Raw genomic sequence first — 115,343 nt, forward strand, 5'->3', positions numbered from 1 at the left:
CGATTGGTTATATGTTGCGAACCGTGGGAATTTTAGAGTCCGATCCTGTTGATATTGTGAATGGTTATATTCGCCAGTGTGCGATCTTAGTGACGGTTAAAGATCTGGTACGGATGGGCAGTGTTTTTGCCAATGGCGGGGTGGATCCTAAAACTGGAAAACGCTTATTGAATCGTGCGGTGGTGCGTCAAGTCCTGAGCGTGATGATGAGCTGCGGTATGTACGATGCAGCGGGGGACTGGCTCACAACGGTTGGGATTCCTGCTAAAAGTGGAGTGGCAGGAGGAATCCTGGGTGTATTACCGGGTCAAGTCAGCATAGCGGCTTTTTCTCCTCGACTCGATGAACATGGCAACAGTGTACGCGGCATTGATATCTTAGAACGGCTCTCCCGTGATATGGGCTTGCATTTGATGGAAGGCACACCTTCTGCGCAAACTATTGTGCAGAGTCATTATCGCGCTGGTAAAGATGCATCTTTGAGTGTGTATGTGCTTCGCGGTGTATTGAAATTTACTGAAGCGGAAATGCTATTACGGACTTTGCAATGTGAACCAGACGATAACAGTAGCATCGTGATTGATTTATCGCAGATTTCCCTCATTCATGATGTCGGAAAACGAATGTTTTTGGAAGGCATTGATCGTTTAATTGATGATGGTCATAGCTTGCTTTTGGTTGATCCTGAGCAGCGTTTGGATAACGCACGAACGCATAAAGATCGCGTGTTGCATGTTTATCAGAATCTTGAAGATTTAATTGTGAAGTATAAAGAGTTGTAAGTGCAAAGAGCCTATATTGAAATGATGTAGGTTCTAAATCAAGTTGATATATTGTGCTAGAGATGTTTGGATCAGATTGAGCATTTGTCTGTTTTAAAAGTAGGTATTGATGAAGCTCTATAATAAAAATTCTACTCCGTGTTCTTAGTAATAATATAGTGGGTGTTTAAAAAACAAGCTAATTACAACTTTATGGGAAATGATTTTTATAAATAGCTATATTCTTGATTTTTAATTTTATGAAAACTATAATTTATTTATTTTTAAGTAATATGAATTATGGAAGATTTTTCAGAAGTAAATTTTTTAGTAGGAGTTAATGGGAGTGGAAAAAGTCGTTTGCTAAATACTATAGGGCAACAATATTTAAACGAAAATGATCATGTTATAGCTATTTCGAATACTGTTTTTGATAAATTTAGTTCCAGAGGATATAAGAAATTAAGTGCAAGGGGTGGAAAATTTTTTTTAAAAGATACGATTGTTGATTCATTTTTGAATCGAAGTAATAGTATTTATAAAATTTTAGAATATTTAGGGTATGAAAAACAAATTACGGGATTGGTATCATTTTATTCTGATTTTGATGGTGAATTTCTTAGCTATTTTATAAGAAGAATAAATAAATATAATAAGTTTGATGTTACTGATGATAATGGTTATATTGATTATAATTTAGATGAGCTTGAGGGATTTTGTAAACAATTAGAGAAGGTCTTATATCGTTATAATGATTATGAATATATTTTTGAATTTGGGTATTGGGATGGTAGGGAGAATTCTATTAATTTATCAATATTTGAAAAATTATATATGTTATTTGGTGGTAAAAAAATTTTTAAAATAGACTTTATTTTATATAAAGGTAGGGTGGAATTTAATTTAGATGGTGCAAGTTCGGGGGAATCTCATTTCCTAGCGCAGATGTTGTTTTTGAGTGTAAACTTGTCTAAAAATAAAAGAAACATAATTTTAATAGATGAACCAGAAATAAGTTTACATCCGAAATGGCAAAGAGATTATATTTTTCAACTTTATGATTATTTCTATAAATATAATTGTAAATTTTTCTTAGCAACACATTCTCCACTAATAATTTCAAAATTACAAGCTTCTAAGAAAGATTTGCATCATTATTATGTTCAGGATATTCCGTATAAAACTTTTAATATCAAAGATGGAAATTTAGAAATAATACATGAAGATGATGATTATAGTATTGAGTCTTTATACTGGGAGGTTTTTGGTGTTTTGACCCCTAATAATTCTTTTCTTTCGAGGTATTGTGTTGATTTGTTGGATAAGTATGATATAGGGGTGATTTCATTAAATGAGATACAAGCCAAATTTAAAGAATTAAAAGAAGCTGCTGATTTAAATGTTCAAAAAGAAACTTTAGGTCAGATTGAGTCTGAGTATTTATTAAGAGGCTAGTTTATGCTTGATTTTCATTCTTATAAGTGTTCTTACACTATATTATGTAATAAAACCAATACACAGATAGCTGGTACATGTCATTGTAAAAATATTCCATGGACGTGTAAAAAATTTAGTGATTTAAAAAGTGAACTAAAAATTAAACTTATGGTTGAGTTTAGTAATAAATGTGCATTTTGTCAAAGGTCTTTATCAGAGGATGAAAAGATAGTTATTGATATAGAACATGTACTACCTAAACTAAAGTATATCAATTACACTTTTGATATTAGAAATCTAGTACTTTCATGCAGACGGTGTAATACCGGTGCTCAAAAAGGTAATCGAACTGACTTTATAGTTAACCTTATTCAAGGGACTAATTATGATGAATCTGTTGACTTTTCTATTTCTAATTATCGTTTTTTGCATCCTAAAATTGAGAACACTTATAATTATTATAAATTGATCTCTATTCAAATAGGTCAGGATGTTTTTAGAAGATATAAAGTGATCAATAATCATAATAAATTAAAATATACTTTTAAGTTTTTTAATTTAAAAAAACTTGAAATTGGTTCTTTAGATTCTTGCTTTGGTGCTCCTAGACATATAGTTGAAACTTTAAAGAAAGAAAGATATGCAAATTTCCCACTAACGGTTTAATTCTTAGAACGTTAGTGCAGGAGGAGGAGTCTATCCTCTTCCTCCTGCAGTTTAATCAACTAATCGAATCATCTAAATTCGGTGCTAACCAACGCTTCGCTTCATCCAGTGTCCAGCCTTTACGTTTCGCATAATCCTCAAGCTGATCCTGAGAAATCTTGCCCACATTAAAGTATTCACTTTCTGGATGCGAATAATAGAAACCACTCACAGAAGAAGGCGGCATCATCGCAAAGTGTTCAGTCAACTTGGTACCGATCTTCGCTTCCGAACCTAACCAATCAAATAATACCGCTTTTTCAGAATGCTCTGGGCAAGCAGGGTAACCTGGTGCAGGACGAATACCCACATACTTTTCTTTGATCAATTCTTCATTGCCTAAAGTCTCATCGGCTTTATAGCCCCAGAACTCTTTACGGATACGTTCATGCAAATGCTCGGCAAATGCTTCGGCAAAACGGTCGGCCAAAGACTGAACCAGAATCGCTGAGTAATCATCACCTTTGGCTTTATATTCATTTGCTAATTCTTCAGCACCAAAGATCGATACGGTGAAACCACCGAGATAATCGGTATTGTGTTTAGAGGTACTAATAAAGTCTGCTAAAGATAAATTTGGTTTTCCTGTGACTTTGTCTGATTGCTGACGAATATGCTCAAAGGTATGCGTAACCTTTTGACCAGCTTCATCAAACACGCTGACCGTGTCTGCACCTGTACGTTGTGCTGGATATAGACCAAACACCGCACGTGCATCGAAACGGTTATTCTCGATAATGTCTTTCAACATCGCTTGTGCTTGGTTATACAAATCAGTTGCTGCTTCACCCACAACTTCATCTGTCAGGATTTTCGGGAATTTACCTGCCAAGCTCCAAGAGATAAAGAATGGTGTCCAGTCAAAGTACTCAACCAAGGTCGCCAATGGATAATTGGTAATGACTTGCGTGCCTAAAGTATTTGGAATTGGTGGGACATAGTTGTCATCCACCTTGAAACCATTTTCAATCGATTCCGCATAGCTGAGTTTGGCTGCTTTCGGTTGCTTGTTGGCTAAGCGCTCACGGATCTTGGCATATTCAGCACGATGTTCTGCAATAAAGTTGCCACGCATTTCTTTAGAGAGCAGGGTAGTTGCCACACCCACTGCACGCGAAGCATCGGCCACATAGATCACCGCATCATTTTGATACTGAGGATCAATTTTTACTGCTGTGTGTGCTTTTGATGTAGTCGCGCCACCAATCAACAGTGGAATGTCAAAGCCTTTACGCTGCATTTCTTTGGCAACAAACACCATTTCATCCAATGATGGCGTGATCAAACCAGACAAACCGATGATGTCACATTTCTCATCAATCGCAGTTTGCAGGATTTTTTCCGCAGGTACCATCACGCCAAGGTCAACGATGTCATAACCATTACAACCCAAGACCACGCCAACGATATTTTTACCAATATCGTGTACATCGCCCTTAACAGTTGCCATCAACACTTTACCTTTGGACTGGCTACCTGTTTTTTCAGCTTCGATGTATGGATTCAGCCAAGCGACAGCTTGCTTCATCACACGCGCAGATTTCACTACTTGTGGCAGGAACATTTTACCTGAGCCGAACAGGTCACCAACCACGTTCATGCCATCCATCAATGCACCTTCAATTACATCAAGTGGACGCTTGGCCTTTAAACGGGCTTCTTCGGTATCTTCATCAATATACGTGGTGATACCTTTAACTAAGGCATATTCAAGACGTTTTTCAACAGATTCATTACGCCATTCAAGGTTCTCAGCTTCACGTTGCGCGCCACTATGACCACGGAACTTCTCTGCAACTTCAAGCAGTTTCTCTGTGGCATTTTGACCAGATTCACCTTGGTTCTGGTTTAGAACAACATCTTCAACGGCTTCTTTCAGTTCTTTTGGAATATCATCATAAATCGCCATTTGACCAGCGTTCACGATCCCCATAGTCATGCCTTGCTTGATGGCATGGTATAGGAATACCGAGTGAATCGCTTCACGGACAGGTTCATTACCACGGAAGGAGAAGGAAACGTTCGATACACCGCCTGAAATCATGGCATGTGGCAAGTTCTGTTTGATCCAACCTGTAGCCTCAATAAAGTCGACGCCATAGTTGTTGTGTTCTTCAATACCTGTTGCCACGGCAAACACGTTCGGGTCAAAAATAATATCTTCAGCAGGGAAGCCGACATCATTGACTAAAACATCATAAGAACGTTTACAGATTTCTCGCTTACGTGCAGCGGTGTCAGCCTGACCTGCTTCATCAAAAGCCATGACAATAATCGCAGCACCATATTGGCGGCATAGGCGCGCTTTTTCGACAAACTCATCATAGCCTTCTTTTAAGGAAATCGAGTTGACGACAGGTTTACCTTGTACACACTTTAAGCCTGCTTCAATGATTTCCCATTTTGATGAGTCAATCATGATCGGCACGCGAGAAATATCAGGTTCAGATGCAACCAGATTGAGGAAATGTACCATCGCATTTTGCGAATCGAGCATCCCTTCATCCATGTTGATATCGATGATCTGCGCACCCGCTTCAACTTGTTGCTGAGCTACTTCCAAAGCTTCAGCAAAGTTTTCTTCACGAATGAGACGCAGGAACTTTTTTGAACCCGTCACGTTGGTACGTTCACCAACATTCACGAATAAGGAATTTTCATCAATATTAAAGGGTTCTAAACCACTTAAACGGCAAGCAGGAATAGTTTCAGGCACTTGGCGTGGCTGAATGTCTTTAACTGCATTATAAATCGCACGGATGTGGTCAGGTGTGGTACCACAGCAACCACCAGTAATATTGATGAGACCACTTTCTGCAAATTCTTTAATGAATGCTGCGGTTTGTTCTGGAGTTTCATCATATTCACCGAATGCGTTCGGCAAGCCCGCATTCGGATGGGCTGAAATAAAGGTATCTGCAACGTCAGCAATGGTTTTGATGTGTGGACGCATCGCGTCTGCACCAAGGGCACAGTTAAAACCAATCGATAGTAAATCACCGTGACGAACCGAGTTCCAGAACGCTTCTGCGGTTTGACCCGTTAAAGTACGGCCTGATGCATCGGTAATGGTGCCCGAAATCATCAATGGCAGTTCATGACCGATTTGCTTGAAGACTTCTTTCACTGCAAAAATCGCGGCTTTACAGTTCAAAGTATCAAATACGGTTTCGATCAACAGAATGTCTGCACCACCTTCGATCAGGGCATGCGCTGCCTCAATATAGTTTTCTTTTAATTCATCAAAGGTAATATTACGGAATGCTGGATCGTTGACATTTGGCGAGATTGAACAGGTACGCGATGTTGGGCCAAGGACACCTGCAACAAAACGAGGTTTATCTGGGGTTGAATACTTGTCACATGCGGCGCGAGCTAAACGCGCTGCTTCACGGTTGATCTCTGGCACGAGATCTTCCATATGATAGTCTGACATCGAAACGCGTGTGCCGTTAAAGCTGTTGGTTTCGATAATATCTGCGCCCGCATCGAGATAGGCTTCATGAATGCCTTGAATGATTTGCGGCTGTGTTAATACCAATAGGTCATTATTGCCTTTCAGGTCTGATGCCCAATCTGCAAAACGTTCACCACGATAATCTTCTTCTTCTAATTTATGGCGTTGAATCATCGTTCCCATCGCACCATCAATAATCAGGATACGTTGGGCAAGAAGTGATTGTAGGGTGGCTAACAATGGTGCAGGGGTGGACATACAGAACGCTCACTGGATTCAATGTGTAACGAAGGTTGGAAGTTTAGCAGAATTTATTCAAAAAGATTGGATGACATCATATATACGTCTGAATTGTTTTTAGCTAAACTTTAAAAAATATAAAATGATCTAAGTTATTTTATAACAAGTATTTATATGATGTTGAGTGATGATGGTGCTTAAATTTTTTCTTTCGATTTTATTGATTTTTAGTTTAACTTCTTCTGTTTTTGCAACGGCATATAGTGAATATAGTATTTGGCTTAAAAAGCCCGCTATTGATTTACCCTCGGAAATCGTAGAAAAATATCAGAATCAGAAGAATATTACTGTTCATGTAAAATTCTTAGCAAATACAGAAGGTAAAATTGAACAAGCAGAAGTCGTCCAGAGTTCAGGGGATGATGTTATTGATCGGTTAGTCGTTGATGCGACTTTAAAAGCAACAGTCATACCTTATCAGGAAAATGGGGAGTATTCTCCAGTTGTGGCGATCCAGCCAATTGTTATCCAGTTTCCTTCAAAATGCTTCTTTAAAGTCTTTGGACGTCATTTATGGTGTAGCTATTGAGTTGAATAGGGTTGCAAACAATTTTTATGTCTAAGAATTATTAAGTCTAGTTGAGTTGAATTTTGATTTGTCATAAAAGCTTCATTAAGTTGTCATAATTGAACGGAATAATGCTTAAAAAGCCAACAACTTATTCGAAATATGACAAAAATATGTCATCTTTCGTAGCATTTGTTGCAAAATCAGACAAACAGTTTTGTTGTACTTTTAAAGTTTGTAATACATTGTTTTTTCTTGATTAAAATTAAAAATGTGGTGAAATTATCGTAAAAAAACACAAAAAAACAGGGTAAAAATATGAAATTTTGGCTTTATGTGACAGTCCTTTGTCATATAATTGTCATAATTTAATTAAACAATACAGAGGATTTTATTATCCTCTCACCGTCTACATGAATTCTAATCTTCCTCCTGTTTCGGATTCACCGCTTGCCAGTTCTCAGGCAAAATCGACGAATGTACATGTACCAACACCGAAATTTTTTATGCCGGTGTTTTTGACAATTATTGTTGCAACACTTATCTATATCGGTTTTCAGTTAAGTGCTGATCTGGCACATGTACCGCCTTTAAGTTTATATTCAGTTATTCTTTTATCGACGGCACTTTTCATCGCTTTAGGCTTTGAATTTGTAAATGGTTTTCACGATACGGCAAATGCTGTAGCGACGGTTATTTATACCAATGCATTACCTGCGCCAGCAGCAGTCATGTGGGCTGGCTTCTGTAACTTCCTTGGGGTTATGGTTGCGAGCGGTGCGGTTGCATACGGTATTATTGCATTACTTCCTGTAGAAATGATCATGAATGTCGGCAGCGGCGCTGGCTTCGCGATGGTTTTTGCATTGTTAATCGCGGCGATTCTCTGGAATCTAGGCACGTGGTTCTTAGGAATTCCTGCATCAAGTTCACACACTTTAATCGGTTCGATTTTAGGTGTGGGCATCATGAATCATATCTTGAATGCGTCTGCTGGTGCGACCAGTAGCGGTATTGATATTGATCAAGTAATTAAGGTTGGTAAGGCTTTACTCTTCTCGCCATTGATTGGTTTTGCATTTGCAGCCGTTCTATTCTTGTTGGTGAAGAAAGTCTTTAAACGTCAAATGGAGCTGTTTCAGCCACCAGAAGGCAATAAGCCACCGCCACCAGTAATTCGTGCGATCCTGATTTTTACTTGTACAGGTGTAAGTTTTGCGCATGGTTCAAACGATGGTCAAAAAGGCATGGGCTTAATCATGTTGATCTTGATCGGTTTGGTACCATTGGCTTACTCATTGAACAAAAATCTGGATGCACAACATTTACAGTCTTTTGAGCAGCTTTCTGCCCAAACTGCTGTGGTTTTGAATGTTAATCAAAACGAACTGACAGATGAAAAAGCACGTGATGTATTAACCAAATATATCCAGACCAAAGAGCAAACCGCTGAAGTTGTTCCTGCACTTGCAAGCATGACATCACATATTGGTACACGTGTTGCGGGCTATGGTGATCTTAAATTGATTCCAGAAGCGGCAGTCAGTGAAATCCGTAATGACATGTATTTGAGTACGACAACATTCAAACGTTTAGACAAAGCTGAAGCTTTACCAGCAATGGATCAAGATCAGGCGAAAGTTGTAAAAGAATACCGTAATAGCCTAGATTCATTCCTCCAGTACATTCCGAACTGGGTTAAAGTTGCAGTAGCACTTGCACTTGGTCTAGGGACTATGGTGGGCTGGAAACGTATTGTTGTGACTGTCGGTGAACGTATTGGTAAGAACCATATGACTTACGGTCAGGGCATGTCTGCCGAGCTAGTTGCAATGAGTACCATTGCTGCAGCTGATGGTCTTGGTATGCCAGTGTCTACTACTCACGTTTTAAATAGTGCGGTAGCGGGTACCATGGTCGCGAATAAGTCCGGTTTAAACTTCAATACCGTGAAAACCATTCTTTCCGCATGGGTCTTCACTTTACCAGCAACGATTGCATTGTCTGGTGGTTTATACTGGTTATTCTTACAGTTTGTCTAATGATGTTGAATCATTAGATTAGAATGAAATTTAAGGCTTTGCTTCGGCAAAGCCTTTTTTTATGTGTATTGATTGATGTTGCAGGTAGGGGCTATAGATTTGGGTAGGTTTTAAGGCCCTCAGAGAGATTAATCTTAAAGCGTATTGTTGAGGTAGCATCAACTGTTTTAACAGGCGTAGAAGAGATTTTTGGTGGATAATTGGCGCACTAAAAATATCACTACGATAGAGATGGTTTAGGCGTGATTTAAAATGCTTCTAATAAAAGGGCTTTATTCCCCAAATGAGGAATATTTTTTAAAGATCTTATCCGTTAGTATCAATAGACAGACCGTGCTAGGTTGTGCTGTTTGTTATTTATAAGAACTCTATTTTGTTGTTTTACACTCCGCCATTCTCTATAGAGGATGGCTTTTTTTAGCCTTGGTAAAAATAAAGCCCATAAAAAAAGAGCTATCGAAATAGCTCTTTTTTTATTTCACAAGACCATTAAGCTTGTTGAATACCTGCAACAACCCAATCTTGTTGTGAACCGGCAGGTTTTACAAAATGCCAGATTTCAGCAAAAGGTTGTGGCAAGCTATTTAGATCTTCACTTACTGTACCCGTAAAGCGTACGCTCACGACATATTGACCATTTTCAGTTGTGCTTTCGACAACCATCGCATTGAGATTGCTAAATTCAGCAACGTCTTGATCTTGGTTTGCCATGATATCGCTATGCATTGAACTATAAAGCTCAGGCGTTAAATAACGACGGATTTCTTCGACATTGCTTGCGCTGTTTACCGATTGAATATGGTTAAAACGTTGACGTGCAATACGTAAGAATGCAGCAGGCTCAGTACCATCAGGTAATTGATTACCACTGCTCATAGACGCGCCACCAAATGGTGCTTGAGGAGCCGCAGTACCACCCCCTACAGATTGACCAAAAATATTGGTGTTATCTGCTGCTTGACGTGGTGCTGCTTGAGGCGGAGCCTGACGGCCAAAGTTGTTTTGACCGCCATTGTTTGGAGCGTAAGGATTATTGGTTGCTAATTTTTTTTTTGCGCCCAATCTGCGGAACACAAAGAAGGCGATTGCAGCAGCGAGAAGCACCCAGATCCAGCTAGGAATACCACCTTTTTCTTCCTGTTGCTGTTGAGCTTGCTGAGCAGCTTCTTGCTCAGTCGCTGTTGGGTTATGTTGCTTATCATCCGCCAATGCATTGGCAGCTACAGCACCGACTGCTGCACCTGCAACACCCGCAGCAACCATAGAGCCCACACCTGGACCTGATCTTTGAGGCGCAGTTTGTTGTTGAGGCGCTGGAGCTGCTTGACGTGACGGCTGATAAGATTGGCTAGATGAACTAGATCTGCTCATACCATGGCTTTTACCGCCACCTGCACGTTTTGCTTCCGCAAGCGGTGCAGCGACCAAAGTTGCCATCAAAAGAGCTGCCATCAAGCCACGCTGGTGTACTTGCATCGAAAATTCCTATTTAAATTCAATTTGTAAATGTATTTATGAAGGTATTTACATAGAATTTCAACTAGAAAAGTATGTTTTTTTATGTCAGACGCTGATCATAGTTCATCGCTGAGCTGCATTGCTTCCGTTAAGGCTTCATGCAAACGTGCAACAGCAATGATTTGTACCCCATCAATTGATTTTTGTGGCGCATTGCCTCTTGGTAAAATCACATACTTAAAGCCATGTTTTGCAGCTTCTTTTAAGCGTTCCTGACCATTGGGTACAGGACGAATTTCACCCGATAAACCCACCTCACCAAATACCGCAAGCTGCTGTGGTAGTGCTTTGCCGCGTAAACTGGAAGCACAGGCCAGTAATACCGCTAAGTCAGAACCGGTCTCAGTAATTTTCAAACCACCCACCACATTGACATAAACATCTTGCCCAGAAGTTTGTACACCACCGTGTCGGTGCATCACGGCAAGTAGCATATTTAAGCGGTTCTGTTCGAGACCCAGTGCAACTCGACGAGGCTGCCCATGTGCATCATCGACCAAAGCCTGAACTTCAACGAGAAGTGGGCGAGTACCTTCACGGCTAATCATCACGATTGAACCCGGAATAGCTTCATCATAACGACTCAGGAAAATTGCAGAGGGATTGGCAACTTCACGCAAGCCTTTATCGGTCATGCCGAATACGCCCAATTCATTGACTGCACCAAAACGGTTCTTGACTGCACGAATCATACGGTAACGCGAGTCGGATTGGCCTTCAAAATAGAGCACACAATCGACCATATGTTCTAAAACACGTGGCCCAGCAAGCGCACCTTCTTTGGTTACATGACCAACAAGAAATAAGGCAGTACCGCTATTTTTCGCAAAACGTGTCAATAAAGCTGCGGATTCTCGAATTTGCGACACGCCGCCTGGGGCCGACTGTAAGGTTTCGGTATACAGTGTTTGAATCGAATCCAGAATTGCAACAGCAGGGCGTTCTTGTGCCAGTACTTCACAAATCCGTTCGACACAGGTTTCAGCCATGACTTTGAGCGAATCAGTGGGTAAATCAAGACGCTGTGCACGTAAGGCCACTTGAGACAGTGATTCCTCGCCCGTGACATAGAGGGCAGAACTTTTTTTACTGGCCATATGCGTTGCGGTCTGCAACAGGATGGTTGACTTACCAATACCCGGGTCACCACCAATCAATACGACTGAGCCTGTGACCAAGCCGCCACCCAATACGCGATCAAACTCACTAATGCCAGTTTGCAAGCGAGTTTCGTGTGTAACCGAGATCTGGTTGAGGGTGGTAAGGTTTGCTACTTGTCCCGCATAACCGCCGCCCATTTTAGGTTGACTACGATGCGTAACGACAGGTTCGACGCGAACTTCTAACAGACTGTTCCATTCTCCACACTCAGAACATTGACCTGCCCATTTGGGGTGATCAGCACCACATTGTTCACAGCGATAAACCGTTTTAATTTTTGCCATAAGATAAAATTGAAAAATTTCTTTAGATTGGTTAAAAAGAGTTAGGACGAAAATTTAATCAAGATGCTGAGTACTCTATTCATGGATAAAAAAGGAGACAGCACAGTTTCGTCACTCATGGGTAAAAGGGAACTGCTCAGGAAAATAACATGATATATGACTTTTACAAGCTATAGGCAATGTGTTTTTAGCAACTGGTTTTTTTGTTCAATTTACTTTTTCCCTTGAATGGTTTTGACAATTGATTGTCTCTGTCTTGTGAAAGGCATGGCATAAATATTGCTCATATTTAAATAAATCAAAATTTAGCAGTCGCTACTTTTTAAATATAACAAAGGTTGATGTTTATGAGTGCAGCAGAAATTGTGGATTGGGCAAATAGTATTATCTGGAGTAAAGCCCTAATCTATTTGTGTTTAGGTGCAGGTTTATTTTTTTCTATTTTGACTCGGTTTGTACAGGTGCGCCAAATTAAGGAAATGGCAAAGCTGTTAATTAATGGTTCATCCTCAGCACAAGGGATCTCGTCATTCCAAGCTTTATCTGTTTCTCTATCTGGGCGTGTCGGTGTAGGTAATATTGCAGGTGTGGCAGCTGCAATCGGATTTGGTGGGCCAGGTGCCGTCTTCTGGATGTGGTTGGTCGCATTTCTAGGAGCAAGTACCGCTTATGTCGAATCAACACTCGGTCAAATCTACAAGGTGGAATATCAAGGGGAATATCGTGGTGGGCCAGCATTTTATTTTGATCGAGGCCTTGGACAACGCTGGCTAGGGGTTTTGTTTGCTGTTGCAGCGATCATTTCCTGTGGTCTGTTTTTACCGGGGATTCAGGCCAATGCAGTCGGGAATGCCTTTACTCAGGTTACGGGTGAAGGCGCGATCGTATTTGGTAATATCGGCGCATATAAGTTATTGGCTCTGGTTGTGATCGTAACCTTATTGGCAATCATTATTTTTGGAGGCATTAAACGGATTGCACGTTTTGCCGAACTGGTTGTACCTTTTATGGCAGCAGGTTATATCCTGATGGCTGTTATTATTGTCGCGATGAATATTCAAGAATTACCGGGTGTTATCAAGCTGATTTTCGAAGATGCTTTTTCTCCAATGGCGGGTGTTGGTGCCGCGATTGGCTGGGGCGTGAAACGTGGTATTTATTCCAATGAGGCAGGACAGGGTACAGGGCCACACGCAGCAGCAGCGGCAGAAGTTCAGCACCCTGCACAGCAAGGTTTTGTGCAATCATTTTCGATTTATGTAGATACCTTATTCGTGTGTTCTGCCACTGCTTTTATGATTTTAATTACAGGCACGTATAACGTACAAGGTACTCTAGAGGCAGGCCAGTTTATTGTGCAGAATGTTGCACCAGCTACTGAAATTGGTTCACCAGCCTTTACACAAATGGCAGTGAGTACGGTCTTTGGCGGCTTTGGGCAGATATTTGTCGCATTGGCTGTATTTTTCTTCGCTTTTACGACCATCGTGGCGTATTACTATATTGCTGAAACCAACATTACCTATCTGAGCTATATCACCAAGACTCCGTCATTATTATTTATCACGAAATGCTTCATTATGATTTCTGTGGCTTACGGTGTGGTCAGTGCGACTGGTTATATCTGGGGTATTGGTGATCTTGGCGTTGGCTTGATGGCATGGATTAATATCATTGGTATTATCGTCACTTATTTTATCTGGAAGCCAACCATCAAAGCGCTGAAAGATTATGAAGAACAACAAAAAGCTGGAGTTAAGGAGTTCATATTTGATCCAGTTAAGTTGGGCATCCGTAATGCGACATTTTGGGAAGAGCGTCTCAAAAATAAAAAACAGCAATCATCTAATGATTGAAAAATAAATTAATATTTTTATTCATTGTGTAGAGGTGGCATTCAATGTCACCTCTTTTTTTATACTTGCTTTTTTATGACCGTTTAGTTGCCCTCACAAGTTCATTGTATTGTTTTGGCCTTGTGCGTATGATCGAATTCAATTGTATTTTGACAAATACAGGCAAAAAATTGCTTAGCTAAAGTCAGCCAAACTATAGATAACGAAAAAAGATACCGAAAATGGTACGAATCGTTATTGAGAGCGGACTTTGGTTAATGAACTAAAAACACTGGAGAGTTTTTGTAAAATGTCGAATCAAAATCTGAGTGAGGCTGCTGAGCAAAGCGGACTTCACCGTAGTCTATCTAATCGACATCTACAGTTGATTGCGATTGGCGGTGCAATCGGAACAGGGCTGTTCATGGGGTCGGGTAAAACGATTAGTTTAGCTGGACCATCTATTCTGTTTATTTATATGACCATTGGTTTGATGGTGTTCTTCGTAATGCGTGCATTAGGGGAACTGTTACTATCTAACCTAAACTACAAATCTTTTATCGATTTATCGACGGATTTAATTGGCCCGTGGGCAGGTTATTTTGTCGGTTGGACTTACTGGCTCTGTTGGGTCACGATTGGTATCGCAGATTTATCCGCCATTATTTACTATCTGGAATTCTTTAATGGTGGGGAGTCGTTCACGCCATTAGGTGGTTTGCTGATTAGTACAGTCGCGATCATGTTTGTCTTAGGCCTGAACTTGGTGACCGTAAAATTATTCGGTGAAATGGAGTTCTGGTTTGCGATGGTGAAGATCACAGCGATTATCGTCTTGATCGCAGTAGGTCTTTGGATGATCTTTACTGGGTTTACCAATGCCACAGGTACAGTTGCAAGCGTTTCGAATCTCTGGACACATGGTGGGATGTTCCCGAAAGGTCTTGATGGCTTTTTAGCCGGCTTCCAGATTGCCATTTTCGCCTTTGTTGGTGTGGAATTGGTGGGTACAACGGCTGCTGAAACTCAGGATCCTAAACGTAACCTGCCAAAAGCAATTAACTCGATTCCAATCCGTATCATCATTTTCTATGTATTGGCATTATTTGTAGTGATGTGTGTAACTCCTTGGGATCAGATCAATCCTAAAGTTAGCCCATTCGTTAACATCTTCTCACAAGCGGGTATTGCATCAGCTGCGATTATCATGAACTTGGTGGTGTTATCTTCGGTGATGTCATCCATGAACAGTGGTGTCTTCTCGACTAGCCGTATGTTGTTTGGTCTATCTACAGATCAACAGGCCCCGAAGTTGTTTGGAAAACTGTCTAAATCTGCTGTTCCTTCAAAAGCATTGATTTTCTCGTCAATCTGTATCTTTATCGGTGCATTCGTACAGTTTGTTTATAAATTACAGACAGGGACGAACGATGAAGTAACGGCATTTACGCTTGCAACAACGCTCTCAACGATTCTGTTCATCTGTGTATGGATCATTATTATGTGGAGTTATATTAACTACCGCAAAAATCGTCCAGAGTTGCATGCACAATCAAGCTTTAAACTTCCTGGTGGCGTGTTCACATGCTGGGTCGTGATTTTATTCTTCCTTGCAACGATCTACTTCCTTGCATTGGATGAAACCACATTAGAATCACTAAAAGTGAGCCCGATCTGGTTTGTCATTCTGGCAATTGGTTATTTCTTCTATAAGAAAAAATAAGCAAGCACTGGACTGAATACTTAAAACGTCGACCTTAAAGTCGGCGTTTTTTTATGGTTATTGCCTGATTCATTCAAGTTTAGACTTTAGCCAATCAAATGATCACGCTATACTGCTCCGAATTGTAAAAGTTAGGTGCTCAGATGCTTAAAGCCATTTGTTCTATCAGTTTATTATTAAGCAGTGTTGTTTTAACTGCCTGTGGCCAGACAGGTGAATTGCATTTGCCATCTGATCCAAACCAAGACAAACGCGCAAAATATTTGCTTTATAAAAATGAAGCATCTCAGGCTAAAACTTCATCTGTTGTAAGCAAAGATGAAGTTGAAGAGGCAAGTCAGGCAACATCATCCACGACGCAATAACAAACCATCTCACCTTAAGTTTGTAAATAAGGACATCTTCATGAGTTTCACTCGCATTAATGGAGTATTGCATGCTGAGCAATGTTCACTCGATCAGCTCGCACAGCAATATGGCACGCCTTTATATGTTTATTCAAAAGCAACTTTTGAAAAGCATTATTTGGATATGCATCGTGCTTTTGATTTTATTGATCATCAAATCTGTTTTGCGGTGAAGTCAAACTCAAATCTGGCTGTTCTCAACGTTTTGGCAAAAGTGGGCGCAGGTTTTGACATCGTTACAGGTGGCGAATTGGCGCGTGTACTGGCAGCCGGTGGTGAGCCTTCAAAAATCGTATTCTCTGGTTTGGGTAAATCTGAAGCAGATATCGAAAAAGCTTTAAATGTTGGCATTGCCTGTTTCAATGTGGAGTCACATGCCGAGCTGGATCGTATTCAGAAAGTGGCAGCAAAATTAGGAAAAAAAGCACCGATTTCTTTACGTGTAAATCCTGATGTTGATGCCAATACGCATCCTTATATCTCAACTGGCTTGAAAGAAAATAAGTTTGGTATCCCAAGCGATACGGTGAATGAAACTTATCAATATGCAGCCTCATTGCCGAATCTTGAGATTATTGGGATCGATTGCCATATTGGTTCACAGTTAACGGAAACCAAGCCCTTTGTCGATGCGCTTGATCGTGTCATTTTAATGATTGAGCAGTTGAAAAGTCTGGGGATTAACCTCAAACATATTGATATCGGTGGTGGTTTGGGCGTGCGTTATAAAGATGAAACGCCGCCAAGTGTTGAAGAATATGCCAATGCGATGCGTCCAGCTTTAGAGCAGCTGGGTTTGAAAGTGTATATGGAACCAGGCCGTAGTATTTCTGCCAATGCTGGTGCATTATTAACGAAAGTTGATCTATTAAAACCGACCAACCATCGTAACTTTGCCATTATTGATGCAGCAATGAATGACTTAATTCGTCCTGCGCTGTATGAAGCATGGATGGATATCCAGTCGGTGAACCCGAATGCTGATGTTGAAGTGAAAACATGGGATTTGGTCGGTGCGATCTGTGAAACTGGTGATTTCCTCGGTAAAGAGCGTGACTTGGCACTTCAGGAAAATGATGTGCTGGCGGTGCTGGGTGCAGGTGCATACGGTTTTGTAATGAGCTCTAATTATAATACCCGTGGCCGAGCTGCTGAAGTTATGGTCAGTGGTGATCAAGCCTATTTAATTCGTGAGCGTGAAACCATAGAATCACTCTGGGAAAAAGAGCGTTTATTGCCTGAGGAATAAGTAGAGATGTATTTAGAATTTACCAAAATGCATGGTTTGGGCAATGATTTTATGGTCGTTGACCTCGTTACCCAGCGAGCTTATTTAGATACGGTCACGATTCAGCGTTTGGCAGATCGTCATTTTGGGGTGGGTTTTGATCAGCTATTGATCGTTGAGCCACCAGATTTACCTGATGTTGATTTTAAATATCGAATTTTCAATGCCGATGGCTCTGAAGTTGAGCAGTGCGGTAATGGTGTACGTTGTTTTGCCCGTTTTGTACATGAGCGTCAACTGACCACTAAAACTAAAATCCGTGTGCAAACCAAAGCAGGGATTGTTGAACCTGAATTGGGTGCCAACGGTTGGGTACGCGTCAATATGGGACAACCGAAGTTTCTTCCAGAAGAAATTCCATTTGTGACTCAAGAGCATGAAGATATTGAAGGCTTATATGCACTTGCATTGGCTGACAATCAAAGCATTAATATTGATGTAGTGAATATGGGAAATCCGCATGCGGTGACCATCGTCCCTGATGTATTAACAGCAGATGTGGAACGTATGGGTCCACAAGTGGAATCTCATTCGCGTTTCCCTGCACGTGTCAATGCTGGGTTTATGCAGATCCTTGATGAAAAGCATATTCGTTTACGTGTGTATGAACGTGGCGTTGGCGAGACGTTGGCTTGTGGTACAGGTGCTTGCGCTGCCGCTGTCAGTGGTATGCGCCGTGGCTTACTTGCCAATGAAGTTGAAGTTCAACTTGCGGGCGGTAAATTACACATTGCTTGGCGTGAAGGTGATGTGGTGTGGATGACAGGGCCAACCACACATGTCTATGATGCACGTCTGGATTTAAGATATTTCCAAGGCTGAGCATTTTGGATTTAAAAAAGCGCGTTTTAATCAACGCGCTTTTTTATACTTTATCGTTTGCTGAATGCCAGTTTCAATGCAAACAAGATAAAAATACTGCCAGTGATACGATCCATATATTTAATGAATTTTGGTCGTTTTAAATAAGCTGAAATGGATTGCATTGCAGCGATCAGGAAAATAGACCAGATCAGTCCAATCACCACATGAATCATCACCAAGCCCATGGTCCAGATGATTGGAGATGAGGACTGCGGGATAAATTGGGGTAAGAAGGAAATATAAAAAATACCAACTTTAGGATTGAGCAAATTGCCCCAGAAGCCTTTGATAAACCAGTTCTGCGTTACGGTTGTTTCATTGATATCGGCAAGTTGGGTGCGTGGTTTCAACAGCAGATTCAAACCTAACCACGTCAGATAGATTGCGCCCATCCATTTTAAAAGATTAAAGGCGATATCTGAGGTCATCAATAAGGCACCTAAGCCACAAGCCACGATGATTCCCCACACAATACAACCCAGATTAATACCCAAGGCTGCCTGAAAGGCTTTGGCTTTACCTTCAAGTGTTGCAGTACGGATAATCAGTGTTGTATCTAGCCCTGGTGTTAGTGTAAGCAGGGTAATTGCAACAAGATAGGGAATAAGCATGGTTGTCATTGATCAAGCACCATTTAAAACTTGAAAATGATTGTAGTACAGCGCAATGGATTGTTCGAGAAGGTTGTGGATGAATAGAGGAAAAAATTTGCTAGACTGTACTCAGCTTTATTTATCAGCATGGAGAGTCATTTGGAAACCCCTGCAAAACTACTGTCCATGTGGTTAAAAGAACGTATGATTCAAAATCAGTCGGAACATACCATTTCGGCCTATCAACGTGACTTAACTGATTTCTTTCATTTCTGCGAACAAAAACAATTACAACTACAAGATATTGAAGCATCGGATTTGAGAGAGTATCTGGCTGCCCGTGTTGAGCGGGATCAATTGAGTTCTAGCAGTTTACAGCGGCATTTGACATCTATTCGCCAATTTATGAAGTGGGCAGAGCAAGGGCAATATCTGGAGCAGAATCCATCCGAAGATTTTAAATTAAAGCGTCAACCACGACCTTTACCAGGGATGATCGATATTGAGACGGTTCATCAAATTCTAGATCAGGCGCCCCCTGAAAAACCGATTGAGCAGCAATTGTGGCTGCGCGATAAAGCAATGCTGGAACTATTATATTCCAGTGGTTTGCGTCTGGCTGAATTGCAAGGTTTAACCATTAAGGACATTGATTTTAATCGTCAGCTATTACGCATCACGGGTAAAGGTAATAAAACCCGAATTGTTCCATTTGGAAGCAAAGCCAAAGACAGTTTGGTTGAATGGTTAAAGGTCTATCGGATCTGGCAAGGTGACTTTAATGCAGATTCATCGGTTTTTATCTCGCAACGTGGCAATGCCTTAACACCGCGTCAAATTGAAAATCGGGTCAAGCTGCAAGCGCAACGAGCGGGTGTCAATGTCGACCTGCATCCACATTTATTACGTCATTGTTTCGCCAGTCATATGCTTTCTGCCAGTGGGGATTTACGTTCTGTGCAGGAAATGTTGGGACATAGTAATCTTTCCACTACGCAGATCTATACCCATGTCGACTTTGAACAATTGGCAAAAGTATACGACCAAACACATCCTCGGGCGCAAAAAAGCTAAATCCTGATATATTATGTTGCAAATTTGAGCGATTAATCGTCGTCTACTTTTCCAGTTTATTCCGTACATTTGTTGAATTGATGTTATTACTTAATTGCCAAGTTTTCCCGAAAGCGAAAAGGTGGGTAAGTTTGCAGGAAATGAACCGTTACAGATCATTTCAAACGTGATAAAAAATGCTGGTTTAGATCATTGAATTTTATAAAATATTAAAAAAATCAAAGTTTAATATTCATCATTTTGATGAGCTAAATAAATAGAATGAATCATTATTTTCATTTTGTGAACTGAGCGTTTCATCTTTTTTATGGCTGTAGCGGAAATTGTGACTTGACCGAAATGCCAAATACATTGCAAGATAGGGCACCTAAAAAGTTTCAATCGAAGAGTTAGAATACTCTTCATTACATTTACTTGCTTAGAACAGCCGAGGATTACATGAAGGCTCTTGTCGCTGTAAAACGTGTGGTTGATGCCAACGTTAAAGTTCGTGTTAAGCCGGACAATAGTGGGGTTGACCTTACCAACGTTAAGATGTCAATCAACCCATTCTGTGAAATCGCAGTGGAAGAAGCGGTTCGCTTAAAAGAAAAAGGAACAGTTTCTGAAATCGTTGTTGTTTCAGTGGGTGCTAAAGAAGCTCAAGAACAAATTCGTTCTGCAATGGCTCTAGGTGCTGACCGTGGTATTTTAGTTGAAACTGCTGATGAAGTTGGCGCTCTTGAAGTTGCTAAAATCTTGAAAGGCGTAGTTGATGCTGAAAAACCAGAACTTATTCTTCTTGGTAAACAAGCAATTGATGACGACTCTAACCAAGTAGGTCAGATGCTTGGTGCTTTACTTGGTGCAGGTCAAGGTACTTTCGCATCTGAAGTTAAAGTTGACGGTGGTAAAGTTCAGGTAACTCGTGAAATCGACGGTGGTTTACAAACTGTTGAGCTTGCACTTCCTGCAATCATCACAACTGACTTACGTTTGAATGAGCCACGTTATGCTGCTCTTCCAAACATCATGAAAGCGCGTAAAAAGCCACTTGATACTAAATCACCTGCTGATTATGGCGTTGCAACAGGTACTAAGCTTAAAACAATTAAAGTTGAAGCTCCTGCTGAACGTAAAGCTGGCGTACAAGTGAAGTCTGTAGACGAGCTTGTTGAAAAATTGAAAAATGAAGCGAAAGTGATCTAATACAGAAGGATAAAATCATGAGTATTTTAGTTATCGCTGATCACAACAACCAGACACTTAACGGTGCAACTTTAAACGTTGTTGCGGCAGCTCAAAAAATCGGTGGTGATATTACTGTATTAGTTGCTGGTTCTGGCGCTCAAGCAGTTGCAGATGCTGCTGCTAAAGTTGCTGGCGTGAGCAAAGTATTACTTGCTGACAATGCTGCTTATGCAAACCAATTGGCTGAAAACGTTGCTGGCTTAGTTGCTGACATCGCGAAAGGCGGCTACAAATACGTATTAGCTGCGTCTACAACGACTGGTAAGAATATTCTTCCACGCGTTGCTGCACTTCTTGACGTAAGCATGATTTCAGACATCATTGCTGTTGAATCTGCAAATACATTCAAGCGTCCTATCTATGCGGGTAACGCGATTGCAACTGTTCAATCTGATGAAGCAATCATCGTTGGTACAGTTCGTGGTACAGCATTTGATGCAGTTGCTGCTGAAGGCGGTTCTGCTGCGGTTGAAGCTGTTGCTGAAGCAAAAGACGCTGGTATTTCTACCTTTGTAAATGAAGAAATCGTGAAACTTGATCGTCCAGAGTTAACTGCTGCACGTATCGTTGTTTCTGGTGGTCGTGGTGTAGGTTCTGGTGAAAACTATCACAAAGTCCTTGATCCATTGGCTGACAAGCTTGGTGCTGCTCAAGGTGCTTCACGTGCTGCAGTAGATGCTGGCTTCGTACCAAACGACTTCCAAGTTGGTCAAACGGGTAAAATCGTTGCGCCTGATCTTTATATGGCGATTGGTATCTCAGGTGCGATTCAGCACTTGGCAGGTATGAAAGATTCTAAAGTTATTGTTGCGATCAACAAAGACGAAGAAGCGCCAATCAACAGCGTTGCTGACTACTGGTTAGTTGGTGATTTGAACACTGTTGTTCCAGAATTGGTAAGCAAACTGTAATTTACAGTCTGCCACTTATTCAAGAAAACGCCCTTGTGCTATAAATTGCGCAAGGGCGTTTTTTATTGGGTTGATCATGAATATTGATTCTACGGCTGCGATGGATGAACAGTATTTACATCGTTCGCTGGTCAGATTGGCACTTGCAGATATGGCGCGAGATTACTTATGTATTCGGGCGAAAAATCAGCATGGACTATCGAATATTCAAGTGAACCAATTGCACATGGGGATGATTCTGCATGGGCAACAACAATTAAAAATGTATAACCAGCAGGTTAACCTCAGGACGGGTGATCTGTTTATTATCAAGCCTGATACTGTTGCGGATACCATCAATATTCCAGATCAGGAAACAGGAGAATATTTGACGATTCTGGTGCCGATGTGTGAAGAAGTGATTCATGCGGCACAGATGATTTGGGCCAAGCCCATTACCGATAAAACAGAAGCAATCTTGCAGTTTTCAATTGAGGATTTTGCCCCACATCTTCTCGCTTGGCAAAAGGCTTTATTTGAGCAGGATTTCGTTAAGGCTCGCTTATCGATTGCAGCCATCCTTGTGCAGTTATGTCAGCAGCATTGTGCAGATGTGCTGATTGTGCCTCCTCTAAAACTGTCAAAACAGATTTACCAGTGGGTGCTGGATCAGCCTCAACATCAATGGAAATCTAGTGAAATTGAAAGCCGCTTAGGTTTAAGTAGCGCCACATTGCGGCGTAAATTGAGCCATGAACAAATTTCTTTAAGAGAAATCATTACGCATGCACGTCTAGCCCATGCCTTGGAGTTGCTCTATTCAAGCAAGCTACCGATGAAAACGATTGCAGCGAAGTCTGGTTATCAATCTGCTGCAACCTTTCGTGAGAGATTTATACAGCGTTATGAGGTTGATCCCGCCGTTCTATCCTTGGAATAAACTAAATTGAGCGTTTCGCGTAGATAATTGAGCGATTTTAATCATTCAACAGCGTTAGATTTAGATCAATCTAATATCAGGGCGATGAACGTGAAATTATTAAAACCCATTCTAATTGCACTAATGTTTAGTGCTGGTGCAGCACATGCTGAATCCAGTCCTCAGGTAAAGCAGGTCGCGGGATATTTTTTACAGCCCGTTGGAAATTTGAAAGTCACAGCGCTGTTTGATGGGGAGCTGGGCTTACCTCGTAGTGATTTGCTGGGAATTTCATCTGCAAAAGCCAATCAGCTATTCGAAGAGAATTTTGTACCTGTCGATGAACATAACCAAGTCGTGACCGATTTTTCGGCTTATTTAGTACAGACGCCGACACAGAATATTTTAGTTGATGCGGGTACTGCAAAATGTTTTGGCCCGAGCTTGGGTCATGTTCCAGAAAACTTAAAAAAGGCAGGCTTACAACCTGAGCAGATTGATACGATTCTGATTACCCATGCGCATCCTGATCACTTATGCGGAATTACGCTGGATGGGAAAATGGTTTATCCAAATGCCAAGGTCTATTTGGCGAAAGCGGATGTAGATTACTGGACCTCTGCTCAGAATGAGGCAAAAGCCAGTGACTTTTTTAAACCTTTATTCAAAATGACCCGAGATGCATTAAAGCCTTATCAGCAAACAGGACAGTTGATTGCCTTTAGCAAAACCTCTTTTGATGTGCCGAATGTTGAACTGATCAGTACACAGGGTCATACCGAAGGTCATTCTTCTTATCTGATCGATGGAAAAAATGGACAAAAGTTTTTGGGCTTGGGTGATGTGGTGCATTATGCGGCCGTGCAATTTCCATATCCTGAAGCTAGCTATAAACCAGATACTGATGCTAAACGTGCCATCGCAGTACGTAAAAATATATTTGAGCAAGCTTATCAAAATCATTGGTGGATTGGCGCTGCGCATGTGGCATTTCCCGGAATTGGTCATATCGGTAAAAATGCGCAGGGCTATCAATGGATTCCAGCACAATATCGTCCAGAACAGTGAATGGGAGATGATGGTGAGAGGATGGCTTCGATTTTTTCTTTGCTGATCGAAGATTCATACTTATGAAACAGAGCGTTTCCTTTATGCAACGATTTTGTTACGGGTTTAACATACTGATTTAATTTGTATTAATTTAAATTTTTCTTAATGGTTAATTTCAATTAAGCTAAAAGTGTACTCGTTAGTACACTTTTGTTAAAATTCTATTTTCGATAGTTTTTTGTTGAATAATGAAGTTTGATTTTCGTTTAAATGGCGTTGTATTAGTTCTATTCTCCCTTTTATTTCTCACCGCATTTCTAGCCATTGCTGAGAGTTCAGTGCTGCTGACATGGAATGTTCATTTTTTAGAGGCAGTTCAGGCCATTGTGTTATTGGCTTGTGTTCCCTTTACATGGTTCTATGTCAAACCTAAGACTTTAACTGAGCAGAAAAAATGGTTTTGGTTATGGGCGATGGCATGGTGGTTGATGTTTTTTGGGCGAAGCATTAGTTGGGGGCGTGACTTTTTCCCTGAAGTTCCCCATATCTATTATCGGATCATTTCAATTTTTGTGATTGCACCTGTTGTTTTTATGCTGTTTTCTTCTCATTTAAGAGCTGAAATTAAGTATAAGTGGCAACAGGTCAAGTTGCCGTTCTGGTATTTACTGATTGCGGTTTTGTCATTGTTTCTGGCGGATAGTATCGAGCATCATCGCTTTATTGACACCTTGTTACTCAGTAATCACGCCACTCAGGATATTGTGGAAGAGCTGTACGAAAATCCATTTATTCTTGCGCTGTTCTTTTCTGCTTTTTATTTTATGCGACAGGATCGTGTGACTGAACAAGACAAGCTCACGCTGGCAATGGAAGCAGAATTCTCACCTAAACCTTATCAATAAAAATTGAGCGTTATTTAACAGTTTAATTGGGGTTATGGCTTTTACAGAATTGCGGCGAAGGAGCGACTTTGGGAACAGGTTTTGCTGTTTTTTTATCCAAAGTGCTTCGTAAAGTATTTTTATCGGCGCTTTTCTGTTTTTAGTAATTTTAAGTCATTCATTTATATATTCTTTTTATTGTAAAAAAATGCTATTTTTGCGGTTCTAAACTTACCGTTATTTCGTCCTTTATGCTATAATTTTTCGCTGTATTTTTTATTTTTAGTTCAAGTCTTTGAGCTGAATTTTTGCAAGATTGAAGACATAAAAACAGGTACAACTCTCTACCTGTAAACAAGGAGTATGCATGAGCGTATCGGAAATCAGACCGATTGCCATTGAGGACGAACTCAAGCATTCATATCTAGATTACGCGATGAGCGTAATCGTATCTCGTGCATTGCCAGATGTGAGAGACGGTCTAAAACCTGTTCATCGTCGCGTGTTATATGCGATGCACGAATTGGGCAATGATTATAACAAAGCATACAAAAAGTCTGCTCGTGTTGTCGGGGATGTGATCGGTAAATATCACCCGCATGGTGACAGCGCAGTATATGAAACAATCGTTCGTATGGCGCAGGACTTTAGCTTGCGTTACATGCTGGTGGATGGTCAGGGTAACTTCGGTTCGGTCGATGGCGATAGTGCGGCTGCAATGCGTTATACCGAAGTTCGTATGCAAAAGTTAACCCATGAAATTTTGGCAGACTTAGAAAAAGATACTGTTGATTGGGAAGACAACTACGACGGTTCCGAGCGTATTCCTCAGGTGATGCCAACACGTATTCCTAATCTTCTGATTAACGGTACGACAGGTATTGCGGTGGGTATGGCGACCAATATGGCGCCACACAACATGACAGAAGTTGTGAATGCGTGTCTTGCTTATGCCAATAATCCGAATATTTCTATAGAAGGATTGATGGAACACATTACGGGTCCAGATTTCCCTACAGGCGGTATTATTTACGGTAAATCAGGCATTGTAGATGCTTACCGTACCGGTAAAGGCCGTTTGCATATTCGTGGTAAATATCACTTCGAAGAAGATCAGAAAACAGGTCGTACTACGATCGTCTTTACTGAAATTCCTTATCAGGTGAACAAGGCAAAAACCATTGAGCGTATTGCCGAGTTAGTCAAAGAAAAGAAACTGGAAGGTATTTCAGAGCTTCGTGACGAGTCTGATAAAGAAGGTATGCGTATCGCCATCGACTTGAAACGTGGCGAAAATGCAGAAGTTGCGGTGAATAACCTGTTCTTGCATACCCAGCTTCAAAACTCGTTCAGCATCAACATGGTCTGTCTGGATAATGGCCAGCCGAAGTTGATGAACCTGAAAGATATTATTGCGGCATTTATTCGTCACCGCCAAGAAGTTGTGACTCGCCGTACTATGTTCGAATTGCGTAAAGCACGTGAGCGTGGTCATATCTTGGAAGGTTTGACCGTTGCATTAGCCAATATCGATGAAATTATCGAAACCATCAAAACATCTGCAAACCCGGCTGAAGCGCGTGAACGTTTACAGTCTGGCGAGTGGGCTGGTGGTGGTGTTGTTGCCTTACTCGAAAAAGCAGGTGCAATTTCAGTTCGTCCAGACGAGATTGAAGGCGAAGATCCAGCACGTCCATTTGGCTTGTCAGGTGATATCTATCGCTTGTCACCAACTCAGGTGGCTGCGATTTTAGAATTGCGTTTACACCGTTTAACGGGCTTGGAACAAGATAAGTTACATGCTGAATATACTGAAATTTTGGGTCAAATTGCTGAATTAACGGCAATCCTCAATGATTTCAACTTATTGATGAATGTGATTCGTGAAGAACTTGCCTTGATTTTGCAGCAATACGGTGATGGTCGTCGTACTGAGATTGTGGAATCTGGCGTTGATTTCTGCCGTGAAGACTTAATTCCTGAAGAGCAAGTTGTATTGACTGTGTCTCAAACAGGTTATGCAAAAACTCAACCACTTTCTGATTATCAAGCGCAACGCCGTGGTGGTCGTGGTAAGTCTGCAACTGCAATGAAAGATGATGACATCATCCAGCATTTAATTGTGGCATCGAACCATGCAACTGTGCTGTGCTTTACCAATGTCGGTAAAGTTTATCGCTTGAGAGTGTTTGAAGTACCGCAAGCATCTCGTGGTGCAAAAGGTCGTCCAATTATCAATTTACTTCCTCTGGAAGCGAATGAAACTGTGACTGCTATTTTACCGTTGACGGAGTTCCCTGAGAACCATTACGTGTTTATGGCGACTGGGTCAGGTACGGTAAAACGTGTTGAACTTGCACAATTTAGTAATGTGCGTTCAAACGGTTTACGTGCGATCGAGCTGAATGAAGAAGATACCCTGATTGGTGTTGCGATTACCGATGGTAATCAGCAGATCATGTTGTTCTCGAATGAAGGTAAGGCAATCCGTTTTGCTGAAACTGATGTTCGTGCGATGGGTCGTACTGCGAAAGGTGTACGCGGTATGCGTGTCAGCTTTGCAAGCAACAGTATCGAAGCTGAAGATGCTGACGTTGAAAATGATGATAGTGATGACAATGATGATTCATCAGATTCAAACTTAGTCAGCCGTATCGTTTCGCTTGTAGTTGTACCTGAAACGGGTGAGGTTCTGTGTGCATGTGCCAACGGTTATGGTAAACGTACGCCAGTAGATGACTTCCCGACCAAGAAACGTGGTGGTAAGGGCGTAATTGCAATCAAGACAAGTGAGCGTAATGGTGAGCTTGTGGGTGCCGTATCGATTGATGAAACCAAAGAACTCATGTTGATTTCTGATGGTGGTACATTAGTACGTACGCGCGCTGCTGAAGTTGCAACAACAGGCCGTAACGCGCAAGGTGTTCGTTTGATCCGCTTAAGCGATGCTGAGACATTGGTGGGTGTGGTTTCAATTGAAGCTGTAGAAGATGACGAAGAGTTAGATGCTATAGATGAAGTTGAAAATACCGAAGCTGAAACAGTGACTTCTGAAGAAGTTGTTGCTGAGCCAAAAGATGATGCGCCTGAAGCGTAATCATTGAGGTAATAAAAAAGGAAGCTAATTAGCTTCCTTTTTTTATGGGTTGCATCATCACTAAACGGTAATAAGAAATTGCCAGTAAAATTGCAGCTACTGTTGCCAGATAAATCAGTTTTGGTACCACAATGGAGGTTGGTACACCCATTTGATTGAGCTGTACAAACATTTGCACGCCATGAGTTGAAGGAAATATCCAGGCAAACCATTGCATCCAGTGTGGCATGGCTTCATGAGGCCACGCTGTTCCGGTCAGTAAGAATAATGGAACAGACGTCACTACAATCAGATGTCCAACCCGTTCAGGCATATCCACCAGTGAACCTACCAGCATGCCTAAGCCAATCACACAGCTGACATAGATTGGGACGGCAAGCAACATGCCCCAGAAGTTTCCGCCGTGTGGAAATTCATATAGCCAGAAGGTAAAGCCGAATAAATACAGACAGCTGAGGCAGCCTGTCGTGAAAATGGCGGCAAATGTTGCCCAAAATTCAACTGGTTTTGCGACCCAGCCTTGTTCGCGGTAACTGGCGATCAGCATGGCAAGACCAAGCAGAATCGTTTGATGAATAATTAAACTAGCGACAGCAGGGAAGATATAACTACCATAACCCGACATGGTGTTGAACAGTGGAATCTGATGAATCGAAAGTTCTGGTTCAAACGCGGAAGCATTGCCAAATTTCTCTAAATGCTCTTTCAGCGTATATTCAATTGAGCTGGCTAAACCGACGCCAACTTCTTTGGTTCGAATAAAATACGCCGTACTTAAATAGAGACCAATCCCACCCATTTCACCTCGTTTCAAACTATTAGTGAGATTTTCAGGCAGTAACAAGATACCTTCAGCTTGCTGGTTCTGCACCATGCGCTGCGCTTCCAGAAAATTATCCGTCACCGTGGTGATTTTGATATGTGGACTATTCGAGGCTTGGCTAATGATTTTTGAGGTCAAAATACTTTGTTCTTCATCCACGATCACAATCGGAATATCTTCCGCTGTTTGTGCCTTATAGGCGGTCGGATAGAAAAAACTATAAAGTAGCGTTGCCGCAATTAAGGTGGTAAACACTGAATTGTTGGCAAAAATATTTTTAAAGGTCTGTAGGTAATAGCTGAAAAATGACTTCATGGACATAGCTCCTGAGTATTTTTCTTTAACAGACGCACGCTCAAGGCAAAGAATAAGCCCGCGAAGACCACTAAAATGCCAAAAGGAATCATTGAGACATGCACATCACTGCCAATAATCCACTGTTCGGTTTGCAGCTTGGCATAAGGTGTATAGGGAATAATCATTGACCAGAACTGGGTAAATGCTGGCGCGTTATTCAAGGGTAGGGTAATTCCTGAAAAACTTGGTGAAGAACCACCATACAGTGCAATAAAGCCAAAGGTTTTGGGAAGATTCTGGGTCGCAAGAACCACAGTACTGCTGATCACGGCATAGGAAAAGTACAATAAAAATTGTGCTGCCAAAATCAGCGTGAGTGAACCCGCAATAAAGTAACCGCGGATTTGCGCTAACCAGAACATCCAGCACCAGGTCCAGGCACAGAAAATAAAGACATAGAGCAAGATTTTACCGAGCAGGCTGGAAATGACTTGTTTGGAACTGACCCATTCACCCACTGTTTTGCGCTTAAACTCTTGCCCGATGGCAAAAGCCACGCAGCAACAGAGCAATAAGTGTAAAACGGCTGGCACCATAAATGGCTCAAGAAATAACTCATAACTCATGCTTGGGTTATATAGGGTTGAAATCTTGATATGCGGGGTCGGCATGTCCAGATAGGGGATCGTGTTGGACAGGTAGCTTTGTCCCATATATTCAGCCATACCATTTAGGGTGCTGATGAGCATGGCGGAGGAAATGGTATTACCGATACTAAAAAAAGACTGGTTATACGCAATACTGATTTGCGCATCCTGGGCTTTGACCAGACGTTGTTCAGCACCTTCGGGGATCATGACAAATCCCCATGCTTCAGTCTTGTTGATGAGCCGTTCTGCTTCATCCTGACTGGCAGTAATGGTTTTTACTTGCAAAGTATGGTTAAGGCTTAAGCTACGAATCACCTTACGGCTCATTTCACTTTGGTCTTGGTCAATCACAACAATAGGAAGATGTTCGGCCTTACCTGCTGAAAACATGCTGCCAAAGAGCAGAATGACTAGCAAAGGCGCGATCACCGCCATAAAAAGATCTACTTTATGGCGTTTGAGATAGCGTAATTCCCGAAGCATGACAGCAAACATCGGTTATTTTGCCTCTTCTATTTTGAATAATACGCTCATGCCGACTTTTAAATCAGGAATACTTTGCTCAGGCACCAAATGAAATTTGAAGCTGCGGATGTCATAACCACCAGTTTGGCGCGTGGTTTTAATCGTTGCAAAATCACCTTCGGCATCAATATTTTTTACTTTAAAGGTTTCTTTACGATTTAATGCAGGAATAAAACCTTCAATGGTTTTCATTTTATAAACAGAGCTGTACATGTCTTCACGGACATTTAGGCTGACCCACAAATCATGGTCTTCAATAATGCTAACGACTGGCACGCCTGTTGCGACTAATTCAGTCGGCTTGCCATAGGTTTTAGATACGGTTCCGTCTGTAGGTGAGTACAGTTTGGTTTCTTCGGTTAATGCATTGGCTTCTTTCACAGCGGCTTGTGCCATCGCAACTTGTGCATCAGCCGTCGATTTCTGTTGTTCGGTGCTGCCGCGTTTGGCACGCGCATACTGTTGATAAGAGGCTTCGGCAGTCTCACGTGCAGAAGTTTGTGCAGCAAGCATTTCATCGCGGCGTTGGCGAGAAATCACACCTTGTTGATATAAGGTTTCACCACGTTTATAGGTGGTTGCTGCCAATTCTGCCTGAGTTTTCATGGCTTGCCAGTTGGCATACAGTGTCTCGATATTTTCTTGTTGAGCACCACGATACACAGTGGAATGGAATGCAGTTGCACTTTGTAAAGCTGCTTGAGCCTGTTCTTTTTTCGCTTCGAGTTCAGGGCTGACAAAACGAACCAGTGCCTGACCTTTCTTAATCGGCTGTCCCTCGGAAACATAGAACTCTTCGATACGACTTGGCACTTTGGTGCTGATATGCACAGTTTCTGACTCAACCCGACCTTGTAACTCAATGGCCTGAGGTTGATAAGCTTTCCATAAGCCAAAAGCGATTAAACCTAAAAGTAGAATCAAAATAATCAGGCCGATGATTTTTGCCTTGCCTTTTTTAGTGGGCTCATTCGGCTGCTGCTGTGTATTGGAATTTGATGTCTCAGGTTGTGGCTGTGCGACTTTCTCAGTCGCGCTCACTTGCGCTTGAGGTGATTCAGATGCTTGAGTTTCAGCTTTATTACCTACTTGATCTTTATCGCGTTCTGAATTGGATGATGATTGATCTTGGCTCATAAAATTCTCCAATTAACGGATATAGTCAGTACGTGGTTGATTAACATAAAGCCTGAACTCATCAATCGAGCCATAGCTTTGTAAAAGGGTCGCTAAAGATAAAATGTATTTATAGGAATTAACGGCCATTTCACTTCTTAATGCGCTTAAGGCATTTTGTGCATCAATAACTTGTGTCGCTGTACCCATACCTTCCTTAAATGAAAGCTGTTGAATACGTAAGTTTTCTTGCGCAGCTTTAGTGTTTTGAACCAGCAATTGATGACTGGTCTGAGACGAGCTTAATTCGCTATAAGATTTGTACAGCACATTTTCAACTTCCTGCTTGGTGCGTTCAGTCATTAGCTCTGCTGCATATTTTTTAAGTTCGGCTGCACGTATATTTTTGTTGTTATCAATGCCTGAGAACAAATTGTATTTGGCCATCACACCGACAATCCAGTTCTCTTTGCTGTCTAGTCCATATTCACCAAAGGCAAAAACACTCGGTTTTTTTGCAGATTGCTGAACTTTGACATTTTCATTGGCAAGTTGGGTATCCATTTGCAGCTTTTTGATCAAACTGGAATTTTGATCGTAATTTGCCAGCATTTTATCTAGAGAATGGTTTTGTGCATTATTTACAAACAGGGGCGTGGTGAGATTTAAACTTTCTTTGGTTTTTAATAAATTTTGCAGGCTAAACTGACTAGCTTGTAAATTGGATTGTGCATTTTGATAGGTGCGTTCTGCATTATTGCGTGCCACCTCAAATTGCATACGCTGGCCCTTATTAATAAAGCCTTGCTTCTCTAATTTAAGTGCATTGTTATAATGTTCTTGCATCGAATTTAAATTAAACAGGCTGGCATTGAGTAATTGCTGCTGTAATTGCACATTAAAATAAGACTGAATCATCTCAAAACGTTGCGAGTCTTGTTGTTGTTTTTCGCTAATGTTTGAACGTTGAGCCTGAATTGTTGCAATCTGTTTGGCGCTGCTAATTTTACCGCCAGTATAGAGTGGCATAACCATCGAAACAGAAGTGCGGACATCATGGTCTTTGACCGTAACATCGAGATTGTTCGGCACCTGATTCAGACCTTCACTTACAGTTTGATCAAATCCCTGACCGACCTGATCAATCACTTCAGGTGGTAACACATTTTCCCATTGCGATAATTTGTCATCAAAACCACGGGTCAGCGAATTTTCCAGTCGTCGCTTGCTCGAAGCTAAAGGCACGCTGGTTTCGCTATGAAATGAATAAGCACGCGCATTTAAATCAATACGGGGAAGGCCTAAATTTTTAACGGCTTCCATCTCAAGTTGTGACGCTTGTTGCAAGGCTTGCTGTGCTTGGGAGGCATAAGCATTTTCAACCACATAGTGTTCAGCTTCACTATAACTGAATGTCTGGGCAAATAAAGAAGATGAAAATAAGGCACAGCTGATCAGGCTTATACTCAAGCTTAACGTTTTGGGAAACCGCTTGACCTTAAAACTCGGTCGATCATGTCGTTTCAACATTATGGTATGTCGCAATTTAATAATATCCTGAGGTAGTCTAAATTCTTTTTATAAAATTAAAATATTATGTTTTTAATTAAATAGTTATATCGCTGGGATTGGTGTAGTGAATTTGTAAAAAGTAGAGTTTTTAATCTAAATAAAATGGCGAAAAACAGGGGTATTTCATGCTAGAGAAAACAATTATAACGTTTGGCCTAAAATAATTGTAATGACAGAACATGATTGAAAAATTAATACTTTTTTTGCAGTCAAATTGAAATATTTACTGGATAAGCTGCTGCAAGCTTCGCCAATCTATGATTAAATTCCCATTCCAATTTGTTCCACTTTAACAAGGGAAAACTCATGCGTGCTTATAATTTCTGCGCTGGTCCTGCTGCATTACCTACTGCCGTTTTAGAAAAAGCTCAACAAGAATTGTTGAATTGGCAGGGCAAAGGTTTGTCGATCATGGAAATGAGTCATCGTAGCAGCGATTATGTTGCTGTGGCAGAGAAGGCTGAAGCTGACTTACGTAAGCTCATGAACATTCCTGAAAACTATAAAGTATTGTTTTTACAAGGTGGTGCATCCTTACAGTTTTCAGCGATTCCATTGAATCTGTTAGGCAAAAATAACAAGGCAGATTATATCCATACTGGCATCTGGTCTGAGAAAGCGCTAAAAGAAGCGAAACGCTATGGCGATATTAATATCGTTGAAGCGGGTACTTTGATTGATGGTAAACATGCGATTACCGAACAAAGTACATGGAATCTTTCGAATGACGCTGCTTATGTGCATTATGCTGATAATGAAACGATCGGCGGTTTACAGTTCGCTGCGATTCCAGATGTAAATGCACCGTTGGTATGTGATTATTCATCAAGTATCTTGTCTGCACCTTTGGATGTAAGCAAATTTGGCTTGATCTACGCGGGTGCGCAAAAGAATATTGGCCCAGCCGGTTTGACCATTGTCATTATTCGTGATGATTTACTTGATCAAGCTAAGCCTGAAATTCCAAGCATCTTGAAATATGCAGATCAAGCCAAGAATAGTTCAATGGTAAATACCCCAGCAACCTATGCATGGTATTTATCAGGTCTTGTATTTGAGTGGTTACTTGAGCAGGGTGGGGTAGATGCAATCTATAAAGTGAATCAAGAGAAAGCCAAGTTACTTTATGGCTATATTGATTCGAGCGATTTCTATAACAATCCGATCGCAGTGCCAAACCGTTCAATGATGAATGTACCATTTACTTTAGCTGACGAAGCGCTTGAAAAGACTTTCTTGCAAGAAGCTGAACAGCATCACTTATTGAACTTGGCAGGCCACCGTTCGGTAGGTGGTATGCGTGCAAGTATTTACAATGCAGTCCCATTAGAAGGCGTACAAGCCCTTGTAAACTTTATGGATGATTTTGCGAAACGTCATGGTTAAGCAATAAACACCAGTTAAAATAAAAGCCCTCATCATTGAGGGCTTTTATATGCGAATAAGGTAGTTAATGGTCAAAAAATTAGAAAAAACCAATTTGATGAAAAATAAGTGCTGCTAAGAACATACCAAGTAAGAAAAAGCAAAAAGCACCAACATCAAGTTTAAGACCTTGATCACTCGAATGAATCAGACTGGTGGTCGTTTGTTCTGGTATAATTTTCATTAGAACGCCTAAAAATGCCATTTATGTGATTTTTTGTCACTCAGTAGCAGTTTTAGCATAAATATTGGCCTGAATCCATAGGTTGCCGCGAATATATTGGCCAATGTTAAAGTTTTTATACAATTCATTTTTAGTTGCAATACGAATCAGGATTGCAGGTAAATCATCTTCTAAAACCAGCGTCACGTCATAAAGGGTATATTCATCCTGCATAAACTGCATTTGAGTTTTACCGACGATATTACCTTGGAACCAGGCTTCATCTTCCTGACCTAAAGTTTCACCGAATAAATAGGCCACCATTTTAGAAAAGTCGACAGTAACAGGTTCTTGATCTTCTGGCGTTTTTGGCTGCCAGTCATTAATCAGTTCCTGTAAATTTTCTGGGGCAACCCCATTATGTTCTGCCAAAATCGCATTTAATGCGCGGTGATGTTTAATTGAAGCAGGGTCATCAACAATGATTTTCTCATCTGGAGCAACCGCTTCTAATTCATATGCCCAAGCATTAAACTGAACTTTATAGCTTTGGTTTTTGTCATATTGACAGCTATTTACACTGAATAAATTATCGAACGCATAAATGGTCGTATCTTTATTTAAATTTAATCGTAACACTGCTTGAGTGGCAGAATCACAGGTAATAATTCGCTCAATTTTCGCATCATATTTATATGGACTTTCAAAACTTGGAAAGGCTGTTTTTAATGCGCGTGGTTTTTGATCTTCCACTGCAATGATCTGGTTAATGGAAACAGATTCACCACTTGGGCCTTGGATTAACCAGAATGTCTGATCCATCTCATGTTCATCTTCACATAGCCCCATTGGCATTACGGGTGCATCAAGTGCCAATCCTAACCATTTGGGAACATCTGTTTCGGGTGTGTCAGTCAATAAGTTCCAATGCTCGACATGATTACCGAAATTTTGATCTTGAATTTTAATGATTTCTGGACTGTTTTGATTTTTCATAAAGCGAGATGCTAAAAAGATTGAACTTATTCTATTAAATCGAGGGTAACTGGGATATTTCAAGTCTGAATCTGTAATTCTCTAAAAATTATTTCATTTTTAATCTGGAGATTAGGGTTCTATCCTCCCTGAATGAAATCAAAAATTGATGGGATTGCTGCAAGGATGTTAACTCTACTTTTCCCGTAATCTGCTACACTAGCTTTTTCTTCTCAAGAGCTTTCGTCAACGTGCTGCCATTTAAATTATGGGTAGATGCTGATGCTTTACCTAAAATTTTACGTGAAGTGATTTTACGCGCATCGGATCGTTACCAACTCGAAGTAACCTTTGTTGCTAACCAGAATGTCGGTATCACACCTTCCATGCGGATTAAGTCCATTCAGGTGATGAGTGGGGCAGATCAGGCTGACCAAGAGATTGTGGAACGTATGCAAGAAAATGACATTGTCATTACACAAGATATTCCACTGGCGGCTCAAGTGATTGAAAAGGGCGGTATTGCCATCCATCCACGCGGTGAAATCTATACCACAGCCAATGTGAAAGCACGCCTACACTTGCGTGATTTTATGGATACGTTACGTGGGGCTGGGGTGCAAACTGGTGGGCCACCGCCTATTTCTGAACGTGATAAACGTGAATTTTCCAGCTCACTGGATCAGACTATTTTAAAACAGAAACGTAAAACAGCTTCTTGAGTTGAATATGCCATCACGTATTAACCTCATGCTCACCTATGGACTACTGGTCTTTATCTGGGCAACGACACCGCTTGCAATTGTGTGGAGTGTTTCAGATTTACACCCGATGTGGGCATTGGTAATCCGCTTTTTTATTGCCTTACCGCTGGCTGTGACGGTGTTATTGCTGTTAAAGGTTAAATTCCCCGTTCATAAAATTGCATTATTGAGTTATGCCGCGGGTTCGCTCAGTCTGATTGGCTCACAAATCTTTACTTATGCAGCTACAGCTTATCTGAGCTCTGGCTTGATCGCCTTGATGTTTGGTTTGGCACCGATTATGGCTGGCCTGATTGGTCGTTTTGGTTTTCAGCAGAAGCTGGCAGGTTTGCAGTGGCTCGGAATGGGAACATCCATTATTGGTTTGGCGATGATCTGCTTGAGTGGTAGTCAGCAGCATGTCCAGCCGATTGGTATTATTTTAATGCTGATCAGTGTTTTTTCTTATTCATTGTCCATTTTTCTCGTGAAAAAGATTAATGCGGATTTACCTGTCATGGCACAGGCGACAGGTTCAATTCTGGTCTCTACTTTATTGGCGACTTTGTTAATACCGTGGATTTGGCAATACGCCCCAACGCATTTTCCTTCAGCCAAATCTTTATTTGCCCTGACTTATACCATTGTGATGGCATCGTTAATTGCGATGTTCTGTTATTTTAAACTGGTGCAGAATTTACAAGCGACCACACTGTCACTGACTACTGTAATGACACCAATGTTGGCGATACTGATCGGGGCTTACCTCAACCATGAACAGATATCGGCCCAGGTATTCGTGGGAGCGAGTATTATCCTGTTTGGTTTACTGCTCTACTTCTTTAGGGATTTAAGAGCATATCGCCGTTTAAAATCTTAAACGATGCAATCAGCTGGTTTCGGTTTGTTGAGCCTGCCGAATACTGGCTGCTAATTTGGCGCGATCTTGCGGATTTAAGGTAATAAAGTAGGCGCCGATACGGAATTTTCCTTGCTCTTCCGCTGTGCTATGTACCACTTGAGCAATTGCAGCAATATGAAAGAAATTTTCAGGATGGCTCAAGGTAATATGGATATACGTGCCTTCATTAATATCTTGAGAACTAAAGAAACTTAATCCATTTTCAGAAACATTGACCTGCTCTGGGACGGGCAGTAAAGATTGCACGATATTGTCGTAATAAGAGCCTGTAATCAGGTTTAATTTCTGGTTAAAAAGGGATAAGATGCGAGCAATTTGTTGATCTTTTTCATTTAATTGTTCTAATTCGTAGCGAAACGCATGATCAAATTGATCTAACTCTGCAAGTAGTAGAAAATAGCGTGGCAATACGAAATGGGAATCATAAGGATCATTCAGCGCCACATCATCGGGAATGATTTGATAGTTGATTCTCAACACGGCATCAATACGAGACATCACACGACGTTCAGTGTTGTCGTCAACAAGATGATGTTGTGAATTTTCCATAATAAATCACCTCGGACTAGATGGTATGTTTAAGCCAATTTCGCTGTATATAGGGTTGAGATACACTCGTGCTCAGCGGAGTAATCATTTTATTTCTTTTGTCGCTTTAGTTTCCATGATCGGCTTGACGCTTGGTGTTGCCGTCCTCATTACAGTGTTATCTGTCATGAATGGTTTCGATCGTGAATTAAAAAATCGTGTCCTTGGAATGGTTCCACAAGCCACTGTTTCTTCTACTCAAATTCTAACAGATTGGCCTGAGCTTGTAAAAAAAGTTGAGGATCACCCGCATGTCACTGGTGCTGCACCTTTTACTCAATTGCAAGGGATGTTGACGGGGCAAGGTCAAGTCGCAGGCATTATGGTGACGGGAATTGAACCAAAATATGAAAAGAAGGTTTCGATTATCCAGAACCATATGGTTGCAGGTGATTTAAATGCATTAAAAAAAGGGGAGTTTGGGATTGTCCTCGGTAAGGACATGACTGATGCATTAGGTCTGAGTCTAAATGATAATGTTACCTTGGTACTGCCCGAAGCGACACCCTCACCTGCAGGTGTGGTACCACGTTTTAAACGCTTTAAAATCGTCGGAATTTTTAGTGTAGGTGCGGAAGTGGATTCAACAGTGGGTTATATTGCCTTGAATGATGCTTCGACCTTGTTGCGTTTACCCGATGGTGCGCAAGGTGTACGTCTTAAAGTAGATGATATTTTTACTGCGCCGAGTATCGTTGATCAGATTGTTAAACAATTGCCTGATAATTTTTATGCGACAAGCTGGAAGGAAACGCACGGAAGTTTATTTGGTGCGGTGAGAATGGAAAAGAATCTGGTCGGTTTACTGCTGTTTCTGATTATTGTGGTGGCTGCGTTTAATATCGTTTCGTCATTGGTGATGGTAGTGACCGATAAAAAGGCAGATATTGCGATTCTGCGTACTTTAGGCGCCTCTCCAAAATTTATTACCTCTGTTTTTATTGTGCAAGGCACCATTATTGGGGTCGTAGGTACAGTGGCAGGGGTTATTTTAGGCAGTGCTTTTGCATTAACCATCAGTGATTTGGTGGGCTGGTTAAATCATACCTTTGGGCTGAATTTATTTAGTGGCTATGTGATTGGCTATTTACCTTCTTATTTACGCTGGCAAGATGTACTGATTGTTGTGACAGCATCTTTATCTATCAGTTTTTTAGCAACAATTTACCCTGCTATCCGTGCAGCGAAAACGCAACCAGCCGAGGCATTACGTTATGAGTAAGATCGTTCTAGAATCAAAAAATATCTTTAAGCATTTCGATGATGGCAAAAGTAAAGTTGAAGTAATCAAAGGCTTGTCGCTGCAAGTCAATGCGGGCGAGTTCGTTTCTATTGTCGGTTCAAGTGGTTCAGGTAAAAGTACCTTGTTGCATGTGTTAGGTGGCTTGGAGCAACCTTCGCAAGGAGAAGTCTTCTTGCAAGGCCAGCGCTTTGATAATTTAGGTGAGGCGGAGCGTGGTTATAAACGTAATCAGTATCTGGGTTTCGTTTATCAGTTTCATCATTTATTGCCAGAATTTACCGCCTTGGAAAATGTTGCGATGCCGTTAATGTTGCGCAAAGAAAGCAACTTTAAGGATGTGAAAAAGCAGGCAGAATATCTGCTGGACCGTGTGGGTTTATCTCATCGTATGGATCATAAACCGGGTGAGTTATCTGGTGGTGAACGCCAACGTGTGGCTTTGGCGCGTGCTTTAGTGACCAAACCTGCGGTGGTGTTGGCAGATGAGCCAACCGGAAACCTTGACCGTAAAACAGCGCTGAGTATTTTTGAATTACTCACGGATCTGAAAAAAGAGCTTAACATGGCGATGCTGATCGTGACCCATGATGAGCAATTGGCACAGTCGGCGGATTCAATTTTGCATATGCAAGATGGTATATGGGTGGGTGAGCATGTTTAAACCCATTTCATTTTATATTGGACTGAAATATACACAGGCTAGAAAAAAAAGCCGTCTGGTGTCATTCATTTCCTTGATGACCATGATTGGTTTAACTTTGGGTGTTGCTGTGCTGATTACGGTATTGTCCGTAATTAATGGTTTTGACCGAGAATTGAAAAACCGTATTTTGGGAATCGTGCCCCAAGCGACCATTGCATCCACTCAAATTATGACCAACTGGGAAGACTTGGCTAAAGATATTGCTAAACAGCCCCATGTTGTTGCTGTTGCGCCGTATACCCAGTTACAGGGGATGTTAACTGCGCATGGCGAAGTGACAGGGATCATGATCTCAGGAATTGAGCCCGAGTACGAAAAACAGGTCTCGATTGTTCATAATTATATGAAGGCAGGCAGTCTGGATGCGCTGAAGAAAGGAAAATATGGAATTGTCTTAGGGCAAGATTTAGCAGACAGTTTAGGATTAAAGCTCAATGATCCTGTAACCCTTGTTTTGCCTGAAGCGACCAACTCCTCAGCAGGTGTTGTGCCTCGATTTAAACGTTTCGAAGTGGTTGGGATATTTAAAATCGGGACTCAGGTTGATTCGATGGTGGGTTATGTTGCATTAAATGATGCATCAACGCTATTGCGCTTACCTGATGGTGCTCAAGGCATTCGCTTAAAGCTGGATGACATTTTTGCTGCGCCAGAGATTTCTGAGAGCATTATCAAAAAATTGCCAAGTAATTTTTATGCTTCGAATTGGACCTATACGCAAGGTAATTTATTTAGTGCCATTCAAATGGCAAAAAATATGGTGGGGTTATTACTTCTACTAATTATTATCGTTGCAACCTTTAATATCATTTCATCCCTCATGATGTTGGTGACTGATAAAAAATCAGATATCGCAATCTTACGTACTTTAGGTGCGTCGCCCTTATTGATTACTCAAATCTTTATGGTGCAGGGTACAATTATTGGGATGATTGGAACTGGGTTAGGGACCGTTTTAGGCGTTATTTTATCGTTAAGCATTGGTAATATTGTATCGTGGGTGAATACGACCTTTGGCTTAAATTTATTAGATGCATATTTTGTACATTATCTGCCTTCATATTTACGCTGGCAAGATGTTCTACTTGTTGTAAGCGTCTCATTACTCTTAAGTTTACTTGCGACTATTTATCCCGCTTTACGCGCAGCAAAAGTTCAACCTGCGGAAGCCTTACGTTATGAATAATCTATAAATATTGAATTAGACCTCTTGTTAAAGCCCTGAAAACGGGCTTTAATTTTGTCTTTAGAAAAACTAAATCTAATTTTAAGAAATGTTGAAGATTATTTTGTTCGGCTGGATTGCCGGTATTGCTTTAATGGGGCAGCATTTCACTTTTATCGGTCAAACTTGGTGGATATGGCTGGCTTTGGCGAGTGTGATATGGGGAGTAGGGCTATATAAAAAACAGCACTGTTTTCATCGGCCTGTGTATAAAACGCTGCTTTTAATGAGCTCTACCTGGGCATTGTTCTGTACAGGCTTTCATTATGCTGATTTGGCCTTACAACAACGTTTAACTTTACGTGAGACTCAAGCTCAGCCATTTGAAGCCATTGTCTATATTAAAAAAATAGATGAATTAACAGACGATGGACAAAAACAGATTGCAGAAGTACTGAATCGTCATCCCCAACCCGTCAATTGGCTACTCTATCTGAATAAAGCCAAACAACAGACGAATCAGCATCCTGACTTAGAGCTTGGTCGTTATTATCGTATTGAGGGAAATATTCGGCCTGCGCATAGTTATGCCGTTGCTGGGGCATTTGATCAGGAAAAATGGTTTTTACAGCAGGATATTTTGTCTGCATTTTCGGTCAGGCAGATTCAGCCTTTAAGTGACGATGACATTTATCGTTTGGGGTATCAGCAGCATCTCAAGCAACAAAAAAACCTGAAAGCCATGTGGCTGTTAAAGGTTGAAAGTATGCGGCTGGCTTTCCGTCACATGTTGCAAACGACTTCACTTCAGCACCAAGGTTTACTGTTAGCCTTGCTGACGGGCGATGAAAGCTTATTGTCGAATGCGCTGAAACAGCAATTCCAGTTACTAGGGATTTCACATCTATTGGCAATTTCAGGGCCGCATGTATTGATTTTTGCCTTAATGCTGACTTGGTTACTCAAGCGAGTTATTCAACGTCATTGCCCAAAGTTATATGTATGGAAACCAAAACAGATTTTGTTGCTTTTTCCTTTTGCCGCCAGTGTTGTACTGTATGTGGCATTTGTTGGTTTTGAGATTCCAGCTCTTAGAACTTTATTAACGGTGATGATTGCCAGTCTTTTTCTGATCTTCCGTCTGCCGATACAGCCTTTAGCATTATTGGTTTACAGTGCCAGCTTATTACTGCTGTACGATCCTTTTAGTATTTTATCGGCCGCATTCTGGTTGTCTTATGGGGCATGTTTTATTCTGTTGAGAATCTATCAAACGATAGAACAAACTCCACAAGATCAACTGAAAACCACCCTACAAAAAGGGATTCTGGCGATTAAGATCTTGGTTGATTCTCAATGGAAAATCTTTATTGCCTTGCTGCCATTGGTCGTGATTTTCTTCCAGCAAATTTCTTGGGTCGCGCCGTTGAGTAACTTGGTGGCAATTCCCTTGCTGAGTGGAGTCGTTGTTCCTTTAGACATTATCGCGGTTTGTCTATGGCTAGTCGTACCTGCATTAGGTTTATTCTTATTTCGACTCAATGATCAAATACTGACATTGCTGATGTGGGTATTAGACGGACTACAACAGCTATCTCCAGAGCTATATGGCGTCAGTTATACGCCTGCCATGATGATGAGCTTCATTCTGGGATTGGTCATTGTGTTTATGCCGAGAGGGAGTATTCCCAAGCTTTGGGTTGGGATCTGTTTTTTGCCCATCGTATTCGGTGTAAAAACTCAATCGATCTCTTTGAATATTCTGGACGTGGGGCAAGGCCAAGCCATCTTTTTGCAACATCCTCAGCAAAGCATCATGATTGATACAGGTGGCTCTTATGACGAGACTCAATTTAGTTTAGGCGAGCGAGTGATTATCCCGTATCTAAGGCAGCAGGGCATCCGAACACTCGATCACGTTATTTTGTCTCATCTTGATCAAGATCATAGTGGTGCATTTGCTTCGATTCAAAATGCTTTTGCCATAGGCCGAGTACAATCTAATGAACGCGGAGAAACTCTCCCATTCCAAGATAATTTCTCACTTTGTCATCAAGGACAGCGTTGGGATTACCCAAATATTCGGGTCGAGATTTTATCACCGCGAACCGAGGACTTGGTTTTGGCTAAACAGCAAAAAAATGAGCAATCTTGTGTGGTGTATATACAGTTCCTGAATGCTCAGCCTTATCAAAACTTTCTAATCATGGGGGATGCTGGCTGGGAAACAGAATTTAAACTGCTACAGCAGTATCCTGATTTAAAAGTAGATGTTTTAGTTTTGGGACATCATGGCAGTAAACATAGTTCTGCTTATGACTTTTTGAATGTTTTAAAACCAAAGCTGGCAATTGCTTCTACGGGGCTAAATAATCGTTATGGTCATCCGAGTCGGGAAGTACAGAGCCGCCTACAGACTTTGGATATCCCTTTACTGAATACCGCTGAGACAGGGACCTTAAGTTTCTTATTTGAAAATGGAGCGGTGGAACTCAAGCTCCAGCGGCAGCAAAGAAAATGGTTACAACGAGAATAGCCTAAGTAATCGTTTATTCAGCCTGCTGACGGACTTTGGCTACTTGAGCCAGTGCTTCAGCTTCATCAATATCATAAATTTTCTTGAGCGCAGGATTGGCGCGAAAGCGTTTATAGCTCCAATGATAATGTTCTGGATAACGTTGAATTAGTTGCTCTAAGGTTTGATGAAGAATGAGCGTGCCATTTTCGGCAGTCCCTTCATAAATTTGGGGATTGATCGGTTCAATATACATATCGAAGCCATCTTGATCATTACGCATGGTATAAATAAGTAGGGCCTTGGCTTTGGTTTTCTGAATCAGCTTGGCGCTTAAACTGCTGGAAGCTAAGGGAATACCAAAATAATCCACCATGTCACCGCCATGATCAGGCGTGTGATCAGGCAAAATGGCTGTCGTGCCGCCTTGTTTTAAGGCTTTAAAAATTTGTCGCACGCCACTTTCATCGGTCGGGACAAGATGTGCCTGTTCACGGCTACGTGCATCGCGGACAAACTGATCCGCATCGGGATTTTTAACGGGCTTATATAAAATGGTCATTTGGGTATATTGCGATAACCATGAGTTCATCACTTCCCATGTTCCAAAATGGGGAACGACCAGCACAACGCCTTTTTTTTCTGCCAGCGCTTCATGTAGATAATGTTCACCATGAACTTTTTGAATTCGTTGAATGTTCTTTTGATTGGATGCGCCCCAGATACTTAAAAACTCAAAATAAGAGGTAAGCTCATTCCGAATCGCCTGTTTGGTCAACTGTTGTCTTTGCTGATGATCCATATCTGGAAACGCAATCTGGATATTTAGACTGATAATTTTTGAAAGCTTAGACAACTGAAAGGTATTGACCAGTCCAGCAACCATGCGTGCCAAGAAGCGCCCTAATTGAATCGGCTGGCGACTTAGGAGCTTAATGAGACGGTAATTTGAGCTAATCGTTCTGGAATGGGGCATGGATTTGGTATGAGAAAAATTACAAAGGAAAGTATAATGCAAAAAATAATTATAAGTTAAAACAAGTTATTTAAACAGTTTTGTTGAAATCAATGTATATAATAAAGTCACTTTAAAACATATTGGATTGGAATCTTATGTCCGATTGGCCACCAAAACCAAAAAATGAATCAACAAATAGTGAGAATGTTACGGGTAAAGAATGGCAGATTTTAGAAAAAGCTGTTCTTGCGTCTGTAGAAGAACAACGTCGTAGTCGCCGTTGGAGTATCTTTTTTAAATGTTTAGGCTTCGCTTATTTATTAATTGTCTTGATTGCAATTACAAAAGGCTGCTCAACTTCAACTGAGAAATCGACCACAAGTATTAGCAGTGATCATCTGGCTGTGATTGATATTGTTGGTACAATCGATTCTTCAGCGGGTCAATCGACCGTAAACAGTGAAGATACCAACAAAGCCTTAAAACGAGCATTTAATGCAAGTGGCAGTAAAGCAATTGTTTTAAATATTAACTCTCCTGGTGGTTCGCCAGTACAGTCTGATGAAATCTGGCAAGAAATTCGCTATCAGAAAAAACAGCATCCAGATAAGAAAGTCTATGCTGTGATTGGTGATATGGGTGCTTCAGGTGCATATTACATTGCATCTGCTGCTGATGAAATCATTGTGAATCCATCAAGTTTAGTGGGTTCAATTGGTGTGATTATGCCAAACTATGGTTTAAGCGGCTTGGCACAAAAATTAGGTATTGAAGATCGTACTTTAACTGCGGGTAGCAATAAAGATATCTTGAGTATGACCAAGCCACTAGATCCTGCACAAAAGCAACATGTGCAATCTGTATTGGATAATGTACATACTCACTTTATTAATGCGGTAAAAGAAGGTCGCGGCAAGCGTTTGAAGTCTAATGATCCAGCAGTTTTCTCTGGTTTATTCTGGACAGGTGAACAGGCGATTGCTTTAGGTATTGCAGATCGTAGTGGTAGCATTACCACATTGATGCGTGATCTTAAAGTTGATCAAAAAGTGGATTATACCGTTCAACGTAATCCTTTAGAGTCAATCTTGGGCCGTATGGGTGCAAAGATTGGTGAAGGGATCAGCAGTTCGCTTGCGTCACAGCTTGAGACTCAGCAGAACGCTAAAATCCAATAGCATATCAGGCTTATGCTTCGGTCAGAGCTCTGCTTTGGCCTTCTTTAGGCTGTGGTTTCCACAGCCTTTTTTATTGTAAAAGTAACTGGGCAGTTCTTGTTTTGATTTGCAATACATGTGTAGAGCAGGATAATTGATCTATCAGTGAAAACAAATAAAGATCTACTTATGAAACCTTTGATTCATTTTGCCCATGCCAATGGTGTCCCCTCTAAAGTTTATCAAAAGCTATTTGATCAGTTGAAAGATCAATATGACATCATTTATGTCGCTGAAATTGGCAATGACAAACGTTATCCGATTACGCATGGCTGGACGCATCTGGTCGATCAGGTGATTGATAATATTGTTCAGCAAGCGCAAGGACGTCAGGTAATTGGTTTAGGACATTCATTGGGTTCTGTGTTGACTTTAATGGCAGCCTATCGCCGTCCAGAGTTATTTTCCCAAGTCATTATGCTTGATCCGCCACTAATCATTGGTAAAGCATCTTTTGTTTTCCATTTAGCCAAACTTTTCAAGCCTAAACTGGTGGATAAAATTACACCTGCGGGCTTATCTGCACGCCGTCGTGATCATTGGGAGTCACGTAAGCAAGCGGCTGAGTTGCTCGGTTCGCGTGGTTTCTATCAACATTTCGATGCAGATTGTTTTCAAGCCTACATTGATTATGCATTAACAGCTGATCCACAACGGGGCGGCGTGACTTTAACCATTCCTAAAAAGGATGAAGTGAAGTTATTTAGAACAACGCCATCGATGTGGTGGTTACCAATGCCAAAGCCACCTGTTCCTGTGCATTTGGTTGTGGGGCAAGACAGTGTGTTCTTAAAAGAGAAATTTCCGCAAGTCGCGCAAAAGAAGTTAGGGATTCCATTTTCTATTGTAGAGGGCGGGCATATGTTCCCATTAGAACATCCACTGGAAACAGTCGATAAAATTAAAAGTCTGGTGATTTAAAGCAATAAAAAACGCATCCTCGGATGCGTTTTATTTTTTAGAATTGAGCAAACTGAATGGGCCGTTGTAAAGGCTGCTGGTTGAAATAGGCTTGACCATTTTTCCAGTTGAGTTGGCCTGTACAAAACCATTGTGCAACTTGAGGGTAAATGAAATGTTCAAGTTCATGTACACGTTGCGCCAGACTTTCTACCGTATCGTGCAAACCGACTTGAATGACAGATTGAGCAATACTTTGTCCAGCATCCAGTTCAGCCGTAACAAAGTGAACGGTACAACCATGCAAACGGTCTCCTGTATTTAATACACGTTGATGTGTATTAACGCCTTTATAAAAAGGTAGGAGAGAAGGATGGATATTTAACATTTTGCCTTGCCATTGCAGCACAAAGCCTGGTGTTAAAATCCGCATAAAACCTGCAAGAATAACCAGATCCACCTGCCACGCTAATAGCTGCTGGTGCATTGCTTCATCGAAGCTTTCGCGATTTGGGTAATCTTTATGTGAAATAACAGCGGTCGCAATATTGGCGTCTTTCGCACGTTGTAATGCATAAGCATCAGCTTTGTTTGAGAGTACACCAATGATTTGCCCTGATAGTTGTTTACCGTTATGGGCATCTATCAGGGCTTGTAAGTTGCTACCGTTGCCTGAGACAAGGACAGCAATTCTCATTATGCAAAGATCACGCGAATTTTTTCGTCTGCGCCTTCAACTGATTCAGCATTTTCTTGAATGTGACCAATTTTCCAAGCTTTTTCACCTTGAGCATTTAATACGTCAATTGCTTTGTCAGCTTCGCTCGCATCAACTGCAATCACCATACCCACGCCGCAGTTAAATGTACGATACATTTCAAAGCGTTCTACGTTACCTTCACGTTGTAACAACTGGAATAACTCAGACCATTCCCAGCTTGATTCATCAATCACCGCTTGAGCGCCATTTGGAAGAACGCGTGGTAAGTTACCTGGTAAACCGCCACCCGTGATGTGAGCCATAGCATGCACATCAACTTGTTTGCAAAGTTCGAGTACAGGTTTAACATAAATACGTGTCGGTTCCATCGCAACATCTGCAAGTGGGCGACCATCAACGATTTGAGTTAAGTCTACATTTTTAACATCTAAGATTTTGCGTAGTAATGAGTAACCATTTGAGTGCGCACCACTTGATGCTACACCGATGAGTACATCACCAGACTTCACTTTTGTTCCATCAATAATTTTACTGTGTTCAACTACACCTACAGCAAAACCAGCGAGATCATAGTCTTCGCCTTCGTACATGCCTGGCATTTCAGCAGTTTCACCACCGACCAATGCACAACCAGCAAGTTCACAACCTGTACCAATACCTGTGACTACATTTGCTGCAACATCAACATTTAAATGACCTGTTGCATAGTAGTCGAGGAAGAATAGGGGTTCAGCGCCACAAACGAGCAAATCGTTTACACACATTGCCACAAGGTCTTGACCAATTGTGTCATGACGGTTGAGGTTAAGTGCCAGACGTAATTTTGTACCTACGCCGTCTGTTCCTGAAACCAATACAGGTTCTTCATAACCTTTTGGAATTTTGCATAGTGCACCAAAGCCACCAAGACCGCCCATTACTTCAGGACGAGTGGTGCGTTTAGCGACAGATTTGATACGATCGACTAATGCGTCGCCCGCTTCAATGTCGACGCCCGCATCTTTATAGCTTAAACCAGTGTTTGAGGTAGAAGTTGAGTTGCTCATAGTGAAGTCTCCGCAGTGGCGGCAGATTATAACCTGAATATACGAAACTCTTATGTTATTTATGCTCGAAAATGCTATCTTTAATTAAATTTTTTTCCATTTATAACGAATATACAAAAAAAGGCTAGATTTTATGCAAGATCAGGTACTACGTCGTATCTTTATCCTCGCTGGGCTCGCATTATTGCTTTGGGTGCTCTATCTGCTAAAGCCCATTGTCATTCCGTTCGTAGGCGCTTTTTTCATTGCCTACTTGTTTAGTCCACTCGTGGATGTTCTTGTCAAAATTAAATTACCGCGTTGGTTAGCCATCAGTATCGTGTTTATTGGTATTGGGGTGACCTTGACCATGGTGTTGTGGTTCCTGGTACCGTTGATCTGGAAACAGCTCATGTATGCACGGGATAGTATCCCTGCGGGTATTCATTGGGTGAATGCCACTTTCTTGCCGTGGGTATCGCATACATTTAATGTTGTACCAATGGAAATAGATACTGAACAGATTTCTAAAGCATTAATGGATTATATTCAAACTAACTATAGTGCCGATAGTATTCAGGCAATGGCATTAAGAGTTGCGCAATCTGGTCTGAACTTTATCCAGATTGGTGGTGTTGTCGTGTTGATTCCAATCATTTCTTTCTATTTCTTACTGGATTGGGAAAGAATGTTGCAGAGTTTAAGACGCCTAATCCCACGTCCTTATGAAGCATCAACTTTAAACATCGTGCGTGAATGCCACAGTGTATTGGGCGCTTTTGTGAAAGGCCAATTCCTTGTGATGCTTTTATTAGGGATTGTCTATGCAGTTGGATTGCAACTGATTGGTCTGGAAATTGGTTTGATCATTGGTATGATTGCTGGTCTAGCCAGCATTATTCCTTATTTAGGTTTTGGTGTCGGCATTATTGCTGCTGTAATTGCAACGCTTTTCCAATTCGGACTGGACTGGACTCAGTTACTTCTGGTTGGCGTGGTCTTCATGATCGGACAAATGGTAGAGGGATATATTCTGCAACCATTCTTGTTGGGTGATAAAATTGGTTTATCACCAGTGGCGGTTGTTTTTGCGGTATTGGCAGGCGCACAACTCGGCGGATTCCTTGGAATGTTGATTGCTTTGCCAGTTGCCGCCGTGATTGTGGTGTTGCTTAAACATGCACGTGATAATTATGAACGAAGCCGCTTCTATGGCTCCACCACCGAAGTTATCGTGGTACAAGGTGAAACTCAGCATATAAATGTTGAATCAGATCAAGTAGAGCTTGATATTCAAATTAAAAACTCTCAAGATACAGAGACTTCAAACCCAAATGATTTAAAGTAATTGAGGAACATATTAAATATATGCGTCAACTACAACTGGATATAGAACCACAACTCGATGCCCGAATCAGTGATTTTTCGGGGCCGGGTTGGGGACCTGTGGTTGATGCAGTCAGACAATTACATGCGGGTTTAGTCAGTCGTTTTTATGTCTATGGTGGGGCGGGAACTGGCAAAAGTCATTTGCTCTCTGCAATTTGTGATTCTTATCTGGAGTTGAGTCGCCCTGCGATTAAAGTTTCATTACTCGAATTATTAGATGCGCCTATTGAAGCAATTACTTCTTTAGAATTTTATGACTTAGTTGCTTTAGACGATATTGATGCAATCAGTGGCGTACCACATTGGCAAAAAGCCGTTTTTCATCTGATGAATAACCATGAAGGCCAACTGGTCTTTTCATCTCGGGTTGCACCTATTGAATTAAAACTGGAACTTCCTGACCTTCAGTCAAGGTTGACGCAAGCTGTTAGTGTTAAAGTCCCGAATGGTAGTTCTTATATAGATCGTCAAGCCTTACTTCAATCGGTCATGACTCGTCGCGGAATTCATTTTGATCAGCAAATTGTCGATTATTTATTAAGTAACGGCCCACATCAGGCCTCAATATTATTACAAACATTAGCCCAACTTGAAAAAATGCTAAAAGGCGAAAAAACCAAGCTTTCAAATACTACACTTAAGCAAATTTACGCTTTGATTGATGAATATCGCCAATAGTATAAAATTTCTTGAGTAATTTTGAGAGCTATGACAAAGTACGCACAAAGGAATGTGGTTGCAAACACCTAGTTTGTAAAACTAAAAAAAAATGAAAAAATATGAAAGGAGATCGGTATGCTCAAACGGACGCTTGCCTGCGCATTATTGATAATGACGGGGCACGCTTATTCTGCGGATATCCAAGTCACGACGTTGCTTGATGAAACGAATTATACCGGTTGCTCGTTAAGAAATGCTGTAGAGTTTTTAAATAAAAGAAGTCAAAAAGAATATGAAAATGGCTATCAGGGCTGTGGTGATAAAACCTCTAGTAATACGATCATCCTGCAAAGAGATAAAGAATACACATTAAATTCAGCAATTCATATTAAAGCGGGCATGGCTATCATGACTGCGGCAAGTGGCAGTTTTAACGATAATCAAAAAGGCATGCATAACGCGACCATTAAAATGGCGGGGAATGATCGTTTATTTGTCATTAACGATGAAAGTGTTGAAGAAACCTTGCTTCCAGTTATTTTTGTTGAATTAAATTTAAAAGGTTCTGCTTATAAAGTTACCGATGGTGGTTTAATCCTCAATAGAGAGGCGCTTAGTATCCAGTATTCTCGTTTAACGGGAGGAAATGCGGTTCGAGGTGGTGCAATCTATAATGCGGGTACGGTGACGAATGAGCAAACAACTGCAAGTTTATTAACGATCAGTAATAGCTTAATACAAGGAAATAAAGCAGATGAAGGCGCGGTTATTTATAGCGAGATGCCATTATATTTAATTACACAATCTGTGATTCGTGATAATGAAGGTACTCAAGGCGAAAGAGGTGCTTTACTCTATTCACACACAGCCTTTACAGATAAAACGACAGCAGGCGTGTTAGCTTCTCGTGTCTCAGGTTTACGCAATAGTACAATTTTCCATAATAAAGGTGGCTATGTAGCGAATATACGTGAAGGAATGCTACTAAACAACGTAACAATTATTAAAAATGCTGCGGGATTATTTTTACAGGCACCAAAGAGGGTGATTGCTGCTACAAAAGAGGGTGAGAAAGCTCCGGATCCAGAACCAAGTGCTTATATTTCCAATAGTATTATTGTCGCAAATGAAGCAAATAATTGTGCCAGTTCTGCCGATGATGAAGGAGTTATACAAAGTAATTTGACGACAGCAGAATGTGATCGTAACGCACCAGTTGGCAGCCCAAACTTCTTCATTGGGAATAATAAGCTCATTGCGGGTGGAACCAACGATGAGGGTGAGTGTGCTGCACCACCTGCAGATGGTCTTTTATGCCCGTATTACACGCCTAAAGACCAAATGTTAGGTTACTTTAAGCCACGCTTATTGATGTCATACACTAAACTTTCAGACTCTTTGATTGTGAATAAAGGAAGAATTTATAGTGATGGAACAACAGCTGGTTTTGCAAAAAGTTGTGAAGGTTCAGATCAGCGTGGCAAACCACGAAGTGGCTATGATGAGTTATGTGATCTTGGGGCAATTGAGTTAGTTATTAACCGTGCTGAAGTTCCTATTGCGGGCGAAGATATTTTATATGGGCAAATTGCCAAGTTTAGTATTGCAGATAGCTTATTAGATGGTGAATTACTTGATCCAACATCATGTGAGAAAGTTCTAGGCAAGCGCTCGGATGGTCAGCCTTGGCAATCAGGTTGTTTAGATATTCAACAAAGACAAACCCCTTCAAAAGGCAAGTTGACGATTGATCAGCAGGGGAATATTACTTATGTACCAAATGGAAATTGGCATGGGTCTGATGAATTTAATATGCGAGTGATGACGACAACAACACGTTTTAATGATGTCTCAAATTATTACATCACGATCCCAACCACAATTGTGCAAGCTCCACCTAATAATTTTCAAAGTAAAACTGTTAATGTGGGTGGTGGTAGTTTTGGGATAGGTGCAATCTTTGCATTATTCGGATTACTTGGATTACGTCGCTTTAAATCATAATCAGGGATGATGAGATGAAAAATTATAAAAAAACTTTGCTAGCCACCTTGGTGCTTGCGACGATGCCGCTTTTTGCAGCGACAAGTGGTGCCCCAATCCAAGTTACAACTTTTGTAGATGAAGATGGCGAAAATAACTATGCTTGTTCATTGCGAGAGGCATTAAAAACGGCAGCAGATAGAAAGCCTTATGGTGGGTGTCAAGTCACGGATACTTCGCCTGCTACAACTAAGTCGATTCAATTAGAAGCGGGTACTTATGTACTGGATCGAGAATTGGCACCAAAGATTGATATTGTGATTTTGGGCAAAAGTCCCGTTGATTGGGAAAAAAGAAGCGTTATTACCAATGACTACCCTGCACAAACGGTGTTGAAAACAACGATTGATGCCAGAGGAAAAGGCCGTATTTTTAATACGACTGGTAATAATAGTTCATTAACCCTCAATGATATCATTTTGAAAAATGGTAAAACCTCAGACCGTGGTGGAGCGATTTATGCTGGTGGCAATGTAAGTTTGCAAAATGTCCAAATTTTAGATGGTGAGGCTGGAATAAGTGGAGGAGCAGTCTTCTTAGCAGGGTCATCATCATCTTTAAATATAGTCAGTGCTCTACTAAAAAATAATAAGGCGCCTTTAGGTAGCCTACTTGCCATGAGTTGTATTAATGATAATGTATATTCTAAACGGAATATTGAAGTAAAGACGAGTAGTCTTATTGCAAATGGTACAGCGAATTCAAGTAGTATGCTGGAGTTTTGTGGAGAGCCTACAGCTTCATTAAGTACGAATACGATTGCGCAAAATACAGTAAGCCTATCAAATGGTAGCTTGATTAAATTTACAGGCGATAGTCAGATAGGCAGTACGCCTACAAACAACTCTAGTATTTTAAGTAACTTGAGTAGTATCAATTTACTTAGTAATACCATTGTGGAGAACAATGCTTACTCTGCTTTTCTATATGATAAGTTAGGGCTGAAAATATTAAGTTTCAATGTGCTTGCTTATAATAATGGAGGCTATTCTTGCCGTTATTTGTTAGGGGATGTCACCGAAGAGAAAGAAGTAGATATCGTCCCGCTTTATAATGCTTTTTCTCTAAATGGGGCGAGTAAGTGCGATTTACCAAAACTGGCCTTACCTGAGAAGCATACTAATATTGATATTAGTGCTGTTAACATCCGTACGCTTTTAACGACATTACAGCCAGAGTCGGAATTTACGGCTTTTTTACCCCTATATTATCCAGTAAATACCAAGTTGGAAAAAGATTTACTTAATACGGGTGTCACTGGCTGTAGTGCAACAGACCAACGCAATATCGCACGTATTACTGATGGTACATTGCATTATGATCCAGACTCGCGCAATTCCTGCGATATTGGTTCTGTTGAGTTTATGAAGTTGACAGCGGGTGATGTTACTGATGTCTCGAATATTTCATTGACAACATTAGTGGCAAACTACAAAAACCAGCTGGACTTCTTTAATGATCTTGTTAAGCAGCCAAATAATCCTGATTTCTTAACTTACTATAAGGTTCGTGCGCAAGAGTATAAAAACTTATATGAGAAGACAAAGACTAATTTAAAATATAGAGCGATCTTTATTGATTTAAAAAATTATCAGTTGCCGATTCCTCAAGAAACTCAGCAAGCTGATGGCACTTCTAAAGTGGCATTCTTTAATAAACAAAATTATATCGTTACAACTGAGCCTTTAGGAAAAGGGCAAATCAGCGACAATGTTGAGAATATTGATAAAGAAGAAGCTAAAAAATTGGTTTGTGAATGGAATGATGATTTAGAACAAATTATTTTCTATCGTAAAGATGATGGTATTACACAAGCAGGCGATAAAATTTTCTGTAAATATACTATTCAATATCGAGCAGATCCTTCAATTACCTCTTCTGGATTGATTAGTGCCGCATTTTTAAATATCGCGCCAGAAGCAAAAGATACTTCGGTTACATTGAAGTATCAAAAGAAAGAAAAGGTTGCTATCAATTTGCTGAACTTCGCCAATGACTATGGTGATATGGGAGAAGGTGGAAAAGGGCCTGCAAGTAAACCAAATAAGCCACAATTCTGGAGAAATGCGGAAGGGATTGAGTTACCAATCAAACTGACTAATGTTCCATCTGAGAATATTAGCGTGACTGCTGACCGCAAAGGTCCATGTCCTGAACCTGATCAGCAGGAAACCTGCTATGGTGGTAATATTTACGTTCAGGAAATAAATATCTTTAACCCATTTAATTATTCATTTAATTATCAGGTTTATGATGCAGAAGGTTTAATTTCAAATACTGCGACTGTGAAAATTATCAGTACAGGTACGACCTCTGACGATACCCGTAAAGGTGGAGGCGGTAGTCTGAATTTCCTATCTATATTTGGTTTATTCGGTCTATTGGCTTATCGCCGTATGAAAAAATAAAACATGAAATAGAAAAGAGCGCCATATTTGGCGCTCTTTTTTCATGAAATTAAAAAATCAATGTTCAGCGTATTTACTTAAATATTCTTCTCGGATGTTTACCCGCTCTTCTGTACTCGCATTTTGCATACGTTTACGTAAAGTGGTACGTTCCTGAGTACTCATTTTTTGCCATACATCACGCATTTTCTGTTTTTCATCTTCTGGCAATTGAGTAAACCATTCCATTCTTTGTTGGAGTTGTGAGCTTTGTGTGGTCGGAATTTCCTTTAACGACTGATAGCGTTTAATTAAAACGCGTTGTTCCTCTGGGGATAAATCATCCCATGCTTCTTCAGTTGTTGGCTTATTCTGTTTTGAAAAAATCCAGAAACGTTCTGAACCTGCAAAACTGGTTTGCAATAAGCCGAGCGTACACACAACAAGTGCTAACTTTTTAGCTGCCATGTGGAACTTTATCCTCACCTAGAACCAATAACATTTCCATATCTTCAACCATCTGAGGAGATAGTTTCGGATTAACCACAACCTGATTTTGCGGCTTATCGATTAACTGTAAAGAGCTTGGTAATACAGCAATACCCATAATGGCAGCTGCAAAAGCAAAACCTGTCATTTTCCAGATACTGTAATAAGAAGTAGGCTTCTTTTGTACCGTATCTAAAACATGATTCATCACCATCATTTTATTGTGGTGCTGCTCTCTTGCAAGTTGATCAAGTTTGGAAGTCACTTGTTTAGCGAACTCATCTTTTTTCATCTGATGATCCTCCCGTATGTGGATTTAAGTGCTCTAAAGCAATTCTGAGTCCCTGAATTGCACGGTGATAATGTGTTTTTACACTACCTTCACTACAATCCATAATTTGCGCTGTCGTCATCGTATCAAAGCCTTCCCAAGCTCTTAACATGAACGCTTGTTGTTGACGAACTGGTAATTGATTGATTGCAGCCTGAATTTCCTCCATCGTCACTTCCTGATCAAGGAACTCAAATGGGTTTGGGGTTGATTCATCGACTACATCAATAATTTCTTCGTCATCATCTAAACTGATTTTCTTAAATAATGAGAATGGACTTGCCCGACGGGCTTCCTTTCTTCTCCAGTCCTGAAGCTTATTATTCAATATGGTATAGAACAGGGGATACCATTCATCGGTACTCTTATCTGCATAGGACTTATGCAATGAAATAAAGGCTTCCTGAACCAGATCCATTGCAATGCCTTGTTGTCCCTGTGTCGCACTCTCCATCATCACAAGCGCACGACCAGTCACGTCTTGCATAAAGAAACGCAGACGTTGTTCAACCGTACTACGATCAGTACCGTTTTCCGTTCGAGCCTGTTTAGGTGCTAAATCCATAGAGATGGAAAATCCTGTCATGGATACCCACCATTATTATTTCAATTCATTAATCATATAACGTTGAAAATGGTGGGTGCGTTGACAACTTAAGCAATTATTTTTAGTAGTGTAATAGATTTTCCCAGTAAAAAACGCGTATTTAAAATAAAATAACGTTTTACTGACGTTGGCGTACCATTTCAAAGAAGCAGACTGAGCCGGCAATTGCAACGTTCAAAGATTCTTGGCCACCCGGTTGAGGAATCGTCACTGCTTGAGCGTGTTCTAGGGCATAGTCACTTGCACCTTGACCTTCATTACCCAAAATCCATACACATGCTTGAGTCAAATCTTGTGTGTATAAGCTGGTTGAACGGTGTGAACTGGTCACAAAGACAGGAATGTCAAACTTTGGAAGTAGATCACTGAGTTGAAAATTCTCAAAACAAGTTAGGCTGAAGTGTGCACCCATACCCGCACGCAATACACGCGGTGACCACAATGATGCTGAACCTTGTGTACAAATCACTTGCTTAATATTTGCAGCAGCCGCAGAACGTAGAAGTGTGCCGACATTTCCTGGATCCTGAACATTTTCCAGAATGAGTGTATCTGCTTTAAAATCAATTGTGACTGAACTTTTAGGAAGATCAACAATCGCTAAGCAAGGCAGCGTAGTGCCTAAAGTACTTAAATCTTTGTAAAGTACTTCACTAATAACAAAAATATGGCCTTGATGTAATTCGATGACTTGTTGTAATTCAGGGTGATTCAGTGCTTGTTCGGTCGTAAATAGAGAAAAGATTTTTTTCTGCTGTTGTAACCAAGCCAGACAAAGATGTGTACCTTCCAGAACCGTTTGCTGATGCTTTTTTCGGGCGCTGTTCAGCTCGATCAGCCCACGCAAATGTTTGATCTTTGCATTGTCTTTTGATTCTAGAAAAATAACTGCCATAAGATAAACATCCAAAAGGGCATTATAAATGGTTGATAATGCCCTGATTATAAAATTAATTAGTGATAGCTAGTTACGCGTTCAACTTCGTTCTTAGAACCAATAATGACTGGAACACGTTGGTGTAATTCTGTTGGTTGGATATCCAGAATACGAACACGACCTGTTGTAGACGCACCACCTGCCTGTTCAATCAGCATGCTCATTGGGTTTGCTTCATACATCAAACGTAAACGACCTGCTTTTTTAGGATCTTTCAAATCATAAGGATAAAGGAAAATACCGCCACGGCATAAGATACGGTGAATGTCACCGACCATGCATGCAACCCAGCGCATATTGAAGTCTTTTTCACGCACTGATGTTTTACCAGCAAGTAGCTCATCAATATAGCGTTTTACTGGATTTTCCCAATGACGTTGGTTAGATGAGTTGATTGCAAATTCTTGTGTATCTGCTGAAACTTGAACTTTTTCAGAAGTTAATAAGAAGCTTTGTGTGGTTGGATCAAAAGTAAAGAATACAACGCCTGTGCCAACAGTCAGTGCGAGCATAGTTGATGGGCCATAAAGTACATAACCCGCAGCAACTTGTTCCGTCCCTGCTTGCATGAAATCAGCAGCTTGTGTGATTGCATTTTTTGCAGGAAGGATAGAGAAAATCGTACCCACACACATATTGATGTCGATATTACTTGAACCGTCTAATGGATCGAATAAAACTAAATATTTGCCATTTTCTTGAGCAGGAGTGAAGTCATCTAATTCTTCTGAAGCCAAGCCACCCACTTGTGGATGAGCTTTCAATGCATCAATCAGGTAATCATTCGAAATGACATCTAGTTTTTTCTGTGTTTCACCCTGAACATTTTCATTGCCAGCGCTGCCTAAAACACCCGCTAAAGCACCTTTTTGTAATGCTTGATCAATCGTCTGACAGGTTGCTGCAATTGTTTCGATGACTTGTGCCAACTCTGGAGTCAAATTCCCATTTTGTTGTTCTAGGTATTGGGTCAAAGTAAGGTTTGACATATTGAATAGCTCCGATTTAGCCGTGTCAAAAATTGATAAAAATGAATGTGGCTATTCTAGATGAGAACGCCCAAAAATAAAAATTATCTTACTTTATTTATGTTGCTTTTATGATTACAAGTAAGCCATTACATGCTATGTTGGACGGATACTAGACAGGATGTTTGGAGATTAAAGATGTCAACCAAGAATTTTGACGCAACGCCTACGCCAAGCGAACCTATTAGTTTAGAAACGATTTCTAAAGAGAAGGTGCAAGAGGCTTGGAAAGAGTATGAGGCGAAGCCAGAATACAAAGAGTTCAACAAGCACGATATGATTGAATCGATGCAAACCAAGACCGATGCTCAATCTACGTCTTGATCGCAAATAAAAATGCTCACCTAAAGTGAGCATTTTTATTTCAAGCATTCACACGATTATTTTAATAATGGTGGAACAGCTTCGTAGTTAATTTCTACGCGGCGGTTTTCTTTCCATGCAGCTTCGTTGTGACCTGCATTGACAGGAGATTCTTTGCCATAGCTTACTGCTTCAAGCTGTTGCGGGTTGACACCATTGGTGATCAGGAAGCTTTCAACCGCTTTGGCACGACGCTCGCCAAGTGCCATGTTGTATTCACGTGTACCACGTTCATCTGTGTGGCCTGTAAGGGCAACACGAGAGTTCGCATTGGCAACAAGGAACTGAGCATGTGCTTGCAATGTTTGATAATCTTCGTTTGATAAGTCACTGCTGTCATAGTTGAAGTGAACAACACGTTTCGCTAAAAATGCTTTATTTGCAGCAGTTACACCTTTTGAAGATGCGCCCGCAAGGTTTTGTGCATTTAAAGCTGCATCTTCACTTAAACCATCAGTGCTTACAGTTGATGAACCGTTTGGTGTATTGCCCGCAGTAATTTCAGCAGCAGGTTTACGGCTTGCACAACCTGTGAAAACGAGTGTTGCAGCAATAAGTGGAAGCGTTAAATATTTAATGTTCATACGATTCTCCAATCGATTAAATTTATTTTGGTGCCCAAGCTGGTTCACGAACTTCACCTTGTTCGCTTGGTAAATTCATGCGGAAACGACCGTCAGTAGACATGACTGATAAAAGACCACGATTTCCTTCACGCGTTGCGTAAACGACCATTTGGCCATTTGGCGAGAAACTTGGTGATTCATCTAAACTGGTTGGTGTGAGAATATTGGTAATACCTGTGTTGATATCCTGAATGGCAACTTTATAGTTACTGCCGCTTGGACGATGGACAAGGGCAATCTTTTTACCATCTGCGCTTAATGTACCGCGTGCATTAAATGCACCTTTGAAGGTTAGACGTTTGACTGAACTGTCATCAAAGCTATAGCGATAAATCTGTGGTGAACCACCGCGATCCGATGTAAAGATGAAGGACTTGCCATCTGGTGAGTAGCGCGCTTCAGTATCAATCGCAGAGTCATTGGTCATGCGTTGTACTTGGCGAGTACTTAAATCCATTTGATAAACTTCAGGATTGCCGTGCATAGAAGCGGTAAATAACATTGATTTACCATCTGGCGAGAAACTTGGTGCGCCATTCAAGCCACGGAAACTTGCTAAAACTTCGCGTTGTCCTGTTGCTAAATCTTGTAGGTAAATTGCTGGTCGTTTGGTTTCGAAAGAAACATAGGCAATTTTCTTGGCATCAGGTGTCCAAGCCGGAGAGAGGATTGGATCACGTGATGACAGCACTGTTTTAGGCTGTTCGCCATCCGTATCTGCAATTTGTAAAGTATAACGTTGAGCGGGTGTTGCCTGATTACGTAATACATAGGCAATACGACCGCTAAAGTCACCCGCAATACCCGTTAAGGCTTGATAAATCGTATCACTGATCAGATGTCCAGCTTGACGTACGCGCGCGCGAGGCACAGTGAGTACTTCATTGAGTAAATATTGTTGTTTTTGTACATCGTACAATTGGTAGTGAATTTCAAATGTATTGGCATCAACAGCCTTCATTTGACCCACAACAACATAAGGTACACCTGCATTTTGCCAATCACCTGCCTGTACCTGATTTAGGCTAGCAGTTGCTGGTAAATTTTGAGATGCACTGGTAAAACGGCCTGAGCGATTCAAGTCGCTTTCCACAATTGGATAGATCGCATTGTCATTTGCAAATGGGATAATTGCGATTTTTGGCGCTTGTTCAGGTGCTTTTGCAATTTCAAGATGTAATTGAGCGAAAGTTGCTGTTGGAACAACTGTGCTAATTGCAGCAAAAACTGCTAAGGAGAGGAGGTGTTTACGAGTCTTGTCCATAGTTACAATTACTTGCGTCGTATTTTTGTGGCTGTTGATTATTTAACATAGTTACATGCTTTGTGCTATTAAAAGCATGTAACGTTAACTATTCATTACTATTTTGCAGTAAAACTTGAAGTAAAGCTTCTTGCTTCACGGCGTGCGACTGGATCTTCTGGCATTGGATAAGGTGCAGCAGCACGAACCGCAGCTTCTACACTTGCTTTCACATCAGGATCACTCGCAGAAACAACAACAGATAAAACAGCTCCGCTATCACTCAAGGTGACACGCGCACTGGCACGCTGACCTGATGAACCCGATGGCATATTCCATGCACGATAGATTTTTTGTTCAAAATCTCGTTTAGCTGTTGATGCAATTCGTTTTGCATCCGCTTTCTTCTGGGCAGCATCCTGTTCAGCTTTTTTTGCAGCAGCAGCTTTTGCATCCGCTTCTGCTTCCGCTTTACGTTTTGCATCTGCCTCAGCTTTGGCTTTTGCATCCGCATCAGCTTTACGTTTAGCGTCTGCGTCAGCTTTGCGTTTGGCATCTGCGTCGGCTTTACGTTTGGCATCTGCGTCGGCTTTAGCTTTCGCATCTGCGTCGGCTTTACGTTTTGCATCTGCATCGGCTTTACGTTTAGCGTCTGCGTCGGCTTTACGTTTAGCGTCTGCGTCAGCTTTGCGTTTGGCATCTGCGTCAGCTTTGCGTTTGGCATCTGCGTCAGCTTTGCGTTTGGCATCTGCGTCAGCTTTACGTTTAGCGTCTGCGTCAGCTTTGCGTTTCGCATCTGCATCAGCTTTACGTTTTGCATCCGCATCGGCTTTCGCTTTAGCATCTGCCTCAGCTTTACGTTTTGCATCCGCATCGGCTTTGCGTTTGGCATCTGCATCGGCTTTACGTTTTGCGTCTGCGTCAGCTTTACGTTTCGCTTCTTGCTGAGCTTGAAGTTTTGCGTTTTCAACTGCTTTCTGCTGTTTTAACTTCGCATCTTGCTCGGCTTTCTGGCGTGCTTTGGCATCGGCTTCAGCTTTCGCACTTTGTTCAGCTCTGCGTTTTGCTTCAGCTTCAGTTTTTGCCTTGGCATCAGCTTGACGTTTTGCTTCAGCATCGACACGTTGTTTTTGTGCCTGTGCTTCTGCAAGTTTACGTTGTTCTTCGACTTGCTTGGCACGAGCAGCTTCATCGGCTTTACGTTTTTGTTCAGCTAATTTTGCTTGCTGTGCTTGTTCCACCTTTTGTTTTTCAGCTGCAAGTTGTTGTGCAGTTGGTGGTGGAGGGGCTACAGGAATATTTTCAGGTAAGGTCGGATCTACATTTGGACTGACCACTTCTGGTGCTTGTTTATCAGCAGTGACTTGCTGTTCAGGCTGCTGAAGCGTTTGAGGTAAATCTTCTGGCTTCACCAAAATAGTGGTGAGTTTTTTAGGCTCTTCTGGTGGTTTACTCAAGCCTAAAAACAGTAAGCCAACAATTGCGATTGCATGAACACCGAGTGTGAAACCCAGTGCAATCGCATTTTGCTTAAAAGGCGGCTCTTGAAATTTTTTCATAGCTTATTTTAACGGCTCGGTCAGTAAGCCAACTTGAGTTAGGCCTGCTTCTTGTAGACTCGCCATAAGTGAAACCACTTCACCATAAGGACGAGATTTATCACCATTCACGAGAACAGTCAGTTGCTTATTTTCTTGTTCAGCTTGTGTTTGAGCTTCACTTAAAAGCGATTCAAGCTGTTCCAGTGATAGTGGCTCACTGCCTTTGTGTTCTTGATACTGCAAAAAGATATTGCCATCTTTGCCAATAGTGACCATCGCTGGCATATCTTTAGATTCAATAGGGTGGTTATTGGCTTGAGGTAAATCTACTTTGATACCACTGGTGATCATGGGTGCTGTCACCATAAAAATAACCAGGAGTACTAACATGACGTCGATATAAGGAACGACGTTCATATCGCTTTTCAGTGGTTTTTTAATCCGCTCAAAACGTCCAGATCGTTGAATCGCCATTATGCATCTTCCTGTGTCGTTCCAATCGCTTGACGCTGTAAAAGAGCAACCATTTCTTCTGCAAATAAGGCACGGTCTGAATAGATCGATTCGCCTTTGGCTGTGTAGTGGTTAAATGCAAGTACTGCTGGAATTGCAGCAAATAAACCGATTGCTGTAGCGATGAGCGCTTCGGCAATACCCGGTGCAACTGTTGCCAAAGTAACTTGATCCACCGCAGCCAGACCGATGAAGGCATTCATAATGCCCCAAACAGTACCAAATAAACCAATATAAGGTGCAACAGAACCAATGCTGGCAAGTGCACCTAAGCCTTGTTCTAAACCACCTTGATCACGGCTTAAACCGACACGAAGGATACGTTCAGTTCCTTCGATGGTTTGATTGGTATCTGCTTTACGTTTTTGTAATTTGAAAAACTCACCCAACCCTTGATAGAAGATGTCTTCTAAACCACGACGTTTAGAGTTGAGTTGAGCATTATTATAAAGGGTATTTAATTCGGCACCTGACCAGAACATCTTTTGAAAATGCTCATCATCTTGTCCTGCTTTTTTGAAGCCCATATGTAATTTGGCGATTAGATACCAGCTATAAATTGAAGCGAGTAATAAAATCAGCATGACCAGTTGTACAACAGGACTTGCTTGCAAAATAAGGTCGGAGATGTGTAGAGAAGATTCTAAATTAGTTGCCATAAGTTACTGTGCCGAAAGTTTATTTTAGTCCTGTGCCAATTCTTTTTGAATCAGGTCACGAATTTCATCAGGAAGTCGACGTGGCATTAACTCTTTGTTTAAACATGCCAACACAACCTCACCTGAAGCCAGCAAGATTTCACCACGATAAATATTTTGTTGCAACACAAATGATGCGGCTTTACACGAAATAACACGTGCTGTAACGGTAATTAAGTCATCCATTAATATAGGTCGTACATATTTGACCTGAATCTGGTGCACAACGAAGTTGTAATCTTGTTGATGCCAGTAGTGATCAACTCCAGCAGCACGTAACCATTCAGTGCGTGCACGTTCCATAAAACGGATATGGTTGGCATGGTAGACGATACCACCTGCATCTGTATCTTCGATATAAACACGAATTTTAAATTCAAAATGATTCGCCATGAGAGTATTCCGTTCTAGTTCACTATAGGGCTTTATATTTAAAATATGACTGCTAAATAAAACATCAGTTCTATTCAACGTCATAGACCTGCTTTAAATACGGGGCAGTTTAGCAGATTGCATACTAAGTCCTATGGCACAACCTTTCAATTGCGATTGCAGTCTTTATTGTCTAAAACGGGACACTCTAAAACTTGTATGTTGTTAAGTTAAGATGGTTTCCATGCGGCCTGAACTTGTTTCGCGATTTCTGGATAACCTAAAACGAATCTTACATGTAGCTCTGTTCCTGTCTTTAATGCTTTATCATCGACGATAAAATAGGGGCTATGGTTCGCCGCGGCTTGACTTAAGTCCTGATTTTCAGGTGTTGCACCTAAGAAAACAAAGAAAGAAGGCATTAATTTTCCATAATAGGCAAAATCTTCACTAGCACTTGAATTATAATCCATTACATGAACTTTCGAATCTCCGGCAGCTTTGGTCAATGTTGGCTGAATAAGTTGAGTGAGTACTTTATTATTCATTGTTACTGGAGCATAAGGCGCAATCTCAACTTTGGCTGTTACATCATTGGCCTGAGCATTATGTTCAACAAGAGTCGGTAAACTTTTTAAGATGTTGTCTCGTATCTTTTCATTGTTGGAGCGAATGGTACCAATCATATTAACTTGATCAGGAATGATGTTTCCTGCCGTTCCACCTTGAATATTACCAATACTGATGACGCCAATACCTTGCGTCAGGTCAGTTCTCCGACTAATAAGGCTTTGTATATTGCTAATCATTTGAGCTGATGCATAAATCGGATCTCTACCTAACCAAGGCATTGAACCATGGACTTGTTTGCCGTCGACTTGAATACGCAAATGATCTGAACTGTTTAACATCGCACCATCTTTATAGTAGAGATGTCCGCTTTTCATGCCAGACATGACATGCATCCCAAAAATAGCTTCTGGCTTATAGTCCTTAAATGCTCCGTCCGCGATCATTTTTCTTGAGCCGATTTGATCGCCTTGTGTGAAATTATCGATATCTGCGCCACCTTCTTCGGCGGGTTGAAATACAAAAACGACGGTGCCTGATATTTTATCTTTATTGGCTGCCAAAATTTTTGCTGCGCCTAAGAGCATTGCCGTGTGAGCATCGTGTCCACAGGCATGCATCACATAAGTTTCTTTACCTTGATAGATTGCTTTTTGTTTGCTGGCAAAAGGGACGCCACTTTTTTCCTGCATAGGTAAAGCATCCATATCCGCTCTAAGCGCCATGACTGGACCGGGTTTGTCGCCTTTTAATATGCCAATTATCCCTGTTTTTGCATAACCTGTTTTGACTTGAATGCCATAAGATTTCAATTCTTTTTGAACAAGTGCAGATGTTTTAAATTCCATATTGCCCAGTTCGGGGTGTTCGTGAATATGTTGTCTTAATTGAATAACCTGATTTTCATTTTGTTGTGCGGCATCTTTTACCCAATCTGCCATACTGAGTTGACTCGCGAGGGCGAGTGGAAATAATAAAGCGGCTTTCTTATACATATCCTTATCCTAAAAAATTATTGTTTATCCGATTTATGTTGTATTTTTATTATAATAGAATTAAGGAGAAATAAAAAATTAAAAAATATGAGTTAGTAATTTACTGATAATAAAGTTATTATTTTTTTTTAGAGAGCGACTAAATAAAAAAAGAAGAGAAAACTCTCTTCTTTCGCTTAGTTGTTTGACTCAGGCGGTGTCATACCAAACTGTAAATACGCCATATTGGTTGCAATACGACCGCGAGCAGTCCGCATCACATAACCTTGCTGAATTAAATAGGGTTCAATCACATCTTCCAGTGTTCCACTGTCTTCTGCCATCGCTGCGGCTAAAGCTTCAACACCTGTTGGTCGTCCTTCAAAACGTTCCAGTAACATACTGAGATAACGTCGATCTAGCGTATCTAAGCCTGCTTTATCAACATTGAGCATGTCCAAAGCGCGTTGTGCCATGTCTTGAGTCACTTCACCTGTGCCTTTGACTTGCGCATAGTCACGAACACGACGTAATAGACGGTTGGCAATACGCGGTGTGCCGCGTGCACGACGGGCGATTTCTGTTGAACCTTCGTGAGTAATCGGCACATCCATCAAATTGGCAGAACGTGTCACGATATGCGTCAAGTCCTCAACCGAATAGAACTCTAATCGTTGCACGATCCCGAAACGGTCACGTAATGGCGAAGTCAACAAACCTGCACGTGTTGTTGCCGCAACTAAAGTAAATGCAGGGAGATCCAGCTTGATTGAGCGGGCAGCAGGGCCTTCACCAATCATAATATCCAGTTGATAGTCTTCCATCGCAGGATAGAGGATTTCTTCAATCACGGGTGAAAGACGATGAATTTCGTCAATAAACAGAACATCACCTTCTTCCAGATTGGTCAGCATGGCAGCCAAATCGCCAGCACGTTCTAACACTGGGCCAGAAGTCGACTTTAAATTACCGCCCATTTCGCGCGCGATAATATTTGCCAAGGTGGTTTTACCCAAGCCCGGCGGGCCAAAGATCAGGGTATGATCAAGTGCCTCACCACGACCACGGGCCGCGCCAATGAAGATTTCCATTTGCTCACGCACCACAGGCTGACCGATATAATCAGCCAAAGAGGTGGGACGAATGGCACGATCAAAATGATCTTCAGGTTTTTCTGTTCCGCTAATAAGACGATCTTGCATATATCTATTACTTCATCATGGATTTAAGCGCAGCACGGATAATGTCGGCTGACTCAGTATAATCTGCTTTGACGGCTGCAACGGCTTTTTGTGCTTCAGCTGGTTTATAACCGAGCGATTGTAATGCGGCTTCGGCCTCGGCAACAGGTGAGTTTGACATGAACTGGATTTGCGTTGCTGCTGCATTGCTTGAGCCACCTGTAGGATGGGCCAAGGCTTTAAAACGGTCACGTAATTCAATCATTAAGCGTTCAGCAGTTTTTTTACCTACACCCGGAACTTTAATCAGGGTATTTACATCGTCATGTTCAATGGTATGAATCAGCAATTCAACACTCAGGGTTGAAAGAATGCCTAGTGCCATTTTAGGGCCCACACCATTAACTTTGAGTAGCGTGCGGAAAATGGTTTTTTCCTGCGCATCGCTAAAGCCATACAATTGCTGTGCATCTTCACGGACAACTAAATGTGTCCATAACGTGACTTTTTGTCCTTTTTGTAATTGGCAAAATGTTGAAAGTGGGGTGTCGATTTCATAGCCAACGCCATTCACGTTCAGTAATACTGTTGGGGCTTCCAGGGCAAACACTTCGCCAATTAAACATCCGATCATGAGTAAAATTTCACTATTTTTTAAAACAATTTAGTTGGTGATTTAAGAGACTAATAGCGCTTAATTTAAGCCTTTAAAAGAATCCTATTTTATTTCCTTGCAACTCTTGCGCCAGACTATAAGCCTGATGGTCAGAGAACTTACTAATAATATCCAAGACTTGCATAATATTATTATAATGGTTGTTTTGCAGATTTACGCCTGAATGTTGCAAAATTGACATTAATCGCTGTTCTTTAAAGCTTAATGTCTTATGCGGCATGGTCAAAGGAATAAATGCATCCAGAATGGTTTGTAGACTTTGATGGGCAATAATCTCTAAACCTGATTTTTGAGGATGTTCAAAAATTCGGTCACGTGCCAGATTCTTCGCCGTTTGAATGCCTGCCTCAATATCTGGTGAGCAATATTGTAATAGGCTACCTTTGAGCTGACCTGTCAAAATTTCAAAATGGTGCTTGGCAAACGCAGTGGTGACTTCATCGACCAAACGCTTCATGACGCGTCCGCGTAATGCTGCAATTTTTTGCTGCCAAGTGGTATGCGGTAAATGCAATTCCTCTGGATAGCCATAATCAGCAATCAAATTCAGGAAAATCGGTTCAACTTCAGCATAGTTCAACATATTGAGAATAATGCCATCTTCCAGATCAATTAGCGCATAGCAAATGTCATCGGCTGCTTCTAATAAATAGGTCAGGGGATGACGACAATAATGATATTCACCCAGTTGAATCAGGCCGAGCTGTTCAGCCAATTGTTTTAAAATCTCTTTTTCAGATTGATAACAGCCAAATTTTGCCCGTTGATGAGAAGGGGTATCACCTTGTTCTTCAATGGTTTTAGACAGCCACGGATATTTTAAATAAGCACCAAGCGTGGCACAGGTTAGGCGCATACCGCCATCATCGGGGTGATAATCAATACGACTTAAAAGTCGAAGTCCTTGTGCATTGCCTTCGAACTGACGCACATCGGCTTCTTCTTCAGGTGTCAGTTTGGTGAGGAAGTCCCGATGTGAAGCATCATCAAACCATTCACGGATTGCGTATTCGCCGGCATGGCCAAAGGGTGGATTGCCAATATCATGCGCCAGACATGCCGCTTGGATGATCGCACCGACATCGGCGGGTGAAATCCACATGGGTAATTCATCTTTAATTTTTTCTGCTGCCAGCATACCTAGCGAGCGGCCAATACAAGATACTTCCAGTGAATGAGTTAAGCGGGTGTGAATCCCATCATGTTGGGTAAGCGGATGAACCTGTGTTTTTCTATTCAGTTGTCGGAAGCTTTGGGAAAATATAATTCTGTCGTAATCTTTATGGAATGGGCTACGGGCCAATTCTGTACTGCTTTTTTTACTACCTAAACGAATTGCGGAAAGCAACTCTAACCAACGCATTTGTTCCATTTATCATTATTCACTATGAATTCAGTTTCATCATGCCAAAAAAAAGATTAAAGCACTAGAGTAGGGCGACATAAGTTGTCTTGGATAAGTAGGCAGTCCTTTATAGTTTTGTATTTCATGGTCATTTAAATCTGTTCAGCGTAAAGCCTAAAGGAAAAATAAGATTTTTATGTCTAATAAATAAGCTATGCACTTGTTTGGATCAGGCATCCAAATAAGATGATTAATGAATGACTTTATATAAGCTTTATTTAGGGAGAAAACAGACGATTGCCTATAGTGTTAAACTTTTTTATCAACACGGTGATATCTAAAAAGATGAGGCGTGAATTTGGAATGTGATTTGGGTATCAGGTTAAATGAATTGTTACGAATAAAGTAAAATCAATAAAGCTACAATAAATTAAGTCATTTGAGGTAGAAAACTCTGATTTTTAAGATGGATATGGCTAGCTGAAATGAGGCTTTCACAGTAGAATATGCGCTCTCTTATAAGTCACATTGTGGTAGGTTCGTTAGACCCGCCCGTGGAGCCAAAGTCAACATGTTTATCGTGGCCGGTGCATCAGCACATTCTTCTTTCAAGAAAGCTCAACTCTTAAATCGCTTAACGTCAATGAGTTCTGTTCAATCTTTTGACAGCCAGTGGGTTTATTTGTTTGATCAAGCGCTCAACGAGCAGCAACATCAATCGGCATTACAACTTTTAAACGATGGTCAATCTTTCGAACTTCGCCAAGCTGCAAGTGATGAAATCCAGATTTTAGTCACCCCGCGTGTAGGAACTATCTCACCGTGGTCATCTAAAGCAACAGATATTTTCAAAAACTGTAATACGCCAATTCACCGCTTAGAACGCGGTCTTTTGTTTACATTGAAAGGTGTAACCGAGATTTCGAATGAAGTGAAACTGGCATTACATGACCGTATGACTGAAAATGTTTTTGCTGAAATCGAAGATGCAAAAGCATTATTCTCGGAAACAGCGCCGAAGCCGTTGAACTCAATTGATATCTTGGGTCAAGGTAAAGAAGCGTTAGTTAAAGCCAACAATGAGTTTGGCTTTGCTTTATCTGAGCAGGAAATTGATTACTTAACCGAAGCATTTACCAAGCTGGGTCGTAATCCGAATGACATCGAGTTGATGATGTTTGCACAGGCAAACTCTGAACATTGTCGTCATAAAATCTTTGGTTCTGAATGGACAATTGATGGCGAAAAACAGCCATTGTCATTGTTCCAGATGATTAAGAATACCTATAAAGAATCTCCGACCGATGTGTTATCGGCTTATAAAGATAATGCGTCTGTGATCGTGGGTTATGACACCATGCGTTTTTATCCTAAAGCGGATGAAAATGGTCACTTCGTTTATAAATATAAGAGCCAAGCTGCTCATATCCTGATGAAGGTGGAAACTCATAACCACCCAACAGCAATTTCTCCATTTGCGGGCGCTGCAACAGGTTCGGGCGGTGAAATCCGTGATGAAGGTGCAACAGGTCGTGGTGGTAAACCAAAAGCAGGTTTAACTGGCTTTACGGTTTCGAACTTGAATATTCCTGGTTTTGAACAACCTTGGGAAGAAAACTACGGCAAACCTTCACGTATGGCATCGCCATTACAGATCATGATTGAAGGTCCATTGGGTGGTGCGGCATTTAATAACGAATTCGGTCGTCCTGCATTAAATGGTTATTTCCGTACTTTCGAACAGAATGTCAATGGTGAAGTGAAAGGCTTCCATAAGCCAATTATGATCGCTGGTGGTTACGGCAACATTCGTCCTGACCATGTAGAGAAAGATGCGATTCAACCGGGTGACTTGCTCATTGTATTGGGTGGCCCTGCAATGTTGATTGGTCTTGGTGGTGGTGCAGCCTCTTCTGTAGATAGCGGTACCATGGGTGAAAGCCTTGATTTCGCTTCTGTACAACGTGAAAACCCAGAAATGGAACGCCGTTGTCAAGAAGTGATTGATACATGCTGGCGTTTAGAAGACTTCAACCCAATCGTTTCTGTACATGACGTTGGCGCGGGTGGTCTATCAAATGCTATGCCTGAACTTGTGAATGATCATGAGTTAGGTGCAGTTCTTAACCTTCGTAAGATTCCATCTTTAGAGCCAGGTATGAGCCCAATGGAAATCTGGTCAAACGAAGCGCAAGAGCGTTATGTACTTGCAATTCGTCCAGAATCTTTAGAACAGTTTGAAGAAATTTGTGCACGTGAGCGTTGCCCATTTGCGGTACTCGGTGAAGCGACTGAAGCACGTCATTTGACCGTTGAAGATCCATTGTTTGAAAACAATGCAGTCGACATCCCGATGCAAGTGATGTTGGGTGGTACGCCACGTATGCAACGTTCGTATGAAACGATTGAGCGTACAGGCAACGACTTTGATGCAGCAAAAGTTGATTTGAAAGATGCGATTTTCCGCGTATTGAAAAATCCTACAGTGGCATCTAAATCGTTCTTGATCACCATTGGTGACCGTTCGATTACCGGTATGGTTGCACGTGACCAGATGGTGGGTCGCTGGCAGGTTCCTGTTGCGGATGCAGCAGTGACGACCACAAGCTTGCAAGGCTTTACTGGTGAAGCTATGGCAATGGGCGAACGTCCACCTGTTGCATTGTTGAATCCAGCTGCATCTGCGCGTTTAGCGGTTGCAGAAGCGATTACCAATATTGCTTGTGCCAACATCGAACAAATTAGCGATATCAAACTTTCAGCAAACTGGATGGCCGCGGCAGGTCAAAAAGGTGAAGACCAAGCATTGTTTGAAGGTGTGAAAGCGATTGGTATGGAAATGTGTCCTGCATTAGGCATCGCAATTCCAGTCGGTAAAGACTCACTTTCAATGCGTACCACATGGAATGATGGTGAAGAGAAAGCAGTGACTTCGCCAATGACAGGTGTGATCACTGCATTTGCACCAGTTCTAGATGTTCGTAAAACCTTAACGCCTGAGCTTAAAAACCTTGCAGACTCTGTATTGGTTCGTATTGATCTATCTAAAGGCCAGTTCCGTTTAGGTGGTTCGATCCTTGCACAAGTGTATAAAGCGATTGGTTCAGTAACACCTGATGTTGATAGTTTTGATGATTTCAAAGCATTCTTTGCCTTGATTCAAGACTGGAACAATCGTGGTGTGATCAAGGCTTACCATGACATCGGTGATGGTGGTTTATTGGCAACTGTTGCAGAAATGATGTTTGCTTCACGCTTAGGTGTTGCATTAGAAAATCAAACCACTGAAAGCTTATTTGCTGAAGAAATTGGTGCTGTATTACAAATCACAGCGGCTGATTGGGCGCAATTGCAAGTTGAAGTTGCAGCATCAAGCCTGAAAGATGCAATCGAAGTTGTGGGCCGTGTTAATACAACTGATCAATTAGCTGTCAATGGTTTAACTTTAGAACGTGCTGAATTACAACAAGCATGGGCAGAAGTGTCACACCAAATCCAGCGCTTACGTGACAATGTTGAAACGGCTGATCAAGAGTTTGCCTTAATCGCAGATCAAAACCATAAAGGTTTGATTGCACAAGCGACTTATGATTTGAATGAGCCTGTTGAAGCGCCATTTATCAATACACGCCGTCCAAACATGGCAATCTTGCGTGAGCAAGGTGTCAACGGTCATGTTGAAATGGCTGCTGCATTTGACAAAGTTGGCTTCAATACTATCGACGTACACATGAGTGACTTGCTTGCAGGTCGTGTTAGCCTGAGTGATTTCGAAGGTTTAGTGGCGTGTGGCGGCTTCTCATACGGTGACGTGATGGGCGCTGGCGGTGGCTGGGCGAAATCAGTCTTGTTCAATACAAAATTGCGTGATCAATTCGAACAGTTCTTCAATCGTGAGAGCACATTCAGCTTAGGCGTATGTAATGGCTGTCAAATGATGTCGCAACTTGCACCACTGATTCCAGGTGCAGAGCATTGGGGCCGTTTCCACCGTAATACCTCAGAAGTATTTGAAGCACGTGCTGTTAACGTACGCGTAGAAAAATCAGTTTCTGTCTTGCTTGAAGATATGCAAGGTTCGATTTTACCAATCGCTGTTGCGCATGGTGAAGGTCGTCTGGTTGCAACTGAACAGCAAATTGCTGCTTTAAATGCTGAAAAACAAGTGATCTTGCGTTATGTGGATAGTTTGGGTAATCCAACTCAGCATTATCCGTTGAACCCGAATGGTTCACCTGAAGCGATTACAGGTCAAACTTCTAAAGATGGTCGTGCAACCGTAATGATGCCGCATCCAGAGCGTAACTTCCGTGCTTTACAGCATTCTTGGAAGCCAGAAGACTGGGCTGAAGATGGTGCTTGGTTGCGTATGTTCCGTAACGCACGTAAATTTATTGGTTAATTAAATTTATTACTTAAAGAGCCCCGAAAGGGGCTTTTTAATGTGTATTTAGTCGTATTTGACTATTAAAAGAGAGAAATTTTTCAGTATCATTAACTTTTAATTCTAATAATTGGAAAATGGATAATTTACTCATAACTTTAGAAACATTACAAAATTTATTGATTTCACATGCTACAGGTGGGAGTGAAAATGACATTGAGTATCAGAGGTTAAGGCATCAAATTTTATCTAATGGGTTTGATAGTTCATTAGTCCCAAGATATTTAATAACTTGTAGAAATTTAAGTCAATTTTGGCAGTTTATTAAATTTGAATATGGAACTTATGCTGAGAGGAGAGATTTTATTTGGAAATCATTTCAACCATTATTTGAGAAGTTAGAAAAAATTAATATTTCACCATCTGATACTGTAATTAAAGCAGCTATCCAAAGTATTGATTCGCAATATATTCATTTGACATGGCAAAAAGCACTGGAACGTCGTCAAGATGATCCTGAAGGTGCTATTACAATTGCTCGTACACTTTTAGAATCAACTTGTAAATATATTCTTGATGATAAAAATGTGGATTATGGAACTACACCTGATTTGAACCATTTATATAGATTAACAGCTAAACAACTCAACATAGCACCTTCTGACCATACTCAATCGGTATTTAAACAAATTTTAGGTGGTTGTACTTCCGTTATTGAAGGGTTGGGGGCACTTCGAAATCGAATAAGCGATGCTCATGGTCAAGGTAAAATAAACTTTAGACCAGCTTCAAGACATGCTGAACTTGCAGTTAATTTAGCTGGTACAATGGCTGTATTTTTATTTTCAACTTGGGAGTTTCAGAAAGGAAGATAATTTTCATTTAATATAAAAAATTGAGAGAATAAAAATGAAATCAAAAATCCATTTCCACGAATTCGCATTACTGATGGCATTATTAATGTCCATTGTCTCTTTCTCGATTGATGCTGTTTTACCTGCATTGGGTGAAATTGGCCGAGTCTTTACCCTGCAAAATAGCAATCAGGCACAGTGGGTCATCATTAGCATTTTCTCAGGAATGACCATCGGGCAATTGATTGCAGGGCCATTGTCCGATGCGGTTGGTCGGAAACGGATTTTATTTACAGGCATCGTGATCTACTTTTTAGGAAGCTTGTTGTGTTATTCCACCCAAAGTTTTGAATGGTTCTTGGTTGGGCGTTTTATTCAGGGTGTAGGTGTTTCTGGGCCGTATGTCGCTTCGATTTCGATTGTTCGGGATAAATACAGTGGCGCACAAATGGCACGTATCATGTCTTTGATCATGATGGTGTTTATGGTCGCACCTGCGATTGCACCCAGTTTGGGACAACTGATTATTCATTTCTTCGGTTGGCGCGATATTTTTGTGTTGTATATGGTCTATGCCATAGCTGTTGGAGCTTGGATCGCTTTAAGGCTAGAAGAAACTTTAGTGCCTGAAAATCGTTTGCCGATGCGTGTACAAGCATTTAAAGATGGCTTTAAAGAAGTGGTGAGCAATAAAACCACCATGAGTTATTTGCTATGTGCAGGTTTTTGTTTTGGCGGTTTTATTGGATATCTTGGAACTTCACAACAAATCTTTATGCAGCAATTTGGAAAAACAGGGCAGGAATTTAGTGCCTACTTCGCGCTATTAGCTGGCGTAATGGGGATTGCATCTTTTACTAATTCTAGAATTGTTATGAAATTTGGGATGCGTCCTATTTGTATTTATGGCTTTCTTGGCCTATGTTTAATTTCATTGTTGTTCCTCATTATTCAGCTTGCCGGTGTCGCCGTTTCGTTCTGGATGTTTATGCTGTATGCCTGCATTTTGTTTTTATTGTTTGGAACACTGTTTGGCAATCTCAATGCGATTGCAATGGAACCCATGGGGCATGTGGCAGGGATGGCTTCGGCGATTATTGGGGCATCTTCATCTGTACTGTCGTTAATTCTCGCTTCGATCATTGGGCAGCTTTATAACGGTACTTTGATTCCAATGACCAGTGGATTTGTGATTTTGTGTGGTTTGGCTTTTGCGATGACACTGTTCGAGAAAAGACATTTAAAAACCTCTAAGGGTATAAGTCATTAAGTAAATTAATAATGGTGTGAGTCTTTACTCTAGATTAGTGGTGTTAGGAAAATGAAAAGAAGACTTCTCGATACAGCAACAATCTTGTTAGATAAGTTTGTTAATCGTTATCATGATTATGAGGATTTTTGGGGTATAGGTGTTTTATACACCTATTGCCAGTCTTTAGATAAATCCTTCTTAACATTTAATCTTATAGATCAGGACTGCTTTGGATGTGATGAGTTCTTGAAGCAAGTTAATCTCAAATTTTCGGACTATCTTGATAAGTATTTAGCTATTCATAAGAAAAAGAGAGAGGATTTAGCTGAGGCAACAATAAAAATTGCATTTGATAAAGATCATAAAATATTACCAGAAACTTTATTTGGTGATTATTTTCAAGTTAGAGTGCAACTTATTGATTCATATGGTAGGAGTTTCATGCGATATAGTGATGGATATTGCGTGTCACATACATTGTGGATAGAACAACGTAATTATATAGATTCGCTATCAATAGACAGCCATCATATGATTGGGAGCATTCATTTTCCATTAATACCACCTATAAAATCACTGACAGATACTGATATTTTATTTAGTTATAATAAGACACTATAGCTTACCAAAGGTTGTGGAAAACTTCTCTTTGTGTTGATGACTAATTTATTTAATTGGTTCAATTCTTGCTTCTTATATTTCAACAATAAATAAGATATGAGAGAGCAGCATGATGAAAAATGAAAATTATTTGAGAGCAAGCTATTCAAAAGACAAAGGCTGGTTTTGGTTTGGCTTAACTGTGCTTATTCAGCTGCTATTTATCATCGTGAGTTATCTCATCATCAATATTTCACTTTGATTGTTCAGCTTTTATCACGCTATGATTGAATTCTCATTGATTTCGATTTGAGCCATTTTACGATGCTAAAGCTGATTTATTACGTGCCTGAATCTCATCTGGAAGCGACCAAACAAGCAATCTTTGAAGCAGGTGCGGGTGGTATTGGAAATTACGAACATTGTGCTTGGCAAGTCAAAGGCATTGGGCAGTTTAAGCCCGTTAAAGGTGCAGATCCTTTTTTAGGACAATTGGATAAACTCGAGCAGCTTGAAGAATGGCGAGTTGAAACTATTGTTACAGAAGATAAGGCCAGTGCAGTAGCAAAAGCTTTAAAGGCAAGCCATCCTTATGAAGAGCCTGCCTTTGAGTTTATCCAGATTTTAGAGATTCATTGATTTTGATTAGGTTTAATTAAACTGGCCTGAATTAATCGGGCGATATCGGTTGTCCGTGCACGAATCAGCTCTGCCGCATTTTGACAGGCTTTTTCTAAACTGGTTGGACCTGAGGTTAAAGAAAAGGCAGCCCTAATACCGTGTTCATATAAAGTCTGATAGTTTTGCCCAAGCGTTCCTGCAATTACAATCACAGGAATATTGGCTGCTTGTGCTATTTGAGCGACACCGAAAGGGGTTTTACCATTTAAAGTCTGCTCATCAAACTTTCCTTCACCTGTAATCACCCAATCCGCTCCTTGGATTTTTTCTGTAAGCTGGTTCAGGTCTGCAATCACTTCCACACCCGATCGAAACTCGGCCTTTAAATAAGTTTTTGCAGCGAAACCTAAGCCGCCCGCAGCGCCTGCACCAGCTTCATTGCGTTGATCAATGCCAAGCAATTGTGTTGTGACATCAGCAAAATGTGACAATGCTTGATCCAGTTCAAGTACCTGATTTGGTGAAGCACCTTTTTGTGGGCCAAAAATATGAGATGCACCATTAGGGCCGCAAAGTGGATTGGTTACATCGGCAGCCAATAAAAATTTAGTTTGTTGAATGCGTGGATCAAAATTCTCCAGATTGATCTGTACCAGATTTTGCAGGGCAAGACCACCAGCAGGCAAGAATTGATGATCTGCATCTAAAAACTTAGCGCCTAAGGCAGATAAAAGCCCCGTACCAGCATCATTGGTTGCGCTGCCACCCACAGTCAGTACTATTTCCTTTGCACCTGCATCCAAAGCAGCGAGGATCAGCTCACCTGTACCAAATGTACTGCTGATACATGCATCACGTTCTGAGGGATGCACCAATTGGATACCACTGGCTTGCGCCATTTCAATGATGGCAATTTTTTCAGTTTCTAACCAGCCCCATTTTGCTAATACGGGTTGTCCAAGTGGGCCTTGTACCATCTGATCACGCCATTGACCTGAACAAGCTGCTAAAACAGCTTCAATTGATCCTTCACCGCCATCTGCCATTGGGCAAGTAATGATTTTTGCATTAGGAAAAACCTGTTGCCAACCTAAAGCAATCGCTTCTGCAACATCATGTGCAGATAAGCTGTCTTTAAAAGAGTCTGGAGCAATGACGACTTTCATATTTTTGAAATTTAGTTTTAATCAGAATCGAGCTTAGACGGTCTATTCGTAAATATCTATATGGATACACAAAATAAAAAACCACTTAACTTTTAGGCTAAGTGGTTTGTTCGAATGATTAACGCAGTGATTAATTGAACTGAGAAAAATCAGGCTTACGCTTTTGCATAAAGGCTTGTACCGCTTCCATCATTTCTGGTGAGCGTACACGTTGCATGAAAATTTCAGCTTCATCATCGACACACGTAATGATTTCAGCCAAATCTTGCTTCATGAGTGCTTTAGTCTGTTTGATCGAAGCCAATGGTAATGCTGCTAAATGTTGCGCTGTTTTTTGCGCTGTCGCATACACATCTTCAACCACATCATTGACTAGATTTGCTTGTACCGCAGTCGCTGCATCAAATTTTTTCGCTGTGAATAATAACTCGGCTGCTTTTTGATAACCTGCCTGTTTCACCAATAAACGACTTGCTGCACCTTCTGGAGATAGGCCAAGGCTGACAAATGGAATCTGGAACAGGGCAGTGTTATCTGCAAATACCATATCCGCATGTAATAGAATCGTGACACCAATTCCGATTGCAACACCTTTCACTGCAATGATGAGTGGTTTTGAAAAACGAGCGGCTGCTTTTAATAATACAAATGGAGGTTGATCGCCAGCTTTGCCTTCATGTGGCTTTTGAATAAAGCCCATAAAGTCTTTCATGTCATTACCCGCCGTAAAGTCTTGTTCTGCACCGCGGAAAATTACCACGCGAACCTCTTTATCTGCATCGGCTTCATCCAAAGCTTTTGCGATCCAAAGGTAAAGTTCGCCATAGAGTGCATTTTTTGCTTCTGAACGGTTAATGGCTAAGGTGAGTACGCCATCTTCTAAATTTGCTTGCAAATGTTGATGAGGTTGTTGAATACAGCTAAGTGTCATCGTACTATCCTTGCTTTAATCCAGATTGATTTTAAGTGCCCTCATTATGTCGCATATTTATTAGAATGGCGCAACTGATGAGTTCACAAAAAAGTGAAATTAAGCCTATGTACACATTTGACTATCTTGTTTTTATTGGACGCTTCCAGCCATTTCATTTTGCACATATGCAAACCATTGAAATTGCATTACAAAAAAGTCAAAACGTGATCTTGGCTTTGGGTTCGGCTCAATCTGAACGGAATATCAAAAATCCTTTTCTGGCGATTGAGCGTGAGCAAATGATCTTGTCGAACTTTTCTGAACAAGATCAAAAGCGAATTCATTTTGTCCATGTGGTCGATGTCTATAACGATGAAAAATGGGTCAAACAGGTCAAAGACTTGGTCAATGGCGTGATTCAGCCAAATGCAAAAGTCGGTTTAATCGGTCATTTCAAGGATGAATCTTCTTATTATTTACGTTTATTCCCTGAGTGGCAGATGGTGGAACTGGAGAGTTTGAAAGATTCCATTTCAGCAACACCAATGCGTGAAGCCTATTATCGTGGTGAGATTCAAAGTGAGTTTTTTCCTGAAGGGACAATCCAGTTCTTGAGCGAATTTCAAAAATCGCCGATCTATCAGAAACTACAGCAAAAATTTAAGGACAATGACCGTTCCAATATCGATGAGTCTTGATACAAAGGGAAGATTAAGCATCTTCCCAAAAAATAATTCGATTTGAAAATGGATCGGTGATACTCAGTTCCAATGTTTCCCAATCGGTTTTCTCGACTTGAGGCTTGGCAAATTTATAGTCTTTTGCCTCCAGTTCCGCATGAAGTAAACTGAGATTCTCCCAATAAATACGAATGGCGCTGTGCGGGCTGGCATCCCCGAAGTGCTCAGTTAAATGAATGATGCAATCCTCTTTGGAAATCTGTAGATAAAGCGGGAAGTTATCCCCAAAAGTATGTTGCCAGTCGAGTTGGAAGCCCAAATAGTCCAGATAAAATGATTGGGCAAGTTCGACATCGAAAATACGTAGAATGGGGGTAATTGAGCCAGATTGCATGCTTATTCCTTTTTATCGAACACCAAATTGTTGAGTCCAATAACTTTTTTGTTTCGCTGATTGGTCAACTGTACAGGCGATCGCATAGTCTGTAAATTTTGGATGCATCAAATTGCGACAATGCACAGGACTGGCCAGCCATGTTGCCATCACCTCATTTAAGTTATTTTGCCCACGCGCCACATTTTCTCCACCGCCATGACCTTTAAATTGTGTCTTTAAACGACTTCTAAAATCGTGACCTGCACTACTAATGTGTCCGAGCATATTGTGTTGTGCCATATCTTGTGCATGAGCAAAAGCACTTTGGAATAAAGCATTATTCCATTTTAAGGGTGCAACTGCTGGAAAATATTGTCCACCACATTGTCTTGGCTGCTGTCGAATTTGATTGATAGCATTCAGAATCACCTGTTGATAGGCTGGATTTTGTATATCTTGGCAGCGTATTGTGGCGCTTGATTTATCTATTTGCGCTACATTAGGGGATTGCTGTTGTGATGTTGCAGGTGTGCTTGTACTACACGCTGATAAGAACATGAGACAGCTAAGGCTAGGAAGTAGTTTTAGAGGATTCATTTGCAGTATCTTTTAATTATTTTTAATTTTCTTATCATACGCTAAGCACAAAGTGGACATCAATTTGTCTGAATAAAAAAAGCGGATATGGAATCCGCTTTTTTTACTGAATCATCTTAAGCTGTTTGTAAGGCTTTTAGGTCTTCTAGCACTTGTTCTGCATGTCCAGCTGCTTTGACTTTACGGTAGCTTTTCACTAACTGTTTGTTATGGAAAATAAAGGTTGAGCGTTCAATGCCCATCACCTGTTTGCCATACATATTTTTTTCTTTAATCACGTCGAAATGTTTGCACAGCACTTCTTCTTTGTCACTGATTAAATCGATGCTGAGTGCTTGTTTTTCTGTAAAGTTCTGATGTGCTTTAACTGAATCACGAGATACACCAATAATCTGGCAGTTTAAAGCATCAAACTGATCTTTTAAGCAAGAAAAACCTACCGCCTGAGTGGTACAACCAGGGGTTGAATCTTTAGGGTAGAAGTAGAGCACCAACCATTCACTGCTGATTTCAGCAAGATTGATTTCACCTTGTGTGGTTGGGAAAACATGATTGGGTAATTGAATATTCTCAGACATTGTTCATCCTTCGATAAAATTAGTGTTGCTCAAGCTCAAGCGGTAAAAAAGCATATTCCTCATGATAAACAATATCGCCGTGTCGTACAGGAATAGCTTTGTTAAAAATAGGCCCATCAATCACAGTGGTGTGAAATTCGCCACCTTCACCACATGGATCAACGCCACGATCTTCCAATTCCTGAATATAGTCCAAGGTTAAAATCTTACCTAGATCTTCAACTTGCATACCCAGTTTCAGGTTGACTGTCACGATGACACTCTTGAATCCTAAATTGATAAACTCTTCGACCACTTCTCGGTGAGGGCGTAACCAAAGTGGCATTCCCAGTTTTAACCCCACTTGCTGGGTGACCCGATCATGCCAACAGCCATGTTCAGGCATATCAAGATCACCTGTTACCAATACTTCTGCACCGTGTTGTTTAGCTTGATCGAGTAGCGCAATGAACTTTGTTTCATAATCAGTCCAACTCGAAGACGCCATATATACGGGTAAAGCAACCGCATCTGCTTGTGCGCGGATAATATCCAGTGGCATCGCATGGGAACGAGAACGTTGGCCTTGTTCTTCCAGCATGACAATTAGCCCAATCACAGTGCCTGTTTGCATCGCATGATATAGGGCGAGGGAACTGTCTTTACCACCACTGAACGAGACAATAGATTGACGTTGCTCGGCATTGGTTTTCCATTGATCTTGCATGGTGTTATTCAACTGATTCTAGATAAATGGGATTTTAACAAAGCCCAATAAAAAAGCCTGCATAAATGCAGGCTTTGTTTTCAACAATTCAGGCTTATTTTTTAGGAGCCTGTTGTTGCTGTTGAGCAGCTTTCATTGCTTCTTCAGTTAGTTTCTCTAACTTGGTCACAAGTGGAGCGCCTAAGCAAGCTTGTAAGTCTTTATTTTGTTGTTGCACAAAACCTAAAGAGCTTGGGCTTTTCTTCGCATTAATCGCGCTCTGGATTTCCCATTTTTGCGCTTCAGTTACTTTACCTTGAGCATCAATTTGACAACCACAGAACTTGCTAACTTCAGCCGCTGTTAATTTACCGCCTTTTGCAGTCTGGTCTTTACATACGTTGACCAATGCTGCTTTTACATTGGTACTTTTATACGCAGTTTGTAATGGATTATCAGCTGCGTGAGTTGCTGTCGCAAAAAGTGCAGCAGCTGACATCATTGTAGATAGAATAAGATTTGATTTAGAAAACTTCATATAATGTACCTAATTTTTTACCCTAATATCGATTATTCAGTGTAACGCGTAGGATCCGCAATACCTGCTTCGATAAAACCTTGTTGACGTAAACGACAACTGTCGCATTTGCCACATGCACGTCCTTGAGCATCTGCCTGATAGCAGGATACCGTTTGACTGTAGTCTACGCCATGTTCGATGCCTAAGCGTATAATATTCGCTTTGGATAAATGTAACAAAGGTGTTTCTATTTTAAGAGGTTTTCCTTCAACGCCTGCTTTGGTTGCTAAATGTGCAAGATTGGCAAAAGCGTCAATAAATTCTGGGCGACAATCAGGATATCCTGAATAATCAACAGCATTGATCCCAATCACGATGGCAGCAGCGTCAAAAACTTCGGCCGCAGCAAGGGCATAAGACAAGAAAATTGTGTTACGTGCTGGAACATAAGTTACAGGAATCCCTTCTTGTAATTGTTCTGGGACTTCAATGTTATGATCTGTAAGCGCAGACCCACCTAAATTGCCTAAATCAATGTTAATGATGCGGTGTTCTACACCTGCACGTTGAGCCAGCGCTTTGGCTGCATCAAGTTCAGTGGTTGAACGTTGACCGTACATAAAGCTTAAGGCGATACATTCATAATTTGCCTGTGCCCAAGCAAGACACGTTGTTGAGTCTAAGCCGCCAGACAATAATACGATGGCACGAGAACGCATATTATTTTCCATTATTCAACCTAAAATAAATTTGAGGAAAATCATTACTGTTTTAAAGAATGATTTTCATGAGCTTTTAACGACCAGATTCATCATTCCATAACAGTTTGTGTAACTGTAACTGGAAGCGAACAGGGAGATGGTCTTCTAAAATCCACTGGGCCAAGTCACGTGCCAATGCTGGCAGGGCAACTGCACCTTTTTCAACTGCAAAAGCAGGTGAGAACCAAACCGTACTCACTTTGTCTTGCAACTGGAATTGTTCTAACTGTTGTTTTGACCATTCATAATCAGCCCGATTACAGATCACAAATTTAATCTGGTCATGTGGGGTGAGATGGTCAAGATTACTGTATAAATTACGGTGATCTTCTTTTGAAGTTGGCGTTTTTAGATCCAGAACTTTAGAAACACGAGGGTCAACCTTGGAAACATCCAAAGCGCCACTGGTTTCGAGCGAAACCTGAAAACCAAGATCACACAGACGTTGTAACAGAATCAAACAGTTTGGCTGTGCAAGCGGTTCACCGCCTGTGACACAGATATACGGTGTTTTATGCTGGCTCGCTGTTTCAATAATCTGTTCAAGTGATAAACGTTCACCGCCTTCAAAAGAGTAGGTGGTATCGCAATAACTACAGCGTAACGGGCAACCTGTTAATCGAATAAAAACAGTTGGTAGACCAAACGTATTCGCTTCGCCTTGCAAAGAGTAAAAGATCTCCGTGATGCGTAAACCAGCCGCGGGATCAGAGACGGGAATTGCAGAAGAACGTAAGGAAGCCATAAACAGTTACCACAAACAGGTGCCACACAAGCAGCATGCTACATAAAAAACAAAATCTCTACGACCATGACTGATCGTAGAGACGAGGAGCAACAGAAGCTCCGAGGAACCATCAAGTTCCGTATATATTACAAATTAGTCAGCGCGTAATAAATCATTCAAGCTGGTTTTTGCACGTGTTTTTGAATCCACTTTTTTCACGATGATTGCAGCATATAAGCTGTAAGTACCGCATTTTGATGGAAGGCTACCCGCAACAACCACAGAACCTGCTGGTACGCGGCCATAGTGAACTTCGCCCGTTTCACGATCAAAGATTTTGGTTGATTGACCAATGAAAACGCCCATTGAAATCACAGAACCTTCTTCAACAATCACGCCTTCAACGATTTCAGAACGTGCACCGATGAAGCAGTTGTCTTCAATAATGGTTGGGTTTGCTTGTAAAGGCTCTAAAACACCACCGATACCAACGCCACCAGACAAGTGAACATTTTTACCGATTTGTGCACATGAACCTACAGTTGCCCATGTATCAACCATAGTGCCTTCATCTACATAAGCACCAATGTTGACATATGATGGCATTAACACCACATTTTTAGCCTGAAAGCTACCACGACGAGCAACCGCAGGTGGTACCACACGTACGCCAGCAGCTTTGAATTGCTCTTCAGTCCAGCCTGAATATTTAGTATCTACTTTGTCATAGAAACGAAGATCACAAGCTTCGATAGGCTTATTGTCATTGAGTTTGAATGAAAGTAAAACGGCTTTTTTTAACCATTGGTGAACAACCCACTCACCATCGATTTTTTCAGCTACACGAAGTGTACCGTTATCTAAACCTGTCAATGCTTCTTCTACAGCTTGACGGATTTCAGTTGGGCAGTCCGCTGCACTATAGTTGGCACGGTCTTCAAATGCTTGCTCAATGATTGCAGAAAGCTGAGACATGATCTTCCTTCTTCCAAAAAAATTTTGAAGATTTTACACTAATTTGTGGCAAGAATCTTTGAAAAAAGTAGTTACAATATATTGTTTTAAATTTGAGCAACAAATCTGTAATAAAAATGGAGCCTATTGTTTTTTATCTATAATTTAGAAATACATAATTCCTTTGAATTTGTATCAAAAAATAACAAAAAGTAATCAGTTTCTGTATAAAAAAATAGCGTTATTTATTTTATCCTGTGTCCACAGTAACAATTATACTTTAAATAAGAGCATTTTTGAGGAGACTTCAATGAAAGCTTTGCGTGTTATGTTAGCAGCAGGTGCATTAACAGCGATTGCAGGCACTGCATTTGCAGCAGATGAACAAGTAGTGCAGGAATCTGTTTATGCATTTCCTTCATACTTAGATCCAGTTTCAGTTCGTGCTGAGGTAGGTACTACAGGTTACGGTGGTGCAATTTCATATAAAGTCAACCCATACGTGAGCTTAAGCCTTGGTTATAATGGTGGCGATATTTCTTGGTCAGATGATCTAAAAATTGATGGCACGAAATACGATATGGATATGGATAATAAAACAGCATATTTAAATGCTGAAATTTATCCATGGGGTACTAACCAAAATACATTTGTTCGTTCTCTTTATGTAGCAGCAGGTGTTGGTTATCTTGACAATAGCTATGATTTGAAAAAACGTGTTGGTGGCAACAGTTTAGTTAAAGTCAATGGTGAGCGTTTTACAACAACCAATACTCAGAGTGCACAAATTGACGGTACGATGAATTATGATAATGATATCGCACCATACGTAGGTCTTGGTTTAAATGCACCTGTGTATAAAAATATCGGTTTATTTGGTGAAGTTGGTGCTTATTATACAGGTAACCCAACTGTTAACTTAAAAACTTCTGGCGATGACCAAATCATCGGTAGTAATGGTAATACTTTAGAAAGCGCTGTTGATAAAGAACAACGCAATATCGAAAACAAAAGTAAATATGAGTGGATGCCAGTTGCGAAAGTGGGTGTGAGCTTCAAGTTCTAATCCATGCATTCAACATAAAAAAACGAGCGTCATGCTCGTTTTTTTATATCTGCTCATCGGCAAAATAAAAGGCGCACTATGCGCCTTTTATTTTTAGACAATTTATTCTTCAGGATAAGCCACTTTTTTCAAAGCTTTAATATCTGTTTCTGGTGAGCATAAAGAGATAAACTCATAACCATAACCACGCAGTAAATGGCCTTTACGTACTGCGATCCATGTTGTATTCACACCAAACACATCAGTCTTAATTTGTTGTAGGCGATAGTCACGTTCAGCATCATAAGCAACATCATTGACAATTCCGACACCCATATTCAGTTCAACATAGGTTTTAATCACGTCGGCATCGAGTGCTGACATCACGATGTCTGCGTGCAATTGTGCATCTTCAAAAGCTTTGTCAATTTTAGAACGACCTGTAAAACCACCATGATAAGTAATCAATGGATATTCTGCTAAAACGTCTAGGCTGATTTTATCTAGTTTTGCTAAAGGATGGTCTTTCGGCGTAATAATGCTATGGTGCCATTCATAATAAGGCACACTTGCCAGATTTTCTTCTGTGGTTAACGATTCGGTTGCGATGCCGATATCAGCTTCACCTTGAAGGAGCATTTCTGCAATTTCAACAGGGCTGGCTTGTTGTAAAACTAAATGAACTTTCGGAAATAATTTTTTGAACTGATTTACAATCGGCGGCAGTACATAACGTGCTTGTGTATGTGTTGTCGCAATCGTCAGTGTGCCTTCGTCAACTTTATTAAAATCATCGGCGAGACGTTTAATATTATCAGCATCGACCAACATACGCTCAACAATGCTTAATAATGATTGACCCGGTTCAGTCAAACCTAATAGACGTTTCCCTTTACGCACAAATAGCTGCACGCCTAATTCATCTTCTAAATCTTTGATGTGTTTACTGACACCTGATTGGGAGGTATAAAGTGCCGCAGATGCTTCGGTTAAATTAAAGTTTTGGCGAACAGTTTCTCGAATAATTCTGAGTTGTTGAAAGTTCATAATCGTTTTTCCACATAAAAAGTGAGCATCGGCTAAATTTTCACAAGGATATTTTAGCCGTCCTCAAGATATTATTCTAAGCAACTTGCGTTGATTGATCTGCAAATAAATGAAGTTGAGCCGCACTGATCCAAACGGTTTGATTTGGTTTGAATTGATGTAAGTTCGCTTCTTCTACACTTAATAAAATTTCGATCGTTCGTCCACTACGATCTTGTAATTCAGCCACAACTCGGCCAGCAATCCATACCTCACGTAAGAACGTTGCCTCAATGGTATTGGCTTGAGGTTGGGTGTGAATATGTAATTCATTTGGTCGTGCAAATGCAATCACTTTGCCTTGTGGTGCGTCTAATAGACTTGGTAGCTGAATACGATCATCACCGATACGGATAATACCGCCAGTATGCTCAGCTTCAAAACGATTTGCTTGACCAAGGAAATCAAAAACAAAAGGTGTTGCTGGTTTTTCATACACTTCACGTGGTGAACCGATTTGTTCGACATCACCTTTGTTCATGACAATGATTTGATCTGCAACTTCTAAAGCTTCTTCTTGATCGTGGGTCACAAAGATCGACGTGATATGCAGTTCATCATGTAAGGTACGTAACCAACGGCGTAATTCCTTACGGACTTTCGCATCAAGCGCACCAAATGGTTCATCCAGTAACAAAACACGTGGTTCAACTGCGAGCGCACGGGCTAATGCGATACGTTGACGTTGACCACCGGAAAGCTGAGCAGGGTAACGATCTGCTAAGAAACCAAGTTGTACCAAATCAAGTAAGCGTGTCACACGTTTTTTGATGTCAGCTTCTGACGGGCGTGTTGCACGTGGGCGAACACGTAAGCCAAAGGCAATATTGTCAAAAACTGTCATGTGACGGAACAGGGCATAGTGCTGGAATACAAAACCGACCTGACGTTCACGCACGTGGATGTCTGTTGCGTCTTCACCTTCAAGTAAAACCTGACCACCATCCGCAGATTCCAATCCTGCAATAATGCGTAATAATGTTGTTTTACCGCAGCCTGAAGGACCAAGTAGGGCAACCAATTCACCTTCAGGAAAATCTAAAGAGATATTTTTTAGCGCATGGAATGCACCAAAGTGTTTTTCAATATTTTTAACTTGAATACTCATGTGTTTATTCCTTAGTGATTGGGCTGATGTTTATTTGCTTGTTCTTGGCGGACTTCGAGCCACGTTTTCAAGATCAAAGTGATGATCGCTAAAAATGCCAGTAATGAAGACACAGCAAATGCAGCACTAAAGGTATATTCGTTATAAAGAATCTCGACGTGTAGCGGTAAGGTATTGGTTTGACCACGGATATGACCAGAAACTACGGATACCGCACCGAACTCACCCATTGCACGGGCATTACACAGAATCACGCCGTAAATCAGCCCCCATTTGATATTCGGTAAAGTGACTCTCCAGAAGGTTTGCCAGCCAGAAGCACCAAGTACAATCGCTGCTTCTTCTTCCTCAGTCCCTTGTGCTTCCATCAAAGGAATTAATTCACGGGCTACAAAGGGAACAGTAATAAAAATGGTGGCTAATACAATCGCAGGTACGGCATACAAGATTTTGATGTCATGGTCCATTAACCAACTGCCCATCCAGCCTTGTGTACCAAAAATCAGGACTAACATTAAACCTGCAATTACTGGTGATACCGAGAAAGGCATATCAATAATCGTGGTTAAGATGGCTTTACCTCGGAACTGGAATTTTGCAACTGCCCATGCTGCTGCAACACCAAACACGACATTAATGGGCACGGCAATCGCTGCGGTAAGTAACGTTAACTTCACTGCCGATAAGGTATCCGAATCAGTTAAGGCGTTGATATAAACGGTCAAACCTTGTTTAAATGCTTCAACAAAAACCAAAATCAGCGGCAAGATCAAACAACTGAGGAAAAAGATCAGTGCAACACCAATCAAGCTATAACGGACCCAAGTGGGTTCACGGGTTGCATCTCTGCTTTGCAGTTTTAGAGCTAAAGCATTGCTATTGGTATTTAAGCTCATTGTGCAACTCTCCCTGTACGACGGCTAGCCCATGCTTGCACCAAGTTAATTAAAAATAAGATGCCGAAAGAGAGGATGAGCATAACCACAGCAATGGTGGTTGCACCTGCGTAATCATATTCCTCTAAGCGAGAGATAATCATCAACGGTGCGATTTCTGTTTTATAAGGTTGGTTACCTGCAATGAAAATCACCGAACCATATTCACCAACACCGCGTGCAAAAGCTAAAGCAAAACCTGTGAGTAAAGCGGGGAATAAAATCGGTAAAATGATTTTGGTAATGGTCTGCCAACGATTGGCACCTAAGGCAGAAGCAGCCTCTTCCAGTTCAGTTTCAATATCGCTTAATACGGGTTGTACGGTACGAACCACGAAAGGTAAACCAATAAAGATGAGCGCCAGTGTGATACCAATCGGGGTATAAGCTACTTCGATGCCGAGAGGAGTCAGATATTGTCCGATCCAGCCTGTAGGTGCATACAAAGAGGTTAATGCGATACCTGCAACCGCAGTGGGTAGCGCGAAGGGTAAATCAACCAATGCATCAACGATTCTTTTACCTGGAAAGGTGTAGCGAACCAGACACCATGCCAGCAATAAGCCGAATACCACGTTGACCAAAGCAGCAATCAATGCAGCACTAAAACTCAGTTGTAAGGACTTTAAAATTCGTTCTGAAGTTAAGATTTCCCATAAACCATCCCATCCAATCCCTAAAGATTTGATAAAGACAGCAGATAAAGGAATAAGCACAATCAAAGACACGTAAGCGAGGGTGAAGCCTAATGAGAGACCAAACCCAGGCAGCACTCGGGAACGCTGCGACATGATGTTTCCTCAAAGAGAAATGTTTGCTAAAAAAGCAAATAAATAATGCGAATACTAAAAATACGGAGGCGGTGTTAGGCAAATTTCAGATTAAAATTTGCCTGACGCATTCGGGCGACGAGCTGCGTCTTTTTTTCAGGCAGCAAGTGGTTCAGAATCTCTGGGAAAGGGCCAAATCCGGAAGCAACATTAATATGACCAACAGGACCTAAATTGATGGGTGTCAATTTCCAAGCCTGTGCCAGTTGTAAGGCATCGACATAACCTAACCAAGGATCATTTTCGCTAATCAATAGTGTGGTTGGTACATCAATTTTAAGTTGCTGAAAATACAGTTTATAGTCCATCAAACTATGGCGGGCAAAGCCAGCTTCACCAAAACGTGCAGGATTCGCAGGGGCAACTAACACCAGATTTTTCACTTTAGCTCTGAGTTCAGGATGTTCTGCAAGCGCAGCAACACTGGTTAAGCAGCCAAAGCTATGTGCAACGATTTGTACAGGTGCTGGGGCAGCAACAACCGTTTTAACAAATTGGGCAACCCATTCACTCAGCACAGGGCGATCCCAATGCTTCTGTTGAACGCGAGAGCTAGACACGAGTTGCTGTTGTAACCAAGACTGCCAATGCTGCGCTTCGCTACCACCTACACCTGGAACAATTACAGTATGAATCATGTCTATTCTCCTTATCCCCTTAGAATCCCTCCCAACCTCCCTTTAAGAAAGGGAGGAGTAACACGAATTTAGTAACTAAACTAAAATCTGTATAACTCCCCTCTTGCAAAAGAGGTGAGCTGCGTTTATAGCAGCGCAAGGGAGATTTTTTTATTTCCCTGAGTTGTTGAGTTTGACGATTTGGTCAAACACACCGCCGTTATCAAAGTGAGTCTTTTGTACTTTGGTCCAGCCACCGAACTCTTGGTCAATCGTGACCAGTTTGAGTGGTTTGAATACATTGCTATATTTCTTTAATACCGCTGCATTACGTGGGCGATAGAAATTACGTGCAGCAATCTCTTGACCTGCTGGTGAATACAGATAGTTCAAGTAACCACGAGCAATTTGTAAGTTACCTTTTTTCTCAGCATTTTTTTCAACCACAGCAACTGGTGGTTCTGCAAGAATTGACAGAGAAGGGGTGATGATTTCGAATTTGCCTGGTTGCTCACGTACTGCAAGGTAAGCTTCATTTTCCCAAGCCAGTAAGACGTCACCAATACCGCGTTCAGCAAAGGTTGTGGTTGCACCACGGGCACCAGAGTCAAGAACTTTGGTTTGCTTGTAAATTTGACGGACAAATTCTTGAGCTTTAGCGTCGTTACCACCTTTTTGATGTTTAGCCCAAGCCCAAGCACCTAAGTAGTTCCAACGTGCACCACCTGAAGTTTTTGGGTTTGGTGTAATGATTTCTACACCTGGTTTAATCAAGTCACCCCAATCTTTGATTTGCTTTGGGTTACCTTTACGAACAAGGAAGACAATGGTTGAGGTATACGGCGTAGAGTTGTTCGGTAATTTCTTTTGCCAATCCGCTGGAAGTAATTTTGCATTTTGAGCAATTTCATCAATGTCGGCTGCAAGCGCAAGTGTGACCACATCTGCATTCAAGCCATCAATCACGGCACGGGCTTGTTTACCTGAGCCGCCGTGTGATTGTTTAAAGTCGATGTCTTGACCTGTACGTTGTTTCCAGAACGTACCGAATTGTTTATTGAAATCTGTATAGAGTTCACGAGTTGGGTCATAAGAAACGTTTAAAAATTCTTGTGCCGCAAATGACGATACGGAGAGTAGTGCGGCAATTACGCCGACTTTAACTTGAGAAAAACGCATGGAAAACCCCTTAAAATCTAAATCACTGTTTGGAATATGTACGCAGCATAACGCCAGTTTTTTTGCAAAAAAAATAATTAAAATCGAATTTGTTATGAAAAAAATAGAAATAGATAAAAGAGATAAGCTTTGCTGAATTATTGATAAATAAGAAATTTTTAATTCACGTTTTTAATTGTTATACTTATTTAAAATCAATGGCTTATTTCTTGTCATAGACGGTCTTGTATAGAGTGAATAGGTGCCTAGATCATGCAATGTTATAAAAATGGACAATTGATTGACTCCATTCCTTTATTAGACCGGGCTTTTCATTACGGTGATGGCTGTTTTACCACTGCACGTATTTTTCATGGAAATTTTGAGCTAAAAGAACTGCACTTTGCACGTTTAAAACTGGCCTGTAGTCGCTTAAGTCTGGATGCAGATTTATCCTTGATTGAAAAGTCATTTGTGCATTTACAGCAGCAACATTCAAATCTCAATGGCACTTTAAAAGTGGTGATTAGCCGTGGTGAAGGTGATCGAGGTTATAGTCTGCCGTTGCATGCTGCTGACATCTACGTCTGGTATTACCCAAGAGTGACACAGGCTTTTCAACCTGAATGGATTGAAAGTGGCATGTTAAATCATGCTTTGGGGTTGAACATGCCGCATTTGGTTGGATTAAAAACATTAAATAGACTGGAGCAGGTATTACTCAAGCAAGAGGCAGATCAACAAGGCTGGCTGGAAGCATTGGTCAGTGATGTACAGGGCGCTATTGTTGAAGGGGTGAGCAGTAATTGTTTTATTCGTATAAATGATCGGTGGATTACGCCAGAACTTCGCTATAATGGCGTCCACGGTGTGATGCGCGCCAAAATCTTGTCACGAATGCAGCAATATCATGTTCCTTGTGAGCAACGTTGTATTGATATGAATGAAATTGGACGTATTCAGAGTTTATTTTTCTGCAATGCTTTGCACCCGATGAAAGCGGTGATTCGATTTCATGACCGTTGTTTAGAGCAACAACCTTATCTTGATTTATTTGAAACTTTAAAACTTAGCCAGATTGATTAATATGCCAAAGCCGCCTAGTTCCAGCAAAAGTAAGAAAAAGCCCAAAGCTAAACCGAAATCCAGATTTTCTTTTTTTAAAGCCTTTTTGATCGCCATTGTTATCTTTGTATTGGCGATCTTTGGCATTGTATGGTCAAGTTTATTTAAAAATTATCCTGTAGAAGGTAAAAAGCAACTTCTGGTGATTTCTTCTGGCGATACGTATTCACGATTTATTGATCGTTTGGCCAAAGAAAATAACGTGAATTTTCCAATTGTTCTAAAGCTTTATCAGAAGTTTATGATTCACGACACTATGAAAGCAGGTGTCTATGAAATTTCGCAAGGCATGAGTATCCGTCAAGTCATGGATATGTTGTCTGATGCGGACAATGCACAGATGAATCGTATTTTGGTGATTGAAGGCACAACTTTTTCTCAGCTGATCCAAAGTTTACGAAAAGACTCAAATGTCACCAATACGTTGCTTGATCTTCCTCAATCTGAATTATTAAAACAATTAGATATTCCTTATACGCATCCAGAAGGTTTGTTTGCGCCTGATACTTATTTCTTTGCCAAAGGCGAAACGGATAAAAAAATCTTAACCGATTTATATCGCCGTCAGATGAAATCACTGGATGACGCTTGGGCAAAAAAAGCACCGAATTTACCCTATAAAGATAAGTATGAAGCGTTAATCATGGCTTCGATTATCGAAAAAGAAACCAGTTTAGATAGTGAATTACAGCAGGTTTCAGGTGTATTTGTGCGTCGTTTAAAAATGGGTATGCGTTTGCAAACTGATCCAACCGTGATTTATGGTATGGGTGAGAATTATAAAGGCAATATCACCCGCAATGACTTGCGTACGCCGACTGCGTATAACACCTATACCATTAATGGTTTACCACCAACACCAATCGCTTTGCCAAGTAAGAAGGCAATTGAAGCAGCGATGCATCCTGATGATGCTAAAAATATCTATTTCGTTGCCACAGGTAATGGTGGGCATAAATTTACCGCGTCTTTAGAAGACCATAATCGCGCAGTGCAAGAATACTTAACTGTGCTACGTTCAAAGAAAAAGCAGGGCGAATAATGTTTATTAGTTTTGAAGGGACGGAAGGCGTAGGAAAAACCACGCTGATTCGTAAAATTCATCAGTACTTTGAACAGCAAGGTAAAGAAGTGGTGTTGACCCGTGAACCTGGCGGCACACCATTGGCTGAGCAGATTCGTTCATTATTATTGGCGGTGAATCATGAAGAGCAAATGAGTCATGATACCGAGCTGTTATTAATTTACGCTGCTCGTGCACAGCATTTACAGCAAGTGATTTTACCTGCATTAGCGGCAGGGAAGATTGTGTTGAGTGATCGTTTTACCGATGCCAGCTTTGCTTATCAATGTTCTGGACGCGGTTTAAGTCAGGAAAAGCTCCAACTCTTAAATCAAACTTTTGTCGCGAAAATGCCGAATATTACCTTTTGGCTGGATGCACCGATTGAGTTGGGCATGACTCGTGCGCGAGAGCGTGGTGCACTGGATCGTTTTGAGCAAGAGAAGTTGAGTTTCTTTGCCAAAGTGCGTGCTGGTTATGAGACCTTGTGGAAAGCAGAGCCTGAGCGGATGAAGCGGTTGGATGCAACACAGAATGCGGATCTTGTGTTTGAAGAGGCATTGAATTATATAAAACAGCTCTAAGAGCTGTTTTATATAATTCATTTGACATTATTGTGAACTAATATAGTTATCAATGACTTACTTATGTGTGGTTAATTTTTTATGAAACAATTAGCTGATGTTGTTCATCAAAATGTCATGGCTTTATGTAAGCAAGGGGATAATCAAGTCGCAGCGAGACAGTTTGAGAAGGCAAAAGATTCATATTTAGATGCTTTACTGTTGTTACCGCCAAATCATCAAGAGTGGGAGGCAGCAACATGGATATATGTAGCGATAGGTGATGTACATTTGCATCTCAATAATAATGAGAAAGCTTTTAAAGCTTATTATAATGCTCTGCAATGTCCAAATGGTTTGGGTAATCCATATATACACTTTCGCTTAGGCCAGCATTATTTCGAACAAGGCAATTGGGAAAAAGCACAAGATGAATTTGTTCGAGCTTATATGGGTGGGGGTATCGATATTTTCATGGAAGATAATCCTAAATATTTAGAGTTTTTAGAAGAAAATATTAAAATATAGTAAATTCAATCAGTTGGTTTTTGGTGCAGTAAAATAATTATGCCTCTATTTGGGGGGGATAAGATTCTTATGAGTCAGTAAATAACGTTATATTTAATAAATATTCATTAGATGGTGAGTTTGAATTTTTAAAATAAATTTGAAATAGGCTCTAAGCAATATCAAATCTGACAATAGCCTGATTCTTAGTACTTGAATTCAAGTTGCTATTTACGATCGAGAACGGCGGCATGGATGCCGCCAGTTGGGCAGGGGTAACAAGGATGTACCCTCTGACCAACAAGGGATTTTGATTACTTTGATCCTTCAAAGTAATGTATCGCCTATACAAACAATAGTTAATTATTTTGGCTATATGAGGCAGTGCCAATTAAAAAAATAATAGATGAATAAATTAAAAGTCCTATTCATTCACCAACGGTTGTTCTACCTTAAAGTTTGGTGGCGTGAGCACCGTCTTGCGAATCTCATCTGAGAGTTCAGGATAATCCAGCGTGTAATGCAGACCACGTGATTCTTTACGCTCCATTGCACAACGTACAATCATTTCAGAAACTAAAACGAGATTACGTAATTCAATCAAGTTCTTGCTGACTCGATAATCCTGATAGTACTCGGTAATTTCACGTTTCAACATTTCAATACGGTGTAGAGCTCGTTGCAAACGTTTAGTGGTACGTACAATACCGACATAGTTCCACATGGTGGAACGAAGTTCATCCCAGTTTTGCAGAATCACCACATCTTCATCAGCATCGGTAACTTGCGTTTCATCCCACGAAGGGACTTCTGGCAGTTTAAAGTCTGCATCAAACTTTTGTTCGATATCTTCTGCTGCACTCATACCGTAAACGAAGCATTCGAGTAATGAGTTACTTGCCATACGGTTAGCGCCGTGTAGGCCTGTATAAGAGGTCTCACCAATCGCATATAAACCGTCTAAATCCGTTTGGCTATGCTCATCGACCACCACACCGCCACAGGTGTAATGCGCTGCAGGTACAACAGGGATCATATCTTTGGTGATATCAATACCAAGTTCCAGCAAACGGGCATACAGTGTCGGGAAGTGTTCAGTAATAAACTCTGGCGATTTATGGGTAATGTCTAACCAGACATGACGAATACCTAAACGTTTGATTTCATGGTCGATGGTACGTGCCACAATATCACGCGGTGCAAGTTCAGCACGTTCATCAAAACGCAGCATAAAACGCTCGCCGTCTGGTAAGCGCAAATAAGCACCTTCACCACGCATCGCTTCGGTAATTAAGAATGAGCGCGCTTTTGGATGATATAAACAGGTCGGATGGAATTGGTTAAATTCCATATTGGCGACACGGCAACCTGCACGATAGGCCATGGCAATTCCATCACCAGTCGCAATATCGGGATTAGACGTGTAAAGATAAGCCTTCATTGCACCGCCACAGGCTAAAGCTGTAAAAGGAGCAAGGAAAGTATGAACTTGTTCGTTGGTTTCATCTAAAGCGTATAGACCGATCGAGCGATTGGCCTGATGATGATGACCGAGTTTGTGCAGGGTAATTAAATCGATCGCAATATAATTTTCAAAGATCGTAATATTTTTTCGTTCTTTGGCGCGTTCAACCAATGTGGTTGAAATGGCTTTACCTGTTGCATCGGCAGAGTGAATGATACGACGTTGTGAGTGACCACCTTCACGAGTCAGATGTAATTGCTCATCATCATCTAAAGTAAATTGCACGCCTTGCTTAAGCAGGAAATCCACCGAAGGTTTACCACCTTCAACCGTATGCTTCACTGCATCCAGTTCACATAGATGACCGCCTGCAATCATAGTGTCATTAATGTGTTGTTGAATAGAATCTGTTTCGTCTAATACTGCAGCAACACCGCCTTGAGCATAGAAGGTACTGGCTTCTGTCAGTGCGGCTTTGGCTAGAATTGCAATGTTATAATGACTTGGTAAAGAGAGTGCGAGGCTTAAACCTGCACCACCACTGCCCACAATAATCACATCAAAATGGTGAATTGTTTTTAAATCAGGCATGTCGTCGATCTGCTTCAGTTTTAAACGTTCGCTAATGACACCGCTTTTTTGTCAAAAAGGCAAGGGCCAATCTGCCTGAAATTGAGTGAATTTTTAGCGAATGCAATTTATTCACCAATTATTATTTGCATATTTTGTCTAATATCAGAAAACGATTACCTTTCAGTACATTGTTTTAATCTAGAGTTAAGCTGTTCAATATAAAACCTTAAGATGAAATTTGAATGTCTGGAATTGTCTCCATAATTTATTCACATTTCATCTGTCTATTTCGTTGTATGCATTGAAAATATAAACATTTTTTTACGAAAAGAATGTTAGGGTTATGCTAAAAACATAGACCATAACATTTATTTTAATCATCAGTATGTAGGTTCTTGCTTCATGAAAAGTCGCTATTTACAACAAGGAATGTATGCTGCTGTATTTACGATAGCAGCTGCTCAAGTCAACGCTGCCTCACCAGTAGATTTTTCAAACCTCGTTGAGCAGGTTAGTCCTGCTGTTGTGAGTGTCAACGTTGTAAAGAAAATGACTCAGGAAGAGTTATTACAACAACAAGTTCCTGAAATCTTGCGTCGTTTTTTTGGTAATCAGGTGATTATCCCGCAACAGCAGGGGCCACAGGAAAAAACGGGTTATGGCAGTGCATTCTTTATTGGCAAGGACGGTTATTTATTAACGAATCGTCATGTGGTTGATAATGCTTCCCGTATCAGTATTATCCTGAATGATCGCCGTGAACTGGATGCGACGCTGGTAGGTAGTGATGAACGTACAGATATTGCTTTGCTTAAAGTGAATGGAACCAATTTCCCAGAATTAAGAATTGGTAATGTGGATCAGCTTCGCGTAGGCGAGCCTGTACTCGCAATTGGTTCACCATTTGGCTTTGACTATTCAGCTTCAGCAGGGATTGTAAGTGCAAAATCTCGTAATATGAGTGGTGAGACTTCAGTTCCATTTATTCAAACTGATGCTGCACTGAATCCAGGTAACTCTGGTGGTCCATTGTTTAACCAACGTGGCGAAGTGGTGGGCGTTAACTCGCGTATCTTTAGTGGTACGGGCGGTTATATGGGCTTGTCCTTCTCGATTCCAATTGATGTGGCGATGGACGTCGTACAACAGTTGAAAACGACGGGTAAAGTGACACGTTCTTATCTTGGGATCATGATGCAAGATATTGACCGTAACTTGGCAGAAGCATATAAGTTGCCGAAACCAGAAGGTTCATTGATTACTCAGGTCGCACCGAAATCACCTGCTGAAAAAGCAGGACTAAAATCAGGTGATGTCATTTTGAAAGCCAATGGTGCGCCGATTTCGCGTACGGGTGATCTACTTTATGCGCTGAATCGTATTGCTCCAAATCAAACTGTTCAGCTAGAAATTTTACGTGATGATAAAACGCGTACCATTGCTGCGACATTGGGCACTGCACCAGATGATACAGCCGCTGATGCCGAGAAAAATAATCCGACTAGCGGTTTAGGTATGAGTATTCGTGACCTGACTGCTGCTGAGCAAGCGCGTTTAGATGTTCGTAGCGGTATTCTGATTCAGGATGTGAAGCGTGGTGGGCTTGCTTCATTATCGAATCTGGTGGCGGGCGATGTGATTGTACAAGTCAATGGTACAGCGATTACCAATAGCCAGATGTTCGCTAAAACTGTGGGCGCTTTACCAAAAAATAGTGTTGCGCGTGTAACGATTATTCGTCAAGGACAACGTGCGATTTTAGGTTTGCGTTTACCTTAAATCTGATTGTGATTGATAAAAACCACTCTAATTTAGGGTGGTTTTTATTTTGAAATACAGTTGTATTTAGACTAGTGTATGTCGCTGAACTTTGATTGATGAAATAAGCCAGATTATGAGTACGATTTTTGATTTAAAAATACAAGTTCAGCCTGAGCATATTGATGTGCTGGGCCATGTTAATAATGTGATGTACATCCAGTGGATGCAGGATGTCGCCGCAGCGCATATCGAAACTTTGGGTTTGGGTCTTGCTCAATATCTTGAACTTAAACATGCAATGGTGGCTGTCGAGCATCATGTGCAATATCGTAAAGCAGCTCTGGAAGGTGAAGAGGTGATCTTGCGGACATGGCTGGATGATATTAATGCACTGTACTCTTTCCGCCAGTATGCATTTTATCGCCCTAAAGACCAAAGTGTACTGTTTGTTGGAAATACCAAATGGGCCTGTATTGAAATCGAAACAGGTCGCCCAAAACGGATGTCACCAAGTTTTACGCAAGCCTATCAGCCGATTTCGCCAGATTTAAATCCAATGGATTTTTCAATTTCATATGAACAGTCTTAGTCGCTTTAACATTTAAAGACTGGAGGGCAGCTGGACGGTACATGCTTGGCTGCTTTTTATGATTTATTTATCAAAATAAGTAAAAGAAAAGTTAACCAATTAACATAATCACAGCTTAGATACTCAAAAAAACGTTTGAATACCATGAGTTATGCGTAAAAATTAATGCTGCTTGGGATTGTATACTTTTTGTATCTCGTTTAAATTATAAATTCTTATATTGTATTTTGGGGTAGATGATGAATGGCAACCTAGGAGTTGTTGTTTTTTATTTGTTGTGTTTGCTGGCGAGTATTGTGCTTGTAATAGGGAGTATTATTTTCGACCTCACATTTCTCTTTGTCGGATTTGGTCTAATTGCTTGCGCTTTTTTAATTAAATACGAGTTTAAATTAACTGTGATGTTCTGGCATAAAATTGAATAATTAAAAAAGATAATTAAAGAGCCGTACTGCTAAAGTGCGGCTTTTTTCTTGGATCAATTTGATGTGCATGATGAAGTATTTGCTCTTAGTCTGAAACTGGCACTTCACTAAGCTCTATATCTCCTATTCAAGAATATAAAAAATTATGTCTATACACTTTGATCTAGAGGATTTTATTGAGGTGTCTCTAGTTAAGGAAGGCTTATTGCTATTGGTAGAGCGTAGATAAGTCTTGAGGTGATCGATAGGGATTTATTTCTATATTTTGAGATGTTGCTTTGATTGCTTGATCGGGAAAACGATTGTTGAAAAGGATATGGGAAGTTTGTCGGCTTAATTGGTGCTTTTATCGGCAGTTGTTTCACCATTTTTCTGCAAATCTGTGATAATGGTCACAACTTTTTCAAAAATCATGAAATATGGATATCTTAAAATTCGTAAAAAGCTTCAATACGGTAGGATGTTATTTAACACTTGCAAGCCTTTTGCTCGCGACTCTTGTTCTTTATTTTTATTACATCAACCCAAATTGATTTTCAAATAAGTGACCTAAGTGAAATGTAGGTAAGTGCTAGGAAGAGAGGAAAGCGAATCATATTGTCTTTATCGTTGTACTTGAGTCTTTATCGCTCAGTCCAATGTCTTGTAATCTACTGAAACTAAATTTGCCATGTATTAAGGTTAAAATTATTCAAATAAAGCCGGCATGGCATTCTCCTGATTAATATCATCTATTCTCTACTTTGTACGATCAAAAAGGTGCGTTTGGCTTTTTTAATTGGATCGTTCTGTTCAGCTTCAGGAAATCGATTGATCCTTGTTAGATTACTTTCTTCATCACGATGTAGTCTAAGTCACATATACTTTTAACACTATATTTTTAACATTGTTGTGCTTATACTGTGCCGAACTTTTTAAACATTATTTTTCGCAACAATAGTCAGTTATTTAATTGAATAGATTGTTGTGTACATATTCTTAAGGTAACCCATGGCGCAAGCTAAAAAATCCGTAGATATCAAAAATATACGCAATTTCTCGATCATTGCACACATTGACCACGGTAAGTCAACGCTGGCTGACCGTTTCATTCAAATGTGCGGTGGTTTACAAGATCGTGAGATGCAAGCTCAAGTATTAGACTCTATGGAGCTTGAGCGTGAGCGTGGGATTACAATTAAAGCCGCTTCGGTGACGTTGTATTACACGCATCCGAATGGTCAGGAATATCAATTAAACTTTATTGATACCCCAGGGCACGTTGACTTCTCTTATGAAGTGTCACGTTCTTTGGCCGCTTGTGAAGGGGCATTGCTGGTTGTCGATGCTGCACAAGGGGTTGAGGCGCAGTCTGTTGCTAACTGCTATACCGCAATTGAACAGGGCTTAGAGGTTTTACCAATCTTGAACAAGATTGACTTGCCTCAGGCAGAGCCTGAACGTGTCATTCACGAAATTGAAGAAATTATCGGGATTGAAGCGACAGATGCACCAACCTGTTCTGCAAAAACTGGTCTAGGTGTTGAAGGCGTTCTAGAGCGTCTTGTGGATGTCATTCCAGCACCTGAAGGTGACCGTGATGCGCCATTACAGGCATTAATTATTGACTCATGGTTTGACAACTATTTAGGTGTTGTTTCCCTCGTCCGTATCAAGCAAGGTCGTATCCGTAAGGGCGACAAGATGTTGGTGAAATCGACAGGTCAAACTCATCCTGTAACTTCTGTTGGTGTTTTTAATCCGAAACACACCGAAACTGACATCCTCGAAGCGGGTGAAGTTGGCTTCGTGATTGCAGGTATTAAAGATATTTTTGGTGCGCCAGTCGGTGATACCATCACACTTTCATCTACGCCTGAAGTTGAAACATTACCTGGTTTTAAAAAGGTAAAACCACAGGTATATGCTGGACTTTTCCCGATTGATTCAAGTGACTTTGAACCGTTCCGTGAAGCGTTACAAAAACTACAGATTAACGATTCAGCTTTATTCTTTGAACCTGAAAGTTCAGATGCATTAGGCTTTGGTTTCCGTTGTGGCTTCTTGGGAATGCTACACATGGAAATCGTACAAGAGCGTTTAGAGCGTGAATACGATCTTGATCTGATTAGTTCTGCTCCAACGGTCATTTATGAAGCGCTGACCAAGAAAGGCGATATTATTTATATCGACAGTCCATCAAAAATGCCTGATGGTTCTACAGTTGAAGACTTACGTGAACCAATTGCAGAATGTCATATTCTTGTGCCACAAGAATATTTAGGTAACGTCATGACCTTGTGTATCGAGCGTCGTGGGGTACAAAAAGACATGAAATTCTTGGGTAATCAGGTTTCTATTACTTTTGAAATTCCAATGGCAGAAGTGGTCATGGATTTCTTTGACAAATTAAAATCATGTTCACGAGGTTTTGCATCACTCGACTATAACTTTGTTCGTTTCGAAAGTTCAGCTTTGGTTAAGGTGGATGTATTAATTAATAGCGAGAAGGTTGATGCCTTGGCGATGATTTGCCACCGTCAGGATGCGCGTCATCGTGGTATTGCACTGGTTGAGAAAATGAAAGATCTCATTCCACGTCAAATGTACGATGTTGCGATTCAGGCTGCGATTGGTGCACAGATCATTGCCCGCTCTACTGTAAAAGCGATGCGTAAAAACGTATTGGCTAAATGTTATGGTGGTGACGTTTCACGTAAGAAGAAACTTCTTGCGAAGCAGAAAGAAGGTAAGAAACGTATGAAGCAAGTGGGAAGTGTAGAGATTCCACAAGAAGCGTTCTTGGCTGTATTGAAAGTCGATAGATAAAGAAATGAGGCTGGGGAAACCTCTGGTTTTACCCAGCTGCAAAACGAGCAGTGAGACTGCAAGAGAGGGTTTGTGGATTTTGATTTTAATTTGATTCTGGTACCAGCGACGCTGATTTTCTTTTTAGTGTGGTTGCTTGATAAATTTGTATTTAAACAACGTGCAAATAAAGGGCGGAATCAGGAACATTTTCTTATCACATGGGCATATGACTTCTGGCCAGTGTTGGCAGTCGTGCTGATTCTACGTTCTTTCTTATATGAACCATTTAATATTCCTTCTGACTCGATGGTACCTACCTTGGAGACAGGTGATTTTATTCTGGTGAATAAATTTGATTATGGTTTACGTCTCCCTGTAGTGAACACTAAAGTTGTTAATGTTGGTGAGCCGAAACGTGGTGAAGTGATTGTATTCCGTTATCCACCGCAACCAACGATTAGCTATATTAAGCGTGTAGTGGGTTTGCCGGGTGACCATATCCAGTTTAAAGCGGGTGAGTTGACGATTAATGGTCAGCAAATTGCAAAAGTCGCAACACAATTCTCACGTATGAAAGACCAGCAAGACACACCAACGGCTTTGTATTTTAAAGAAACATTAGGTGAACACCAGCATTTGATTCGTTATCTGGAAGGGCGTAACCCACTGGTTGAACAGTTCCAGTTTGCGCAATTAAAAGGTGCTGAAGCCTTGGTTCCATTTGTTGCTAAAGCCAATGACGTCTTTATCAAAAGTAATGGACAGGATTGGGAAGTCACCGTGCCTGAAGGTCAATATTTCGCAATGGGCGATAACCGTGACCAAAGTGCGGATAGTCGTTTTTGGGGCTTTGTACCTGAAGCGAATTTAACAGGTCGAGCTTTTTATATATGGATGCATAAAGAGCCGGGCTTTAATCTTCCAAGTTTCAACCGAAATGGTAAGATTGATTGATAAAAACATAAAGGAAATATAAAGATGCGTAAATCTCAACTTGGGACTTCGTATATTGCAATTTTATTTGGGGTGGTTTTATTTGCGGTTGCTGTGAAAGCAGCAATTGCGATTTGGCCAGCATACTGGGATGACAAGCTGATTAATAGTCAGATTGAAGGCTTATTAAAAGATAGCCCTGCGAACATTACACCAAGTAAGTTCGCCTCTCAGATGGATCAACGTTTTGATATGAACGGTATCCGTGATCTACATTTTAAGGATATTGCGCAAGTGACTTATAAAGATGATCTTGTCGTGGTAAAGAAGTATGAAATCCGTAAGCCTTTCATGCTAAATATTAGTCTAGTTATGACCTTTGAGAAGACTTTTGACCAAAAATCTGCAAAACAAGCTCAATGATACTCGGTTGCAAGGACGAATCGGTCACCAGTTTAAACAAATTGATTTGTTAAAACTGGCCTTAACCCATCGTTCTGTCAGCCATAAACACAATTATGAACGCCTAGAATTTCTAGGCGATTCATTATTGGGAATGATCGTTGCGAATTATTTGTACAATGCCTATCCGCTGGAAAACGAAGGCCGCTTAACGCGAATGCGTGCGACTCTGGTTCGACAGGAAGCGTTAGGAAAAATCGCAAATGATTTACAACTGAGTCGGTCATTAATTTTAAGCACTGGTGAGCTAAAATCAGGTGGTCATCACCGTGAATCGATTTTGGCAGACACAGTTGAAGCAATTATTGGTGCTATTTATTTAGACTGTAATGATCTCAACCTGTTGGAACGCATTGTGTTAAAATGGTATGAACCATATCTTGATCATATCGAACCGACAGATCAACTGAAAGACCCGAAATCACGTTTGCAAGAGTATTTACAAGCACGTAAAAAACCTCTCCCAGTTTACGAGGTTGTAGATATTCAGGGCGATGCGCCGAATCAGCATTTCAAAGTGGAATGTTTGGTCGATGGATTGCCAAAAATTCAAGGCGAGGGCTCAAGTCGTCGTTTTGCCGAACAAACGGCAGCGGCAGAGATTTTAAAATTATTGGAGCAATAACCTGATGTCCCATTCAAATGAAAATAAGCCAGAAGCAGCAGCTGAGCAGCAAGACGGCAATAACTTGATTGATCAATTTTTTAGTTCTCAAGGAACGACGATTCCTTCAGATTTTAAAAGCGGTTTTGTTGCGATCGTTGGTCGTCCAAATGTCGGTAAGTCGACACTAATGAACCATTTATTGGGTCAAAAACTGTCAATTACTTCACGTAAGCCACAAACCACACGTCATAAAATTGTTGGTATTGATTCTCGTGAAAAATCACAGGCGGTATTTGTTGATACCCCTGGGATGCACAAGAAAGAAGTGCGTGCGATCAATAAAATGATGAACCGCGCCGCTCACTCAGCATTGCGTGATGTGAATCTGGTTTTATTTGTGGTTGATGCACAGAAGTGGACTCAAAACGATGAACTTGTTTTGGAAAAGCTGAAAAATGCAGATATGCCCGTGATTCTTGTGATCAATAAGCTGGATACCTTTGAGAACAAAAACGAAGCATTACCGCTGATTCGTGAACGTGCCAAGTTAATGAACTTTGCCGAGATTGTTCCTGTATCTGCATTGCGTGGTGCCAATCTTGAGCATCTGCGTGATACGATTGAAAAGTATCTGCCTTATCAGCCGCCATTGTATTCACTGGATCAAATTACTGACCGTTCTGAACGCTTCCTTGCGAGTGAAATTATTCGTGAGAAAATCATGCGTCAGTTGGGTGAAGAACTGCCATACGATTTGACTGTACAGATTGAATCTTTTAAAACAGAAGAAGCGACTGTAAATGAAAAAACGGGGCGTTTAAAACCACCTTGTACTTATATTGATGCGACGATCTTTGTTGAACGCCAAGGCCAAAAAGCCATTGTGATTGGTGATAAAGGTGCGAAGCTGAAAAGTATCGGTATGGATGCGCGTGCTGACATGGAAAAAATGTTTGAACAAAAGATCATGCTAACGCTTTGGGTGAAAGTCAAAGGTGGCTGGTCTGATGATGAGCGTGCTTTGAAAAGCTTGGGTTATAGCGATATTTAAGCAATGGAAACAGGTATGAAAACAACAATTCGTGTATTCGCAATCGTGACATGTATTTTCATGTTGCAAGGGTGTGTTCATAAGCTTGTAACGGTACCTGTTAAAGTGGCTTATAAGACGACCAAAGGTGTAGTCAAAGGAACGGCAGCTGTCGTTGGTGCGGTTATTCCTGATGGTGATGATGAAGAAAAGGATGAAAAGAAGAAGGACTAATATCGTTCCATGATGCGTAATGAAGTCCTGCATGGCTATTTGATTCATCATCGTAAATATCGTGAAAAAAGCCATATTGTGCATTTATTTACACAAGAATATGGTCGGGTGGATGGGATCTTAAGACAGATTCCTCCACCGCAGTATCAACCTATTTGCTTGCAAGCGACAGGCAAATCCGAGCTTAAAAATTTCACTAAACTGGAAATTTTGAATCAGCCTGTTTTCTTTCATGGCGATGCATTTTTTGCTGGTTTCTATTTAAATGAAATTGTGTTGCGCCTTTGTCCTTTGGAAGAGGCTTTACCGCAAACATTTGAGCAATATCAGTTGACCTTGTTGCAGTTGCAGCAACTTGCCTCACATGAGCAAGCCTCCTTATTCTTACGACAAATCCTGCGTCAATTCGAGCATGTTTTATTGCAAGAGTTGGGCTATGCCATCGATTTTTCAGTGGATGCAAATCAACAAGACATCTTGCCACTTCGGCATTATCAATTTCAGCTGAATGATGGCTTTCTGCCCGTTGCTCAAGCATCACGTTCGACACTTTCTGGTACATTGATTGCGTCTATGCAAAACCATGAAGATGGTCAGGATTTTTCTCACGAACAATTGCAATTATTGGGTAAACTATACCGTCAAATGATTAGCTCATTGTTGGGTGACCGGCCACTCAAAAGCCGTCAACTCTGGATTCAAAGTACACAAACTTGATATTCCTGATGTATTGAAAATAATTATTCAGGGCTAAACCGATAGGATATTTTTTATGGCTGCAATCTTGGGTGTAAACATTGATCATGTTGCAACATTAAGACAGGCACGTGGTACAACTTACCCTGATCCAGTTCAGGCTGCTTTGGTTTGTGAACAAGCGGGTGCAGAGGGGATTACCTTGCATTTACGTGAAGATCGTCGCCATATACAGGATGATGATGTACGTCGTATGCGTCCCTTGCTGAAAACTCGAATGAATCTTGAGTTGGCAGTGACAGATGAAATGGTGGCATTTGCCAAAGAGATTCAGCCTCAACATGTTTGCTTTGTCCCTGAACGTCGTCAAGAGGTGACAACCGAAGGTGGTCTGGACGTGGTAGGTCACTTTGAAAAAGTGAAGGCAGCAACACAAGCATTGGCTGCAATTGGCAGTGATGTGTCGTTATTTATCGATGCTGATCTGGCTCAAATTGATGCGGCTGTCGCATGTGGTGCGCCGACCATTGAGATTCATACCGGTGCTTATGCAGATGCAGAGACTGAGGAGCAGCAACAAGCAGAATTGGCTCGTATTATCAAAGGCGTGGAGTATGCGGCTGCTAAAGGTCTGGTTGTGAATGCAGGGCATGGCTTAAATCTGGACAATGTTGCAGCGATTGCAGCGATCCCTCAAATTCATGAGCTGAATATTGGTCACTCGATTATTGCAGATAGCGTATTCGTTGGACTGGCTCAAGCGGTAAAAGATATGAAAGCAGCAATTCAGGCTGCTGCGAGATAAGTTGATGAGTAGTGTAAATTATGATGAGTTAATGCAACCCGTCATTGCGTTTTTAGGTTGTACAACACCTCAGGCATGGTTAGATGAAGCGGTGAATAACCTTGATATCTTGATGCAAGACCATGCCAACTGTGAGAAGAAAGCGGCAAGTACAGCTATGAACTTGATGTTCCGCTATAGCTTCTTTACAGACTTGCAAGTGAAATTGGCGCAATTGGTTCGTGAAGAGATGCTGCATTATGAGCAGGTACTTGAATTCATGAATAAGCGCGGCCAAGAATGGAAGGGTTTGAGTGCAGGGCGTTATGCAGGCGGGTTACGTAAAGAAATCCGTACTTATGAGCCTGAAGCGTTGATTGATGTCATGATTATTGGTGCATTTGTAGAAGCACGTTCATGTGAGCGTTTCTATGCGCTAGCGCCGATAGTTGATGAGGAGCTGGGGCGTTACTACCGTTATTTGCTTAAATCGGAATCTCGCCATTTTGAGGACTATTTAGCGTTGGCTTTAGATGTTGCAAAATCAGCGAAACTCAAAGATCCAGAAGAAGATATTCAGCAACGCATTGAATATATCCGTGAAGTGGAAAAAAATCTGATTTTAACTCCAGATGATACATTCCGTTTTCATAGTGGTGTACCCGCAAAGGTTGCAGCTTAATCTGAATTTGAAAGAAAAAACCTCTGATCAGCAGAGGTTTTTTTATGGCTATTGGACTTTATAGCGTCATAAAAAAAGCCCCGATCAATGATCAGGGCTTTTTAGAATCTTGGCTCTCCCACCTGGGCTCGAACCAGGGACCTGCGGATTAACAGTCCGTCGCTCTACCGACTGAGCTATGGGAGAATAGTAGATTGGCTCTCCAACCTGGGCTCGAACCAGGGACCTGCGGATTAACAGTCCGTCGCTCTACCGACTGAGCTATTGGAGAATCTGATGCGCATTTTAGGCATGAAAAGCAGATGCGTCAACAACAATAGTAAATAAAATTAATCGTTTGCTTGATTAATAATCTTTTCAGTGCAAAGCGAGCAAAAAATGTGAGAAAAAGATCTTATTTACTTAAAAATTAATCAGTTAATGTGTTGTTCCTTGAACTTTGCCAGTGCATCAATTCGATATTGAATCAGCATTTCTCCAATTTCTGGGCCACTGATATGTTCAGGCAAATCTTGCGCACGTATATTTCTGACGATTTGCATTGCATCTAACATATATTGTGCTTGCGGATAAGGGCGTTGCTCTAAACCCAAGCGACCTTTGGCATCACATTCACAGGCCTGTACAAAAGCTTCCACTTTTTCTGGTCGGCGTAATACATCCAAACGTTGTAACAAGCGCCATAAAGTACCCGGTTTCAGATTTTTTACCTGATGGCATTTTAAATGCTCTTTACATACGATCAGAGCCAGATTTTTAAGCACAGTCGGTACTTTTAAGCGATCACAGATTTGAGTAACGGGCGGAATACCACGTTCTTCATGCATAATATGTCGTGGTAATTCTTCTACAGGAGTAAGTGCTTTCCCTAAGTCGTGTACCAGCACTGCAAAGCGCACTTCAAGCGCATAATTTGCTAAGCAGGCCTGTTTAAGCGCCATTAACGTATGAATGCCACAGTCAATTTCAGGATGATACTCTGGACGTTGGGGTACGCCGAATAATGCATTTATTTCTGGAAATAAGACTTCTAGGGCATCACAGTCTTTTAAGATCTGGAAATACACATCAGCATGGTCTTCCATTAAGGCACGAGAGGTTTCTTTCCAGACACGCTCGGGTGTTAATGCGCTTAATTCACCTGATTGGGCAATTTTCCGCATCAATTGCAAGGTTTCTTCTGCAACAGTAAAGCCGTAAGTTGCATAACGTGCTGCAAAACGGGCTACGCGGAGTACACGCAAGGGATCTTCGGTAAATGCCTCTGAAACATGACGTAGTACTTTGTGCTGTAAGTCCTGCTGACCACCATAAGGGTCATACACTTGACCATGATCATCCATTGCCATTGCATTAATGGTCAGGTCACGACGAATCAGATCATCTTCTAATTTTACGCTGGTATCGGTAAAAAACTGAAAGCCATGATAACCCACACCAGATTTGCGTTCAGTGCGCGCTAGTGCGTATTCTTCTTTTGTTTTTGGATGTAGAAATACAGGAAAATCTTTACCGACAGGTTGATAACCTTCGGCCAATAATTGTTCGGGCGTTGCTCCAACCACCACATAATCTTTTTCGTGATAGGGATGGCCGAGTAATTGATCCCGAACTGCACCGCCTACTAAATAAACTTGCATGAAAAAACCTCGATTCTTCACACAATCATGCTACAGAATAGAGGTTTTCTCAAGCGCTAAGCAAAGCTTTTCTGGAAAAGCTTTGCTTAGGTGTATTTAGTTTTGGCTTTGTTGAATTTCAGCAACTGTTAATGCGGTCATATTTACTAAACGACGAGTCGTTGCTGTAGGTGTCAGAATATGAACAGGTTTTGCAGCACCGAGTAAAATAGGACCAATTGTCACATTATTACCCGAAGTTGCTTTTAACAAGTTGAATGAAATGTTTGCCGAATCAAGGTTAGGCATAATCAACAGATTTGCAGAGCCTTTGAAGCGTGAATTTGGGAATGCAAAATGACGAATATTTTCATCTAATGCTGCATCACCGTGCATCTCACCTTCAACTTCAAGTTCAGGTGCCTGTTCAGACAATAAACGATAAACTTCACGCATTTTTTGTGCGCTTGGATCGGTTTGATCGCTACCAAAGCTCGAGTGTGAAAGCAGGGCAACACGCGGTGTAATACCAAAACGGCGAACTTCTTCTGCTGCCAAAATGGTCATTTCAGCAAGCTGAGCCGCAGTTGGGTTGGTGTTTACATAGGTGTCAGCAATAAATAAATTGCGATCTTCAAGCATTAACGCGTTCAAGGTAAAGAATGTGCTACGACCTTCTTTCAAGCCAATGATATTTTTCACGAAATCTAAGTGAATGTCATAGCTTGAATAAGTACCACATAACATACCATCTGCTTTACCAAACTTCACCAGCATCGCTGCGATGAGTGTAGAACGGCGGCGTGCTTCACGTTGAGCGTATTCAACTGTAACGCCTTTACGTTGCATGATCTGGTGATATTCTTTAGAGAACTCTTCGTACTGAGGATTTTTTTCCTGATCGACGATTTCAATGTTTACGCCATGTTGTAAACGTAAACCAAGCTTTTTGATATTCTCTTCGATCACTGCTGTACGACCAACAAGAATCGGTTTTGCCAAGCCTTCATCAACAGCAATTTGAACCGCACGTAATACGCGTAGATCTTCACCTTCAGCATAAGCAATGCGTTTAGGGTCAGTCTTCGCCTGTGCAAAGATCGGTTTCATCAAGAATGCCGAGTTATAAACGAACTCAGAAAGACGTTGACGATATGCAGAAAAGTCTTCGATTGGACGAGTTGCTACGCCAGAATCCATTGCTGCTTTCGCAACGGCTGGAGCAATTTCCAGAATCAAACGTTGATCAAGTGGGCGAGGGATCAGGTAGTCACGACCAAATGAAGCTGATTTTTCACCATAAGTTGCAGCATCTGCTTCAACATGTGCCATACGCGCAATCGCGTGAACACAGGCAATTTTCATATCTTCATTAATTGTTGTTGCGCCAACATCAAGCGCACCACGGAAGATATAAGGGAAACAAAGTGCATTGTTCACTTGGTTTGGATAGTCAGAACGACCTGTTGCCATAATGACATCTGGGCGAACTTCATGCGCATGTTCAGGTAAAATTTCTGGATCAGGGTTTGCCAATGCAAAAATGATCGGGTTCTCAGCCATTTCCTTAACCATTTCTTTGGTTAAGATACCTGCTGCTGAAAGACCCAAGAACATATCTGCGCCTGCCATGACTTCATGCAACTGGCTTGCCTGAATGTCTTGAACATAACGTTTTTTAGACTCGTCCAGACCTTCACGCGCAGTGGTCAGAAGACCGCGAGAGTCAGCAACAACAATGTTGTTTTTATTTACGCCTAAAGCGCAAAGTAAATCTAGACAAGAAAGTGCAGCAGCACCTGCGCCTGAGGCAACAATTTTAATTTCATCAATTTTCTTATTTACGATCTGTAAAGCATTGAGTAATGCTGAACCGACAATAATACTTGTACCATGTTGGTCATCATGGAATACAGGAATTTTCATGCGTTCGCGAAGTTTCTTTTCAATGTAGAAACATTCTGGCGCTTTGATATCTTCAAGGTTGATACCACCAAATGTTGGCTCTAGCGCAGCAACGATATCAACGATCTTGTCTGGATCATTTTCATCAATTTCGATATCGAATACGTCAACACCAGCGAACTTTTTAAAGAGAACGCCTTTACCTTCCATAACTGGCTTAGAAGCAAGAGGACCAATATTTCCCAAACCAAGCACAGCAGTACCATTACTCACGACGGCGACCAGATTACCACGTGCTGTATATTTCGCAGCGGTAGAAGGGTCTCTTTCGATTTCTAAACATGGAGCTGCAACACCAGGGGAATAAGCAAGCGCTAGATCTCGTTGGTTAACGAGCTGCTTGTTCGGTGTCACACTGATTTTTCCAGGTGTAGGAAATTCATGGTAATACAAAGCGGCTTGTTTTAAAGATTGATCGTCCATCTGAGTCTCATTTGTTCCGATAATAATCAGACATATAGAAGTCTAATTACTATATTAAGATAAGTGCACAAGAATATAGCACTAGTTCATGCTTTCGCACAGTCAAAAAAGCTTATTTTCACTGAACGATACAGCTATTCACAATCGATACCCAGCAGCAAAGAAAGGGCCAAAAAGCTTAAAATTTACTTTTAAATGGAATATCTTGCGGTTGACAGGTGTAGATGCTGTTGCAGATATTCCGTTGCTTCAGTTGCGGTCAGTGGCTTGGAGAACAGGTAACCCTGTAATATGTCGCAGTTTTGTGCTTTTAGATAGTCACGTTGTTGCTCTGTTTCTACACCTTCCGCAACGACTTTTAGGCCAATTGTTTTACCCATGGCGATCATGGCATTAACTATCGCATCCTGTTTTGGATTACCAATTTTTAAAATAAATGCACGATCAATTTTCAAAATGTCAATTGGATATTCGGTTAAGTAGGCAAGGGAAGAATAGCCTGTACCAAAGTCATCCAGTGCGATAGAGATCTGACGTTCTTTCAATGCGTTGAGAATAGTTTTAACGTTCTCGGTATTTTCCAGAAAAGCCGATTCGGTAATTTCCAGTTCAAGGTTCTTGCCAGAAACATCATAAGTTGTCAGGACTTCGTCAATATCATGCAATAACTGACCACGCAAAATCTGTTGGGCCACAATATTAACCGCAATATTGATATCACTAAAACCAAGCTTTTGCCATGCTTGTAACTGCTTGGCTGCTTCATGTAAAACAAATTGCCCAATATCGGAAATTAAGCTGGTGCTTTCTGCTAAAGGAATAAAAATGCTTGGCATAATTAATCCTTTAGTTGGATGTTTCCAGCGAATCAGCGCTTCAAAACCATTAATCTGATCATCGAGTGTGCTGATCTTCGGTTGATAGTAAACCACCAGCTCATTGTTCTGAATTGCTTTTCTTAGATCAAGCTCGAGATCACTATATTGATCAACAAAATTCGCTCTTTCATTAGAATAATAATGGATGGTATTGCCACCTAGGCGTTTTGCTTCATTTAGTGCCTGTTCTGCATGGGTATTTAAATTATCAACTTGACGACCATGTTCTGGATAGATCGCCACCCCAATAGAGATACTGACAAAATATTCTTGATCGGCAATATAAAAAGCTTTGCTGAAAGCCTCTACAATATTATTGCAGAGTTGATGAATAGGTGGATGTAAATGCGATATTTCATAAATAATTGCAAAATCATCTGCACTTAAATGTGCGACCAGCAGGGCATCAATATTACTGATCCGTAGTCGTTGTGCGACTTGTTTAAGCAACTCATTTCCAGCTTTATTGCTGATAATTTCATTGAGTGCACGGAAGCGATCGATATTCAGGCGAATGACCGCCAAGTGTTGAATGGCAGGTTCATTGACCAAATATTGATGCAGTTGTTGCTGATAATAAAAACGGTTAGGCAGATCAGTTAAGGTGTCATAATTGATCAAATAAGATAAACGCTGTTCCTGATGTTTACGTTCAGTCTGATCCGAAACAATTCCAATATAATTGATGACGCGATCTTGTTCATCTTTCACAGCATTGATGTGAATCCATAGGAAACATGATTTTTCAGAGTTATAAGTTTCCTGAAATTCACCTTCATATTCCTGTGCTTCACGTAGTGTATCTAGAATAGAAAGATGAAAGTTATGATGATGTTGTTTATTCTGTTTGGTAATTTCAAATAGCTGCTTGCCTAAAATGGCTTGTTTATCTAAACCTGTGAGCTGTTCGTATTTAGGGTTGATCTCAACATAATTGAAGTTTTCATCCAATATGAAAATACCCTCAGAAGCCTGTTCAAATACATTCGCAGCCAATTTAAGGCGCTCCTGATCTTTCTTCTCCTGATTGATATCACGATGTACACCCACCATGCGTAAGGCGGTTCCATTTTTCGGGTCTCTTAAAATGACCTGACCGACAGCGTGAATCCAGGTCCAGTCACCATTTTCATTTTTAATACGGAAAGTTTCTTCGTAACGCGGTGATTGGCCCGATAAGTGTTGATACAAGGTGTTTTTTACACGTTCAACATCATTTGGATGGGTAACTTCATTCAGTAAGGTATAAAGATTTTGCGCATTATGTGCGACTTCATGAGGAAGCGGCGAAGCATCAGGAATCGTATTTTCAAGATTCCAGTCCCAATGCTGAATTCCAGCGGTTTCATGCGCTAATGTCAGACTCTGGCGATGTTCTTCTAGACTTTCATTCATCTGCGTGAGGTCAAATGTACGTTCACGCACTTTTTGTTCTAACAAATGATTGTTGAACTGGAGCTGGGCTTCGATATCTTTAGATTTATTCACTTCATGTTGAAGTTGTTGGCAGAGTTCTTCAGTCCAATTGCTATGCTGTTGCGCAGCATCAATCAATTGTTTATTTTTTTCCAGTACCAGCGCGAGATGCTTGTGAATTTTATAAGTGGCTTGAGCGCAAAGCACGGTCGCGAAAAATGACGAATAATAGGCCAGATAGAATAGCGTATGGTCATGATGCCGATGTAAAAGCTGGGTTATAATTAATGGCGCGATACTCGGGATAAAAAATAACAAGAAATAGCGGATATGCTGTGTTAAAAAGGTCAGGGCAATGATATGTGACGCAGTCAGTAATAACGCAGTGAGCGTTAAAACATGAGAGCCAATCAAATTCGGAACATCGGAGCCTAAATAATGATTGATAATGACGGTATTAACGCCGATTAATAAACCTGTAAAAAAACAAATGAGTTGAAAAATAATATTGGTTTTATGGTTATAACGAACCGCAGAGTAACGTTTTAATAAAAAATGACAAATACCGGAAAAACCCAGCAGGATGGCAAGTGTGATAGTCATCCATGTGGTAAAAATATTGGCTTCAAAGGTATAAAAAACGCCAAACAGTGCATAATCTAACAGACAAATAGCAAACACACTTATTACAAACAAGCGTACATGATTCGGATAACTAATTTGATCCGTATAGATAAACTGTGGCAAGCTTTTGTCCTGAACCCCTAACATATAAAGCATAATCCTTTTCATTTTTTATCTATGTGGACAGTCTTTGTTTTTTTGTAAACATAGTCGATTTGCGCTTTAAATTAGCGCTAAATAAAATGGAAAGCAATGCTCAGGCATGATTAGGGAGCAAAGTGGTAATTTAAAATGGATAAAGCCACAACTGGAGCGGTTTCTGTTCTTAAAACACGGTCTCCGATACACCAGTTTTTAAAGTTATTTTGATTGGCAATGTTAATTTCTGCTTCACTTAAGCCACCTTCCGGGCCAATCAGTAAAGCCAGATCAGGTGAACTGTTTAACAGAACGTTGCTCTGATCTTTATTCGGAGCAAGCACAAAACGTGATTCAGGTAGGTCAGACTCAATCCAGTCAGTCAGAGAAATAGGGGCAAGAATTTCTGGCACACGATTCATCCCACATTGTTCGCATGCTGCAATTGCAACAGATTGCCAGTGATCCAGTTTCTTTTGGTCGCGATCATACTTTAAACGCATTTCGCAACGTTCACTGGTTAAAAGCTGAATCGTGGTAACGCCGAGTTCAGTTGCTTTCTGAATCGCATAATCCATACGATCACCTTTACTCATGACTTGACCTAAAGTCACCTTAAAAGGGGCAGTGCGGTCTGCTGCATCAAACTGATCGACCGAAACAAACGCATTTTTTTTGTTAATCTGCGTCAGGGTAACGACATATTCACCACCTTTTCCATTGAAAAAGATGGCTTGTTCTTGTTCTTTTGCGCGAAGCACGCGTACCCAGTGATGAAATACCGATTCTGTTAATTCAATGGTATTGCCAGTATTTAATTCGGTTTCGATATAAAAACGATTCATGCTTGGGTAGGGCTCGTACAAATTAGTTTAAACCAAGATCAACAACGAGTTGTCGAGTCGGTTCAGTTTGGTTCATTGAGTAGAAATGTAGTGTTGGTGCGCCACCAGCGATTAAACGCTCGCACAGATTCACAATCACTTCGTGACCGAAAGCTTTGATGCTTGCACTATCATCACCATAGGCAGCAAGCTGCTTGCGGATCCAGCGTGGAATTTCTGCACCTGTACCATCAGCAAAACGGATTAAATTGCTTGCATTGGTGATCGGCATAATACCTGGTGCAACTGGAATATTCACGCCTGCTTTCGCAATTCGCTCAATAAAGTAGAAATATGCATCTGGATTGAAGAAAAATTGAGTAATGCCGGCATTTGCCCCTGCATTTACTTTTTCTACAAAGCGTTGGATGTCACCATCAAAACTGTCTGCTTGTGGGTGCATTTCAGGATAAG

106 protein-coding genes and 2 tRNA genes (2 of these 108 only partly in view) are annotated in these 115,343 nt (G+C 41.0%); 55 read left to right on the forward strand and 53 right to left on the reverse strand.

Translation table 11 applies throughout. The features are described from left to right. The 3 genes from EC846_RS09930 to EC846_RS09940 all read left to right on the forward strand — a co-directional run. Positions 1 to 782, forward strand: partial view of a glutaminase gene (locus tag EC846_RS09930; protein ID WP_123775074.1) — the 3' portion only. Its footprint begins 496 nt before the window's first position; only the last 782 of its 1,278 coding nucleotides appear in the window; the start codon falls outside the window, past its left edge; it ends in the stop codon at positions 780 to 782. Between the two features lie 279 nt (positions 783 to 1,061). Next, entirely contained in the window at positions 1,062 to 2,216 is a 1,155-nt protein-coding gene (locus tag EC846_RS09935) for an AAA family ATPase (protein WP_123775075.1), read from the forward strand. Positions 2,217 to 2,219: 3 nt separating this feature from the next. Continuing rightward, positions 2,220 to 2,864, forward strand: a complete 645-nt coding sequence (locus tag EC846_RS09940; RefSeq protein WP_123775076.1) for an HNH endonuclease — start codon at positions 2,220 to 2,222, stop codon at positions 2,862 to 2,864. A gap of 55 nt (positions 2,865 to 2,919) precedes the next feature. Here the strand turns inward: EC846_RS09940 and metH are convergent, their stop codons facing one another. Beyond that, a complete protein-coding gene (gene metH, locus EC846_RS09945) occupies positions 2,920 to 6,618 on the reverse strand; it encodes a methionine synthase (protein ID WP_123775077.1) in 3,699 nt (1,232 codons plus the stop codon). Between the two features lie 169 nt (positions 6,619 to 6,787). On the opposite strand from metH, the gene EC846_RS09950 reads away from it, so the two are divergent. Together EC846_RS09950 and EC846_RS09955 are read left to right on the forward strand one after the other, a co-directional pair. Continuing rightward, a complete protein-coding gene (locus EC846_RS09950; protein WP_123775078.1) occupies positions 6,788 to 7,189 on the forward strand; it encodes an energy transducer TonB in 402 nt (133 codons plus the stop codon). 392 nt (positions 7,190 to 7,581) lie between these two features. After that, positions 7,582 to 9,210, forward strand: coding sequence for an inorganic phosphate transporter (locus tag EC846_RS09955; RefSeq protein ID WP_123775079.1), 1,629 nt, complete (start codon positions 7,582 to 7,584; stop codon positions 9,208 to 9,210). Between the two features lie 489 nt (positions 9,211 to 9,699). Here EC846_RS09955 and EC846_RS09960 read toward each other — a convergent pair whose 3' ends face one another. Both EC846_RS09960 and radA read right to left on the reverse strand, forming a co-directional pair. Further along, complete coding sequence (locus tag EC846_RS09960; protein WP_123775080.1) at positions 9,700 to 10,686, reverse strand: Tim44 domain-containing protein; 987 nt, start codon at positions 10,684 to 10,686, stop codon at positions 9,700 to 9,702. Between the two features lie 98 nt (positions 10,687 to 10,784). Continuing rightward, complete coding sequence (gene radA, locus EC846_RS09965; protein WP_004771277.1) at positions 10,785 to 12,173, reverse strand: DNA repair protein RadA; 1,389 nt, start codon at positions 12,171 to 12,173, stop codon at positions 10,785 to 10,787. A 347-nt stretch (positions 12,174 to 12,520) separates the two neighbouring features. Here radA and EC846_RS09970 point away from each other — a divergent pair, with 347 nt between their 5' ends. The 5 genes from EC846_RS09970 (at position 12,521) to dapF (ending at position 18,248) form a co-directional block, all read left to right on the forward strand. After that, positions 12,521 to 14,029 (forward strand): alanine/glycine:cation symporter family protein, encoded by a 1,509-nt coding sequence (locus EC846_RS09970; RefSeq protein WP_123775081.1) that lies wholly within the window; start codon positions 12,521 to 12,523, stop codon positions 14,027 to 14,029. Positions 14,030 to 14,318: 289 nt separating this feature from the next. Next, positions 14,319 to 15,731, forward strand: a complete 1,413-nt coding sequence (locus EC846_RS09975; protein ID WP_123775082.1) for an amino acid permease — start codon at positions 14,319 to 14,321, stop codon at positions 15,729 to 15,731. A gap of 143 nt (positions 15,732 to 15,874) precedes the next feature. Further along, entirely contained in the window at positions 15,875 to 16,096 is a 222-nt protein-coding gene (gene lptM / locus EC846_RS09980) for an LPS translocon maturation chaperone LptM (RefSeq protein ID WP_004771282.1), read from the forward strand. Positions 16,097 to 16,136: 40 nt separating this feature from the next. Continuing rightward, positions 16,137 to 17,387, forward strand: a complete 1,251-nt coding sequence (gene lysA, locus EC846_RS09985; RefSeq protein WP_123775083.1) for a diaminopimelate decarboxylase — start codon at positions 16,137 to 16,139, stop codon at positions 17,385 to 17,387. A gap of 6 nt (positions 17,388 to 17,393) precedes the next feature. Continuing rightward, the gene (dapF, locus tag EC846_RS09990; protein WP_047432299.1) at positions 17,394 to 18,248 is read left to right on the forward strand and encodes a diaminopimelate epimerase; all 855 of its coding nucleotides are present in this window, start codon (positions 17,394 to 17,396) and stop codon (positions 18,246 to 18,248) included. 50 nt (positions 18,249 to 18,298) lie between these two features. Here dapF and EC846_RS09995 read toward each other — a convergent pair whose 3' ends face one another. After that, positions 18,299 to 18,910 (reverse strand): LysE family translocator, encoded by a 612-nt coding sequence (locus tag EC846_RS09995; RefSeq protein ID WP_047432302.1) that lies wholly within the window; start codon positions 18,908 to 18,910, stop codon positions 18,299 to 18,301. Between the two features lie 159 nt (positions 18,911 to 19,069). Here EC846_RS09995 and xerA point away from each other — a divergent pair, with 159 nt between their 5' ends. From xerA to gyrA, 7 genes are all read left to right on the forward strand, one after another. Next, positions 19,070 to 19,957, forward strand: a complete 888-nt coding sequence (gene xerA, locus EC846_RS10000; protein WP_171258993.1) for a site-specific tyrosine recombinase/integron integrase — start codon at positions 19,070 to 19,072, stop codon at positions 19,955 to 19,957. 438 nt (positions 19,958 to 20,395) lie between these two features. Next, on the forward strand, positions 20,396 to 21,145 hold the full coding sequence (locus tag EC846_RS10005) for an electron transfer flavoprotein subunit beta/FixA family protein (protein ID WP_004771287.1): 750 nt from the start codon (positions 20,396 to 20,398) through the stop codon (positions 21,143 to 21,145). Between the two features lie 17 nt (positions 21,146 to 21,162). Then, the gene (locus EC846_RS10010) at positions 21,163 to 22,098 is read left to right on the forward strand and encodes an FAD-binding protein (RefSeq protein WP_004771288.1); all 936 of its coding nucleotides are present in this window, start codon (positions 21,163 to 21,165) and stop codon (positions 22,096 to 22,098) included. A gap of 76 nt (positions 22,099 to 22,174) precedes the next feature. Beyond that, on the forward strand, positions 22,175 to 23,017 hold the full coding sequence (locus EC846_RS10015) for a helix-turn-helix domain-containing protein (RefSeq protein WP_123775084.1): 843 nt from the start codon (positions 22,175 to 22,177) through the stop codon (positions 23,015 to 23,017). A gap of 84 nt (positions 23,018 to 23,101) precedes the next feature. Next, positions 23,102 to 24,064, forward strand: coding sequence for an MBL fold metallo-hydrolase (locus EC846_RS10020; protein ID WP_123775085.1), 963 nt, complete (start codon positions 23,102 to 23,104; stop codon positions 24,062 to 24,064). 230 nt (positions 24,065 to 24,294) lie between these two features. Then, on the forward strand, positions 24,295 to 24,951 hold the full coding sequence (locus EC846_RS10025) for a hypothetical protein (protein ID WP_123775086.1): 657 nt from the start codon (positions 24,295 to 24,297) through the stop codon (positions 24,949 to 24,951). Positions 24,952 to 25,297: 346 nt separating this feature from the next. Next, entirely contained in the window at positions 25,298 to 28,027 is a 2,730-nt protein-coding gene (gene gyrA / locus EC846_RS10030; RefSeq protein ID WP_004771292.1) for a DNA gyrase subunit A, read from the forward strand. Positions 28,028 to 28,055: 28 nt separating this feature from the next. Here the strand turns inward: gyrA and EC846_RS10035 are convergent, their stop codons facing one another. Genes EC846_RS10035 through EC846_RS10050 form a run of 4 tightly spaced genes read right to left on the reverse strand, consistent with a single transcriptional unit; the run spans position 28,056 to position 32,968 of the window. Then, positions 28,056 to 29,165 (reverse strand): ABC transporter permease, encoded by a 1,110-nt coding sequence (locus tag EC846_RS10035; protein WP_005256722.1) that lies wholly within the window; start codon positions 29,163 to 29,165, stop codon positions 28,056 to 28,058. Next, complete coding sequence (locus tag EC846_RS10040) at positions 29,162 to 30,292, reverse strand: ABC transporter permease (RefSeq protein ID WP_123775087.1); 1,131 nt, start codon at positions 30,290 to 30,292, stop codon at positions 29,162 to 29,164. The genes EC846_RS10035 and EC846_RS10040 overlap by 4 nt, the downstream gene beginning before the upstream one ends. 3 nt (positions 30,293 to 30,295) lie before the next feature. Continuing rightward, positions 30,296 to 31,459, reverse strand: coding sequence for an HlyD family secretion protein (locus tag EC846_RS10045; protein ID WP_123775088.1), 1,164 nt, complete (start codon positions 31,457 to 31,459; stop codon positions 30,296 to 30,298). Positions 31,460 to 31,471: 12 nt separating this feature from the next. After that, positions 31,472 to 32,968, reverse strand: a complete 1,497-nt coding sequence (locus EC846_RS10050; RefSeq protein WP_123775089.1) for a TolC family protein — start codon at positions 32,966 to 32,968, stop codon at positions 31,472 to 31,474. Positions 32,969 to 33,316: 348 nt separating this feature from the next. Here EC846_RS10050 and serC point away from each other — a divergent pair, with 348 nt between their 5' ends. Continuing rightward, positions 33,317 to 34,396, forward strand: coding sequence for a 3-phosphoserine/phosphohydroxythreonine transaminase (serC, locus tag EC846_RS10055; protein WP_123775090.1), 1,080 nt, complete (start codon positions 33,317 to 33,319; stop codon positions 34,394 to 34,396). A gap of 79 nt (positions 34,397 to 34,475) precedes the next feature. On the opposite strand, the gene EC846_RS18320 is transcribed toward serC, so the two are convergent. Continuing rightward, positions 34,476 to 34,619 (reverse strand): hypothetical protein, encoded by a 144-nt coding sequence (locus EC846_RS18320; RefSeq protein WP_004771301.1) that lies wholly within the window; start codon positions 34,617 to 34,619, stop codon positions 34,476 to 34,478. A 36-nt stretch (positions 34,620 to 34,655) separates the two neighbouring features. Then, positions 34,656 to 35,594 (reverse strand): hypothetical protein, encoded by a 939-nt coding sequence (locus EC846_RS10060; RefSeq protein WP_005256730.1) that lies wholly within the window; start codon positions 35,592 to 35,594, stop codon positions 34,656 to 34,658. A gap of 230 nt (positions 35,595 to 35,824) precedes the next feature. Between EC846_RS10060 and EC846_RS10065 the strand changes: the two genes are divergently transcribed. Then, positions 35,825 to 36,295: a YaiI/YqxD family protein gene (locus EC846_RS10065; protein WP_005284529.1), complete on the forward strand. Its 471-nt coding sequence runs from the start codon at positions 35,825 to 35,827 to the stop codon at positions 36,293 to 36,295. Between the two features lie 7 nt (positions 36,296 to 36,302). Then, positions 36,303 to 37,196, forward strand: coding sequence for a DMT family transporter (locus EC846_RS10070; RefSeq protein ID WP_062847519.1), 894 nt, complete (start codon positions 36,303 to 36,305; stop codon positions 37,194 to 37,196). Positions 37,197 to 37,205: 9 nt separating this feature from the next. Here the strand turns inward: EC846_RS10070 and EC846_RS10075 are convergent, their stop codons facing one another. Next, positions 37,206 to 37,787, reverse strand: coding sequence for a PilZ domain-containing protein (locus EC846_RS10075; protein ID WP_004771412.1), 582 nt, complete (start codon positions 37,785 to 37,787; stop codon positions 37,206 to 37,208). A gap of 25 nt (positions 37,788 to 37,812) precedes the next feature. Here EC846_RS10075 and EC846_RS10080 point away from each other — a divergent pair, with 25 nt between their 5' ends. From EC846_RS10080 to EC846_RS10095, 4 genes are all read left to right on the forward strand, one after another. Further along, a complete protein-coding gene (locus tag EC846_RS10080; RefSeq protein WP_069579787.1) occupies positions 37,813 to 39,048 on the forward strand; it encodes a lipoprotein-releasing ABC transporter permease subunit in 1,236 nt (411 codons plus the stop codon). Next, positions 39,041 to 39,730: a lipoprotein-releasing ABC transporter ATP-binding protein LolD gene (lolD, locus tag EC846_RS10085; RefSeq protein WP_005256738.1), complete on the forward strand. Its 690-nt coding sequence runs from the start codon at positions 39,041 to 39,043 to the stop codon at positions 39,728 to 39,730. The genes EC846_RS10080 and lolD overlap by 8 nt, the downstream gene beginning before the upstream one ends. Next, positions 39,723 to 40,958, forward strand: a complete 1,236-nt coding sequence (locus EC846_RS10090; protein ID WP_123775091.1) for a lipoprotein-releasing ABC transporter permease subunit — start codon at positions 39,723 to 39,725, stop codon at positions 40,956 to 40,958. Before lolD ends, EC846_RS10090 begins: the two co-directional genes overlap by 8 nt. A gap of 88 nt (positions 40,959 to 41,046) precedes the next feature. Then, positions 41,047 to 43,473, forward strand: coding sequence for a DNA internalization-related competence protein ComEC/Rec2 (locus EC846_RS10095; protein WP_123775092.1), 2,427 nt, complete (start codon positions 41,047 to 41,049; stop codon positions 43,471 to 43,473). Positions 43,474 to 43,486: 13 nt separating this feature from the next. On the opposite strand, the gene EC846_RS10100 is transcribed toward EC846_RS10095, so the two are convergent. Then, complete coding sequence (locus tag EC846_RS10100; RefSeq protein ID WP_322900103.1) at positions 43,487 to 44,470, reverse strand: lysophospholipid acyltransferase family protein; 984 nt, start codon at positions 44,468 to 44,470, stop codon at positions 43,487 to 43,489. 95 nt (positions 44,471 to 44,565) lie between these two features. Between EC846_RS10100 and sppA the strand changes: the two genes are divergently transcribed. Both sppA and EC846_RS10110 read left to right on the forward strand, forming a co-directional pair. Continuing rightward, the gene (sppA, locus tag EC846_RS10105; protein ID WP_123775094.1) at positions 44,566 to 45,588 is read left to right on the forward strand and encodes a signal peptide peptidase SppA; all 1,023 of its coding nucleotides are present in this window, start codon (positions 44,566 to 44,568) and stop codon (positions 45,586 to 45,588) included. A 168-nt stretch (positions 45,589 to 45,756) separates the two neighbouring features. Continuing rightward, positions 45,757 to 46,548 carry an alpha/beta fold hydrolase gene (locus tag EC846_RS10110; protein ID WP_123775095.1) on the forward strand — a complete coding sequence of 264 codons (792 nt, stop codon included), beginning with the start codon at positions 45,757 to 45,759 and terminating at the stop codon, positions 46,546 to 46,548. A gap of 37 nt (positions 46,549 to 46,585) precedes the next feature. Here the strand turns inward: EC846_RS10110 and purN are convergent, their stop codons facing one another. Continuing rightward, positions 46,586 to 47,227 (reverse strand): phosphoribosylglycinamide formyltransferase, encoded by a 642-nt coding sequence (gene purN / locus EC846_RS10115; RefSeq protein ID WP_171410018.1) that lies wholly within the window; start codon positions 47,225 to 47,227, stop codon positions 46,586 to 46,588. Beyond that, entirely contained in the window at positions 47,224 to 48,294 is a 1,071-nt protein-coding gene (purM, locus tag EC846_RS10120) for a phosphoribosylformylglycinamidine cyclo-ligase (RefSeq protein ID WP_004771425.1), read from the reverse strand. The genes purN and purM overlap by 4 nt, the downstream gene beginning before the upstream one ends. Positions 48,295 to 48,427: 133 nt before the next feature. On the opposite strand from purM, the gene cxpE reads away from it, so the two are divergent. The 4 genes from cxpE (at position 48,428) to EC846_RS10140 (ending at position 54,773) form a co-directional block, all read left to right on the forward strand. Beyond that, on the forward strand, positions 48,428 to 49,621 hold the full coding sequence (cxpE, locus tag EC846_RS10125; protein ID WP_005256750.1) for a chloramphenicol efflux transporter CxpE: 1,194 nt from the start codon (positions 48,428 to 48,430) through the stop codon (positions 49,619 to 49,621). Positions 49,622 to 49,641: 20 nt separating this feature from the next. Next, complete coding sequence (locus EC846_RS10130; protein ID WP_123775097.1) at positions 49,642 to 50,340, forward strand: DnaA ATPase domain-containing protein; 699 nt, start codon at positions 49,642 to 49,644, stop codon at positions 50,338 to 50,340. Between the two features lie 117 nt (positions 50,341 to 50,457). After that, positions 50,458 to 52,326 carry a rhombotarget A gene (rbtA, locus tag EC846_RS10135; protein WP_123775098.1) on the forward strand — a complete coding sequence of 623 codons (1,869 nt, stop codon included), beginning with the start codon at positions 50,458 to 50,460 and terminating at the stop codon, positions 52,324 to 52,326. A 14-nt stretch (positions 52,327 to 52,340) separates the two neighbouring features. Beyond that, positions 52,341 to 54,773, forward strand: a complete 2,433-nt coding sequence (locus tag EC846_RS10140; RefSeq protein WP_123775099.1) for a CSLREA domain-containing protein — start codon at positions 52,341 to 52,343, stop codon at positions 54,771 to 54,773. 57 nt (positions 54,774 to 54,830) lie between these two features. On the opposite strand, the gene EC846_RS10145 is transcribed toward EC846_RS10140, so the two are convergent. From EC846_RS10145 to EC846_RS10170, 5 genes are all read right to left on the reverse strand, one after another. Next, on the reverse strand, positions 54,831 to 55,220 hold the full coding sequence (locus tag EC846_RS10145; protein WP_005256755.1) for a DUF3106 domain-containing protein: 390 nt from the start codon (positions 55,218 to 55,220) through the stop codon (positions 54,831 to 54,833). Then, on the reverse strand, positions 55,210 to 55,533 hold the full coding sequence (locus tag EC846_RS10150) for a hypothetical protein (RefSeq protein WP_047432350.1): 324 nt from the start codon (positions 55,531 to 55,533) through the stop codon (positions 55,210 to 55,212). Before EC846_RS10150 ends, EC846_RS10145 begins: the two co-directional genes overlap by 11 nt. Then, positions 55,520 to 56,137, reverse strand: a complete 618-nt coding sequence (locus EC846_RS10155) for an RNA polymerase sigma factor (RefSeq protein WP_004771436.1) — start codon at positions 56,135 to 56,137, stop codon at positions 55,520 to 55,522. The genes EC846_RS10150 and EC846_RS10155 overlap by 14 nt, the downstream gene beginning before the upstream one ends. Before the next feature lie 160 nt (positions 56,138 to 56,297). Then, the gene (locus tag EC846_RS10165) at positions 56,298 to 57,074 is read right to left on the reverse strand and encodes a TrmH family RNA methyltransferase (protein ID WP_004771437.1); all 777 of its coding nucleotides are present in this window, start codon (positions 57,072 to 57,074) and stop codon (positions 56,298 to 56,300) included. Between the two features lie 59 nt (positions 57,075 to 57,133). Beyond that, complete coding sequence (locus EC846_RS10170; protein ID WP_123775100.1) at positions 57,134 to 58,105, reverse strand: class 1 fructose-bisphosphatase; 972 nt, start codon at positions 58,103 to 58,105, stop codon at positions 57,134 to 57,136. Between the two features lie 177 nt (positions 58,106 to 58,282). On the opposite strand from EC846_RS10170, the gene EC846_RS10175 reads away from it, so the two are divergent. Continuing rightward, positions 58,283 to 58,468, forward strand: coding sequence for an NF038105 family protein (locus EC846_RS10175; protein ID WP_004771441.1), 186 nt, complete (start codon positions 58,283 to 58,285; stop codon positions 58,466 to 58,468). A 56-nt stretch (positions 58,469 to 58,524) separates the two neighbouring features. On the opposite strand, the gene pal is transcribed toward EC846_RS10175, so the two are convergent. From pal to EC846_RS10225, 10 genes are all read right to left on the reverse strand, one after another. Continuing rightward, complete coding sequence (pal, locus tag EC846_RS10180) at positions 58,525 to 59,091, reverse strand: peptidoglycan-associated lipoprotein Pal (RefSeq protein ID WP_004771442.1); 567 nt, start codon at positions 59,089 to 59,091, stop codon at positions 58,525 to 58,527. Between the two features lie 22 nt (positions 59,092 to 59,113). Continuing rightward, positions 59,114 to 60,397 carry a Tol-Pal system beta propeller repeat protein TolB gene (gene tolB, locus EC846_RS10185; protein WP_123775101.1) on the reverse strand — a complete coding sequence of 428 codons (1,284 nt, stop codon included), beginning with the start codon at positions 60,395 to 60,397 and terminating at the stop codon, positions 59,114 to 59,116. 98 nt (positions 60,398 to 60,495) lie between these two features. Next, on the reverse strand, positions 60,496 to 61,935 hold the full coding sequence (gene tolA / locus EC846_RS10190; RefSeq protein WP_123775102.1) for a cell envelope integrity protein TolA: 1,440 nt from the start codon (positions 61,933 to 61,935) through the stop codon (positions 60,496 to 60,498). Positions 61,936 to 61,938: 3 nt separating this feature from the next. Next, positions 61,939 to 62,391, reverse strand: a complete 453-nt coding sequence (gene tolR / locus EC846_RS10195; protein ID WP_123775103.1) for a protein TolR — start codon at positions 62,389 to 62,391, stop codon at positions 61,939 to 61,941. Then, positions 62,391 to 63,089 carry a protein TolQ gene (gene tolQ, locus EC846_RS10200; protein ID WP_004771450.1) on the reverse strand — a complete coding sequence of 233 codons (699 nt, stop codon included), beginning with the start codon at positions 63,087 to 63,089 and terminating at the stop codon, positions 62,391 to 62,393. Before tolQ ends, tolR begins: the two co-directional genes overlap by 1 nt. A 24-nt stretch (positions 63,090 to 63,113) precedes the next feature. Continuing rightward, on the reverse strand, positions 63,114 to 63,521 hold the full coding sequence (ybgC, locus tag EC846_RS10205; protein WP_004771451.1) for a tol-pal system-associated acyl-CoA thioesterase: 408 nt from the start codon (positions 63,519 to 63,521) through the stop codon (positions 63,114 to 63,116). A 209-nt stretch (positions 63,522 to 63,730) separates the two neighbouring features. Then, on the reverse strand, positions 63,731 to 65,065 hold the full coding sequence (locus EC846_RS10210; protein ID WP_123775104.1) for a M20 family metallopeptidase: 1,335 nt from the start codon (positions 65,063 to 65,065) through the stop codon (positions 63,731 to 63,733). A gap of 176 nt (positions 65,066 to 65,241) precedes the next feature. Continuing rightward, positions 65,242 to 66,246, reverse strand: coding sequence for a Holliday junction branch migration DNA helicase RuvB (ruvB, locus tag EC846_RS10215; RefSeq protein WP_004771455.1), 1,005 nt, complete (start codon positions 66,244 to 66,246; stop codon positions 65,242 to 65,244). A 7-nt stretch (positions 66,247 to 66,253) separates the two neighbouring features. Beyond that, positions 66,254 to 66,859 (reverse strand): Holliday junction branch migration protein RuvA, encoded by a 606-nt coding sequence (ruvA, locus tag EC846_RS10220; protein ID WP_005229456.1) that lies wholly within the window; start codon positions 66,857 to 66,859, stop codon positions 66,254 to 66,256. Between the two features lie 73 nt (positions 66,860 to 66,932). Further along, positions 66,933 to 68,273: a deoxyguanosinetriphosphate triphosphohydrolase gene (locus EC846_RS10225; protein ID WP_047432366.1), complete on the reverse strand. Its 1,341-nt coding sequence runs from the start codon at positions 68,271 to 68,273 to the stop codon at positions 66,933 to 66,935. Positions 68,274 to 68,817: 544 nt separating this feature from the next. Here EC846_RS10225 and purL point away from each other — a divergent pair. The 6 genes from purL to EC846_RS10250 all read left to right on the forward strand — a co-directional run bounded on the left by purL (position 68,818) and on the right by EC846_RS10250 (position 75,975). Next, the gene (gene purL, locus EC846_RS10230; protein ID WP_123775105.1) at positions 68,818 to 72,648 is read left to right on the forward strand and encodes a phosphoribosylformylglycinamidine synthase; all 3,831 of its coding nucleotides are present in this window, start codon (positions 68,818 to 68,820) and stop codon (positions 72,646 to 72,648) included. Positions 72,649 to 72,767: 119 nt separating this feature from the next. Further along, a complete protein-coding gene (locus EC846_RS10235; protein WP_123775106.1) occupies positions 72,768 to 73,505 on the forward strand; it encodes an abortive infection family protein in 738 nt (245 codons plus the stop codon). Positions 73,506 to 73,539: 34 nt separating this feature from the next. Further along, positions 73,540 to 74,754, forward strand: a complete 1,215-nt coding sequence (locus EC846_RS10240; protein WP_123775107.1) for a multidrug effflux MFS transporter — start codon at positions 73,540 to 73,542, stop codon at positions 74,752 to 74,754. A gap of 51 nt (positions 74,755 to 74,805) precedes the next feature. Then, positions 74,806 to 75,357 carry a hypothetical protein gene (locus EC846_RS10245; RefSeq protein ID WP_123775108.1) on the forward strand — a complete coding sequence of 184 codons (552 nt, stop codon included), beginning with the start codon at positions 74,806 to 74,808 and terminating at the stop codon, positions 75,355 to 75,357. 109 nt (positions 75,358 to 75,466) lie between these two features. Continuing rightward, positions 75,467 to 75,598: a KGW motif small protein gene (locus tag EC846_RS18555; RefSeq protein ID WP_005256783.1), complete on the forward strand. Its 132-nt coding sequence runs from the start codon at positions 75,467 to 75,469 to the stop codon at positions 75,596 to 75,598. 62 nt (positions 75,599 to 75,660) lie between these two features. Beyond that, on the forward strand, positions 75,661 to 75,975 hold the full coding sequence (locus EC846_RS10250; protein WP_123775109.1) for an NGG1p interacting factor NIF3: 315 nt from the start codon (positions 75,661 to 75,663) through the stop codon (positions 75,973 to 75,975). Here EC846_RS10250 and EC846_RS10255 read toward each other — a convergent pair. Together EC846_RS10255 and EC846_RS10260 are read right to left on the reverse strand one after the other, a co-directional pair. After that, positions 75,969 to 77,123, reverse strand: coding sequence for a glycerate kinase (locus tag EC846_RS10255; protein WP_123775110.1), 1,155 nt, complete (start codon positions 77,121 to 77,123; stop codon positions 75,969 to 75,971). The two genes, EC846_RS10250 and EC846_RS10255, sit on opposite strands and share 7 nt — an antisense overlap. 130 nt (positions 77,124 to 77,253) lie before the next feature. Continuing rightward, the gene (locus EC846_RS10260) at positions 77,254 to 78,054 is read right to left on the reverse strand and encodes an enoyl-CoA hydratase-related protein (RefSeq protein WP_062847642.1); all 801 of its coding nucleotides are present in this window, start codon (positions 78,052 to 78,054) and stop codon (positions 77,254 to 77,256) included. Between the two features lie 107 nt (positions 78,055 to 78,161). Between EC846_RS10260 and EC846_RS10265 the strand changes: the two genes are divergently transcribed. Continuing rightward, positions 78,162 to 78,734, forward strand: a complete 573-nt coding sequence (locus EC846_RS10265) for a nicotinate-nicotinamide nucleotide adenylyltransferase (RefSeq protein ID WP_171410021.1) — start codon at positions 78,162 to 78,164, stop codon at positions 78,732 to 78,734. A gap of 13 nt (positions 78,735 to 78,747) precedes the next feature. Here EC846_RS10265 and EC846_RS10270 read toward each other — a convergent pair whose 3' ends face one another. From EC846_RS10270 to dapD, 8 genes are all read right to left on the reverse strand, one after another. Further along, entirely contained in the window at positions 78,748 to 79,110 is a 363-nt protein-coding gene (locus tag EC846_RS10270) for a glyoxalase superfamily protein (RefSeq protein ID WP_123775112.1), read from the reverse strand. A 12-nt stretch (positions 79,111 to 79,122) separates the two neighbouring features. Beyond that, positions 79,123 to 79,689, reverse strand: coding sequence for a CAP domain-containing protein (locus EC846_RS10275; protein ID WP_123775113.1), 567 nt, complete (start codon positions 79,687 to 79,689; stop codon positions 79,123 to 79,125). 116 nt (positions 79,690 to 79,805) lie between these two features. Continuing rightward, positions 79,806 to 80,267: a peroxiredoxin gene (locus EC846_RS10280; protein WP_004771476.1), complete on the reverse strand. Its 462-nt coding sequence runs from the start codon at positions 80,265 to 80,267 to the stop codon at positions 79,806 to 79,808. A gap of 19 nt (positions 80,268 to 80,286) precedes the next feature. After that, on the reverse strand, positions 80,287 to 80,973 hold the full coding sequence (locus EC846_RS10285) for a diphthine--ammonia ligase (RefSeq protein WP_123775114.1): 687 nt from the start codon (positions 80,971 to 80,973) through the stop codon (positions 80,287 to 80,289). A gap of 94 nt (positions 80,974 to 81,067) precedes the next feature. Then, a complete protein-coding gene (locus EC846_RS10290) occupies positions 81,068 to 81,490 on the reverse strand; it encodes a hypothetical protein (RefSeq protein ID WP_005292853.1) in 423 nt (140 codons plus the stop codon). A gap of 32 nt (positions 81,491 to 81,522) precedes the next feature. After that, complete coding sequence (queC, locus tag EC846_RS10295) at positions 81,523 to 82,191, reverse strand: 7-cyano-7-deazaguanine synthase QueC (RefSeq protein ID WP_213071312.1); 669 nt, start codon at positions 82,189 to 82,191, stop codon at positions 81,523 to 81,525. A 76-nt stretch (positions 82,192 to 82,267) separates the two neighbouring features. Continuing rightward, on the reverse strand, positions 82,268 to 82,978 hold the full coding sequence (gene queE, locus EC846_RS10300; RefSeq protein WP_005151835.1) for a 7-carboxy-7-deazaguanine synthase QueE: 711 nt from the start codon (positions 82,976 to 82,978) through the stop codon (positions 82,268 to 82,270). A gap of 135 nt (positions 82,979 to 83,113) precedes the next feature. Continuing rightward, entirely contained in the window at positions 83,114 to 83,935 is an 822-nt protein-coding gene (gene dapD, locus EC846_RS10305) for a 2,3,4,5-tetrahydropyridine-2,6-dicarboxylate N-succinyltransferase (RefSeq protein WP_123775116.1), read from the reverse strand. 289 nt (positions 83,936 to 84,224) lie between these two features. Between dapD and carO the strand changes: the two genes are divergently transcribed. Beyond that, on the forward strand, positions 84,225 to 84,980 hold the full coding sequence (gene carO, locus EC846_RS10310; protein ID WP_123775117.1) for an ornithine uptake porin CarO type 5: 756 nt from the start codon (positions 84,225 to 84,227) through the stop codon (positions 84,978 to 84,980). A gap of 102 nt (positions 84,981 to 85,082) precedes the next feature. Here the strand turns inward: carO and EC846_RS10315 are convergent, their stop codons facing one another. The 6 genes from EC846_RS10315 to EC846_RS10340 form a co-directional block, all read right to left on the reverse strand. Next, positions 85,083 to 86,006, reverse strand: coding sequence for a CysB family HTH-type transcriptional regulator (locus EC846_RS10315; RefSeq protein WP_123775118.1), 924 nt, complete (start codon positions 86,004 to 86,006; stop codon positions 85,083 to 85,085). Between the two features lie 76 nt (positions 86,007 to 86,082). Beyond that, positions 86,083 to 87,153: a sulfate/molybdate ABC transporter ATP-binding protein gene (locus EC846_RS10320; protein ID WP_004771488.1), complete on the reverse strand. Its 1,071-nt coding sequence runs from the start codon at positions 87,151 to 87,153 to the stop codon at positions 86,083 to 86,085. 11 nt (positions 87,154 to 87,164) lie between these two features. Continuing rightward, positions 87,165 to 88,049, reverse strand: coding sequence for a sulfate ABC transporter permease subunit CysW (cysW, locus tag EC846_RS10325; RefSeq protein ID WP_123775119.1), 885 nt, complete (start codon positions 88,047 to 88,049; stop codon positions 87,165 to 87,167). Further along, the gene (gene cysT, locus EC846_RS10330; protein WP_005256814.1) at positions 88,046 to 88,879 is read right to left on the reverse strand and encodes a sulfate ABC transporter permease subunit CysT; all 834 of its coding nucleotides are present in this window, start codon (positions 88,877 to 88,879) and stop codon (positions 88,046 to 88,048) included. Before cysT ends, cysW begins: the two co-directional genes overlap by 4 nt. Positions 88,880 to 88,953: 74 nt before the next feature. Next, complete coding sequence (locus EC846_RS10335) at positions 88,954 to 89,556, reverse strand: RBBP9/YdeN family alpha/beta hydrolase (protein WP_123775120.1); 603 nt, start codon at positions 89,554 to 89,556, stop codon at positions 88,954 to 88,956. Positions 89,557 to 89,706: 150 nt separating this feature from the next. Beyond that, positions 89,707 to 90,714, reverse strand: a complete 1,008-nt coding sequence (locus tag EC846_RS10340) for a sulfate ABC transporter substrate-binding protein (protein ID WP_004771494.1) — start codon at positions 90,712 to 90,714, stop codon at positions 89,707 to 89,709. Between the two features lie 252 nt (positions 90,715 to 90,966). Here EC846_RS10340 and pabC point away from each other — a divergent pair, with 252 nt between their 5' ends. The 4 genes from pabC to EC846_RS10360 all read left to right on the forward strand — a co-directional run bounded on the left by pabC (position 90,967) and on the right by EC846_RS10360 (position 93,972). After that, positions 90,967 to 91,779: an aminodeoxychorismate lyase gene (gene pabC, locus EC846_RS10345; RefSeq protein ID WP_123775121.1), complete on the forward strand. Its 813-nt coding sequence runs from the start codon at positions 90,967 to 90,969 to the stop codon at positions 91,777 to 91,779. 1 nt (position 91,780) lies between these two features. Next, complete coding sequence (gene mltG / locus EC846_RS10350; protein ID WP_123775122.1) at positions 91,781 to 92,860, forward strand: endolytic transglycosylase MltG; 1,080 nt, start codon at positions 91,781 to 91,783, stop codon at positions 92,858 to 92,860. Continuing rightward, on the forward strand, positions 92,860 to 93,465 hold the full coding sequence (gene tmk / locus EC846_RS10355; RefSeq protein ID WP_123775123.1) for a dTMP kinase: 606 nt from the start codon (positions 92,860 to 92,862) through the stop codon (positions 93,463 to 93,465). Before mltG ends, tmk begins: the two co-directional genes overlap by 1 nt. An 81-nt stretch (positions 93,466 to 93,546) precedes the next feature. Continuing rightward, entirely contained in the window at positions 93,547 to 93,972 is a 426-nt protein-coding gene (locus EC846_RS10360) for a tetratricopeptide repeat protein (RefSeq protein ID WP_123775124.1), read from the forward strand. 403 nt (positions 93,973 to 94,375) lie between these two features. Here the strand turns inward: EC846_RS10360 and nadB are convergent, their stop codons facing one another. Beyond that, positions 94,376 to 96,007: an L-aspartate oxidase gene (nadB, locus tag EC846_RS10365; protein ID WP_123775125.1), complete on the reverse strand. Its 1,632-nt coding sequence runs from the start codon at positions 96,005 to 96,007 to the stop codon at positions 94,376 to 94,378. Between the two features lie 384 nt (positions 96,008 to 96,391). Here nadB and EC846_RS10370 point away from each other — a divergent pair, with 384 nt between their 5' ends. The 12 genes from EC846_RS10370 to EC846_RS10425 all read left to right on the forward strand — a co-directional run bounded on the left by EC846_RS10370 (position 96,392) and on the right by EC846_RS10425 (position 106,982). Next, complete coding sequence (locus EC846_RS10370) at positions 96,392 to 97,768, forward strand: Do family serine endopeptidase (RefSeq protein WP_004771503.1); 1,377 nt, start codon at positions 96,392 to 96,394, stop codon at positions 97,766 to 97,768. A 115-nt stretch (positions 97,769 to 97,883) separates the two neighbouring features. After that, entirely contained in the window at positions 97,884 to 98,339 is a 456-nt protein-coding gene (locus EC846_RS10375) for an acyl-CoA thioesterase (RefSeq protein WP_069579599.1), read from the forward strand. Between the two features lie 239 nt (positions 98,340 to 98,578). Next, positions 98,579 to 98,764: a hypothetical protein gene (locus EC846_RS18575; RefSeq protein ID WP_123775126.1), complete on the forward strand. Its 186-nt coding sequence runs from the start codon at positions 98,579 to 98,581 to the stop codon at positions 98,762 to 98,764. A gap of 990 nt (positions 98,765 to 99,754) precedes the next feature. Next, positions 99,755 to 101,572, forward strand: coding sequence for a translation elongation factor 4 (lepA, locus tag EC846_RS10385; RefSeq protein ID WP_005229528.1), 1,818 nt, complete (start codon positions 99,755 to 99,757; stop codon positions 101,570 to 101,572). 72 nt (positions 101,573 to 101,644) lie between these two features. Continuing rightward, the gene (gene lepB, locus EC846_RS10390) at positions 101,645 to 102,508 is read left to right on the forward strand and encodes a signal peptidase I (RefSeq protein WP_123775127.1); all 864 of its coding nucleotides are present in this window, start codon (positions 101,645 to 101,647) and stop codon (positions 102,506 to 102,508) included. Positions 102,509 to 102,532: 24 nt separating this feature from the next. Beyond that, complete coding sequence (locus tag EC846_RS10395; RefSeq protein WP_047432431.1) at positions 102,533 to 102,910, forward strand: DUF4845 domain-containing protein; 378 nt, start codon at positions 102,533 to 102,535, stop codon at positions 102,908 to 102,910. Continuing rightward, positions 102,879 to 103,574, forward strand: a complete 696-nt coding sequence (gene rnc / locus EC846_RS10400; RefSeq protein WP_004771512.1) for a ribonuclease III — start codon at positions 102,879 to 102,881, stop codon at positions 103,572 to 103,574. The genes EC846_RS10395 and rnc overlap by 32 nt, the downstream gene beginning before the upstream one ends. A gap of 4 nt (positions 103,575 to 103,578) precedes the next feature. After that, the gene (gene era, locus EC846_RS10405; RefSeq protein ID WP_004771513.1) at positions 103,579 to 104,607 is read left to right on the forward strand and encodes a GTPase Era; all 1,029 of its coding nucleotides are present in this window, start codon (positions 103,579 to 103,581) and stop codon (positions 104,605 to 104,607) included. 15 nt (positions 104,608 to 104,622) lie between these two features. Then, complete coding sequence (locus EC846_RS10410) at positions 104,623 to 104,820, forward strand: NF038104 family lipoprotein (protein ID WP_004771515.1); 198 nt, start codon at positions 104,623 to 104,625, stop codon at positions 104,818 to 104,820. 9 nt (positions 104,821 to 104,829) lie between these two features. Next, positions 104,830 to 105,537 (forward strand): DNA repair protein RecO, encoded by a 708-nt coding sequence (gene recO, locus EC846_RS10415; protein WP_123775128.1) that lies wholly within the window; start codon positions 104,830 to 104,832, stop codon positions 105,535 to 105,537. Positions 105,538 to 105,592: 55 nt separating this feature from the next. Beyond that, positions 105,593 to 106,321 carry a pyridoxine 5'-phosphate synthase gene (gene pdxJ / locus EC846_RS10420; RefSeq protein WP_069577495.1) on the forward strand — a complete coding sequence of 243 codons (729 nt, stop codon included), beginning with the start codon at positions 105,593 to 105,595 and terminating at the stop codon, positions 106,319 to 106,321. Positions 106,322 to 106,325: 4 nt separating this feature from the next. Continuing rightward, positions 106,326 to 106,982 (forward strand): tRNA-(ms[2]io[6]A)-hydroxylase, encoded by a 657-nt coding sequence (locus tag EC846_RS10425; protein ID WP_005256828.1) that lies wholly within the window; start codon positions 106,326 to 106,328, stop codon positions 106,980 to 106,982. A 110-nt stretch (positions 106,983 to 107,092) separates the two neighbouring features. Here the strand turns inward: EC846_RS10425 and EC846_RS10430 are convergent. From EC846_RS10430 to metF, 7 genes are all read right to left on the reverse strand, one after another. Then, a tRNA-Asn gene (locus EC846_RS10430) sits at positions 107,093 to 107,168 on the reverse strand. Positions 107,169 to 107,177: 9 nt separating this feature from the next. Then, a tRNA-Asn gene (locus EC846_RS10435) sits at positions 107,178 to 107,253 on the reverse strand. Positions 107,254 to 107,395: 142 nt separating this feature from the next. After that, a complete protein-coding gene (locus tag EC846_RS10440; protein ID WP_123775129.1) occupies positions 107,396 to 108,622 on the reverse strand; it encodes a multifunctional CCA addition/repair protein in 1,227 nt (408 codons plus the stop codon). Between the two features lie 96 nt (positions 108,623 to 108,718). Next, complete coding sequence (locus tag EC846_RS10445; RefSeq protein ID WP_004771523.1) at positions 108,719 to 110,989, reverse strand: NADP-dependent malic enzyme; 2,271 nt, start codon at positions 110,987 to 110,989, stop codon at positions 108,719 to 108,721. Positions 110,990 to 111,180: 191 nt separating this feature from the next. After that, positions 111,181 to 114,054, reverse strand: a complete 2,874-nt coding sequence (locus EC846_RS10450) for an EAL domain-containing protein (RefSeq protein WP_123775222.1) — start codon at positions 114,052 to 114,054, stop codon at positions 111,181 to 111,183. A gap of 119 nt (positions 114,055 to 114,173) precedes the next feature. Continuing rightward, positions 114,174 to 114,890, reverse strand: a complete 717-nt coding sequence (locus EC846_RS10455; RefSeq protein ID WP_123775130.1) for a 16S rRNA (uracil(1498)-N(3))-methyltransferase — start codon at positions 114,888 to 114,890, stop codon at positions 114,174 to 114,176. A gap of 22 nt (positions 114,891 to 114,912) precedes the next feature. Beyond that, positions 114,913 to 115,343, reverse strand: partial view of a methylenetetrahydrofolate reductase [NAD(P)H] gene (gene metF, locus EC846_RS10460; protein WP_005229551.1) — the 3' portion only. Its footprint extends 406 nt past the window's final position; the window shows 431 of its 837 coding nt (coding positions 407-837); its start codon lies beyond the right edge, outside the window — the gene reads right to left on this strand; the stop codon is at positions 114,913 to 114,915.

This window comes from Acinetobacter sp. BIGb0102 (assembly GCF_003815055.1).
GTDB lineage: Bacteria > Pseudomonadota > Gammaproteobacteria > Pseudomonadales > Moraxellaceae > Acinetobacter > Acinetobacter vivianii.

Bases quoted from the DNA above. Each gene is read 5' to 3' on its own strand.
- EC846_RS09960 (WP_123775080.1), bottom strand. From the start codon at position 10,686: ATGCAAGTACACCAGCGTGGCTTGATGGCAGCTCTTTTGATGGCAACT.
- EC846_RS18555 (WP_005256783.1), top strand. From the start codon at position 75,467: ATGATGAAAAATGAAAATTATTTGAGAGCAAGCTATTCAAAAGACAAA.
- dapD (WP_123775116.1), bottom strand. From the start codon at position 83,935: ATGTCTCAGCTTTCTGCAATCATTGAGCAAGCATTTGAAGACCGTGCC.
- serC (WP_123775090.1), top strand. From the start codon at position 33,317: ATGCGTGCTTATAATTTCTGCGCTGGTCCTGCTGCATTACCTACTGCC.
- lptM (WP_004771282.1), top strand. From the start codon at position 15,875: ATGCTTAAAGCCATTTGTTCTATCAGTTTATTATTAAGCAGTGTTGTT.
- EC846_RS10090 (WP_123775091.1), top strand. From the start codon at position 39,723: ATGTTTAAACCCATTTCATTTTATATTGGACTGAAATATACACAGGCT.
- tolR (WP_123775103.1), bottom strand. From the start codon at position 62,391: ATGGCGATTCAACGATCTGGACGTTTTGAGCGGATTAAAAAACCACTG.
- EC846_RS10410 (WP_004771515.1), top strand. From the start codon at position 104,623: ATGAAAACAACAATTCGTGTATTCGCAATCGTGACATGTATTTTCATG.
- queC (WP_213071312.1), bottom strand. From the start codon at position 82,191: ATGCGTTCTCGTGCCATCGTATTATTGTCTGGCGGCTTAGACTCAACA.
- xerA (WP_171258993.1), top strand. From the start codon at position 19,070: ATGTGGTTAAAAGAACGTATGATTCAAAATCAGTCGGAACATACCATT.
- EC846_RS10320 (WP_004771488.1), bottom strand. From the start codon at position 87,153: ATGAGTATTCAAGTTAAAAATATTGAAAAACACTTTGGTGCATTCCAT.
- EC846_RS10075 (WP_004771412.1), bottom strand. From the start codon at position 37,787: ATGGAAAATTCACAACATCATCTTGTTGACGACAACACTGAACGTCGT.
- EC846_RS10130 (WP_123775097.1), top strand. From the start codon at position 49,642: ATGCGTCAACTACAACTGGATATAGAACCACAACTCGATGCCCGAATC.
- EC846_RS10040 (WP_123775087.1), bottom strand. From the start codon at position 30,292: ATGTTTGCTGTCATGCTTCGGGAATTACGCTATCTCAAACGCCATAAA.
- EC846_RS10335 (WP_123775120.1), bottom strand. From the start codon at position 89,556: ATGATTCATACTGTAATTGTTCCAGGTGTAGGTGGTAGCGAAGCGCAG.
- EC846_RS10245 (WP_123775108.1), top strand. From the start codon at position 74,806: ATGAAAAGAAGACTTCTCGATACAGCAACAATCTTGTTAGATAAGTTT.
- EC846_RS10165 (WP_004771437.1), bottom strand. From the start codon at position 57,074: ATGGCAGTTATTTTTCTAGAATCAAAAGACAATGCAAAGATCAAACAT.
- EC846_RS10155 (WP_004771436.1), bottom strand. From the start codon at position 56,137: ATGGATTTAGCACCTAAACAGGCTCGAACGGAAAACGGTACTGATCGT.
- EC846_RS10455 (WP_123775130.1), bottom strand. From the start codon at position 114,890: ATGAATCGTTTTTATATCGAAACCGAATTAAATACTGGCAATACCATT.
- EC846_RS10240 (WP_123775107.1), top strand. From the start codon at position 73,540: ATGAAATCAAAAATCCATTTCCACGAATTCGCATTACTGATGGCATTA.
- EC846_RS10290 (WP_005292853.1), bottom strand. From the start codon at position 81,490: ATGAAGTTTTCTAAATCAAATCTTATTCTATCTACAATGATGTCAGCT.
- EC846_RS09995 (WP_047432302.1), bottom strand. From the start codon at position 18,910: ATGACAACCATGCTTATTCCCTATCTTGTTGCAATTACCCTGCTTACA.
- EC846_RS10440 (WP_123775129.1), bottom strand. From the start codon at position 108,622: ATGCAAGTTTATTTAGTAGGCGGTGCAGTTCGGGATCAATTACTCGGC.
- EC846_RS10275 (WP_123775113.1), bottom strand. From the start codon at position 79,689: ATGAATCCTCTAAAACTACTTCCTAGCCTTAGCTGTCTCATGTTCTTA.
- EC846_RS10070 (WP_062847519.1), top strand. From the start codon at position 36,303: ATGCCATCACGTATTAACCTCATGCTCACCTATGGACTACTGGTCTTT.
- EC846_RS10255 (WP_123775110.1), bottom strand. From the start codon at position 77,123: ATGAAAGTCGTCATTGCTCCAGACTCTTTTAAAGACAGCTTATCTGCA.
- nadB (WP_123775125.1), bottom strand. From the start codon at position 96,007: ATGCCTGATTTAAAAACAATTCACCATTTTGATGTGATTATTGTGGGC.
- mltG (WP_123775122.1), top strand. From the start codon at position 91,781: ATGCCAAAGCCGCCTAGTTCCAGCAAAAGTAAGAAAAAGCCCAAAGCT.
- EC846_RS09970 (WP_123775081.1), top strand. From the start codon at position 12,521: ATGAGTGCAGCAGAAATTGTGGATTGGGCAAATAGTATTATCTGGAGT.
- rbtA (WP_123775098.1), top strand. From the start codon at position 50,458: ATGCTCAAACGGACGCTTGCCTGCGCATTATTGATAATGACGGGGCAC.
- purL (WP_123775105.1), top strand. From the start codon at position 68,818: ATGTTTATCGTGGCCGGTGCATCAGCACATTCTTCTTTCAAGAAAGCT.
- metH (WP_123775077.1), bottom strand. From the start codon at position 6,618: ATGTCCACCCCTGCACCATTGTTAGCCACCCTACAATCACTTCTTGCC.
- lepA (WP_005229528.1), top strand. From the start codon at position 99,755: ATGGCGCAAGCTAAAAAATCCGTAGATATCAAAAATATACGCAATTTC.
- EC846_RS09935 (WP_123775075.1), top strand. From the start codon at position 1,062: ATGGAAGATTTTTCAGAAGTAAATTTTTTAGTAGGAGTTAATGGGAGT.
- EC846_RS10250 (WP_123775109.1), top strand. From the start codon at position 75,661: ATGCTAAAGCTGATTTATTACGTGCCTGAATCTCATCTGGAAGCGACC.
- EC846_RS10285 (WP_123775114.1), bottom strand. From the start codon at position 80,973: ATGCAAGATCAATGGAAAACCAATGCCGAGCAACGTCAATCTATTGTC.
- EC846_RS10140 (WP_123775099.1), top strand. From the start codon at position 52,341: ATGAAAAATTATAAAAAAACTTTGCTAGCCACCTTGGTGCTTGCGACG.
- ruvB (WP_004771455.1), bottom strand. From the start codon at position 66,246: ATGCAAGATCGTCTTATTAGCGGAACAGAAAAACCTGAAGATCATTTT.
- tolB (WP_123775101.1), bottom strand. From the start codon at position 60,397: ATGGACAAGACTCGTAAACACCTCCTCTCCTTAGCAGTTTTTGCTGCA.
- pal (WP_004771442.1), bottom strand. From the start codon at position 59,091: ATGAACATTAAATATTTAACGCTTCCACTTATTGCTGCAACACTCGTT.
- pdxJ (WP_069577495.1), top strand. From the start codon at position 105,593: ATGGCTGCAATCTTGGGTGTAAACATTGATCATGTTGCAACATTAAGA.
- purM (WP_004771425.1), bottom strand. From the start codon at position 48,294: ATGAGCAACTCAACTTCTACCTCAAACACTGGTTTAAGCTATAAAGAT.
- EC846_RS10020 (WP_123775085.1), top strand. From the start codon at position 23,102: ATGAACGTGAAATTATTAAAACCCATTCTAATTGCACTAATGTTTAGT.
- EC846_RS10340 (WP_004771494.1), bottom strand. From the start codon at position 90,714: ATGCGTTTTTCTCAAGTTAAAGTCGGCGTAATTGCCGCACTACTCTCC.
- cxpE (WP_005256750.1), top strand. From the start codon at position 48,428: ATGCAAGATCAGGTACTACGTCGTATCTTTATCCTCGCTGGGCTCGCA.
- EC846_RS10395 (WP_047432431.1), top strand. From the start codon at position 102,533: ATGCGTAAATCTCAACTTGGGACTTCGTATATTGCAATTTTATTTGGG.
- queE (WP_005151835.1), bottom strand. From the start codon at position 82,978: ATGGCTTCCTTACGTTCTTCTGCAATTCCCGTCTCTGATCCCGCGGCT.
- EC846_RS09975 (WP_123775082.1), top strand. From the start codon at position 14,319: ATGTCGAATCAAAATCTGAGTGAGGCTGCTGAGCAAAGCGGACTTCAC.
- EC846_RS10425 (WP_005256828.1), top strand. From the start codon at position 106,326: ATGAGTAGTGTAAATTATGATGAGTTAATGCAACCCGTCATTGCGTTT.
- EC846_RS10005 (WP_004771287.1), top strand. From the start codon at position 20,396: ATGAAGGCTCTTGTCGCTGTAAAACGTGTGGTTGATGCCAACGTTAAA.
- tolA (WP_123775102.1), bottom strand. From the start codon at position 61,935: ATGAAAAAATTTCAAGAGCCGCCTTTTAAGCAAAATGCGATTGCACTG.
- EC846_RS09950 (WP_123775078.1), top strand. From the start codon at position 6,788: ATGATGGTGCTTAAATTTTTTCTTTCGATTTTATTGATTTTTAGTTTA.
- EC846_RS10150 (WP_047432350.1), bottom strand. From the start codon at position 55,533: ATGAAAAAAGATGAGTTCGCTAAACAAGTGACTTCCAAACTTGATCAA.
- radA (WP_004771277.1), bottom strand. From the start codon at position 12,173: ATGGCAAAAATTAAAACGGTTTATCGCTGTGAACAATGTGGTGCTGAT.
- EC846_RS10045 (WP_123775088.1), bottom strand. From the start codon at position 31,459: ATGAGCCAAGATCAATCATCATCCAATTCAGAACGCGATAAAGATCAA.
- EC846_RS10370 (WP_004771503.1), top strand. From the start codon at position 96,392: ATGAAAAGTCGCTATTTACAACAAGGAATGTATGCTGCTGTATTTACG.
- EC846_RS10315 (WP_123775118.1), bottom strand. From the start codon at position 86,006: ATGAACTTTCAACAACTCAGAATTATTCGAGAAACTGTTCGCCAAAAC.
- EC846_RS10035 (WP_005256722.1), bottom strand. From the start codon at position 29,165: ATGAAGTCATTTTTCAGCTATTACCTACAGACCTTTAAAAATATTTTT.
- cysT (WP_005256814.1), bottom strand. From the start codon at position 88,879: ATGTCGCAGCGTTCCCGAGTGCTGCCTGGGTTTGGTCTCTCATTAGGC.
- EC846_RS10210 (WP_123775104.1), bottom strand. From the start codon at position 65,065: ATGTATAAGAAAGCCGCTTTATTATTTCCACTCGCCCTCGCGAGTCAA.
- EC846_RS10270 (WP_123775112.1), bottom strand. From the start codon at position 79,110: ATGCAATCTGGCTCAATTACCCCCATTCTACGTATTTTCGATGTCGAA.
- EC846_RS10110 (WP_123775095.1), top strand. From the start codon at position 45,757: ATGAAACCTTTGATTCATTTTGCCCATGCCAATGGTGTCCCCTCTAAA.
- era (WP_004771513.1), top strand. From the start codon at position 103,579: ATGTCCCATTCAAATGAAAATAAGCCAGAAGCAGCAGCTGAGCAGCAA.
- lolD (WP_005256738.1), top strand. From the start codon at position 39,041: ATGAGTAAGATCGTTCTAGAATCAAAAAATATCTTTAAGCATTTCGAT.
- EC846_RS10235 (WP_123775106.1), top strand. From the start codon at position 72,768: ATGGATAATTTACTCATAACTTTAGAAACATTACAAAATTTATTGATT.
- EC846_RS10145 (WP_005256755.1), bottom strand. From the start codon at position 55,220: ATGGCAGCTAAAAAGTTAGCACTTGTTGTGTGTACGCTCGGCTTATTG.
- dapF (WP_047432299.1), top strand. From the start codon at position 17,394: ATGTATTTAGAATTTACCAAAATGCATGGTTTGGGCAATGATTTTATG.
- ruvA (WP_005229456.1), bottom strand. From the start codon at position 66,859: ATGATCGGATGTTTAATTGGCGAAGTGTTTGCCCTGGAAGCCCCAACA.
- EC846_RS10015 (WP_123775084.1), top strand. From the start codon at position 22,175: ATGAATATTGATTCTACGGCTGCGATGGATGAACAGTATTTACATCGT.
- tmk (WP_123775123.1), top strand. From the start codon at position 92,860: ATGTTTATTAGTTTTGAAGGGACGGAAGGCGTAGGAAAAACCACGCTG.
- EC846_RS10375 (WP_069579599.1), top strand. From the start codon at position 97,884: ATGAGTACGATTTTTGATTTAAAAATACAAGTTCAGCCTGAGCATATT.
- EC846_RS10170 (WP_123775100.1), bottom strand. From the start codon at position 58,105: ATGTCAAACCTTACTTTGACCCAATACCTAGAACAACAAAATGGGAAT.
- cysW (WP_123775119.1), bottom strand. From the start codon at position 88,049: ATGAGCTTAAATACCAATAGCAATGCTTTAGCTCTAAAACTGCAAAGC.
- EC846_RS09940 (WP_123775076.1), top strand. From the start codon at position 2,220: ATGCTTGATTTTCATTCTTATAAGTGTTCTTACACTATATTATGTAAT.
- lysA (WP_123775083.1), top strand. From the start codon at position 16,137: ATGAGTTTCACTCGCATTAATGGAGTATTGCATGCTGAGCAATGTTCA.
- ybgC (WP_004771451.1), bottom strand. From the start codon at position 63,521: ATGGCGAATCATTTTGAATTTAAAATTCGTGTTTATATCGAAGATACA.
- EC846_RS10360 (WP_123775124.1), top strand. From the start codon at position 93,547: ATGAAACAATTAGCTGATGTTGTTCATCAAAATGTCATGGCTTTATGT.
- tolQ (WP_004771450.1), bottom strand. From the start codon at position 63,089: ATGGCAACTAATTTAGAATCTTCTCTACACATCTCCGACCTTATTTTG.
- EC846_RS10260 (WP_062847642.1), bottom strand. From the start codon at position 78,054: ATGACACTTAGCTGTATTCAACAACCTCATCAACATTTGCAAGCAAAT.
- gyrA (WP_004771292.1), top strand. From the start codon at position 25,298: ATGAGCGTATCGGAAATCAGACCGATTGCCATTGAGGACGAACTCAAG.
- EC846_RS10060 (WP_005256730.1), bottom strand. From the start codon at position 35,594: ATGAAAAATCAAAACAGTCCAGAAATCATTAAAATTCAAGATCAAAAT.
- EC846_RS10450 (WP_123775222.1), bottom strand. From the start codon at position 114,054: ATGTTAGGGGTTCAGGACAAAAGCTTGCCACAGTTTATCTATACGGAT.
- EC846_RS18320 (WP_004771301.1), bottom strand. From the start codon at position 34,619: ATGAAAATTATACCAGAACAAACGACCACCAGTCTGATTCATTCGAGT.
- EC846_RS10080 (WP_069579787.1), top strand. From the start codon at position 37,813: ATGTTTAAGCCAATTTCGCTGTATATAGGGTTGAGATACACTCGTGCT.
- sppA (WP_123775094.1), top strand. From the start codon at position 44,566: ATGTCCGATTGGCCACCAAAACCAAAAAATGAATCAACAAATAGTGAG.
- EC846_RS10225 (WP_047432366.1), bottom strand. From the start codon at position 68,273: ATGGAACAAATGCGTTGGTTAGAGTTGCTTTCCGCAATTCGTTTAGGT.
- EC846_RS10280 (WP_004771476.1), bottom strand. From the start codon at position 80,267: ATGTCTGAGAATATTCAATTACCCAATCATGTTTTCCCAACCACACAA.
- EC846_RS10050 (WP_123775089.1), bottom strand. From the start codon at position 32,968: ATGTTGAAACGACATGATCGACCGAGTTTTAAGGTCAAGCGGTTTCCC.
- carO (WP_123775117.1), top strand. From the start codon at position 84,225: ATGAAAGCTTTGCGTGTTATGTTAGCAGCAGGTGCATTAACAGCGATT.
- EC846_RS09955 (WP_123775079.1), top strand. From the start codon at position 7,582: ATGAATTCTAATCTTCCTCCTGTTTCGGATTCACCGCTTGCCAGTTCT.
- EC846_RS10010 (WP_004771288.1), top strand. From the start codon at position 21,163: ATGAGTATTTTAGTTATCGCTGATCACAACAACCAGACACTTAACGGT.
- EC846_RS18575 (WP_123775126.1), top strand. From the start codon at position 98,579: ATGAATGGCAACCTAGGAGTTGTTGTTTTTTATTTGTTGTGTTTGCTG.
- EC846_RS10095 (WP_123775092.1), top strand. From the start codon at position 41,047: ATGTTGAAGATTATTTTGTTCGGCTGGATTGCCGGTATTGCTTTAATG.
- EC846_RS10175 (WP_004771441.1), top strand. From the start codon at position 58,283: ATGTCAACCAAGAATTTTGACGCAACGCCTACGCCAAGCGAACCTATT.
- EC846_RS10025 (WP_123775086.1), top strand. From the start codon at position 24,295: ATGAAGTTTGATTTTCGTTTAAATGGCGTTGTATTAGTTCTATTCTCC.
- pabC (WP_123775121.1), top strand. From the start codon at position 90,967: ATGCAATGTTATAAAAATGGACAATTGATTGACTCCATTCCTTTATTA.
- EC846_RS10265 (WP_171410021.1), top strand. From the start codon at position 78,162: ATGTACACATTTGACTATCTTGTTTTTATTGGACGCTTCCAGCCATTT.
- recO (WP_123775128.1), top strand. From the start codon at position 104,830: ATGATGCGTAATGAAGTCCTGCATGGCTATTTGATTCATCATCGTAAA.
- EC846_RS10445 (WP_004771523.1), bottom strand. From the start codon at position 110,989: ATGGACGATCAATCTTTAAAACAAGCCGCTTTGTATTACCATGAATTT.